At 70.6% G+C, this 115343-nt stretch carries 100 protein-coding genes, 5 tRNA genes and 1 pseudogene (2 of these 106 cut by a window edge); 32 read left to right on the plus strand and 74 right to left on the minus strand.

Annotation, left to right across the window (positions count from 1 at the left end; translation table 11 throughout):
- From H483_RS22980 to H483_RS22990, 3 genes are all read left to right on the plus strand, one after another.
- A protein-coding gene (locus H483_RS22980) for an HAD hydrolase-like protein (protein ID WP_017835606.1) crosses the window boundary here: on the plus strand, positions 1–613 show its 3' portion. 56 nt of this gene lie to the left of the window's left edge; only the last 613 of its 669 coding nucleotides appear in the window; its start codon lies off the left edge, out of view; the stop codon is at positions 611–613.
- Positions 603–1079, plus strand: a complete 477-nt coding sequence (locus H483_RS22985) for a low molecular weight protein-tyrosine-phosphatase (RefSeq protein WP_017835607.1) — start codon at positions 603–605, stop codon at positions 1077–1079. Before H483_RS22980 ends, H483_RS22985 begins: the two co-directional genes overlap by 11 nt.
- A 91-nt stretch (positions 1080–1170) precedes the next feature.
- The gene (locus tag H483_RS22990) at positions 1171–2085 is read left to right on the plus strand and encodes an SURF1 family protein (RefSeq protein ID WP_017835608.1); all 915 of its coding nucleotides are present in this window, start codon (positions 1171–1173) and stop codon (positions 2083–2085) included.
- Here H483_RS22990 and H483_RS22995 read toward each other — a convergent pair.
- Together H483_RS22995 and H483_RS23000 are read right to left on the minus strand one after the other, a co-directional pair.
- Positions 2009–3064: a CobD/CbiB family cobalamin biosynthesis protein gene (locus H483_RS22995; protein WP_042328841.1), complete on the minus strand. Its 1056-nt coding sequence runs from the start codon at positions 3062–3064 to the stop codon at positions 2009–2011. The genes H483_RS22990 and H483_RS22995 overlap by 77 nt on opposite strands.
- Before the next feature lie 3 nt (positions 3065–3067).
- Positions 3068–3140, minus strand: a tRNA-Val gene (locus H483_RS23000).
- 218 nt (positions 3141–3358) lie between these two features.
- Here H483_RS23000 and H483_RS23005 point away from each other — a divergent pair.
- The gene (locus H483_RS23005) at positions 3359–4531 is read left to right on the plus strand and encodes a hypothetical protein (RefSeq protein ID WP_017835609.1); all 1173 of its coding nucleotides are present in this window, start codon (positions 3359–3361) and stop codon (positions 4529–4531) included.
- Positions 4532–4641: 110 nt separating this feature from the next.
- On the opposite strand, the gene H483_RS23010 is transcribed toward H483_RS23005, so the two are convergent.
- Positions 4642–5076 (minus strand): DUF3052 domain-containing protein, encoded by a 435-nt coding sequence (locus tag H483_RS23010; protein WP_017835610.1) that lies wholly within the window; start codon positions 5074–5076, stop codon positions 4642–4644.
- Positions 5077–5386: 310 nt separating this feature from the next.
- On the opposite strand from H483_RS23010, the gene aceE reads away from it, so the two are divergent.
- From aceE to H483_RS23035, 5 genes are all read left to right on the plus strand, one after another.
- The gene (gene aceE / locus H483_RS23015) at positions 5387–8182 is read left to right on the plus strand and encodes a pyruvate dehydrogenase (acetyl-transferring), homodimeric type (RefSeq protein ID WP_017835611.1); all 2796 of its coding nucleotides are present in this window, start codon (positions 5387–5389) and stop codon (positions 8180–8182) included.
- Positions 8179–9510 carry a CdaR family transcriptional regulator gene (locus H483_RS23020; protein ID WP_017835612.1) on the plus strand — a complete coding sequence of 444 codons (1332 nt, stop codon included), beginning with the start codon at positions 8179–8181 and terminating at the stop codon, positions 9508–9510. Before aceE ends, H483_RS23020 begins: the two co-directional genes overlap by 4 nt.
- Before the next feature lie 155 nt (positions 9511–9665).
- Positions 9666–10592 carry an ACP S-malonyltransferase gene (locus H483_RS23025; RefSeq protein ID WP_081615076.1) on the plus strand — a complete coding sequence of 309 codons (927 nt, stop codon included), beginning with the start codon at positions 9666–9668 and terminating at the stop codon, positions 10590–10592.
- 104 nt (positions 10593–10696) lie between these two features.
- Positions 10697–10948 (plus strand): meromycolate extension acyl carrier protein AcpM, encoded by a 252-nt coding sequence (gene acpM, locus H483_RS23030; RefSeq protein WP_017835615.1) that lies wholly within the window; start codon positions 10697–10699, stop codon positions 10946–10948.
- Between the two features lie 258 nt (positions 10949–11206).
- Positions 11207–12643, plus strand: coding sequence for an acyl-CoA carboxylase subunit beta (locus H483_RS23035; RefSeq protein ID WP_017835616.1), 1437 nt, complete (start codon positions 11207–11209; stop codon positions 12641–12643).
- Between the two features lie 152 nt (positions 12644–12795).
- On the opposite strand, the gene H483_RS23040 is transcribed toward H483_RS23035, so the two are convergent.
- The 4 genes from H483_RS23040 to H483_RS23055 all read right to left on the minus strand — a co-directional run bounded on the left by H483_RS23040 (position 12796) and on the right by H483_RS23055 (position 17084).
- Complete coding sequence (locus H483_RS23040) at positions 12796–13305, minus strand: DUF3145 domain-containing protein (RefSeq protein ID WP_031264494.1); 510 nt, start codon at positions 13303–13305, stop codon at positions 12796–12798.
- A 245-nt stretch (positions 13306–13550) separates the two neighbouring features.
- Positions 13551–14426, minus strand: a complete 876-nt coding sequence (locus H483_RS23045) for a serine hydrolase (RefSeq protein ID WP_017835618.1) — start codon at positions 14424–14426, stop codon at positions 13551–13553.
- A 94-nt stretch (positions 14427–14520) separates the two neighbouring features.
- Positions 14521–16101 carry an ABC transporter permease gene (locus tag H483_RS23050; RefSeq protein WP_017835619.1) on the minus strand — a complete coding sequence of 527 codons (1581 nt, stop codon included), beginning with the start codon at positions 16099–16101 and terminating at the stop codon, positions 14521–14523.
- Positions 16098–17084 carry an ABC transporter ATP-binding protein gene (locus tag H483_RS23055; protein WP_017835620.1) on the minus strand — a complete coding sequence of 329 codons (987 nt, stop codon included), beginning with the start codon at positions 17082–17084 and terminating at the stop codon, positions 16098–16100. Before H483_RS23055 ends, H483_RS23050 begins: the two co-directional genes overlap by 4 nt.
- A 59-nt stretch (positions 17085–17143) precedes the next feature.
- Here H483_RS23055 and H483_RS23060 point away from each other — a divergent pair, with 59 nt between their 5' ends.
- The gene (locus H483_RS23060) at positions 17144–18253 is read left to right on the plus strand and encodes an alpha/beta hydrolase (protein WP_017835621.1); all 1110 of its coding nucleotides are present in this window, start codon (positions 17144–17146) and stop codon (positions 18251–18253) included.
- 7 nt (positions 18254–18260) lie between these two features.
- On the opposite strand, the gene H483_RS23065 is transcribed toward H483_RS23060, so the two are convergent.
- From H483_RS23065 to H483_RS23075, 3 genes are all read right to left on the minus strand, one after another.
- The gene (locus H483_RS23065) at positions 18261–19166 is read right to left on the minus strand and encodes a permease (RefSeq protein WP_031264499.1); all 906 of its coding nucleotides are present in this window, start codon (positions 19164–19166) and stop codon (positions 18261–18263) included.
- Positions 19167–19250: 84 nt separating this feature from the next.
- Positions 19251–19327, minus strand: a tRNA-Ile gene (locus tag H483_RS23070).
- Positions 19328–19382: 55 nt separating this feature from the next.
- A complete protein-coding gene (locus H483_RS23075; protein ID WP_017835623.1) occupies positions 19383–20768 on the minus strand; it encodes a carboxylesterase/lipase family protein in 1386 nt (461 codons plus the stop codon).
- A 59-nt stretch (positions 20769–20827) separates the two neighbouring features.
- Here H483_RS23075 and H483_RS23080 point away from each other — a divergent pair, with 59 nt between their 5' ends.
- On the plus strand, positions 20828–21250 hold the full coding sequence (locus H483_RS23080; RefSeq protein ID WP_017835624.1) for a nuclear transport factor 2 family protein: 423 nt from the start codon (positions 20828–20830) through the stop codon (positions 21248–21250).
- 53 nt (positions 21251–21303) lie between these two features.
- Here the strand turns inward: H483_RS23080 and H483_RS23085 are convergent.
- From H483_RS23085 to dnaG, 3 genes are all read right to left on the minus strand, one after another.
- A tRNA-Asn gene (locus tag H483_RS23085) sits at positions 21304–21376 on the minus strand.
- Positions 21377–21476: 100 nt separating this feature from the next.
- Positions 21477–22508, minus strand: coding sequence for an Ig-like domain-containing protein (locus tag H483_RS23090; RefSeq protein WP_193746838.1), 1032 nt, complete (start codon positions 22506–22508; stop codon positions 21477–21479).
- Positions 22509–22675: 167 nt separating this feature from the next.
- Positions 22676–24697, minus strand: coding sequence for a DNA primase (gene dnaG, locus H483_RS23095; RefSeq protein ID WP_017835626.1), 2022 nt, complete (start codon positions 24695–24697; stop codon positions 22676–22678).
- A gap of 68 nt (positions 24698–24765) precedes the next feature.
- Here dnaG and H483_RS40365 point away from each other — a divergent pair, with 68 nt between their 5' ends.
- Both H483_RS40365 and H483_RS23105 read left to right on the plus strand, forming a co-directional pair.
- Positions 24766–26835: a TPM domain-containing protein gene (locus H483_RS40365; RefSeq protein ID WP_017835627.1), complete on the plus strand. Its 2070-nt coding sequence runs from the start codon at positions 24766–24768 to the stop codon at positions 26833–26835.
- A 5-nt stretch (positions 26836–26840) separates the two neighbouring features.
- Positions 26841–28181 carry a serine hydrolase gene (locus H483_RS23105; RefSeq protein ID WP_017835628.1) on the plus strand — a complete coding sequence of 447 codons (1341 nt, stop codon included), beginning with the start codon at positions 26841–26843 and terminating at the stop codon, positions 28179–28181.
- Positions 28182–28232: 51 nt separating this feature from the next.
- Here the strand turns inward: H483_RS23105 and H483_RS23110 are convergent, their stop codons facing one another.
- Genes H483_RS23110 through H483_RS23120 form a run of 3 tightly spaced genes read right to left on the minus strand, consistent with a single transcriptional unit; the run spans position 28233 to position 31581 of the window.
- Entirely contained in the window at positions 28233–29495 is a 1263-nt protein-coding gene (locus tag H483_RS23110; RefSeq protein WP_017835629.1) for a deoxyguanosinetriphosphate triphosphohydrolase, read from the minus strand.
- A 26-nt stretch (positions 29496–29521) separates the two neighbouring features.
- The gene (locus H483_RS23115; RefSeq protein ID WP_017835630.1) at positions 29522–30139 is read right to left on the minus strand and encodes a YdcF family protein; all 618 of its coding nucleotides are present in this window, start codon (positions 30137–30139) and stop codon (positions 29522–29524) included.
- Positions 30140–30192: 53 nt separating this feature from the next.
- Positions 30193–31581 carry a glycine--tRNA ligase gene (locus tag H483_RS23120; protein WP_017835631.1) on the minus strand — a complete coding sequence of 463 codons (1389 nt, stop codon included), beginning with the start codon at positions 31579–31581 and terminating at the stop codon, positions 30193–30195.
- 178 nt (positions 31582–31759) lie between these two features.
- Here H483_RS23120 and H483_RS23125 point away from each other — a divergent pair, with 178 nt between their 5' ends.
- Entirely contained in the window at positions 31760–32131 is a 372-nt protein-coding gene (locus tag H483_RS23125) for a helix-turn-helix transcriptional regulator (RefSeq protein ID WP_017835632.1), read from the plus strand.
- Positions 32132–32135: 4 nt separating this feature from the next.
- Complete coding sequence (locus H483_RS23130) at positions 32136–32573, plus strand: Fur family transcriptional regulator (protein ID WP_017835633.1); 438 nt, start codon at positions 32136–32138, stop codon at positions 32571–32573.
- A gap of 66 nt (positions 32574–32639) precedes the next feature.
- Here H483_RS23130 and H483_RS23135 read toward each other — a convergent pair whose 3' ends face one another.
- The gene (locus tag H483_RS23135) at positions 32640–33407 is read right to left on the minus strand and encodes an isoprenyl transferase (protein WP_017835634.1); all 768 of its coding nucleotides are present in this window, start codon (positions 33405–33407) and stop codon (positions 32640–32642) included.
- A 31-nt stretch (positions 33408–33438) separates the two neighbouring features.
- Positions 33439–34332, minus strand: coding sequence for a DNA repair protein RecO (gene recO / locus H483_RS23140; protein WP_017835635.1), 894 nt, complete (start codon positions 34330–34332; stop codon positions 33439–33441).
- An 88-nt stretch (positions 34333–34420) separates the two neighbouring features.
- On the opposite strand from recO, the gene H483_RS23145 reads away from it, so the two are divergent.
- Positions 34421–35335, plus strand: coding sequence for an alpha/beta fold hydrolase (locus H483_RS23145; protein WP_017835636.1), 915 nt, complete (start codon positions 34421–34423; stop codon positions 35333–35335).
- A gap of 53 nt (positions 35336–35388) precedes the next feature.
- On the opposite strand, the gene era is transcribed toward H483_RS23145, so the two are convergent.
- From era to H483_RS23205, 12 genes and pseudogenes are all read right to left on the minus strand, one after another.
- A complete protein-coding gene (gene era / locus H483_RS23150; protein ID WP_017835637.1) occupies positions 35389–36297 on the minus strand; it encodes a GTPase Era in 909 nt (302 codons plus the stop codon).
- The gene (locus tag H483_RS23155; protein ID WP_017835638.1) at positions 36294–37664 is read right to left on the minus strand and encodes a hemolysin family protein; all 1371 of its coding nucleotides are present in this window, start codon (positions 37662–37664) and stop codon (positions 36294–36296) included. The genes era and H483_RS23155 overlap by 4 nt, the downstream gene beginning before the upstream one ends.
- A gap of 3 nt (positions 37665–37667) precedes the next feature.
- Positions 37668–38162, minus strand: a complete 495-nt coding sequence (gene ybeY / locus H483_RS23160) for an rRNA maturation RNase YbeY (RefSeq protein WP_017835639.1) — start codon at positions 38160–38162, stop codon at positions 37668–37670.
- Positions 38159–39220, minus strand: a complete 1062-nt coding sequence (locus H483_RS23165; RefSeq protein ID WP_017835640.1) for a PhoH family protein — start codon at positions 39218–39220, stop codon at positions 38159–38161. Before H483_RS23165 ends, ybeY begins: the two co-directional genes overlap by 4 nt.
- A gap of 29 nt (positions 39221–39249) precedes the next feature.
- On the minus strand, positions 39250–40047 hold the full coding sequence (locus H483_RS23170) for a 16S rRNA (uracil(1498)-N(3))-methyltransferase (protein ID WP_017835641.1): 798 nt from the start codon (positions 40045–40047) through the stop codon (positions 39250–39252).
- A 4-nt stretch (positions 40048–40051) separates the two neighbouring features.
- Positions 40052–41215: a molecular chaperone DnaJ gene (dnaJ, locus tag H483_RS23175; protein ID WP_017835642.1), complete on the minus strand. Its 1164-nt coding sequence runs from the start codon at positions 41213–41215 to the stop codon at positions 40052–40054.
- A 63-nt stretch (positions 41216–41278) separates the two neighbouring features.
- Entirely contained in the window at positions 41279–42319 is a 1041-nt protein-coding gene (gene hrcA / locus H483_RS23180) for a heat-inducible transcriptional repressor HrcA (RefSeq protein WP_017835643.1), read from the minus strand.
- A gap of 49 nt (positions 42320–42368) precedes the next feature.
- A complete protein-coding gene (gene hemW / locus H483_RS23185) occupies positions 42369–43586 on the minus strand; it encodes a radical SAM family heme chaperone HemW (protein ID WP_017835644.1) in 1218 nt (405 codons plus the stop codon).
- Between the two features lie 707 nt (positions 43587–44293).
- Positions 44294–45667, minus strand: a pseudogene (locus H483_RS23190) (wax ester/triacylglycerol synthase family O-acyltransferase); the annotation flags it as partial.
- Positions 45668–45808: 141 nt separating this feature from the next.
- The gene (locus tag H483_RS23195) at positions 45809–46018 is read right to left on the minus strand and encodes a hypothetical protein (protein WP_017835646.1); all 210 of its coding nucleotides are present in this window, start codon (positions 46016–46018) and stop codon (positions 45809–45811) included.
- 9 nt (positions 46019–46027) lie between these two features.
- Positions 46028–48136: a M3 family metallopeptidase gene (locus H483_RS23200; RefSeq protein ID WP_017835647.1), complete on the minus strand. Its 2109-nt coding sequence runs from the start codon at positions 48134–48136 to the stop codon at positions 46028–46030.
- Between the two features lie 34 nt (positions 48137–48170).
- Positions 48171–48992, minus strand: a complete 822-nt coding sequence (locus tag H483_RS23205) for a TSUP family transporter (RefSeq protein ID WP_017835648.1) — start codon at positions 48990–48992, stop codon at positions 48171–48173.
- Between the two features lie 26 nt (positions 48993–49018).
- Here H483_RS23205 and H483_RS23210 point away from each other — a divergent pair, with 26 nt between their 5' ends.
- Positions 49019–49531: a CGNR zinc finger domain-containing protein gene (locus H483_RS23210; protein ID WP_031264504.1), complete on the plus strand. Its 513-nt coding sequence runs from the start codon at positions 49019–49021 to the stop codon at positions 49529–49531.
- Positions 49532–49548: 17 nt separating this feature from the next.
- On the opposite strand, the gene lepA is transcribed toward H483_RS23210, so the two are convergent.
- Positions 49549–51408, minus strand: coding sequence for a translation elongation factor 4 (gene lepA / locus H483_RS23215; protein WP_017835650.1), 1860 nt, complete (start codon positions 51406–51408; stop codon positions 49549–49551).
- Between the two features lie 57 nt (positions 51409–51465).
- Positions 51466–52188 (minus strand): EthD domain-containing protein, encoded by a 723-nt coding sequence (locus tag H483_RS23220; RefSeq protein ID WP_017835651.1) that lies wholly within the window; start codon positions 52186–52188, stop codon positions 51466–51468.
- Positions 52189–52223: 35 nt separating this feature from the next.
- On the opposite strand from H483_RS23220, the gene H483_RS23225 reads away from it, so the two are divergent.
- Entirely contained in the window at positions 52224–52772 is a 549-nt protein-coding gene (locus H483_RS23225; protein ID WP_017835652.1) for a type II toxin-antitoxin system PemK/MazF family toxin, read from the plus strand.
- Between the two features lie 165 nt (positions 52773–52937).
- Positions 52938–53198 carry a 30S ribosomal protein S20 gene (rpsT, locus tag H483_RS23230; protein ID WP_017835653.1) on the plus strand — a complete coding sequence of 87 codons (261 nt, stop codon included), beginning with the start codon at positions 52938–52940 and terminating at the stop codon, positions 53196–53198.
- A 155-nt stretch (positions 53199–53353) separates the two neighbouring features.
- On the opposite strand, the gene holA is transcribed toward rpsT, so the two are convergent.
- From holA to H483_RS23290, 12 genes are all read right to left on the minus strand, one after another.
- Complete coding sequence (gene holA, locus H483_RS23235; RefSeq protein ID WP_017835654.1) at positions 53354–54331, minus strand: DNA polymerase III subunit delta; 978 nt, start codon at positions 54329–54331, stop codon at positions 53354–53356.
- A gap of 66 nt (positions 54332–54397) precedes the next feature.
- Positions 54398–55327 carry an SDR family oxidoreductase gene (locus H483_RS23240; RefSeq protein ID WP_031264506.1) on the minus strand — a complete coding sequence of 310 codons (930 nt, stop codon included), beginning with the start codon at positions 55325–55327 and terminating at the stop codon, positions 54398–54400.
- Between the two features lie 133 nt (positions 55328–55460).
- Positions 55461–56921 (minus strand): ComEC/Rec2 family competence protein, encoded by a 1461-nt coding sequence (locus tag H483_RS23245; protein WP_238556210.1) that lies wholly within the window; start codon positions 56919–56921, stop codon positions 55461–55463.
- Positions 56918–57874 carry a ComEA family DNA-binding protein gene (locus H483_RS23250; protein WP_017835657.1) on the minus strand — a complete coding sequence of 319 codons (957 nt, stop codon included), beginning with the start codon at positions 57872–57874 and terminating at the stop codon, positions 56918–56920. Before H483_RS23250 ends, H483_RS23245 begins: the two co-directional genes overlap by 4 nt.
- A gap of 50 nt (positions 57875–57924) precedes the next feature.
- On the minus strand, positions 57925–58755 hold the full coding sequence (locus H483_RS23255; protein ID WP_017835658.1) for a DegV family protein: 831 nt from the start codon (positions 58753–58755) through the stop codon (positions 57925–57927).
- Entirely contained in the window at positions 58752–59453 is a 702-nt protein-coding gene (locus H483_RS23260; protein ID WP_017835659.1) for a histidine phosphatase family protein, read from the minus strand. The genes H483_RS23255 and H483_RS23260 overlap by 4 nt, the downstream gene beginning before the upstream one ends.
- Positions 59454–59460: 7 nt before the next feature.
- Positions 59461–59904 (minus strand): ribosome silencing factor, encoded by a 444-nt coding sequence (gene rsfS / locus H483_RS23265; protein ID WP_017835660.1) that lies wholly within the window; start codon positions 59902–59904, stop codon positions 59461–59463.
- The gene (gene nadD / locus H483_RS23270; protein WP_017835661.1) at positions 59901–60617 is read right to left on the minus strand and encodes a nicotinate-nucleotide adenylyltransferase; all 717 of its coding nucleotides are present in this window, start codon (positions 60615–60617) and stop codon (positions 59901–59903) included. Before nadD ends, rsfS begins: the two co-directional genes overlap by 4 nt.
- 56 nt (positions 60618–60673) lie before the next feature.
- A complete protein-coding gene (locus tag H483_RS23275) occupies positions 60674–62104 on the minus strand; it encodes a VWA domain-containing protein (RefSeq protein ID WP_017835662.1) in 1431 nt (476 codons plus the stop codon).
- 27 nt (positions 62105–62131) lie between these two features.
- A complete protein-coding gene (locus H483_RS23280; protein WP_017835663.1) occupies positions 62132–63013 on the minus strand; it encodes a MoxR family ATPase in 882 nt (293 codons plus the stop codon).
- A gap of 57 nt (positions 63014–63070) precedes the next feature.
- A complete protein-coding gene (locus tag H483_RS23285; protein ID WP_081615082.1) occupies positions 63071–64399 on the minus strand; it encodes a glutamate-5-semialdehyde dehydrogenase in 1329 nt (442 codons plus the stop codon).
- A 44-nt stretch (positions 64400–64443) separates the two neighbouring features.
- Complete coding sequence (locus H483_RS23290; protein ID WP_017835665.1) at positions 64444–65349, minus strand: SDR family NAD(P)-dependent oxidoreductase; 906 nt, start codon at positions 65347–65349, stop codon at positions 64444–64446.
- A 172-nt stretch (positions 65350–65521) separates the two neighbouring features.
- Here H483_RS23290 and H483_RS23295 point away from each other — a divergent pair, with 172 nt between their 5' ends.
- The gene (locus H483_RS23295; RefSeq protein ID WP_017835666.1) at positions 65522–66979 is read left to right on the plus strand and encodes a glutamate decarboxylase; all 1458 of its coding nucleotides are present in this window, start codon (positions 65522–65524) and stop codon (positions 66977–66979) included.
- A gap of 49 nt (positions 66980–67028) precedes the next feature.
- Here H483_RS23295 and H483_RS23300 read toward each other — a convergent pair whose 3' ends face one another.
- Complete coding sequence (locus H483_RS23300) at positions 67029–67640, minus strand: class I SAM-dependent methyltransferase (protein WP_031264511.1); 612 nt, start codon at positions 67638–67640, stop codon at positions 67029–67031.
- A gap of 81 nt (positions 67641–67721) precedes the next feature.
- Here H483_RS23300 and H483_RS23305 point away from each other — a divergent pair, with 81 nt between their 5' ends.
- Together H483_RS23305 and H483_RS23310 are read left to right on the plus strand one after the other, a co-directional pair.
- A complete protein-coding gene (locus tag H483_RS23305) occupies positions 67722–69902 on the plus strand; it encodes an ATP-dependent DNA helicase RecQ (protein ID WP_017835668.1) in 2181 nt (726 codons plus the stop codon).
- A gap of 123 nt (positions 69903–70025) precedes the next feature.
- Complete coding sequence (locus tag H483_RS23310) at positions 70026–71213, plus strand: calcium/sodium antiporter (protein ID WP_017835669.1); 1188 nt, start codon at positions 70026–70028, stop codon at positions 71211–71213.
- 73 nt (positions 71214–71286) lie between these two features.
- On the opposite strand, the gene H483_RS23315 is transcribed toward H483_RS23310, so the two are convergent.
- Together H483_RS23315 and H483_RS23320 are read right to left on the minus strand one after the other, a co-directional pair.
- Positions 71287–71925 (minus strand): TrkA family potassium uptake protein, encoded by a 639-nt coding sequence (locus H483_RS23315; RefSeq protein WP_017835670.1) that lies wholly within the window; start codon positions 71923–71925, stop codon positions 71287–71289.
- Positions 71926–71944: 19 nt separating this feature from the next.
- Positions 71945–73252, minus strand: a complete 1308-nt coding sequence (locus H483_RS23320; RefSeq protein WP_238556215.1) for a TrkH family potassium uptake protein — start codon at positions 73250–73252, stop codon at positions 71945–71947.
- 500 nt (positions 73253–73752) lie between these two features.
- Between H483_RS23320 and H483_RS23325 the strand changes: the two genes are divergently transcribed.
- Positions 73753–74922: an iron-containing alcohol dehydrogenase gene (locus H483_RS23325; protein ID WP_017835672.1), complete on the plus strand. Its 1170-nt coding sequence runs from the start codon at positions 73753–73755 to the stop codon at positions 74920–74922.
- A 135-nt stretch (positions 74923–75057) separates the two neighbouring features.
- On the opposite strand, the gene H483_RS23330 is transcribed toward H483_RS23325, so the two are convergent.
- A complete protein-coding gene (locus H483_RS23330; RefSeq protein ID WP_042328846.1) occupies positions 75058–75633 on the minus strand; it encodes a TetR/AcrR family transcriptional regulator in 576 nt (191 codons plus the stop codon).
- Between the two features lie 4 nt (positions 75634–75637).
- Positions 75638–77353 carry a class I adenylate-forming enzyme family protein gene (locus H483_RS23335; RefSeq protein ID WP_017835674.1) on the minus strand — a complete coding sequence of 572 codons (1716 nt, stop codon included), beginning with the start codon at positions 77351–77353 and terminating at the stop codon, positions 75638–75640.
- A gap of 165 nt (positions 77354–77518) precedes the next feature.
- Here H483_RS23335 and H483_RS23340 point away from each other — a divergent pair, with 165 nt between their 5' ends.
- Together H483_RS23340 and H483_RS23345 are read left to right on the plus strand one after the other, a co-directional pair.
- Complete coding sequence (locus H483_RS23340) at positions 77519–79468, plus strand: NAD(P)/FAD-dependent oxidoreductase (RefSeq protein WP_017835675.1); 1950 nt, start codon at positions 77519–77521, stop codon at positions 79466–79468.
- Positions 79465–80616, plus strand: coding sequence for a CaiB/BaiF CoA-transferase family protein (locus H483_RS23345; protein ID WP_042328896.1), 1152 nt, complete (start codon positions 79465–79467; stop codon positions 80614–80616). The genes H483_RS23340 and H483_RS23345 overlap by 4 nt, the downstream gene beginning before the upstream one ends.
- A 40-nt stretch (positions 80617–80656) precedes the next feature.
- On the opposite strand, the gene H483_RS23350 is transcribed toward H483_RS23345, so the two are convergent.
- Both H483_RS23350 and H483_RS23355 read right to left on the minus strand, forming a co-directional pair.
- The gene (locus tag H483_RS23350) at positions 80657–82477 is read right to left on the minus strand and encodes an FAD-binding dehydrogenase (RefSeq protein ID WP_017835677.1); all 1821 of its coding nucleotides are present in this window, start codon (positions 82475–82477) and stop codon (positions 80657–80659) included.
- Between the two features lie 17 nt (positions 82478–82494).
- Positions 82495–83223 (minus strand): AAA family ATPase, encoded by a 729-nt coding sequence (locus tag H483_RS23355; RefSeq protein WP_238556211.1) that lies wholly within the window; start codon positions 83221–83223, stop codon positions 82495–82497.
- Between the two features lie 23 nt (positions 83224–83246).
- On the opposite strand from H483_RS23355, the gene H483_RS23360 reads away from it, so the two are divergent.
- Together H483_RS23360 and H483_RS23365 are read left to right on the plus strand one after the other, a co-directional pair.
- Positions 83247–84029 (plus strand): MBL fold metallo-hydrolase, encoded by a 783-nt coding sequence (locus H483_RS23360; protein WP_017835679.1) that lies wholly within the window; start codon positions 83247–83249, stop codon positions 84027–84029.
- Positions 84026–84904 carry a Sir2 family NAD-dependent protein deacetylase gene (locus H483_RS23365; protein WP_017835680.1) on the plus strand — a complete coding sequence of 293 codons (879 nt, stop codon included), beginning with the start codon at positions 84026–84028 and terminating at the stop codon, positions 84902–84904. The genes H483_RS23360 and H483_RS23365 overlap by 4 nt, the downstream gene beginning before the upstream one ends.
- Positions 84905–84926: 22 nt before the next feature.
- On the opposite strand, the gene proB is transcribed toward H483_RS23365, so the two are convergent.
- From proB to H483_RS23415, 10 genes are all read right to left on the minus strand, one after another.
- Entirely contained in the window at positions 84927–86042 is a 1116-nt protein-coding gene (proB, locus tag H483_RS23370; RefSeq protein ID WP_017835681.1) for a glutamate 5-kinase, read from the minus strand.
- Positions 86039–87499, minus strand: coding sequence for a GTPase ObgE (gene obgE / locus H483_RS23375; RefSeq protein WP_017835682.1), 1461 nt, complete (start codon positions 87497–87499; stop codon positions 86039–86041). Before obgE ends, proB begins: the two co-directional genes overlap by 4 nt.
- Before the next feature lie 141 nt (positions 87500–87640).
- Positions 87641–87904 carry a 50S ribosomal protein L27 gene (rpmA, locus tag H483_RS23380; RefSeq protein WP_017835683.1) on the minus strand — a complete coding sequence of 88 codons (264 nt, stop codon included), beginning with the start codon at positions 87902–87904 and terminating at the stop codon, positions 87641–87643.
- A 67-nt stretch (positions 87905–87971) separates the two neighbouring features.
- The gene (gene rplU, locus H483_RS23385) at positions 87972–88277 is read right to left on the minus strand and encodes a 50S ribosomal protein L21 (protein ID WP_017835684.1); all 306 of its coding nucleotides are present in this window, start codon (positions 88275–88277) and stop codon (positions 87972–87974) included.
- A gap of 238 nt (positions 88278–88515) precedes the next feature.
- Positions 88516–92058 (minus strand): ribonuclease E/G, encoded by a 3543-nt coding sequence (locus H483_RS23390; RefSeq protein ID WP_017835685.1) that lies wholly within the window; start codon positions 92056–92058, stop codon positions 88516–88518.
- Positions 92059–92389: 331 nt separating this feature from the next.
- Positions 92390–92800 carry a nucleoside-diphosphate kinase gene (gene ndk / locus H483_RS23395; protein ID WP_017835686.1) on the minus strand — a complete coding sequence of 137 codons (411 nt, stop codon included), beginning with the start codon at positions 92798–92800 and terminating at the stop codon, positions 92390–92392.
- A gap of 30 nt (positions 92801–92830) precedes the next feature.
- Positions 92831–93262: a DUF4233 domain-containing protein gene (locus H483_RS23400; protein WP_017835687.1), complete on the minus strand. Its 432-nt coding sequence runs from the start codon at positions 93260–93262 to the stop codon at positions 92831–92833.
- The gene (locus H483_RS23405) at positions 93259–94857 is read right to left on the minus strand and encodes a folylpolyglutamate synthase/dihydrofolate synthase family protein (RefSeq protein ID WP_017835688.1); all 1599 of its coding nucleotides are present in this window, start codon (positions 94855–94857) and stop codon (positions 93259–93261) included. The genes H483_RS23400 and H483_RS23405 overlap by 4 nt, the downstream gene beginning before the upstream one ends.
- Positions 94857–97565 carry a valine--tRNA ligase gene (locus H483_RS23410; RefSeq protein WP_017835689.1) on the minus strand — a complete coding sequence of 903 codons (2709 nt, stop codon included), beginning with the start codon at positions 97563–97565 and terminating at the stop codon, positions 94857–94859. Before H483_RS23410 ends, H483_RS23405 begins: the two co-directional genes overlap by 1 nt.
- Before the next feature lie 64 nt (positions 97566–97629).
- The gene (locus H483_RS23415) at positions 97630–98622 is read right to left on the minus strand and encodes a malate dehydrogenase (RefSeq protein WP_017835690.1); all 993 of its coding nucleotides are present in this window, start codon (positions 98620–98622) and stop codon (positions 97630–97632) included.
- 313 nt (positions 98623–98935) lie between these two features.
- On the opposite strand from H483_RS23415, the gene pcaD reads away from it, so the two are divergent.
- On the plus strand, positions 98936–99718 hold the full coding sequence (gene pcaD, locus H483_RS23420) for a 3-oxoadipate enol-lactonase (RefSeq protein ID WP_017835691.1): 783 nt from the start codon (positions 98936–98938) through the stop codon (positions 99716–99718).
- A 52-nt stretch (positions 99719–99770) separates the two neighbouring features.
- The gene (locus tag H483_RS23425) at positions 99771–100982 is read left to right on the plus strand and encodes an acetyl-CoA C-acetyltransferase (RefSeq protein ID WP_017835692.1); all 1212 of its coding nucleotides are present in this window, start codon (positions 99771–99773) and stop codon (positions 100980–100982) included.
- 24 nt (positions 100983–101006) lie between these two features.
- Here the strand turns inward: H483_RS23425 and clpX are convergent, their stop codons facing one another.
- The 5 genes from clpX to H483_RS23450 all read right to left on the minus strand — a co-directional run bounded on the left by clpX (position 101007) and on the right by H483_RS23450 (position 105554).
- Complete coding sequence (gene clpX / locus H483_RS23430; RefSeq protein ID WP_017835693.1) at positions 101007–102275, minus strand: ATP-dependent Clp protease ATP-binding subunit ClpX; 1269 nt, start codon at positions 102273–102275, stop codon at positions 101007–101009.
- Between the two features lie 146 nt (positions 102276–102421).
- On the minus strand, positions 102422–103045 hold the full coding sequence (locus tag H483_RS23435) for an ATP-dependent Clp protease proteolytic subunit (RefSeq protein WP_031264516.1): 624 nt from the start codon (positions 103043–103045) through the stop codon (positions 102422–102424).
- A gap of 71 nt (positions 103046–103116) precedes the next feature.
- Positions 103117–103686 (minus strand): ATP-dependent Clp protease proteolytic subunit, encoded by a 570-nt coding sequence (locus H483_RS23440; protein WP_042328906.1) that lies wholly within the window; start codon positions 103684–103686, stop codon positions 103117–103119.
- A 322-nt stretch (positions 103687–104008) separates the two neighbouring features.
- Positions 104009–105427, minus strand: coding sequence for a trigger factor (gene tig / locus H483_RS23445; RefSeq protein ID WP_017835696.1), 1419 nt, complete (start codon positions 105425–105427; stop codon positions 104009–104011).
- 50 nt (positions 105428–105477) lie between these two features.
- Positions 105478–105554: transfer RNA gene (locus tag H483_RS23450), tRNA-Pro, on the minus strand.
- A 197-nt stretch (positions 105555–105751) separates the two neighbouring features.
- On the opposite strand from H483_RS23450, the gene H483_RS23455 reads away from it, so the two are divergent.
- Positions 105752–105825 (plus strand) — tRNA-Gly (locus H483_RS23455).
- A gap of 204 nt (positions 105826–106029) precedes the next feature.
- On the opposite strand, the gene H483_RS23460 is transcribed toward H483_RS23455, so the two are convergent.
- Genes H483_RS23460 through H483_RS23475 form a run of 4 tightly spaced genes read right to left on the minus strand, consistent with a single transcriptional unit; the run spans position 106030 to position 108638 of the window.
- Positions 106030–106938: an Fpg/Nei family DNA glycosylase gene (locus H483_RS23460; RefSeq protein ID WP_017835697.1), complete on the minus strand. Its 909-nt coding sequence runs from the start codon at positions 106936–106938 to the stop codon at positions 106030–106032.
- Between the two features lie 6 nt (positions 106939–106944).
- Complete coding sequence (locus tag H483_RS23465) at positions 106945–107418, minus strand: ribose-5-phosphate isomerase (protein ID WP_017835698.1); 474 nt, start codon at positions 107416–107418, stop codon at positions 106945–106947.
- Positions 107419–107476: 58 nt separating this feature from the next.
- Entirely contained in the window at positions 107477–108001 is a 525-nt protein-coding gene (locus H483_RS23470) for a GNAT family N-acetyltransferase (RefSeq protein WP_031264518.1), read from the minus strand.
- Positions 108002–108011: 10 nt separating this feature from the next.
- Complete coding sequence (locus H483_RS23475; RefSeq protein WP_017835700.1) at positions 108012–108638, minus strand: DsbA family protein; 627 nt, start codon at positions 108636–108638, stop codon at positions 108012–108014.
- 94 nt (positions 108639–108732) lie between these two features.
- Between H483_RS23475 and pepN the strand changes: the two genes are divergently transcribed.
- Together pepN and H483_RS23485 are read left to right on the plus strand one after the other, a co-directional pair.
- Positions 108733–111327 (plus strand): aminopeptidase N, encoded by a 2595-nt coding sequence (gene pepN / locus H483_RS23480; RefSeq protein WP_017835701.1) that lies wholly within the window; start codon positions 108733–108735, stop codon positions 111325–111327.
- A 117-nt stretch (positions 111328–111444) separates the two neighbouring features.
- On the plus strand, positions 111445–111888 hold the full coding sequence (locus H483_RS23485; protein WP_152427841.1) for a DUF6653 family protein: 444 nt from the start codon (positions 111445–111447) through the stop codon (positions 111886–111888).
- Between the two features lie 102 nt (positions 111889–111990).
- Here the strand turns inward: H483_RS23485 and H483_RS23490 are convergent, their stop codons facing one another.
- From H483_RS23490 to H483_RS23505, 4 genes are all read right to left on the minus strand, one after another.
- Complete coding sequence (locus H483_RS23490; protein ID WP_017835703.1) at positions 111991–113274, minus strand: MFS transporter; 1284 nt, start codon at positions 113272–113274, stop codon at positions 111991–111993.
- A 42-nt stretch (positions 113275–113316) separates the two neighbouring features.
- Positions 113317–114222 carry a sulfite exporter TauE/SafE family protein gene (locus tag H483_RS23495; protein WP_017835704.1) on the minus strand — a complete coding sequence of 302 codons (906 nt, stop codon included), beginning with the start codon at positions 114220–114222 and terminating at the stop codon, positions 113317–113319.
- Between the two features lie 46 nt (positions 114223–114268).
- A complete protein-coding gene (locus H483_RS23500; protein WP_017835705.1) occupies positions 114269–114865 on the minus strand; it encodes a rhodanese-like domain-containing protein in 597 nt (198 codons plus the stop codon).
- Between the two features lie 155 nt (positions 114866–115020).
- A protein-coding gene (locus tag H483_RS23505; protein ID WP_031264520.1) for a rhodanese-like domain-containing protein crosses the window boundary here: on the minus strand, positions 115021–115343 show its 3' end. Its footprint extends 1072 nt past the window's final position; only the last 323 of its 1395 coding nucleotides appear in the window; its start codon lies off the right edge, out of view; it ends in the stop codon at positions 115021–115023.

Below are 115343 nucleotides of genomic sequence, written 5' to 3' on the forward strand. Positions count from 1 at the left end.
GGACGGCATCGCCAAGTCGCTCCGCCACGCGCTGGACACCGTCGGCGCCAGCTGGGACGACTCCCGTGACATCCGCTCCATCGCCGGCCCGCCCATGCCCGACACCCTCGCCTCGCTGGGACTCGAGGGCTCGGAGTTGCAGCGGGCGATGAGCGCGTACCGCGAGCGCTACAGCGACGTGGGGTGGCTCGAGAACGCCGTCTACGAGGGGATGGACGGGCTGCTGACGGGCCTGGCCGGTCAGGGCTTCCGGATGGCCGTGGCGACGAGTAAGGACCAGCGGGCCGCGCGGCGGATCCTGGATCACTTCGGCCTCGACGAGCCCTTCGAGTTCATCGGCGGCGCGGACCTGCGGGTCGGCCGATCAGCCAAGGCCGACGTGATCGCGCATTCGCTGGCCTCGGTGGGGGTGGATCCGGTCCCCGAGGGCGACGGGGGTACCGACGGGGTCCTCATGATCGGCGACCGCGAGCACGACGTGGCCGGGGCCGCCCGCTACGGCATCCCCACCGCGATCGTGCGCTGGGGCTACGGCAGCCCCGAGGAGTGGGCCGATGCCCGCTGGTCCCCGGCGGACACGAGCGAACTGGAGCGGATCATCCATGCCTGGTGAGCACACCGCCCACGTGGTCTTCGTCTGTACCGGAAACATCTGCCGCTCCCCCATGGCCGAGGTCATGGCCCGCGACGCGTTCGCCGGGGCCGGGTTGGGCGACAGGGTCTCCGTTTCGAGCGTGGGGACCGGCGGGTGGCACGTCGGGGACCCGATGGACCCGCGCGCGGCGGCCGAACTGCGGTCCCACGGGTACGACGACTCCCACGTGGCGGCGCAACTGTCCCCCGCCGACCACACGGCCGACCTGGTGGTGGCGCTCGACCGCGGCCACCGCGACCACCTCCTCGATGCCGGGGTCGAGGAGCACCGCATCCGACTCCTGCGGGGTTTCGACCCCGCGGCGGACGGCGGGGACGTGGCTGACCCCTACTACGGGGACGACGACGGCTTCACCCGGACCCGTCTGCAGATCGCCGATGCGCTCCCCGGGTTGGTGGCCGAGGTGCGTGCCCGCCTGAGTTAGCGGGTTTAGGCCCGTACGGGCCCGTTCGGGCTCATTCATGCCGGTCTGGGCTCATTCATGCCGGCCTGGGCCCAGCGGATACCCTGGGGCCATGCGGAGTCTGCGGCGCTTTCTGAGTCCCGGCTGGCTGATCGGCCTGCTCGCCGTGTCGCTGTTCGCCTGGGCGTGCTTCGCGTTGCTCGCCCCGTGGCAACTGGGCAAGAGCGAGGATCTCGATGCCCGCAACGACCGCCTGGCGGAGTCCATCGAGGCCGCCCCGGCACCGTTCGGGCAGGTGGTCGACGGCCCCGAGGCGTTCGCGGACCGCGAATGGCGGTTGGTGACGCTGGACGGCCGGTGGCAGCCCGACGCCGAGGCGCTGTTGCGGCTCCGCGCGGTCGACGGCGAACCGGTCTTCCAGGTGCTGACGGTGTTCGAGCCGGCTGACGGGCCGGAGATCCTGGTCAACCGTGGCTACGTTCCCGTCGGCGAGAACAACACGGTCCCCGACTACGCCGCCGCGCCGGGCGGGCCCGTCGAGATCACCGCACGGATCCGGGCCGCGGAGAGCGGTCAGGCCGAGCCGGTCCTCGTGGACGGGCTCCCGGCCGTGCGTGTCCTGGACCCCGCGGTCCTGGGTGATGCCCTCGACCACACGCTCGTGCCCGCCGGGTATCTCCAGCTCACGGGGGACCAGCCCGGTTCGCTCAGCCCGGTGCCGATCCCGGGGATAGAGAACGGCCCGTACCTGTCCTACGGTCTGCAGTGGCTCGCCTTCGGCGTCCTGGCGCCGCTCGCCCTCGCCTACTTCGCCTGGGCCGAGATCCGGGCGCGTCGTCGCGACGCCGAATCGGACGGGGCGGACAGGGCGGATGGCGTCTCCTCCGCGCCCCCCACGCACGGGGGGGACGACCCCGACGCGGCGGCGTTCAACGCCCGAGAACGCGCCCTCAGAGACCGGTACGGTCACCGGGACGACGCCGAGCAACGACGGGCCCACCGGAGGGCGGACCGTCTCCGGACCTGACCGCGAGGACGACCTGAGCCGCGACGGCTCCGACCGCGGCCGCCACCTGGGTGGCCCGCATGAGCCGGATCGCCCTGCGGATGTCCTCCGGGCGCGGCGCGGGCCCCCGCCCCAGACCCGGGCGCATCTCGACGCCGTAGGGATACGGCGTCCTGCCGCCCAGTCGGACCCCGAGGGCTCCGGCGCACGCTGATTCGATCACCCCCGCATTGGGGCTGGGGTGTGCCCGGGCGTCCCGCCGCCACGTACCCAGGACGGCCCGGGGCGCGCCCCCGACCACGGGGGCGAGCCCCGCGGCGAGAACGGCCGCCAGGCGCGCGGCGGGCCAGCCCAGGACATCGTCGAGCCGCGCGGAGGCCCGACCGAAGTCCACATACCTGGTCGAGCGGTGTCCCACCATCGCGTCGAGGGTGTTTGCGGCCCGGTGCGCGGCGGCACCGGCGGGCCCGGCCACCGCGGCCCAGAACAAGGTCGCCACGGCCGCGTCGGAGGTGTTCTCCGCGACGGACTCGATGACGGCACGGGCTAGATCATCGGAGTCGAGCACGCTCGGATCACGGCCGCACAGCCACGGCAGGAGTTCGCGACTCGCCGGGACGTCCCCCCGCAACAGCAACTCCGCGTGCCGCTCCGCCACCCGGAGCAACGAGGTGCCGCCGAGGCAGGACCAGACGGTGACGGCCGTGACAGCCACCTGCAGGACGGGCCGGCGGGCGGCGAGAGCCTCCGCCGCACCCACGATGGTCGCGGACCCGCCCACGAGCACCACCGTGTAGGCGAGACCCCGGCCGCGGGTGGCGGCGTCCGTTCCGGTCCCGGTGACGCCGGGGCCGTCTGTGGTCGGGTGGAGCACCTGCTCCAGTGCCGAGGCGCACCGCCCGAAGCCCGTCACGGGATGCCAGCGGCCGGGATCCGCGAATGCGGCGTCGGCGGCGAACCCCAGCGCGGTCCCCAGTGCCCGGAGCAGATGTCTGTTCATGAGTGCGCGCGGAGGGAATCGAACCCCCGACCGCTGGTGTGTAAGACCAGAGCTCTAACCGCTGAGCTACGCGCGCGGAAATCGCCGCCTGGATGGTCCCGGACGGTGTGCGACAGAGTATCCCACCCCCCGGGGCGGCGGCCCCGGGGGTGACCTGTCGGAAGACCTTCCCGGAGACCTTCCCGGAGGCCTCCCGGGAGAACCCGGCCCGGACCGACGGACCGGGCATCCTGGTCGTCGCGGACTCGGAGGAACCCTCTGGACAACTGTCCGCCGCCACCGCAGAATCCGATCATGGCACACCTCCGCAGGGCCGTTCGTTCGGCAGTCGCGCTCTCGCTGGCGCTCACCGGCGCGGCCGGGTGCAGCGCCGCCGATCGCGCGGTCATGTCCGCCCCGCCGTGTCCTGACTCGTCGGCGTCACCCACACCTGCCCCGCGGGTGCCGGGACAGGCGGTGTTCCTCGGCGGTCTCGCCGGGAGCACGCTCCCACCCGGCCCGATCCCGGGATGGGAACAGGTCGTCTCGGTGGCCGATGCCGGCCCCGCCCTCGCCGCGGTCCACCCGGATGGCACGGTCTCGGTGGTCGGGGAGGATCACCGGGGACTGCTGGCCGGCACAGTGGCCGGAGACTCACGGACCCAGCGGCCCCGCACGGTGCCGGGCGTACAGGACGCGACGTCCGTCGCCGCCGTGGGCGGGGCGTTCCTGGCGACCCGCTCCGACGGATCCGTCGTCGCGTGGGGCGACGCGTTCATCGCGAGCGGGGGCCGCCGCGACGCCGAGCGGAACCAGGCCACCCCGGGCCCGGTCCCCGACGTCGAGAACGTGATCGAGGTGGCCGCCGGGCAACTCAACGCGCTGGCCCTCCGCTCCGACGGCACGCTCCAGGGGTGGGGAATCAATCTCACCCAGGTCATCGGCGAGCAGGACGGGACCCGGGTGCGCACGATTCGGGACGTCCCCGGCGCCGTCAGCGTGGCCAACCCGGGCGGGGCTGCGGTCATCGCCACCGGCACCGGGGAGGTCTGCGCGTGGGGCAACAACGTCCACGGACTTCTGGGCGTCGAGCCGCGGGGCGGCCAGAGCCCGCGGGCCGTCCGGGTCGACGGTCTGACCGACATCGTGCAGGTGGCCGCCGGCAGCGACTACGCGCTCGCGCGGGATACCGACGGGCGCGTCTGGGCGTGGGGTCGCACCGTCTCCGGAGTTCTCGGGGACGGCGCCGCGGAGGACGCGTCGATCGCGGAGCCCCGCCAGGTGCTGGGTGTACCCCCGATGGACTGGATCGGCGCCGGTGGCACCTCGTCCTTCGGGATCGACCGGAACGGGGGTCTGTGGGCCTGGGGCGGCGGCCACAGGGAGGCGCCGTACGCCGCCGAGGACCGACGTCCCTACCGCGTGCCGTTGCCGGGGCCCGCACAGGCGGTGTCCGGGGCTGTCGCCCTCCTCGGCCCGGACCGGTGACGGACGGCCGATCTACGACAGAACACCGGCGCCGCCGGCACCGGTGTTCCTCACATCGCCCCCGGGGCGCTCCCCCGCTGAACGGGTAGAGAACCCCCCCGGGGGTGGGATCACTTCCGCGGGATGCTGTTCTTCCGCAGCGCCAGACGACTTCCCGCCCAGTCCCCGAGGGCCGCGGTACGCGTCTGGAGCATCCCCGCGGTCTGAGCCGATTCGGCGATGACCGAGGGCTCCACGTGCCCGTCGTTCCCCGTCTTGGGGGTGAGGACCCACACCGAGCCGTCCTCGGCCAGCGGGGTCACGACGTCCATCAGCCTGTCCACCAGGTCACCGTCCCCGGAGCGCCACCAGAGCAGCACGGCGTCGACGATCTCGTCTGTGTCCTCCTCCAGCAGCTCCGACCCGACGGCGTCCTCGACGGCCTCACTGATCGACTCGTCGCAGTCGGAATCCCATCCGACCTCCTGAACGAGCATGTCCTTCGTCAGTTCGAGCTGACCAGCTATCTGATCCGCCCCGTCCTGTTGGTTCGCCGCGGCGACCACCGTGGTGTTCCTCCCTCGTATCCGAGTGTGTTCGTCTTGGTCTTTCGCTGACCAGGAACACTACCCGGGCACCCTCTCAGGGGAAACGACAACCGCCCATTTCGTCGCCCGGACCGCAGCCTCGTGTCCCGCATCACGCTTTGGGGCACAATCAGGGGGAGACAGGGGCCGACGACGGCCCGTGCCCGGCCGACCACGCGATCCAACCCACACCCGCGGTGCGCGCGGTCGACCGGAGACTGCACCCCGACATGTGTGGTGCCCCCACCGGGTCGCCGCTGTACGTATCGCAGAAGTGAGGACGAGACGCATGACCGAGACCGTAGGCACGAGAGATGGTTCCGCACCCACCAATGTGCCGGTCCTCCGCGAGGGGGTCGCGTCCTACCTCGCGGACTCGGACCCCGAGGAAACCCAGGAGTGGATGGACTCACTCGACGGCATGCTCGCGGAGGCAGGCCCCGAGCGGGCCCGCTACCTCATGCTGCGGCTCCTCGAACGCGCGTCCAAGCAGCGCGTACCCCTGCCCGCCCTGACCTCGACGGACTACGTCAACACGATCCCCACCAGTCTCGAACCCGAGTTCCCGGGGGACGAGTCCGTGGAGCGCACCTACCGGCGCTGGATCCGCTGGAACGCCGCGATCATGGTGCACCGGGCCCAGCGTCCCGGCATCGGCGTGGGCGGCCACATCTCCACCTACGCGGGGGCGGCACCGCTCTACGAGGTGGGGTACAACCACTTCTTCCGCGGCAAGGACCACCCCGGCGGCGGGGACCACATTTTCTTCCAGGGGCACGCCTCGCCCGGCATGTACGCACGCGCCTACCTCGAGGGGCGCCTCCGGGAGCACGACCTGGACGGTTTCCGACAGGAGAAGAGCCACCCGGGCCGGTCCCTGCCCTCCTACCCCCATCCACGCTCCCTTCCCGAGTTCTGGGAGTTCCCCACCGTGTCCATGGGGCTCGGCCCCCTGAACGCCATCTATCAGGCGCGGTTCAACCGCTACCTCGCCAACAGGGGGATCAAGGACACCTCGCAACAGCACGTCTGGGCGTTTCTCGGGGACGGGGAGATGGACGAGGTCGAGTCGCGCGGAGCCCTGCAGGTGGCCGCGAACGACGCACTGGACAACGTGACCTTCGTGATCAACTGCAACCTCCAGCGCCTCGACGGCCCGGTCCGCGGGAACGGGCAGATCATCCAGGAGTTGGAGTCGTACTTCAGCGGTGCCGGGTGGAACGTCATCAAGGTGGTGTGGGGACGCGAGTGGGACGCTCTGTTCGAGAAGGACACCGAGGGTGCCCTCGTCTCCCTGATGAACTCCGTCTCCGACGGCGACTACCAGACATTCCGGGCCAACGACGGCGCCTGGATCCGCGAGCACTTCTTCGGCCGCGACCCGCGTACGGCCAAGTTGGTGGAGGACCTGTCCGACGAGGACATCTGGGCCCTACGCCGCGGTGGCCACGACTACCGGAAGATCCACGCCGCGTACAAGGCGGCGCTCGAACACACCGGTCGACCCACGGTGATCCTCGCGCACACCATCAAGGGGTTCGGACTCGGCCAGAACTTCGAGGGCCGCAACGCCACGCACCAGATGAAGAAGCTGACGCTGGACGATCTCAAACAGTTCCGCGACAAGCAGCTCATCCCGATCACCGACGAGGAGCTCGAAGCCGACCCGACGTTGCCGCCCTACTACAACCCCGGGCCCAACTCCCCGGAGATCCGCTACATGCTGGAGCGGCGCAGCGCGTTGGGCGGGCACGTGCCGGAGCGGCGGCAGAGCTTCACCCCGCTCTCTGTGCCGAGCATCGAGTCCTTCGCGTCGTTGCGCAAGGGGTCGGGCAAGCAACCGGTGGCCACCACGATGGCCCTGGTCCGCACCTGCAAGGAGCTCCTGCGCGACGAGTCCCTGCGGGACCGGATCGTCCCCATCATCCCGGACGAGGCCCGGACCTTCGGCATGGACTCGTGGTTCCCGACCCTGAAGATCTACAACCCGCACGGGCAGAACTACACCTCGGTCGACCACGACCTGATGCTGAGTTACAAGGAGTCCACCAGCGGCCAGATCATGCACGAGGGCATCAGTGAGGCGGGGTCGGTCGCCGAGTTCACGGCGGCGGGTACCGCGTACGCGACCCACGGCGAACCCATGATCCCGCTGTACATCTTCTATTCGATGTTCGGCTTCCAGCGCACCGGCGACAGCATCTGGGCCGCCTCGGACCAACTCGCGCGCGGGTTCCTTCTCGGCGCGACCGCCGGCCGTACGACCCTCACCGGGGAGGGACTGCAGCACATGGACGGCCATTCGCCGTTGCTCGCCGCGACCAACCCGGGCATCCTCTCCTACGACCCGGCCTGGGCGTTCGAACTCGTCCACATCATGCGAGCGGGCATCGAGCGGATGTACGGTCCGGCCGCGGCGCACGAGACCGATACCGATGGTGTCGACCACAACGTCTCGTACTACATCACCCTGTACAACGAGCCCGTCCCCCAGCCGCCGGAGCCCGAGGGCCTGGACGTCGACGCACTGCTCCGCGGTCTCTACTGCTTCCGCAAGGCGGAGAAGGGAACGCACGCGGCGTCGATCCTCGCCTCGGGCGTCGCGATGTACGCCGCGGCCGAGGCCCAGAAGGAGCTTGCGGAGAAGTGGGACGTCGCGGCCGACCTCTGGTCGGCCACCTCGTGGAACGAGCTGGCCCGGGACGGTTTCGAGTGTGAGCGTCACGAGCTCCGTCACCCCGACCAGCAGCCCCGCATCCCGTTCGTCACCGCCTCACTCGACTCCAGCAAGGGACCGAAGGTGGCGGTGAGCGACTTCCAGAAGGCGGTGCCGGACCAGATCCGTGGGTGGGTGCCCGGGGATTACACCGTCCTGGGCACCGACGGATTCGGGTTCTCCGACACCCGGCCGGCCGCCCGTCGGTTCTTCAACACCGATGCCGACTCGATCATCGTCGCGGTTCTCGCCGGTCTGGTCCGGGAGGGCAGCATCGACAAGCGCACCCTTCTGGAGGCCGCTCGCCTCTACCGGATCGACGATGTCATGGCGGCGCCCGAGCCCACGACGGATCCCGGCGTGGCGTGACCGAGGTGACCGGGGCCGCGACCGGGGCCTCCGGGGGTGCCACGGAGGCGGCCCCCCCGGGCGCCGAGGCGGGGGCCGGGACAGGAGCGGTGGCCGGGGGCGGGCAGAAGGCCGCGACTCCGTCCCGGCGCCGGTCCTCGCGGGCCCCGGATCAGCGACCGGTCTCGGACGCGCTCCTCAAGCGCATCACCCGGTACTCGGGGACGCTCTCCACGGAAGCGGTCCGGTCCCTGGAGGAGGACCTGCCGTTCTTCGCGGGACTCTCGGCGGACCAGCGGGCGGAGATCCAGCTCATCATCCAGAGCGCGGTGCGTGACTTCGTCACCTGGATGCGCAACCCCGAGGCCCAGCACACAGACACGATCGCCGGGTTCAAGCTGCTGCCCAAGGGCCTCGGTCAGGGACTGTCGCTGCAGGAGACCGTGCAACTCGTCCGTTCCACCTGTGAGTACTTCGAGTTGGTGATGCCGCGGATCACCCACAACGAGCGGCAACGAGGGCTGATGATCGCCGCGGTGCTGAAGTTCGGGCGCGAACTCGGCTTCACGGCGGCCTCCGTCTACGCGGCCGCCGCGGAGAACCGGGGCGCCTGGGACACCCGCATGGAGGCGATGCTGGTGGACGCCGTGGTCCGTGGGGACCGCCACGCCGATCTCGCATCCGGCGCCTCTGCCCTCAACTGGGACCCGACCACCGCGGCGACCGTGATCGTGGGTCGCCCCAGAGCAGACCTGGGGCTGGCGTCGGTGCCCGCCACGCACAAGGCCGCCGTCGCGGCGGGCCGACACGCCCTAGCCGTGGTCCAGGGGGCACGCCTCGTCGTCATCCTGTCCGGGGAACTGGAGTCCGCCTCCGCCGTCCCTGCCTCGGTCCTCGACGCCTTCTCCCCCGACGCCCCCGTGGTCGTCGGACACACCGTCGGTTCACTCGCCGAGGCCCCGGACAGCGCCGCCGAGGCGATCGCCGGCGCCGCGGCCGCGACCGGGTGGCCCGGCGCGCCCCGTCCGGTGGCGGCGATCGACCTGCTGCCGGAACGGGTCCTCGGCGGGGACCGCGGGGCCGCGGTCATGCTCGTGGAGCGGATCGTGACCCCGCTGAGGGGCGCGGATCCGTCGCTGGAGGAGACCCTCCGGGCCTATCTGGACTCGGGCGGCCACGTCGAGGCGTGTGCCCGCGAGTTGTATGTCCATCCCAACACCGTGAGGTATCGACTCAAACGAGTGAGCCAGATCACGGAGTTCGACCCCTTGGACGCGAGAGAGGCATTTGTCCTCCGTATCGCCCTCGTGCTCGGCAAGTTCACCGAACGACGCCCTCAGGAGAGCTAAACATTCACTCTCGTCACACCGTGTAACGAAACCGCTGCTGCGACAGATGTCAGCGCACTCAACACCGATTTTGTGGGAACCCCACAAAATCCCGCCGTGGTTTCTGGCTACGAGAACATCATCCGACAGAGGGCATCACGTGTTGTCTGATACTCGTGCTTTGCCTCACCGCCCCAGGACAAGGGTCCCAGAAAGCCGGAATGCTCGCGCCGTGGCTCGAGCTCCCCGGCGCGTCGGACCGTCTCGACGAGTGGTCCGCCTCGAGCGGACTCGATCTCGAGCGCCTCGGCACCACGGCGACCCTGCAGGAGATCACCGACACCGCGGTCACCCAACCATTGGTGGTCGCCTCCGCACTGCTCGGCGCCGCGGAGCTCCGTCGGCGGGGCCGGGTCCCTGCAGACACCATCATCTCCGGACACTCCATCGGCGAGGTCGCGGCGCTCGCGATCGCCGGGGTGGTCTCCGAGGCCGACGCCCTCCGCCTGGCTTCGGTCCGCGGCGCCGCGATGTCGAAGGCGTGCGCCGACCGCCCCACGGGGATGATCGCCGTGCTCGGTGGGGTGGAAGCCGACGTCCTGCTGGCCCTCGAGAACGCCGGTCTGGAACCGGCGAACCGGAACGGCGCCGGGCAGATCGTCGCCGCCGGCCCCCTCGAAGCGTGCGATGCTCTCGAACAGAACCCCCCGATCCGCGCCCGCCTGCGGCGCCTCGACGTCGCCGGGGCGTTCCACACCGGTCACATGGGGTCGGCCGTGGAGGAGTTCCGCGCACACGCGGACACGATCGAGGTCCGCGACCCGGAGTTCACTCTGCTCTCCAACTCCGACGGCAGGGTCGTCACCTCGGGCAGGGACGCCCTGGACCGCGTGATCTCCCAGATCACCCATCCCGTCCGCTGGGACCTGTGCACGCAGACCATGCTCAAGCTCGGCGTCGACGCCTTCATCGAGCTCCCGCCGTCCGGTGCGCTCGTCGGCCTGGCCAAGCGGATGATGCGCGAAGTGCCCCGCCACGGCGTGACCACGCCCGAGGACCTCGAGGACGCGCTCGACGCCGTCCCGGCTCTCAGCGGCGCCTAGACCACCCCCACGAACCCGCGGTCACCGGCCTGGTCCGGTGGCCGTGTCACGACGACCACGTCGCACCCGGCCGGGTGCGACGACACCACCAGAAAGGACACCACATGGCACGCACCGAGGCCGAGATCATCTCCGGACTTGCGGAGATCGTCGAGGAGGTCACCGGGATCGAGCCCTCCGAGGTGACGCCGGAGAAGTCCTTCGTGGACGATCTGGACATCGATTCCCTGTCCATGGTGGAGATCGCCGTGCAGACGGAGGATCGCTACGGGGTGGAGATCCCGGACGAGGATCTCGCCAAGTTGCGTACTGTGCAGGATGCGGTCGACTACATCCGGAAAATCGACCAGAGCTGACACCACGTCGCGGAGCACGGGGCGGGGGCGCATTCAGGGCCGAAGGTGCGGTCGGTGCACCAGACGAGCCCGCGTCCCCTCCCCGTATCCGGGACCCGACACACCAGAACACTCCGCGTCATGCGGGGTGACGGGCGGACGGCGCGATCAGGGACGGGGGTCCCCGATCGTTCGCCTCCCCCACACCAGCCAGTCCGGGGGTCCATCAGGAGCGCACCCTCCCAACCGGGAGATGCGCCACGGAAAGGACTGCATTCGATGACCATCACCAGCGCCGTGGACCAGACCACTCAGATTGACCCGCGCGACCCCGTCGCACGGCTCGAGACTCTCTTCGATCCTGCATCGCTCGAGTTCCTCACGGAGCCAGACGCCTCGGGCGCACTCGCCGCCCGGGGACTGATCGACGGCGAAGCCACGATCGCCTACGCCACCGATGCCACCGTCATGGGTGGGGCGATGGGCCTGGACGGCTGCCGCCACATCGTCCACGCGATCGACACCGCCATCGACGAGCACCTGCCCGTCGTGGGCGTGTGGCACTCGGGCGGAGCCCGTCTCGCCGAGGGCGTCGAGGCCCTCCACGCCGTGGGCCTCGTCTTCGAGGCCATGGTGCGCGCGTCGGGCCACGTGCCGCAGATCTCGGTCGTGCTCGGCCCCGCCGCGGGCGGTGCCGCATACGGCCCCGCGCTCACGGACGTCGTGATCATGGCGCCGGCGGGCAAGATCTTCGTCACCGGCCCCGACGTGGTCCGCTCCGTCACCGGGGAACAGGTCGACATGGAGGGACTCGGCGGCCAGGACGTCCACCACCGCAAGTCCGGTGTGTGCCACATCGCCGCCACGGACGAGAAGGACGCGCTTCACCGCGCACGTCGGCTGGTGACCCTGCTGTCCGCCCAGGGAGAGTTCGACCTGCGCGCACTCGAGGGCGACCACACGGACCTCGCGGGGCTCCTCCCGGACTCTCCCAAGCGGGCCTACGACGTCCGTCCCCTCGTCCACGGCATCCTCGACTCGTCCGAGCTGGACGGGAGCACGACCTTCGAGGAACTCCAGGCCAAGTGGGCACCCAGCATCGTGGTGGGCTTCGGCAGGATGTCGGGCCGCACGGTCGGGGTGATCGCCAACAACCCGCTCCGCCTGGGCGGCTGCCTCAACTCCGAGTCCGCCGAGAAGGCCTCGCGGTTCGTCCGCCTGTGCAACGCGTTCGGTGTCCCTCTGCTCGTCGTCGTCGATGTCCCGGGGTATCTTCCGGGGGTCTCACAGGAATGGGACGGCGTCGTCCGCCGCGGCGCCAAGCTGCTGCACGCCTTCGCAGAGGCATCCGTCGCCCGCGTCACGCTGGTCACCCGCAAGATCTACGGCGGTGCGTACATCGCCATGAACTCGCGCGCTCTCGGCGCCTCCGCCGTGTTCGCGTGGCCGGATGCGGAGGTCGCGGTCATGGGCGCCAAGGCGGCGGTGGGCATCCTCCACAAGCGCACACTCGCCGCGGCGCCCGAGGACGAGCGTGAAGCTCTGCACGAGCGACTGGCCGACGAGCACGCCGCGATCGCCGGCGGCGTGGGCAGGGCGGTCTCGATCGGCGTGGTCGACGAGGTCATCGAGCCCACGGACACCCGTCGCCGCCTCGCCGAGGCACTGGACGCCGCCTCTCACGTGCGGGGCCGGCACAAGAACATCCCGCTGTGACCTGATCCCGCAGTGACCTGGAGGCCCTCCGCCGGCACGACTGGGGGCACCGGACACGTGAACGCCCGCACCCCGAGAGGGTGCGGGCGTTCATGGTTCGGTCGGGAGTCGGCCCGGTACGGCCAGGAGCCGGCGCGGGCCGGGGGCGGAGGTCAGCCCACGCGGGAGAGCCAGGTGACCTCGGCCGCGGCGGGGTGCCCACGGAGTGGCTCGAGGGCGCGGTCCCACGCGGTCCCGAGTTCGGCGTCCACCGCGGAATGGAAGGCGGCGGGGCCGGCGGCCATGAGATGCCGGAGCCGGTTCTCGCCGATCACCACGTCACCGCTCGCGCCGGTCTGGCCGCGCCACATCCCGAGTTCGGGGGTGTGGGAGAAGCGTTCGCCGTCGACGAGGTCGCTCGGGTCCTCGGTGACCTCGAAGGCCAGCATCGACCACTTGGCCAACGAGTCGGCCAGGCGCGCACCGGTGCCGACCGGACCGATCCAGTCGACGATCGCCTTGCGGGCGCCCGGCTGGGCCGGCTGGTCCTCCCACCGCATAGCTGAGGACGCGTCGAGCGTGCTCGCGAGAGCCCACTCGACGTGAGGGCACAACGCGGTAGGCGCGGCGTGGATGAACACCACACCTGTCGTCGTATCCGCGAAATGGTTCAGATCAGACATCGCTTCACTCCCGACTCACTGAGGGACGTCTTCCCCAACGACCTCGCGTAATCGTGTGAACGATGATTCGTATGTGGTTGTAGTAAACAACTGTGCCTCAAGTGGTGGAATTACACCAGCGACACTTCTGCATTCTCAGCAAAGTTACAGCACCGTAATCCCGCCGGTGTGAGTCCCCGGCGGCGTGTCGGGAACCCCGGCGGCGTGTCGGGAACACTGAGGAACACTGAGGAACACTGAGGCGATCAGCCTCCGAGTGAATCCTCCGGACGACTGCGCCGGGTCGCGGCGTCCACCACGCGGTCCGACAGCTGCGGCCACAGCGGCTTGGCCCAGTCCCCGAAGTCGCGGTCGGTCAACACGACCAGGGCCGTCTGGATCTCCGGCTGCACCCACAGCAGCGTGCCGGACTGCCCGAAGTGTCCGAAGGTCCCGGGAGAGTTGTGCTGGCCCGTCCAATGGGGGTACTTGGCGTCGCGGAGCTCGAACCCCAGGCCCCACGGGCACGGCTTGTGCATGCCGTACCCGGGCACGACGCCGTCGAGGCCGCGGAACTGCTCGGTCACCGCCTCCTCCAGGGTCTCGGGCGCGAGGAGCGTCGGGGCGACGAGTTCGGTCGCGAAGGAGATCAGGTCGGCGAGGCTGGCCGACGCTCCGTGCCCGGCCGATCCCTCGAGCGCCGTCGACCCCATCCCGAGCGGCTGACAGACGGCCTCGGTGAGGTAGTCGGTGAACGCGATCCCGGTGGCCTCCGCGATGTGGTCGGCGAGGACCTCGAAGCCCGCCGAGGAGTAGATGCGTCGCTCCCCCGGCCGGGCGCGGACCTTCTCGCGATCACTGAAGTCCAGTCCCGAGGCGTGGGCCAGCAGGTGGCGGACGGTCGCCCCCTCGGGACCGGCGGCCTCGTCGAGTGAGATCGCCTCCTCCTCGACCGCGAGCAGTGCCGCCACCGCCACGATCGGCTTGGTCACCGAGGCGAGCCGGTAGACGCGGGTGTCGTCGCCGCGCACGGCCAGGGCCCCCTCCGGGCCGACGACCGCCGCCGAGACGTGGTCCACCGGCCAGTCCTCGACCACGGCCAACGCCGCATCCAACCGGTCTCGATCGAACTCGTCCGACATGTGATCCTCCCGGGTGATGGCAGATCGGGCCGCCGCCGGCCGGATCGTCTACAGCTGCGGGGTCAGTGTGTCAGCTCCGCCGCCCCGTCCGCGGTCACGTCCGCGGCACGTCGCGCCGACGGAACCCGACCACCCCCGCGGCCACGAGGGCCACCGCCAGGACCACCAGCACCGTGACCCCCATCGTGTCGACCGGTCCGACGGGTGCCCGACCCACCGCCCCGAACGGTGACAGGCGCATCTGGGACTCGGTGAGCCGGAGGGTGGGACCCATGAACGTGACGACGGCCGAGACGGCGAACACCGCCCAGGCCAGCGCCTGAGCGCGCGGCAGCAGTCCGAACAGGGCGACCGACAGGCCGACGAACACCATCACGGCGGGCACCTGCCAGGATCCGGCCGCGACGATCCGACCCACCGAATCCGGGTCGTCGAGGGCGACGGCAGTGGCCAGGGCGAACGCCGCGGACCCCGCCACGACGACGACTGCGGCTCCCGCGGCCACGACCGCGGTGTGCAGGGCGAGCGCCGACCACCTCGAGCGCCCGGCCGCGAGTTCGAGCTCCAACCGCCCCGAGGTCTCCTCACCCCGCAGTCCGCCGAGGGTCTGCAGGGCGAATCCCGCGCCGAGGATGCCGACGAACACCACGAGCATCTGCACGAGTGAATCGACGAGTGCCGGGGACGCGACGAGGAAGTCCGCGAGGGCGGGGTTGGACATGATCGCCTCGACGACGACGTTCATCAGGGCGCCGTACATGGTCATGAGTGCCACGACCCCGAGAGTCCACCCGATGAGCGCGCCGAGGTGCTGGTGGACCGCCACGCCGAGCTCGGACGCCCGCCACCTCGACGCCGAGGCGGGCCCCGTGCGGGCGGGCACCAACCCCTCCCCGAGATCGCGGCGTCCGGAGAGCCACAGGGCGGTGCCGGACAGGAGCGCTGCCGCCCCCACGGCCACGACCAGCGGCAGGGCAGAGGGATCATCGAACGGGCGGACCAGTCCGAGCCACCCCAGTGGCGATTTCCAGCTCACCCAGTTCTCGTTGGTGTCCCCGATTCCCCGCAGCACCAGCGTGAGGCCGGCCAGTGTGAGGCCGGCCGCCCAGACGGTGCGGTTGTGGGCCACCGCCTGCGCGAGCACCGCCGTGGCCGCGGCGTACACCCACCCGGTGGCGACGATCGAGGCGGCGTAGAACGCGGCACCGGTCCGGTCGACCGGGATGGCCAGCGTCGACGCCCAGATCCCGGCGCCGAGGAGCAGGAAGACCCCGGCGACGACGACGAGGGTTGCCGTGACCGGGGCGAGCCGACCGGTCCTGGCGGACAGCAGGAGTTCCGTCCTGCCGGTCTCCTCCTCCCGGCGGGTGGACCGGGCGGTCAGGGCGATCGCCATGATCGGGATCGCGAACGAGGCGATGAACGCGAACTCGTTCATCATGACCCCGCCCAGGGTGTCGAGTCCGGCCACCCGGCCGTTGAGCATCACCATCGCCTCGCCGAGGGAGGCCGAATAGGTGGCGAGCTTCTCCGGGGTGTCGTACAGCGCCGCGACCGAGACCCCGGTGACGAGGTACAGCGCGACCAGCCCGAGGACCCACGCGGCCGCGGACCGCCACCCCGTCCGCAGGTCGATCCGCACCAGCAGGCCGGTGCCGGCCAGCGCGGAGCTCACCGTGGCCCGCCGGCGGTCGTGCCCGCATCCGCAGGACCCTCGGCAGATCCCCCGGCAGATCCCTCCGCTGCCCCCGCGCCCGAGTAGGCGCTGAGGAAGAGGTCGTCCAGGCTCGGCGGGGTGGCGGTGAGGGTGTGGATCCCGGCCGCGTGCAGGATCCCCGTCACCTCCCCGAGCCGCTGGGCCGGCACGTGGCAACGGACATCGAACCGCCCGTCCCCGGAGCGCTCGTACCGGAGACCGTCGACCCCGCCGACAGCCTCCAGTGCGCGGGGGTCGGTGTCGGTGACGGCGTGGACCTCCGTGGTGGTGTGGCGACGCAGCTCGCCCAGGGTGCCCGAGCTGATCGTGCGGCCGTCGCGGATGATGCTCACGCGATCCGCCAGTGCTTCGACCTCGCCCATGATGTGGCTGGAGAGCAACACGGTGGAACCGCCGTCGACTGCGTCCCGGACACAATCCTGGAACGCCCTCTCCATCAGCGGGTCGAGACCGGAGGTGGGCTCGTCCAACACGAGCAGTTCGGCTCCGGACGCCAGGGCCGCGATGAGCGCGACCTTCTGCCGGTTGCCCTTCGAGTAGTCGCGGGTGCGTTTGGTCGGGTCCAGGCGGAAGCGGTCGATCAACTCCGCGCGGCGTGCCGGGTCCAGTCCCCCCAGCGCTCGACCCAGGATGTCGATGCACTGGCCCCCGGTCAGCCGCGGCCACAGCGTCACCTCCCCCGGGACGTACGCCAACCTGGAGTGCAGATCGACCGCGTCCCGCCACGGATCGCGCCCGAACAGGGTCGCCCGACCCGAGTCGGACCGCATGAGGCCCAACAGGATCCTGATGGTGGTGGACTTTCCGGAGCCATTGGGGCCCAGGAAGCCGTGGACCTCGCCGCGCCGCACCTGAAGATCCAGGCCGTCGAGCGCCCGGGTGGTGCCGAACGTCTTGACCAGGCCCTCGACGTGCACCACCGGGTCCGAATCTGAACGCATGACCAGTCCCTTCGTCGAATCCTCTCGATCATCCTCTCCATCCTCGGCACAATGTGGCAATGCGCTCACCGATGTCCGGACACAGGACCTTCCGCCCCTCGATCACCGACCGCCTCACCAAGGCCGTCATGACCGCCTCGGGCTCGGTGCCCGCTCCGGTGATCCAACTGGCCGGTGGCGCTCCCAGACGAATCGACGGCCAGGTGCTGGACCCGCACTTCCAGGCGGGGGTCCGCGTGATGTCCCTGCTGTCCGAGGGCGAGTACGAGGACATGCCGCTCGAGAAGGCGCGCGAGACCGTCGAGCGGTCGGCGTACACCGTCTCGGGTAACCGGATCGAGCTCGCCGTCGTCAAGGACCTCGTTCTGCCGCTCGCCGGCACCGACCGTCCCGACGACGAGACCGCCCGCGCCGACCTCCCCGCCCGGCTGTACTCCCCCGTCCACGGCGACGACCCTCTGCCGATGCTGGTGTTCTTCCACGGTGGCGGGTGGGTGCTCGGGAGCATCGACTCGCACGACGCGACCTGCAGGTACATCGCCCGCATGGGTGGCCTCAAGGTGCTCAGCGTGGACTACCGCCTGGCCCCCGAGTTCCTCTTTCCCACGGCAGCCGAGGACGCCGTGGCCTCGTTCCGCTACGTGCGGGACAACGCCGAGTCCCTCGGGGTGGACCCCACGCGCATCGCGGTGGGTGGGGACAGCGCGGGCGGCAACCTGGCGGCGGTGGTGTGTCAGCAGACCCGCGATGCGGGCGAGAAGACCCCCGACTTCCAACTGTTGTTCGTCCCCGCGACCAACATGTCGGCGCGCACCCGCTCGTTCGAGTTGTTCGGCGAGGGCTTCTTCCTCACCGGGAAGAACATGGACTTCTACGAGAACACCTACCTGCGCTCGGACGACGACCGTCTCGACCCGCGCGCCTCCCCCCTGCTGGCCGAGGACTTCTCCGGCCTGCCCCCGGCGCACGTCGCGACCGGCGGCTTCGATCCACTGCGCGACGAGGGCGAGGCGTACGCACGGAAGATGGCCGACGCCGGGGTCACGGTCTCGCTGCGTCGCCACTCGACGATGGTCCACCCGTTCGTCAACGCCGTCGGTGCCACCCCACTCGCCCGCGCCGCGCTGTCGGAAGCGGTGGGTGCGCTGCGGATGGGTCTTGCGTACTGATCGGCGGTCACGGTGATACGCCGCTTGACCGGCGGCGTCGGTCCGCCCGGTAGCCCTCCGCCGCGAGCAGGGCCAGGGCGAGGCCGAGCAGGACGAAGGTGACGGTGTCGACCCCCCGGATCGTCTCCCCGAGCGCGAACGCCACGGCGACCAGCAGCACCGGTTCCAGGTATCCGAGGAGCCCGAACAGGGGAAGCGGGAGCAACCTCGACGCGGCGAGGTACGCCGCCATCGCCGCCGCACCGGCGAGGCCGACCGAGAGAAGGGCGACGGTCCCCGCGATCGACGACGGATGCTGGGTGCCGGACCAGATCAACCACCCGCTGAGAGGCGTGAGCGCGGCGACCTCCCACCCGAACGCCATCGGCGTGTCCATACCGACACGGCGGCGAACGACGAAGTAGGCCGGGTACCCCGTACAGATCACCAACGTCACCCAGGACACGCTGGGCGTCACCGCGATGTTGACGACGACGGCGACGGCGGCGATCCCCACAGCCACCCACTGCCAGGTGGACACCCGCGACCTGAGAACGACCCGGCTGCCGATCACCAGGGCCAGCGGCAGGAGCAGGAACCCGATCGACGCATCCAGGGCATGGCCGTGCAGCGGTGCCCAGGAGAACAGCCAGAGCTGATTTCCGACCAGCGCGCAGAGCAGCCCGAACACCAGTGGAGACCACCACGTCCGCGTGAGGGCCGACCACGAGTCACGGGCCATCGCTCGCCCCGAGGGGAAGAGCAACACGAGGCTGTAGCAGGCGAAGGTCACCACGATCCGCCACCCGAAGACCACCTCGGCGGAGGCGTCGATCACCCCGGAGAGGTAGAAGATCAGGCCGAACAGGCTTGACGCCACGACGACGGCACCGACCCCGCGCGCGGTATCGCCGATGGCCCCCGTCCGGTTCATGGGGAAGAACATATAGTCGACCGCCCCGGTGCGGGTGGAGGACCCTGCGCGATCGAACCGCGATGGTGGCCCACTCGGCCCTTCTGGTGGGGCCAGCGGGGCTCGAACCCGCGACCAGCGGATTATGAGTCCGCGGCTCTAACCAACTGAGCTATAGCCCCCCGCACGCGCCGGGAACGTCCACCGGCACGTGCGGCGCAATCGTAGCAAGACCTCTCACCGGGCCTCCGGCCACCAGACTGCGCGCACTGCCGAAAGACCGTCGGGGACCTGCGCGGGCGGGTCGTTCCACGCCATCACCACCCGATCGGGCGAGTCGTACGCGGGGTGGCCCGGGTCGCCGGTGGTGACAAAGGAGACCCACGAGTCGTGCATCGCCTCGACCAGGCTCGCCGGCGCCGGTGCACCGAGATAGCGTTCCACGTTCTCACTGTCCGGGACCGCCCAGAAAAACGGCAGATCGGCGCAGTGCCTGGGTCCGTTGCCCCCGGTCCAACAGAAGTCATACACCCAGGTCGGGTCTCCGGCGGCGACCCTCGTCTCGGCGGCCCGGGCCACCGTGGAGTGGATGGCGGCCGCGTCGATGACCGCGCCCACGCTACGTCGCAGAGACCGGCCGTTGGACTGCCGGGCCAACGCCCTGAGCCCCTGCCTCGGGAGCTGCTGCGACAACGCCATTAACGCGGCCCCCGGCACCAGCGCCGGGCCCGGGAGCTTGTCCGAGACGGCCTCGAACTCCGTCGCGGTGGAGCCGATGAGCAACGGCACTCCCGTGGATTGCCCTGCCGCGACGGCTTCCAGCGGAGGGACGGGGACCGTCTCACCTCCGACCACCGGCCGGAACGGGAGCGTAAACTGGTTCTCCCGTCGCAGTCGCCGGTGGAACTCATCGACGGCGCCGCGCCCCCCGGCGGCCAGCCCCTCAGCGGTGACCCCCTTGGGCGGGTGTGTTGCCGGGGCCCGCAGGACCGCCGGTGACGCCGCGATCGCCCCGTGGAACAACCCTGCCGCCGGCGGCGAGCCCAGCAGGCACAGCACCGCTCCCCCGCCGGCGGACTGACCGGAGACAGTCACCCGGTCGGGGTCTCCGCCAAACGCGGCGATCTCGTCCCGGACCCACTCGAGTGCGGCGATCCAGTCGAGCAGTCCCCGGTTGTCCGGGGCGTCGGGAAACGGGGTGAAGCCCTCCACGCCGAGGCGGTAGCCGACCGAGACCACGACGATCCCGCGGCGAGCGAAGGTCGACCCGTCAAACCAGGGCTGGTGGGAGGACCCCGATTCCCAGCCGCCTCCGTGGATCCACACCAGCACCGGGTGGGAACCGTCCTCCGCCGGTGCCCACACGTCCACGTGCAGGATGTCGCTCCCCGCGACGATCGGCTCGGGGATCGCCGGGTCGGGGTCGAACCTCAGCCGCTGGGCGGTGGCGGCAGGCCGGGTCGCGTCTCGGACCCCGTCCCACGGTTCCCGGCGGGCCGGGGCAGCGAAGCGCAGGTCGCCGACCGGGTCCTCGGCGTAGGGGATCCCGTAGAAGCGGACAACGTCACCGAGGTCGGTGCCGCGGACGCGGCCGGTCGAGAGAGTGACCTCGGAGTGAGTCATGGGCGCCAGGTTAGCGACGACAGCTGAGATCACCCTGCAATGCCTGCTACGAAAGAGGGATGATGAGTGACAGGGATCGAATCATCGAACGGCTGGCCGACGTCGCCACCGCTCTGGACACCCGCGACTGGGCCGGGCTGCGAGAGATGTTTACCGAGACCGCGAACGGATACGGAGCCGCCGGTCGGGAGCAGGTCATCCAGACGGTGCGAGACCACTTGGGCGGGTGTGGCCCATCCCAGCATCTCCTGGGAAATCACCGGGTCCACCTCGCGCTCGAGGGGAACGAGGACCGGGCGAAGAGCCTCACGTACGCGCGGGTACTCCACCTAGGGACGGGCGACCAGGAGGGAAGGAGCTACGAGTGCTTCGGCGAGTACTCGGATCTGTGGTCCCGTACCCCGGAGGGGTGGAGGATTTCCTCCAGGCGGTTCCGCCTGGACTTCGACCGAGGTGACTTCCGGACGCTGCAACCAGGGTGACCCCGAAATGCGCACTGGACCGGAGGAATCATTCCTCCGGCCCAGCCTCGACGCTCCCCCATCTGGACTCGAACCAGAAACCCTTCGATTAACAGTCGAATGCTCTGCCAATTGAGCTATGGGGGATTGTTTCAGGTACCCGACGCAGTGGCCGGACACCGAGAACTCACCTTAGTGCGAGTGCGGCCGCCGAGCCAAATCGCCAGTTCAACGGCCTGCCCGTGGGTCAGCCGGCGGATCCCGACTCCCCACAGATCGAGCCGGACGAGCTTGACGAGCCGGCCGAGCTTGACGAGCCGGTTGACCCGGGGCCCGGAGAACCCTCGTCGTCACCGTCGCACAGGACCCGGACCGAACCCGGGCTCAGCGATCCGGTACCCGGGTGCTCGTCCCGGACGGAGATCGTCACCGGAGCGGCGTTGGACGCGGCGTACGGGGTGTCGAAAGTGTCGTCCTCTACGGCCTGCGGGGTGAAGGTCGCGGTGAGGACGGGGTCGCCGATCTCGGTGAAGACGTGCTGCAGGGTCGCGGAACCGCCGGTCACGTCAACCGGAGCACCGATCGGATCCCCGTCGGCGAAAAACTGGACCGTGCCGGCGGCCTCCATGGGCGTCACGTGCACGGCGAGGTCGACCGGGACCCCCGGTACCGCGCTCGGCGGGGCGGTGAGCGTGGAGACGGTTTCCGTCTGGCACCCGGACACCTCGGTCTCGAGCAGCGCGAACTGCCCGGTGGCGGGATCGAAACCCTTGTCCGCCGACTGGGGGCCGAGGACCACCTGGTAAGTGACGGTGTGCGTATCGGAGGCCCGGTTGGGCAGACGGGGCTGGTCGAGCAGATTCACCGTTCTGGTAGTGGTGATCGGGTCCCGGTTGGTGACGTAGGGTGCCGTCCCCGGAGCGAATACCGGGGCGGCGGGAGCCAAGTTCTGCACCCCCTGACGCCCGACTACCCGGGTGATGTCGTACGGCACGCTGTTGAGGGTGAACCTGGCCCTGACGGACACCCCCGTCTGGCTCCAGATGCCCGGGACGCCGACCAGCGAAGTCGGATCCTCCCCGTCCACCGCGTAGTCGACCACGTAGTAGGCGTTCGTCTCGTTGATGATCGTGAAATGGACCCGGCACTCGTCGTCCCCTGACGCGCTGAACCGGACCGGCCCTTGATCCCACCCCTCAGCGGACGCCGCCGGGGGAACTGTGAGGCAGATGCCGCAGGCGGTGAGAGCCGCGGGCAAGAGGAGTCGGCGGAAAGACATGGGCATGGGCTACCTATCCGGGGTCGTCGGGTCCCGGGCCTGGACCGGAACTACCGATCGACCGCGGTTCGGGAGCGACGATACCGGACAGATAAGCGTTCTGTCATAATCCTCATTTGAGGGAAAAGCCTGCGTACAGGCCCGATCCTGGCCGTTTACCGTACGGCTCAGGCGATGTCGGGCGTCGCGCCCACAGCCTGCTCGAGCAATCCTCGCCGGTACTCCTCCAGCGCCACGAGGTCGCCGAACAGTGCCGAGTACCCCTCCGGGTCCGCCGCCGGACTCATCCGCTGCACCTTGGACTTCAGATCGGCGATCTGACCCGACACCCACACCTCCTGCAGGCGGGCGAGCACGCCGGAGACGTATCGGGGCAGCGCCTCTTCGGCCACCCGGAGCGTCTCGACCGCCATGAGGCCCACCAACCGCCTCAGCCCGTCGTTCTCCAGCCCCTGGGACACCTCGGCCACCCAGTTCGCGCCGCTCTTCCCGGAGGCGCACCCCCCGGACGCGGACACCGCGTCCGCGATCCGGGCGTAGGCGGGATGGGTGAAGCACTCAGACGGGAGCGAGTCGAAGAGCGGGCCCGCCAGCCCCGGGTACTGCAGGGCCGCCTTGAGCGCCTCGCGTTGCGGCCACAGCTCCGGATCCGCCGGCGAAGGCAGGGGAACGCCCGCCGGTGCGGCGGGAGCCGGCTGATCCTCCCGCGCGACCGGCTCGTCGTCGTCGCGCCTCCCCCCGCCGCGTTCGGCACGGTCCCGCAGCGGGCGGGGCCCACCACCCGGGCCCCCCGGTCCGCGCCCGCGGGGTCCGGAACCACGAGGCCCCGCGGCAGCCGCCCGGGCCCGACCCCTCTTTCGCGCTTCCTCGCGCACACGGCGCAGCACGGTGGCGGGATCGTCCCACCCCACCCAGCCGGCCAGTTGCCGGGCGTACTCGTCGCGCAGGGCCGAGTCGCGGATGTCGGCGACCACCGGAACCGTCCGACGCAGGGCCTCCACGCGCCCCTCCGCGTGGTCGAGGTCGTACTCGTCCAACATCGACCGGATGGCGAACTCGAACATCGGCACCCGGGTGGAGATGAGGTCCCGTACGGCGGCGTCGCCCTTGTTCTGCCGGAGATCGCACGGGTCCTGGCCGGCGGGCGCCACCGCGACGAAGGTGCGACCGGAGAACTGCTGGTCGCCGGAGAACGCCCGCATCGCGGCCTTCTTGCCGGCCTCGTCCCCGTCGAAGGTGTAGATGATCTCGCCGCGGAAGTAGTTGTCGTCCAACATCAACCGCCGGAGTGTGGACAGGTGGTCCTCGCCGAACGCGGTGCCACACGCGGCGACGGCCGTGGTCACTCCCGCCGCGTGCAACGCCATGACATCTGTATAGCCCTCGACGACCACAGCCCGACGCTGGGACGCGACGTCCCTCTTGGCCAGGTCCAGACCGAACAACACCTGGGACTTCTTGTAGAGCATCGTCTCCGGCGTGTTCATGTACTTGCCCAGGGTGTCGTCCTCGAAGAGCTTGCGCGCGCCGAAGCCGATAACCTCCCCCGCGAGGTTGCGGATCGGCCACAACAGGCGACGGTGGAAGCGGTCGATCAACGTTCCCCGCGAACTGGTCTTGGACAGACCCGCCGATTCCAGTTCCTTGGGCTCGAACCCCTGCCGCATCAGATGCTTGCTCATCGTGTCCCAGCCCGCCGGCGCGTACCCGCACCCGAAGCGCTCGGCGTGGGCGAGATCGAAGCCGCGGTCGATCAGGAACGCACGCGCGGTCTCGGCCTCCGGGTCCTCACGGAGACGCTCGGCGTAGAACTGCTGCGCGGCGGCGTTGGCCTGGACCAGCCTCGACCGGGTCCCGCGGTCACGCTGGATCACCTGGCCGCCGCCTTCGTAGGAGATGCGGTACCCGATCCTGTCGGCGAGCTGCTCCACGGCCTCGACGAAGCTGATGTGCTCCATCTTCATGAGGAAGGCGAACACGTCGCCGCCCTCACCGGTCGAGAAGCAGTGGAAGTACCCGTGCTGGGGCCGGACGTGGAAGGACGGGGTCTTCTCGTCCTTGAACGGCGACAGCCCCTTCATGGAGTCCGCGCCGCCCGGCTTGAGCGCGACGTACTCGCCGACGACCTCCTCGATGCGAGTGCGTTCGCGGATCGCGGCGATGTCCTGCTCCGGAATCCGCCCTGCCATGCCGCCAAGAGTAGCCTCCGGGGCAGCAGCCCGGCATGCGCACTGCGCCGGGCCGATACGCTGGCCGCATGATCGCACCCCCGCCCCGCACCCACGCCGTCCGGAACCCGCGGTCCCGCACGGTGGCGGCCGTCGCCCTCCTGGCGGCCCTGCTCGTCGGTCTGGTCGGGTGGGCGGCGCCGTCGGCCTCGGCCGAACCGCCGTCCCGGCTGCAGCAGCAGGTCACGGATTCCGCGGGCGTGCTGGGCGGGCAGACCGCCGCCGTCGAGGACCGACTCGCAGAACTACGGTCGACCGACAACCTCCAACTCTGGGTGGTCTACGTCGACAGCTTCGACGGGGTGCCCGCGCAACTGTGGGCACAGGAGACCGGCCGACTGTCCGATCTGGGCGCCTCCGACGTGCTGCTCGCGGTGGCGGTCGGAGACCGCGGGTACTGGTTCGAGTCCACCGACCCGCGTGCGGATCAGCGGATCGCCGACAGGGACATCGAGCCGCGACTGGCGGAGGACGACTGGGCCGGTGCGGCGATCGGGGCCGCCGACGGGCTCGAACGACAGGGATCGGGCTCAGGGCTCTCCGGCGCGGCTCTGCTGGGACTCATCGCGGTGATCGTCATCGTGGTGGCCGCGGTCCTGCTGGTCAGCCGCCGGCGCCGGGCGGCCCGCACGGCCCGCCAGGCCGAGTCCGCCCGCGAGATACCCGGAGATGACACGGCCCGGATGTCCGCACTGCCGGTGGACGTCCTCGATTCGCGCGCCCGCGCCGGACTGGTCGAGGCAGACCAGGCCGTGGACACCTCCACGACGGCGCTCGCGACCGCCGCCGGGGAGTTCGGTGAGCTGCGGACCCGCCCGTTCCGGGCCGCACTCGACTCCGCCCGCCGCGAGGTCGAGGCAGCGCATGCACTGATCCAGCGCCTCGACGACGACATCCCCGAGACCCCCGAGCAGCGCCGGGCGATGCTCCTCGAGGTGGCCGCCCGGGCCGAGCGCGCCGAACGTGAGCTCGAGGGACAGGCCACGGCGTTCGCCCAGATGCGTGACGTGCTGATCAACGGCGCCGCCTCGGTCGACTCCCTCACCCAGCGCGCGGTGACCCTGCGCGCGCGCATCCCCGAGGCCGAGCAGTCGATGGAGGACCTGAGGTCCCGGTTCCCCGCCGCCGTGCTCGCCTCGATCGACGACAACCTGGCGATCGCGCAGGAGCTGCTCGACGCCGCCGAGGCCGAGACCTCGCGCGCCCGCACGGCCCTGGCCCGACCCGTGGGTGAACAGGCCGAGGCCGTCGATGCCATCGGCTCGGCCGAGGAAGAGCTCGCACGCGCCGAGAAGCTGGTCGACGGCGTGGATCACGCGGCCGACGACATCGCTGCCGCCCGCCGCGACCTCGGCGCTCTGATCGACGAGGTCGACGAGGAGCTGGGGCAGGCCGCCCGGCTCCTACGGTCCCCGGACCTGGGCCGGAGCGGTCAGAACCTGACGAATGCGGCCTCCGCCGCCCGCGACGCCCTCGAGCGGGCCCGCCGCGACGGGGAGACCGACCCACTGGGCGTCTTCTCCGAACTGGTCGACGTGGACCGCGCCCTCGACGAGGCGCTGGCCGCCGCCGGACACGAGGCCGAGACGGCACACCGCGCGCGGGCCGCACGGCAGGCCGCCCTCACGCGGGCGCGCGGCGCGGTGCGGGAGGCGGACGACTTCATTGGCAGTCGGTCCTACGTGGTCGGACAGGCCGCCCGGACGCGGCTGTCGGCCGCCAAGGAGTCACTGTCGACGGCCGAGGGCACCGCCGGGCCGGCGGCGTTCCCCGCAGCGGACCGCGCCCTGAAACTCGCCCGTGAGGCGCTCCGGCACGCGCAGGACGACGTCGCGCGGCAGCAGTACACCGGGGGCTACGGGGGCCGGGGCGGGTACGGCGGTCGTGGCCGCGGTGGATCCAATACCGGTGCGATGGTCGGCGGCATGGTGGCCGGCGCCCTGATCCAGGGGATGCTCCGCGGTGGCAGCTCCGGCTTCGGCGGCTCGCGCGGTTTCGGAGGCGGCGGCTTCGGCGGCGGGGGTGGCTTCGGCGGCGGCGGATTCGGTGGCGGTTTCGGCGGCGGCTTCGGTGGTGGCGGCGCCGGCGGGCGGTTCTGAGCGCCATGAGTCGTGGACGGAAGGTCGTCATCGCGCTGGTCGCGGTACTGGTCCTGCTCATCGCGGCAGTGGTCGCAGCGGGCGCCTGGTATCGGCCGATGCTGCTGACCGGCACCGGCTACGCCGCGCACAACGCCTGCTCGATCCATTTTCTCACCGGACGCGATGATCCGGAGGCGGACCTGCCGCCCAACCCGCTGGTACCACTGTTGCGCACCGAGATCGACGACTCAGAGGGGTGGGCACGTAGCTCCGTCCTGGGTGTCGCCTTCGCCCAGCAGGCCTGGATGTCGGAGTACGGTTGCGTGCTGGGCGACGGCCGCGCGCTGGGCCCCGAGCGGACCTCTCTCGTCGGGCCGGCAGAGGACCGCCCCGAGGGAGTCCCCCTGCCGCAGGCCACCGACGTCCCGACCGAGGTCGGTGTGGCGCTCGACCGGGCCGCCGGCGTCGAGGGCACGCGCGGACTCGTCGCGGTTCACCGCGGCGAGATCCTGGACGAGTGGTACGCGGACGGCTTCGGACCGGACACCCGGCAGCTCGGGTGGTCCATGGCCAAGAGCGTGGCGGCCACCCTGGTCGGGCGGGCGCAGCAGGAGTTCCCGGACGCCGACCTCGATCCGGCGGGCACCGGGCTGCGCGCCGAGTGGACCGACGAGCGGGCACAGATCTCCCTCGACGACCTGCTGCGGATGACCTCCGGGTTGGAGTGGGACGAGGACTACGACCTCGGCACCCCCATCACAGAGATGCTCTTCGCGGAGCCGGACATGGCCGCCTTCGCCGCCGCCCAACCGCTCGCCCACGACCCCGGGACGGTACGTCAGTACTCGTCGGGCACCACCAACATCGTGTGCGACCTGCTCCACGAGCGCACCGGCCTCGGGCCCGAGATGGCCGACGAGCTGCTGTTTGCGCCTCTCGGCATGACCAGTGCTGTCCTCGAGGCCGACGCCTCCGGCCGGTCGGTGTGCAGCTCGTACCTGTGGGCGACTCCGCGGGACTGGGCGCGGTTCGGCCAATTCGCGCTGGATGACGGCGAGGTGGACGGTCGCCGCCTGCTCCCCGCGGGATGGATGGACTACGCGACAACCGTCGTCCCGGCCGGCGGAGAGCCCGAACCCTACGGCGCGCAGTGGTGGGTCAACGACCCCGGCGACGGCTCCCCGTTGCGCCTGCCCGGGATCCCCGCCGACGCCTATTGGGCCGCGGGCCACGACGGGCAGTACATCGTGGTGGTCCCCTCCGCCGAGCTCGTCGTGGTGCGGACCGGCTTCACCCCCGGAGGGACGATCTACGGGCTCGGCATCGAGGAGCTGGTCGGCGACCTCGCCCGGGCGGTGGGCTGATCGGGCCGCCTCCGAGGTGATGCTTCAGTCTGAGCGAGCCGGGCGGGCTGTTCAGCCCCAGGCCGCCTGGATGCCCGCGCTCGCGCGGTCGATCCGCTCGAGCCGGCTCTCGGTGTAGAGGGCCACCTGGTCCACGATCACTCGCATCCGTGCCGCGTCATCCGGGGCCTCGTCCCACAACGGACGAAGGACCGCGTCGAGACCTGCGGGAGCCGAGTGGGCCAGGAACTCGGCCACCCGGTGGATCCTGTCTCGTTGACGATCCTGACGGGCCCGGTGCCCCGGGTCACTCATCACGTATCGCACGGCCATGGTCTTGAGCATCACGACCTCGGCCTCCACGTGCAGGGGCACCTCGAGGTCGGCGCTGTACCGTCCGTGTGGCACCTCGCCGTGGACCCGGCGGGTGGTGTGGATGGCGGGCATGACGAACCGCCCGACCAGCTCGCTGGTCAACGCCTTGAGGGCGACTGCCCCCGCGAACGTCTCCTCGAACGGCTGGACGGCACGGACCGCGTCGAGCGCACCGAGTCGTGCTGCCGCCTCGCGGAGCTGGTCGGCGTCGGGCCCCCGGAATTCGCGCGCGCCCAGCTCGGCCAACGCCGAGACCTCCGACGGATCGGTCAACGACCTCAGGTCCAGCCTGCCGGCCACGATCGCATCCTCCACGTCGTGGACCGAGTACGCCACGTCGTCGGAGAAGTCCATGATCTGCGCTTCCAGACACCGGGTGTCCCCGGGCGCGCCCACGCGGATCCAGGCGAGCGTCTCCGCGTCGTCGGGATAGGCGCCGAACTTCCTCGTGCCCTCTCGCGGCAGCCACGGGTACTTGGTGGCCGCGTCCAGTGCCGCGCGGGTGAGGTCCAGGCCGACCCCCCGCCCGTCGGCGTCGACCACCTTGGGCTCCAACCGCGTGAGGATCCGCACGGTCTGGGCGTTGCCCTCGTATCCCCCGAACGCTCTGGCGACCTCGTCGAGAGCGCGCTCGCCGTTGTGGCCGTAGGGCGGGTGCCCGATGTCGTGACTCAACCCCGCCAGGTCGGCGAGATCGGGGTCGCAGCCGAGGCCGGCGGCGATGCTGCGGGCGATCTGCGCGACCTCGAGCGAGTGGGTGAGCCGGGTCCGTGGGGTGTCCCCGTCCCCGGGCCCGACCACCTGCGTCTTGTCGGCGAGCCGCCGGAGCGCCGCCGAGTGCAGGACCCGTGCGCGGTCCCTCTCGAACGGGCTGCGCTCACTCGCCGCCTCCTGGGCCCGGGCGGGCCCTCCGCCCACCCGGCGCTCGGCGTCTGCCGCGGTGTACGCGTACCGCGTCATGCGCGTCCCCTCCTTGTGTCCGCCACTCACCCGGGGAAGTCCACGTCCGTGCCGGCGATCCGGTGGTACTGGTACCAGAGCACCGCGCCGGTCTCGCGGATGATGCTCAGGATCTGGTTCTCCCGGGTCCAGACCGCGGGCCCCTGCCGGGTCGGCGAGGTCCACGCGTCCAACCCCGCGTCCCGGGCCATCATCCGCGCGCGATACGAATGCGTGGGATCGCTGACCAATACCACGGAGTTGCCGCCCTGGTCCCCTACGGTCAGCGCGACGGCGTCCAGGCTGCCGACCGTGTTGGAGCCCGTCTCGACCGCAAGGATCGCGGTGGGCGGCACCCCCAGGGTGGCCAGGTAGGAGCGACCCGCACCGGCTTCGGTGAACCGGTCCCCCGGCTGGTTCCCGCCGACCGTGATGATCTGCGGGGCGACGCCCTGCTCGTACAGGCTGGCGGCGTGGTCGAGCCGGGACTGGAACACCGGGGTGGGTACGCCGTCGTACTGGGCCGCGCCCAGGACGACGATCGCGTCGGCCGACGTGCGGTCATCCTCACGCGCGACCTGCCACACCCGGAACGCGACGAATCCGGGCACGGCGAGACACAGCAACAACGCGATGACCACGAGCCATCCGATGGCCCTGGACACCGCTCTCAGCGGGGACCGGGATCTGTTCACCCGACCAGTGTGCCAGCGCCGGGTCAGCAGCCGATGAGCCGCTGCGCGAGGTACCCCTCTACCTGATCGATGGCCACGCGCTCCTGCTCCATGGTGTCCCGCTCACGGATGGTCACCGCCTGGTCCTCGAGGGTGTCGAAGTCCACGGTGATGCAGAACGGGGTGCCGATCTCGTCGTGGCGGCGGTAGCGTCGGCCGATCGCCTGCGCGTCGTCGAAGTCCACGTTCCAGCTCTTGCGCAGCTGTGCGGCCAGATCCCGGGCCTTCGGCGAGAGGTCCGCGTTTCGGGACAGCGGCAGGACAGCCGCCTTGAACGGTGCGAGACGACGATCCAGCTTCAACACCGTCCGGGTGTCGACACCGCCCTTGGAGTTGGGCGCCTCGTCCTCGGTGTAGGCGTCGATGAGGAACGCCATGAGTGACCGGGTCAGGCCGAAGCTCGGCTCGATGACATACGGCACGTACTTCTCACCGGAGGCCTGGTCGCGGTACTGCAGGTCCTCACCCGAGTGGGTCTGGTGCTGGGTGAGGTCGTAATCCGTGCGGTTCGCCACGCCCATCAGCTCGCCCCACGGGTTTCCGGAGAACCCGAACTTGTACTCGAAGTCGATGGTGCCCGCCGAGTAGTGGGCGCGCTCGTCGTCCGGGACGTCGAAACGCCGCATGTTCTCCGGGTCGATCCCCAGGTCCACGAACCAGTCCCAGCAGTCCTCGACCCACCGCTTGAACCACTCGTCGGCCTCGTCGGGCTTGGTGAAGAACTCGATCTCCATCTGCTCGAACTCGCGGGTCCGGAAGATGAAGTTGCCCGGGGTGATCTCGTTGCGGAACGCCTTGCCGATCTGTCCGATACCGAACGGCGGCTTACGCCGGGCGGTGGTCATCACGTTCTTGTAGTTGACGAAGATGCCCTGGGCGGTCTCGGGCCGCAGGTAGTGCAGGCCCTCCTTGTCGTCGACCGGGCCGAGGTAGGTCTTCATCAACCCGGAGAACAGCTGCGGCTCGGTCCAGGCCCCGGGCTGGCCCGTAACGGGATCGTTGATGTCGGCCAGCCCGTTGGCCGGCTCGCGCCCGTGCTTGGCGACGTAGGCCTCGATGAGGTGGTCGGCGCGGTAGCGCTTGTGGGTGTGGAGAGACTCCACCAGCGGGTCGGTGAACGTCTCGACGTGGCCGGAGGCCTCCCACACCGCGCGGGGCAGGATGATCGACGAATCCAGGCCCACGACGTCCTCGCGGCCGGTGACGAAGGTCCGCCACCACTGCTTCTTGATGTTGTCCTTGAGCTCCACGCCCAGTGGACCGTAGTCCCATGCCGAACGGGTCCCGCCGTAGATCTCGCCACACTGGTACACCAGTCCCCGGCGCTTGCAGAGGTTGACGACTGAGTCGATGACGGACGCTGAGGATGCCACGTCGGGGGTTCTCCCTTTGGTGAGTCGGTGGGCGGAGGTGTCGGGTGGACGACCTCGGCGCGGGCCGGCGCCCGCGGCACTTCTCACCAGGGTATCCGGTCCACCCCGGCGGTCTGGGATACTGGGGTCCCCCACCCGACACGGCGCCGGTCCCCACCGCGCCCGGAAGGTTGCGCCAATGGCATCCGGACCCGAGTCCCCGGCAGACGCCGGGCCCGCCGCGGAGATCCACGACCACGGTTCCCGCGCGGCCCCCGTTCCGCTCCCGCCTCAGCACGTGGTCTCCGCCGCGGGCGATCTGCTCCGTGCGCTGTCTGCTCCGCTGCGTATCGCGATCGTGCTGCAGCTCCGCGAGGGGCCGAGGTGTGTCCACGAGTTGGTGGACGCCCTCGACGTCGCCCAGCCGCTGGTGAGCCAGCACCTGCGGGTGCTCAAGTCGTCCCACGTCGTCTCCGCGCACCGCCGGGGGCGGGAGATCCGCTACGAGTTGCTCGACGACCACCTGCTGCACATCGTCGAGGCGGCCGTCGGGCACGCCGGGGAGGAGTAGAGCAGTGGACGGGGCCCAGAAACCGATCGGCGTCCGCTCGACCCGCCAACGCAGTGCCATCTCCGCGCTGCTCGACGAGTCCAAGGGGTTCCGGTCCGCGCAGGACCTCCACTCGGAACTCCGCGAACGCGGTGACGCGATCGGTCTGACCACCGTCTACCGGACGCTGCAGTCGATGTCCGATGCCGGTGCGGTGGACGTGCTGCGCACCGATTCCGGGGAGCTGATCTTCCGCAAGTGCTCCGATTCTCACCATCACCACCTGGTGTGTCGGGAATGCGGCTTCACGGTCGAGGTCGAGGAACCCGGGGTCGAGACGTGGGCGCACCGTGCCGGTGGCGCTCACGGATTCACCGAGGTGACCCACACCGTCGAGCTGTTCGGCCTCTGCGCGGCCTGCGCCGGCGCCAGGCGCGACGAGCCGCCCGGGCCGGTGGACTGACCCGGGGCCACCCCGGTGGGTCGGCCTCGCGGTCCCCGTGGCGGACCGCGCCTCCCGTGACCGGGGTCAGGCTCCGGGCACCCCGCCGAACCGCCGGTCTCGCTCGGCGTACTCCAGGCACGCCGCCCACAGATCACGTCGGTCGAAGTCGGGGAACAGCGTGTGCTGGAAGACGAACTCGGCGTAGGCGCTCTGCCACAGCAGGAAGTTGGACGTCCGCAGTTCACCGGACGGTCGCAGGAAGAGGTCCACGTCCGGCATGTCCGGCTCGTCGAGGAAGCGGGCGAAGTTCTCCTCCGTCAGGTCATCAGCCGAGAGCTCCCCGGCGGCGACCCGACGCGCGAAGTCCCGGGCGGCGTCGACGATCTCCGCCCGCCCGCCGTAGTTGACGCACATCGCCAAGGTCATCACCGTGTTGTCCCGCGTGAGTTCCTCGGCCTCCTCGAGCTCGGAGATGACCGACTTCCACAGCTTGGGGCGGCGGCCGGCCCAGCGCACCCGCACTCCCAGCTCGTGCATCTCGTCCCGGCGGCGACGCAGGACGTCCCTGTTGAATCCCATGAGGAAGCGCACCTCCTCCGGACTGCGCTTCCAGTTCTCCGTGGAGAACGCGTACGCGGACAGGTACGGGACGCCGATCTCGATGCACCCCTGGACCACGTCCATGAGTACCGCCTCTCCCCGCTTGTGCCCCTCGGTGCGGGGCAGGCCCCGCTCCTGGGCCCAGCGTCCGTTGCCGTCCATCACCAGCGCGACGTGGCGCGGCACGAACTCCGACGGGATCTCGGGGGGCCGCTCGCCCGACGGGTGCGGGGTGGGCGGCCGGACGGCCACCGGCGTTGCGCCGTCCCTCGACGCGGTGCGCTTACGGAATCTGGGTAGGCCGGGCACGGGGCTCCTCAACAGGTTCGGGGGACAGGGTTCCGGCGGGCGGGGGTCCGGCGGGCGGGGGTTCGGTGAACAGGGGTACGGCAGCGCCCGGGCCGCTCACAGAGCGGTCGGTCCCACCACGGTCGACCCCATCGCGATCGACCAACGGCAGGCTGCGCAGGTCCCGCTCGAGATGCCACTGCAGATGATCGGCGGCGATCCCGGAGGCCTGCCGGACGACCGCCGAGGACGAGACCGCCACACCATCCCACCGGCCGGCCAACAGTGCCGACAGGTGCTCGGCGACACCCGGGGAGAGCATGGCACACCCCTGCGGCCTACAGCGCACGCAGACGGTTCCGCCGGAGGCCACGTGGAACGCGCGGTGCGGCCCCACCACGCCGCAGAGCACGCAGCGGTCCAGAACAGGCTCCCAGCCGGACGCCGCCATGGCGCGGAGGAGGAACGCGTCGGCGACCAGGCCCGGCGGCCTCCGGTGTTCGGCCAGGGAGCGAAGAGCCCCGACGGCGAGGCCGAGCAGTCTCGGTGTCGGTGCGCCCTCTTCTCCCGCCAACCGCTCCGCCGTCTCCAGGACGACGCAGCCGGAGGTGTACGCCGGGTAGTCCGCCACGAGGGGGCGGGCCAGCGACTCACGGCTCGACGCCTGCCTGACTGTCCCCAGGCCGCTGCGGCCCCGACCCGGGGCGATCTGCACCTCCACCACGGCGAACGGTTCCAGACTGGCACCCATCCGCGACCGGGTGCGGCGCACCGCGCGGGCGACGGCCCTGACCAACCCGTGGTGCTGGGTGAGCAGGGTGACGATCCGGTCCGCCTCACCCAGGTCGTAGGTACGCACGACGAGGCCGGTGTCGGTGAACGGGTGCATCCGGGCCTCCTCCCCTGCGGGACGTAGACGACCATTGTCCCATTCCCGGAGGGGCACCGGCTCCCCCGGCGAGGGCTAGAGTCTCGCTGTGCCCAGTTTCGCCTCCCGCCTCATCCCCCTCCTCATCCGCGCCACCCGGCGTCAGCGCCTGTTCGCCGAGCCACAGCGCGCGCGTGACTTCCTCGACGAGGCCGCGGTGCGTCCGGCGTCGTACGCCCCTCCGCGGTTGCGCGAGGATGTCCGGATCGCGCGTGCCGACCGGAACGGGTGGCCGGTCTACGTTCTGGAGCCCGCCGGGGCACCCGCGAGCGGCACCGTGGTCTACCTCCACGGTGGAGCCTGGGCCAGAGAGATCGTCGCGCCCCACTGGCGACTGTGCGCACAGATGGCCGCCGAGGCCCACACCCGCGTCCTGGTGCCGGTCTACCCTCTGGCGGGCCCGGCGACGGCAGCGAACCGCGGCACGGCAGCGGGCGTGGTGGCCGGGGTGACCGATCTGGTGCGGGACGAGGTGGCCGAGCACGGCCCGGTGTGTCTCGCCGGTGACAGCGCGGGCGGCCAGATCGCACTGTCCGCGGCCATGGAGCTGCGGGATCGGGGTGTCCCCCCGCTTCCCGCGACGATCCTGATCTCCCCCGCACTCGACCTGGCGATGGAGAACCCGGACATCGACCGGGTCCAACCCCGTGACCCGTGGCTCGCCCGCGAGGGCCTGCGGGTGTTCATCGACGCCTGGCGGGACGACCTGCCCCTGGACGACCCGCGGGTGAGCCCGCTGTGCGGGGACTTCACCGGCCTGGGACCCCTGACGGTCTTCGCCGCCACCCGCGACATCGTCCTGCCCGACGTGCGACTCGCGGTGGCGCGGGCCCGCGCTGCCGGCGTGGACGTCACCTATGTCGAGGAGAAGGACCTACTGCACGTGCACCCGCTTCAGCCCACCCCCGAAGGACGGGCCGCGCGGGAGACGATCGCGGGGGTCGTCCGGTCGGCCGTGCGTTAGGAGTGCCGTGCGCCAGGACCACCGGCGCACGGGTGGAGAGAAGCCGAGGGTGGCTAGAAGCCCAGCCTGCCGAGCATCTTGGGGTCGCGCTGCCACTCCTTGAGGACCTTGACGTGCAGGTCCAGGTACACCTTGGTCCCGAGCAGCTGCTCGATGCCCGCCCTGGCTCGGGTGCCCACCTCACGCATCCGCGAGCCACCCTTACCCAGGACGATCGCCTTCTGGCTCTGCCGCTCCACGTAGACGGTCGCGTGGACGTCCACCATGTCGTCACGCCCCTCGTGGGGCAGTACCTCCTCGATCGACACCGCGATCGAGTGGGGCAGCTCGTCGCGCACGCCTTCGAGGGCGGCCTCGCGGATGAGCTCGGACATTCTGGTCTCGTCGGACTCCTCGGTGATCACGTCATCGGGGTAGAACCGCGGTCCCTCCGGCAGGAGTGAGGCGATCACGTCCGCCACCACGTCCACCTGCTCACCGGACGCGGCGGAGACCGGGACGACCTCGGCGTCCGGCCCGAGGAGCGTGGACACCGCGACCAGCTGCTCCATGACCTTCTGCTTGGAGACGGTGTCGATCTTCGTGACCAGACCCAGGATCGGGGTCGTGGGACAGAGCTTGCGTACCTGCTCGAGGATCCAGCGGTCCCCGGGGCCGATCCGCTCCCCCGCCGGGATGCACAGGCCGATGAGGTCGACATCGGAGTAGGTGTCCTCCACCAGGGCGTTCAGCCGCTCACCCAACAGTGTGCGCGGCCTGTGCAACCCCGGTGTGTCCACCAGGATGATCTGGGCGTCGGGGCGGTGGACCAACCCGCGGATCGCGTGGCGCGTGGTCTGGGGTCGGGAGGAGGTGATCGCGATCTTCTCACCCACCAGCGCGTTGGTGAGGGTGGACTTGCCGGTGTTGGGCCGACCGACGAAGCTGACGAATCCGCTCCTGAAGCCCTCTGGCGTGGTCATCGGTTCTCCTCGTCGTCGTTCTCGTCTGCCTTGTCCCCGGCGCCGTCACCGGCGCCGTCACCGGCAGCGGTGTCGGCGGGGTCGGCGGCGGGGTCGAGTTTCTCGGCCACCACGGTGATCACCCTGACCCGGCCGCGGCGGTCGTGACCACCCTCGGCGCGCAGGTCCAGGCCGACGGAGACCACATGCGCTCCCGGTAGCGGGACGCGGCCCAGCTCGAGCGCCATCAGGCCCCCGATGGTCTCGACCTCCTCCGTCACCTCGTCCGCGAACTCCACGTCGAACAGCTCCGCGACCTCGTCCAGACCGAGCCGGGCCGACAGCCGGTACCGACCGTCCTCCAGCTCCTCGACGGGGGGAACCTCGGTGGTGTCGTACTCGTCCACTATCTCCCCGACGATCTCCTCGAGGATGTCCTCGATCGAGACCAGCCCGGCGGTCCCGCCGTACTCGTCGACCAGGATCGCCAGGTGGTTGTGGTCCCGCTGCATCTCCGACAGGAGGTCGTCGATCCTCTTGGCGTCCGGAACGAACACCGCGGGACGCATCACCTCCGAGACCGGAGCCGCGCGGCCGTCGGGGTCGTCCAGTCGCGCCACGATGTCGCGGAGGTAGATCACCCCCACCACGTCGTCGGAGTTGTCGCCGTCCACCACGGGGATCCGGGAGTACCCGGACTTGACGGCGAGCCGGGCGGCCTGACCGACCGTCTTGGACGACTCGATCCACACCATCTCCGTCCGCGGGGTCATGACCTCGCGCGCGGTGGTGTCCCCGAGCTCGAACACCGACTGGATCATGCGCGATTCGTCGTCGGCCACGACGCCGCGCTCGCGGGCCATGTCCACGATCTCGAGAAGCTCGATCTCCGTGGCGAACGGCCCGTTGCGGAATCCCCGGCCCGGGGTGACGGCGTTGCCGACACCCACCAGAATGCTGGCGACGGGGCCCAGGACCATCCCGAGCACCCACATCGGGGTCGAGGCCCCGAGGGCTAGCGAGTAGGCGTGTTGGCGCCCCAGCGTGCGGGGACCGACGCCGGCCACGACGTACGCCGCGATGGTCATCACCGCGATCACCCCGACCAGCGCCCAGGCCGTGGACTCGATGAGTTCGGCGAACACGACGGTGAGGAGCACGACACCGGAGATCAGGCTCAACAGATGCAGTAGGACCGTGACATTGATGTAGCGCGGACGGGTGAGCAGCATCCGCGAGAGCCTCGCCGCCCCGTAGCGGGAGTCCTTGGCCATCTCCTCGACCCGGGCCACAGAGACGGTGCTCAGCGCCGCGTCGAGGGCGGCGAAGACGCCGGCGAGCAGGATGAGCAGTGCGACCGCGACAGCGGTGAGGATGATCTGGTCCACGGGTCAGGTGTCCGCGCGCGGGCCGTCGTCCTGCGAGGCATCCCGGTGGTCGTACCACTCACCCAACAGCTCGTTCTGCAGGCCGAACATCTCCCGTTCCTCGGCCGGCTCGGCATGGTCGTACCCGAGCAGGTGAAGGCAGCCGTGCACGGTCAGCAGTGCGAGTTCGTGCGCGAGCGGATGACCCGAGCTGGCGGCCTGGTCGGCGGCGAACGCCGGACACAACACGATGTCACCGAGCATCGCCGGCCCGGGGTCGGGCAGGTCGGGGCGCCCGCCCGGGGAGAGCTCGTCCATGGGGAAGCTCATGACGTCGGTGGGACCCGGGAGGTTCATCCACGTCACGTGGAGATCGGCCATGGTGTCCTTGTCCACGAGCGTGACCGACAGTTCGGCGGCGGGGTGCACGTCCATCCGGGCGATCACGAACGCGGCGACGTCGATGAGTTCGGCCTCGTCGACCTCCACCCCCGATTCGTTGGCGACCTCGATGCTCATCTGCGGTGGTGCTCCCTGTTCCTGTGTCCGGTCGTGGGGTCCTCGCCCCGTTCGAGGCGTTCCTCGTGCTTGGCGTAGGCGTCGACGATCCGGGCCACCAGCGCGTGCCGCACGACGTCCGCGGAGGTGAGCTCGGAGAAGTGGATGTCGGGGACTCCCTTGAGGATGTCGCGCACCACTTTGAGCCCGGATCGCTGCCCGCCCGGGAGGTCGATCTGGGTGATGTCTCCGGTCACGACGATCTTCGAGCCGAACCCGAGGCGGGTGAGGAACATCTTCATCTGTTCGGGCGTGGTGTTCTGCGCCTCATCGAGGATGATGAACGCGTCGTTGAGGGTGCGCCCACGCATGTAGGCCAGCGGGGCGACCTCGATCACCCCGGCCGCCATGAGCTTGGGGATGGCCTCCGGGTCCATCATGTCGTGCAGCGAGTCGTACAGCGGCCGTAGGTACGGGTCGATCTTCTCGTGCAGGGTGCCCGGCAGGTAGCCGAGCCGCTCCCCGGCCTCGACCGCAGGGCGGGTGAGGATGATCCGGCTGACGTCCTTGGCCCGCAGCGCGGCGACCGCCTTGGCCATCGCGAGGTAGGTCTTACCCGTTCCGGCGGGTCCGAGCCCGAACACCACCGTGTGGTCGTCGATCGCGTCGACGTACCGCTTCTGCCCCACCGTCTTGGGCCGGATCATCCCGCCGCGCCGGGACAGCACGTCCGTGCCCAGCACCTCCTCGGGGGTCAACGGCCCGGAGTCGGCGAGGATCTCGACCGAGCGTCGCACCGACGCCGGGGTGATCTCCACCCCACGTCCGGCCTGCCGCAGCAGGTCCGAGACCACGCGTGAGGCCTGGTCGACGGCGCCGGGGTCACCGGAGATGGTCATGGTGCCGCCCCGCACGTGCAGGTCGGCGTCGAGCAGCTCCTCGAGCGCCCGGAGGTTGGCGTCCGCGGCGCCGAGCACCGCCATGGCCAGGTCCGGGTCGAGCTGGACCGCCGTGCGGGAGTTCGGACCGCCGGGATCCCGGCGGTCGTCGCCCCGCGTCCGGGCGACCGTGTCACTCACTGCGTCGTTCTCTGGGGTACCTACGTGGATCACTTCCTGGGTGGTGGTGCGGTCGGGTCGAGTGTAGTACCAGCGCGGGCCCATCTCCGCGTGAGAACTCCGAGTGCGCCCAACGCCACCGCGGCGGCGCTGGAGGTGCGCAGCACCTCGGGCCCCAGGACGACGGCGCGGGCGCCGAGACCGGTGAGTGCGTCGATCTCGGCGTCGGAGACGCCGCCCTCGGGTCCGATGACGAGGATGATCCGCTCGACCGGCCCCGCCGCGGTCACGGCGTCCGCGAATCGGGCGGCACCGTCCTCGTGCAACACCAGCGCGAGCGCACCGGCCGCGATCTCCTCGGAGACGAACGCGGTGAGGCCGGCGGAGTCGAGGACGTCACCGATCGCCGGCTCCCATTCCCGCCTGGACTGTTTGGCGGCGGCGCGGGCCGCGTTGGCCCACTTGGCCCGGCCCTTGTCGAGCTTGGGCCCCGCCCAGCGGCTCACACACCGGTCCGCCTGCCACGGCACGATCCGGTCGGCCCCGGCCTCGGTGGCCAGCTCCACGGCGAGCTCGCCCCGCTCGGACTTGGGCAGTGCCTGCACCACCGTCACCAGGGGGGTCGGTCGGTCGACCGTGGTGACGGCCAGGACCTCCGCCTCGACCCGGCCGGGCCCCGACGTCAGGACCGAGCAGTCCGCCACCCGGCCGCGGCCGTCGCCGATGCGGAGCAGCTCCCCGGGCCGCACCCGCAGGGCCGAGCCGGCGTGTCTCCCCTCGGCCCCGTCCAGGACGGCGGTCTCGCCGACCGCGGGCACCGCGTCGAGTCGGAACAGAGGCGGGGTCACCGGGTCAGTGACCCGCGACCGCGTCGCGCAGCCGTGAGAACAACCCGCCCCGGCGGGCGGTGTCCTCGTTGACGATCTCGGCCGAGTCGCCACCGAGCCGGCGCAGCTGTTCCACGAGGTCCCTTCGCTTGCGGTCCAGCTTGTCGGGGATCACGACCTCCATGTGGACCGTGAGGTCACCGGCCCCGCCGCCCCGGACACGCGGCATCCCGCGGCCGGACAGGGTGACCGTGTGCCCGGGCTGGGTGCCGGACGGGATGTCGATCTGAAGGTCGTCACCGACGACGGTCTCCAGGTCCACCCGGCCGCCGAGGATGGCGTCCACGACCGGGACGCGGACCGTGCAGTGCAGGTCCTCGCCGTCGCGGACGAACACCGGGTGGGTGCGCTCGTTGACCTCGATGTAGAGATCCCCGGCAGGGCCACCGCCGGGACCGACCTCACCCTGCCCGGACAGCCGGATCCGCATTCCGCCACCGACGCCTGCCGGGATCTTGGCCGACACGGTGCGGCGCTTGCGGACGCGGCCCTGGCCGGTGCAGTCACCGCACGGATCGGTGATGATCTCACCGGTCCCGGCGCAGGTGGGACACGGTCGGCTGGTCATGATGTTGCCCAACAGAGAGCGCTGGACGGACTGGATCTCACCCTGCCCCTGGCACATCCCACACTTGGCGGGCGGCGCGTCGGTCGCGGACCCCTTCCCGTGGCAGGTCTCGCAGAGGACGGCCGTGTCGACCTGGATCTCCTTGGTCACGCCGGTCGCGCACTCCGCCAGCGTCAGGTTCACGCGGATCAGCGCGTCCGACCCCGGCTGCACACGGCTCCGGGGGCCACGTCCGCCGCCACCGCCGCCGCCACCGAAGAACGCCTCGAACACGTCGCCGAGTCCCCCGCCGGCGCCGAAACCCCCGCCACCGAAACCGCCGCCGTATCCGCCACCGGGAGAGGAGTCCAGAGGATCGCCGCCCATGTCCACGACGCGGCGCTTCTCGGGGTCGGTGAGCACCTCGTAGATCGCCGTGATTTCGCTGAACTTCTCACGCGCCTCGTCCGACGGGTTGACATCGGGGTGCAGCTCGCGGGCGAGCTTGCGGTAGGCGCGCTTGATCTCGGACTCCGAGGCGCCTCGATCGACCCCGAGGGTCCCGTAGTAGTCGCGTGGCACGTGTCGCCTTTCGTCATGTGGATCAGGTCGGTGGGACACCGGTCCCGGGTGAGGCTACGGGCGTCAGTGCCCGGACAGGATCTCGCCCACGTAGTGGGCAACAGCGGCGACCGAGGCGATTGTTCCCGGGTAATCCATTCTGGTGGGCCCGAGCACCCCCATCCCGCCGAGCATCTGGCGCTCGGAACCGTACACGGAGGACACCACGGACGCCCCGCGGATCTCCGCCGACCGGGTCTCCTCGCCGATCTGGACGGTGACCCCGCCGGGGCCCCCCATCCCCACGGACTGCGCCGCCGAGAGCAACCGGAGGATCACGACCTGCTCCTCCAACGCCTCGAGGACGGATCTCAGGGAACCGTCGAAATCGGCCGCGCTGCGCGTGAGGTTGGCGGTGCCGCCCAGGACGATGCGGTCGTCGGGTTGCTCCACGAGGGTCTCCACCAGCACCGTCACGCACCTCTCCGCGGCGTCGCGGTAGTCCGGCCGCGCGCGCTCGGGTGTGGCCGCCAGCGCCTCGGAGGCGTCGCCGAGTCTCTTGTCCGCCACCGCCTCCGACAGGAGCGTCCGGAGTTCGGCCAGGTGGTCGTCCGTCAGCGCCGCGGCGAGGTCGACGGTCCGCTGGTCCACCCGACCGGTGTCGGTGATCAGCACCAACAGCAGGCGGGTGGGTGCCAGGCTCACCACCTCGAGATGACGCACGGTGGAGCGTCCCAGCACCGGGTACTGGACGACGGCGACCTGGCGGGTGAGCTGCGACAGCAGCCGCACGGCCCGCCGGAGGACGTCGTCGAGGTCGACGGCACCCTCGAGGAAGGCCTGGATGGCCTTCCGCTGCGCCCGCGAGAGCGGCGTGATCTCCTCGATCGAGTCGACGAAGTGGCGGTAGCCCTTCTCCGTGGGGATCCGTCCGGAACTCGTGTGGGGCTGGACGATGAAGCCCTCCGCCTCGAGCACGGCCATGTCGTTGCGGATCGTCGCACTCGAGACCCCCAGCGAATGGCGATCGACCAGGGACTTGGAGCCGACGGGTTCGTGCGAGGCGATGTAGTCGGAGACGATCGCGCGCAGGACCTCGGTCCTACGATCGGCCGTGCTCGACATCGATTCCCCTCCTCGCTCCCTGCGTACGGACGATTCTAATCCAGCGCCTCTACAGGAGGACGTCGCGCACGACTCCGTCCGCCAGCAGCCTGCCCGACTCGGTCAGGGCGTACCCGCCGCCGTCGGCCCCGCCCGGGGGACGGCGCCGCAGCAGACCCGCCGACACCTGGAGGTCCGCCCGCGCCCGCTCCTGCGCCGTGAAGGCGGCGTCCGGGAGCCCCTCGGCCAGCCGGAGGCCGGTCATGATCCGCTCGAGGTGCCGATCGGCGTCGGTGAGCCGCTCCCCGCCCTCCACCGGGAGGTCACCGGCGTCGCAGGCGGCCGCGTACCGGGCAGGGTGACGCAGGTTCCACCAGCGGGCACCGGCGACGTGGCTGTGCGCCCCGGGTCCGATCCCCCACCAGTCGCCGCCGCGCCAGTACCCCATGTTGTGGCGGCAGTATCCCGACTCGTCGGCCGCGAAGTTGGACACCTCGTACCAGTGGAACCCCGCCCGCGCGAGCCGCTGCGCCACCTGCTCGTAGCGGTCCGCGAGCACATCGTCGACGGTTCCGGGCAGTTCTCCCCGCCGGATCCTCCGGGCCAACGCGGTGCCGTCCTCGACGATGAGCGAATATGCGGACACGTGGTCCACGCCGGTCTCCACGACGGCGTCGAGGGTGCGGGCGAGGTCGTCGTCGGTCTCCCCCGGGGTCCCGTAGATCACGTCCAGGTTGATGTGGTCGAACCCGGCGCTACCGGCCTCGGCGACCGCCTCCTGCGGGCGCCCCGGGGTGTGCGCCCTGTCCAGGACCCGCAGGACGTGCGCTGCCGTGGACTGCATGCCGAGCGAGATCCGGGTGAACCCGCCCTCGCGCAGGCGTCCGAAGAACTCGGGGGAGGTGGACTCCGGATTGCTCTCGGTCGTCACCTCGGCGCCGGGTGCCAGTCCGAACGTCGACCGGATGCGCCCCAGCATCCCCACCAGGACGTCCGCACCCACGAGCGACGGCGTCCCGCCGCCGACGAAGACGGTGTCGACCAGCGGCGGGGAACCGGACCCGGCCAGGACGGACGCCGCCCGCTCGATCTCCAGCGCGGCGGCGCGCTCCCAGTCGGCGGGCGACGTGGCCGACCCGAGTTCCCCGGCGGTGTAGGTGTTGAAGTCGCAGTAACCGCAGCGGGATGCGCAGAACGGGACGTGGAGGTAGATCCCGAACGGAGCCCGCGGGTCGCGCGGCGGCGGGGAGAGCGCGAGACCTGCGGGATCGGTGACCCCGGTCGTCACGCCTGACCGGTCGCACTGACGTCCCCGGTCTCACCGCCCCCCGAGGAGGACGCAGCCGGTCCGCCGGCCTTGACGGCGCCGGTCGGATCGGTTGAGGGAGAGGCCGTGGGGGTTGAGGAGCGCGGGGCCTGGTCGGCTGCGGGGGTGTCGTCTGGTCTGGTCACGGAGCCCACAGTGCCGGATGCCGGTCCCGCGGGGCCGCGCGCGGGGGTGGCGGGCTTGGATCCCGTGGGCTTGCCGGCCGAGTTCCGGGTCGGGGACTTCTTCGCGGTGCGCTTGGTGGCCGATTTTGTGGTGGCCGTGCGCTTGGTGGCCGTCGATTTGGTGGCCGTGGGTGTGGTGGCGGAGCCCTCGGCGGTAGCGGCCTGCTTCTGCGAGGAGGTCTTCTTGGCGGTCGGCTTCGCTGCGGCCGATTTCGTCGCCTGAGCCTTAGTCGCCTGAGCCTTCCTGGCCGGAGCCTTCTTCGCCGCAGCCTTCTTCGCCTGTGCTTTCTTGGCCGGAGCCTTCTTGGCCGGTGCCTTCTTCGGCTCGGCCGATGTACTGGCCGCCGACGACGCCGCGGCCGGCTTCTTCGACGGGGGCTTCCGGGACGTCGCCGTGGATGACTGACGCCCGGCCTTCTTCGACTGCTTGCGCAGCTGCGCCAACTCGGCGGCCGACTTCCGCTCCGCGGTGGGGGTGCCGCTCGCCTCCCGCTCCTCGGCGGCGGCGACCAGTTCGGCCAACGCCGCATCCACCGCCCGAGCCATGGGCCACGGGTCGGGAACGAGGTCCTTGCACGCGATGAACCCGAAGTGCAGTTCACCATCGAGCGACATCACCGTGCAGTTGAGTCCGGCTCCGTGGAACACCGGTCCCATCGGCAGCATCTTGGTGACCCTGGCCCCGAGGAAGTAGAGCGGGATGTTCGGGCCGGGCACGTTGGAGATGATGAGGTTGTGCACCACGGGGTGCCGCTCCGAGAGCCTCAGTCGCGAGTACATCCGGACCGCGGACCCGAACACCGACGGAGCCGCGAACTGCGCCCAGTCGGTGAGGAGATTGGCGTCGAGCGCGTCGGTGTGGTCCTTGGCGACGGTGTTGGCGTCCCGGATGGACTCCAGCCGCTCGACGGGGTCGTCGATGTCCGTGGCCAGCGACATGAACATGCCCGACACGCGGTTGGTGCCGGGGCGCGACTCCGCGGCGTGCACCGACATCGGGACCATCGCGATGAGGGGCTTGGAGGGCAGCTCGTCGAGGTCGTCCAGATAGGTCCGTAGCGCAGTCGAGCAGATCGCCAGCACGACGTCGTTGACGGTGGTGCCGAAGGCGTTCTTGATGCGCTTGATCTGGTCCAGGTCCACACTGGCGTACGAGATGGACCGGTGCCCGGTGATCGTGCGGTTGAACGGGGTGCGGGGCGCGGTGAACGGCGCCGGCATGGCCAGTCCCTTGCGCGCCCTGTTGATCCACGACGGTACGACGCCGAGTGTCCCCGGGAGCAACGAGGCCAGGCGCCACGGGGTGGCCAGGCGGGACAACGCCCCACCGACGGCCAGTTCGAGAGCCCCGGACCCGCCGGCGGTCTCCTCCACCAGTTCCTGGTCGAGAGTCGGATCGTCCGGGGTGAGTGAACACAACTGGGACATCATGTTGGCACCCGTGACGCCGTCGACTGTCGAGTGATGCATCTTGGCGAAGACCGCGAACCGGTCATCGGGAAGCCCCTCGATGACATACATCTGCCACAACGGCATGGAGCGGTCGATCGGCTGGCTGGCCAGGTGCCCACACAGTTCCGCGAGCACCTCGTCTCCGCCCGGCTCCGGCAGGCCCACCCGGTGGAGGTGATGGTCGATGTTGAAGTCCTCGGCCTCGACCCAGACCGGGTGATCGATGTTCAGCAACGAGTCGTGCAGCTTGCGGCGGAAGCCCGGCATGGCCGTGACCCGGCGGGCGAGCTCGGACCGCAGCGCGTCGAACGAGTAGCCACCGTTCATCTCGGATCCGTCGAGGACGATCAACCCGCACACGTGCAGGAGTTGGGCCCTGGTCTCGAAGTAGAGAAAGCTGGCGTCAAGTCCACTCAGGCGCTGCATGCACGAAGTGTACGTCCGCAGTCAGTCTCACAGCGCGTGTTCGACCGACGGCCTGTGCTCAGTAAACGTCGAGGATGAGCCACGCCATCACGACGAGCGCGATCAGCAGGATCAGGGCCAGAGTCACACGCGATCGGGGCATCAGATGACCTCCTTCCCGGTCTCTGCGTCGCCGGAGGCGACAAGGCCCCGGAACCGGTCCACGAGCACATCTGCCACCCGCTCGACGCCCACCGCGACCAGATAGAACAGCGGGACGCCCACCGCGAGCATGATGAAGACCTGAAGCGGGAACGGCAGCGTGGCGAGCCAGAGTTCGACCGTGTCCCAGAACTCGAGGAATGCCGTCACGACGCGATCCTACGACCGACCGACGGCCGCGGCCTCGCGGCCACCCACGACCGAGGAGTCCAGGCCCCGGCGACGCAGCAGCGCCGAGGGGCTCGGGTCCGCGCCGCGCATCGCCCGATAGGCGTCGAGGAAGTCGATCGCCCCGCCCCGGGACAAGACCTCGCGGCGCATCGCCTCGCCCGTCGCCCTCTGCAGTCCCCCGCGTTCGGAGAACCACTCGGCGGCGTCCGCGTCGAGGACCTCGGCCCAGAAGTACGAGTAGTAGGCGGCCGAGTACCCGCCGGCGAAGATGTGTTGGAAGTACCGCGACCGGTACCGGGGTTCCACGCCGGGGACGTCGAGGCCCGCGTCGGCCAGCACCCGCGCCTCGAACTCGTCCACGTCCGTGACCGCCTCGGCCTCGGCCGGGTTCAGCGAATGCCAGGCCAGGTCGAGCAGGGCGGCGGCGAGGTACTCGACGGTGGCCTGTCCCTCACCGAAGCGCTCGGCCTGACGCATCCGTTCGACCAGATCCGGGTCGATCGGCTCCCCCGTCTCCACATGCCGGGCGTACCGCGCGAGCAGCTCGGGCCGGCGGGCCCACATCTCGTTGACCTGGGACGGGAACTCGACGAAGTCGCGCGGCACCGAGGTACCGGAGAACACCGGGTACTCCACGTCCGACAGCAGACCGTGCAGGGCGTGCCCGAACTCGTGGAACATCGTGGTGACCTCGTCCATCGTGAGCAGCGTCGGCTCACCCGCCGCGGGGCGGGACAGGTTCATGACGTTGACGACGACGGGCCGCGAGTCCAGGAGACGGGACTGATCGCGGAAGGAACTCATCCAGGCACCGCCCCGCTTGGTCGGACGCGCGTAGTAATCGAGCAGCAACAACCCCACACCGGCGTCGGGCTCGGTGCGCCTCTCGTCGAACACCTCGATCACGCGGACGTCGGGGAGGTATCCGCGCAGGTCCGTCCGCTCGGCGAAGCGCAGGCCGTAGAGCTCGGAGGCCGAGTGCATGACGGCGTCGTGGAGCACCCTCTCGAGCTCGAAGTACGGCCGGACACGGGCGTCGTCCACCTGGAAGCGGTCTGCGCGCAACCGCTCGGACTCGAAGGCCCAGTCGGCCGGGTCCAGCTCCCGGTCCTCTCCGCCGAGCAGGTCCTTGGCCTCGTTGCGGGCGTTGGTCACAGCGGCGTCGACCACGTCGAGCAGCAGTCCCCGTGCCGCGTCGGGCGAGCCGGCGGTCTCCACGGCCAGGACGTGCTCGGCGTGGCAGTCCAGACCCAGCAGCTGCGCGCGCTCGGCGCGGAGCCGGACGATCTCCAGGACGATCGGGGAGTTGTCGTGACCGGGCGTGGACCCCCGCCGCAGCGAGGCCTCCATCACCCGCCGCCGGAGGCCCTGGTGGTCCAGCCACGCGGAGATCGGCTGCACGGTGGGCAGTCCCAGTGGGATGAGCCAGCCCTCCCGATCCGCCTCCCGGGCCGCGGCGGCGAGCGACGACCGCATGGACGCGGACAGGCCCTCCAGCTCGGCCTCGTCGGTCACGGGAACGGCGAGCTCGGCGGTCGAGGCGAGCAGGTTCTCCCCGAAGGCCGTGGTCAGTTCGGCCAGTCGGGTGTCGATCGCGGTCAGTCGGGCGCGGCCCGCCTCGTCGAGTCCCGCGCCGGCCCGGAGGAGGTCACGGTGGTGCCGGCTGATCAGGCGGGCGGTCTCGTCGTCGACCTCGAGTTCCCCCGCCTCCGACGCCGAGTGGACGGCGTCGACCCGCGCGAGGAGGCCCGGGTCGGTCATGACGGCCGACGAGTGCGCGGCCAACAGCGGTGAGACGACCCGGTCGACGTCGAGGCGGGCGGGTGTCGCATCGGGACCGAGGAGTCCGTAGAACACGGACAGGACCCGCTGGAGCGCCTGGCCCGACCGCTCGAGGGCGACGACCGTGTTCTCGACGGTCGGGGCGTCCGGGTTGGCCACGATCGCCGCGATCTCGGCGGCGTGGTCGTCGATCGCCGTCCGGATGGCCGGCTCCAGTTCCGCCTCGTCGATCGCCGCGAAGTCCGGGAGGCCGTACGGCAGCGGCGACTCGTCGAGGAGCGGGTGGCGGCCGGGCTCGGGGTTCGGGAGGCTCATGGGGGCGAGTCTACGTCGGCCCTCCCGGGGCGCCTCATGTCCACAGGACCACGGTGTCCCACGCCAGCTTGACCGCCAGGATGCCGATGACCACCAGGAACACCACCCGGATGAACTCGTTGCCGTGACGCATCGCCATCTTGGCGCCGATGAACCCGCCGGTGAGGTTGGCCACCGCCATGCAGCCACCGATGATCCACAACACCTCACCGTGGATGCCGAAGACCAGGATCGAGGCGATGTTGGTGGTGAGGTTGGCGAGTTTGGCCGCCACCGTCCCCTGCAGGAACCCGAAGCCCAGGAACGCGACGATCGCGATCACGAAGAACGACCCGGTCCCCGGCCCCAGGACCCCGTCGTAGAACCCGATCACCAGCCCGATCAGCGCCGAACGCCAGATGCGCGCCCATCCGGTGTACCGGTTCTCGTGGGTGCGACCCATGGTGGGCCGGAACCACGTGTAGGCGCCCACCACGATCACGGCCGCCAGCACCACCGGCGTGAGCAGGTCCCGCGGGATGAACCGGGCGACCGAGGAGCCCGCGGCCGAGCCGGCGAACGCGGCGACCACCAGCGGGAGGACCATCCCGACCGGCACACGGATCCGGCGCAGATAGGTGGCAGAGGCGACCAGGGTCCCGGCGACCGAGGAGAGCTTGTTGGTGCCGAGGATCTCCGGGGTCGAGGCGTCCGCGGGGAGGCCGACGACCAACGCCGGGAGCTGGATGAGCCCTCCCCCGCCGACGACCGAGTCGACCCAGCCGGCGACGAACGCGGCCAGCACGAGCGCGGCCAGGACCCACACTGAGATCCCGACGGCCGGGGACGCGGTCAGACCCGCGAGTGACTGAGGCATACCGGGTACTGTGCTGTAATTGGTTTGTGTATATCAACCCTTACGGGGCGGATCCGGTGACCCTCGCCGCCGACCTGGCGAACCGCCGCCCCCGCACCACCCGCGAACTGGTGGACCGCTGCCGCGAATCGGGGGTGACCATCGACCGCGGAACCTCCGACGCGGACCTCGCGGAGACGCTGACGTTCCTCGACGACTGGCTCGTCGTCGTCGACACCACCGAGCCCCGCGGGCGGGCCGACGCCCTCAACGCTCTGCTCGCGGAGCACTCCGCACCGCCGCGACTCACCGACCACGACGGCCACTGGCACGTGCACTACCGCGCGGACGACGTCCCGTTCGCCCGACTGCTCACCGCCATGTTCTCGGTGGGCACCGCACTGCACCTGACCTCACGCGGCATCGACCGGCTGGCCAGGTGCGCGGCCGACGACTGCGAGGACGTCTTCGCCGACACCACCCGCAACGGGCGGAAACGGTACTGCTCGACCCGCTGCACCAACCGGTCCGCCGTGCGACGCCACCGAGCGAAGCCGTAACCCCGCGGGCCCGGGTCCTACTTCTTGTCGGCGCTCGACTCCGCGGACAGCGCCGCCACGAAGGCCTCCTGGGGCACGTCCACGCGGCCGATCGACTTCATGCGCTTCTTGCCCTCCTTCTGCTTCTCGAGCAGCTTGCGCTTGCGGCTGATGTCGCCGCCGTAGCACTTGGACAGCACGTCCTTGCGGATGGCGCGGATGTTCTCGCGGGAGATGATCTTCGCGCCGATCGCCGCCTGGATGGGCACCTCGTACTGCTGACGCGGGATGAGCTCCTTGAGCTTGCCCGTCATCTTGTTGCCGTAGGCCTGCGCGTAGTCCCGGTGCACGATCGCGGAGAACGCGTCCACGGCCTCGCCTTGCAGCAGGATGTCGACCTTGACCAGATCGGACGCCTGCTCACCGGCCTCCTCGTAGTCCATCGACGCGTACCCCTTGGTGCGGGACTTGAGCGAGTCGAAGAAGTCGAAGATGATCTCGCCCATCGGCATGACGTAGCGCAATTCCACGCGGGTCTCGGACAGGTAGTCCATGCCCTTCATCTCGCCGCGCTTGGACTGGCACAGTTCCATGACGGTGCCCACGAACTCGCTGGGAACGATGATCGTGCACTTGACGATTGGCTCGAAGATCTCGCGGTGCTTGCCCTCGGGCCAGTACGACGGGTTGGTGACCTGGTGCTCGCTCCCGTCCTCGGCGACCACGCGGTACACCACGTTCGGTGCGGTGGAGATCAGGGCGAGGTTGAACTCCCGCTCCAGCCGGTCCCGGGTGATCTCCATGTGCAGCAGACCCAGGAAACCGCAGCGGAAGCCGAAGCCGAGTGCGACGGAGGTCTCCGGCTCGTAGTCCAGCGAGGCGTCGTTGAGTCGCAGCTTGTCCAACGCGTCGCGCAGGACCGGGTAGTCGGACCCGTCGATCGGGTAGAGACCCGAGAAGACCATCGGGTTGGGTTCGGCGTATCCCGCCAGCGGCTCCTCCGCGCCGCCCCGGGCGCTGGTCACCGTGTCACCGACCTTGGACTGCCGCACGTCCTTGACGCCGGTGATGAGGTAGCCGACCTCTCCCGGTCCGAGGCCCGTGGAGGCCTTGGGTTCGGGCGAGATGATCCCCACCTCGAGGGCCTCGTACGTGGTGCCGGTCGACATCATCCGAACCTTCTCGCGGGGCCGGAGCGATCCGTCGACGACGCGCACGTAGGTGACGACACCCCGGTAGGTGTCGTAGACCGAGTCGAAGATCATGGCGCGGGCGGGGGCGTCGGGGTCGCCCTCGGGCGCGGGGACCACGTCGCACACCCTGTCCAATAGTTCCTCGACCCCCGCGCCCGTCTTGCCGGAGACCCGGAGGACCTCGTCCGGCTCGCACCCGACGATGTGGGAGATCTCCTCGGCGAACCGCTCGGGGTCCGCCGCCGGGAGGTCGATCTTGTTGAGGACCGGGATGATCTCGAGGTCGTTCTCCATGGCCAGGTAGAGGTTGGCCAGCGTCTGCGCCTCGATCCCCTGCGCGGCGTCCACCAGGAGGATCGCCCCCTCGCACGCCTCGAGAGCGCGGGAGACCTCGTAGGTGAAGTCCACGTGGCCCGGGGTGTCGATCATGTGCAGTACGATCTCCTCGCCCGCGTGGTCACCGGAGCGCGGCACCCACGGCAGGCGGACGTTCTGCGCCTTGATGGTGATGCCGCGTTCGCGCTCGATGTCCATGCGGTCGAGGTACTGGGCCCGCATGAGCCGCTCCTCGACGACACCGGTGATCTGCAGCATGCGGTCGGCCAACGTCGACTTGCCGTGGTCGATGTGCGCGATGATGCAGAAGTTCCTGATCCTGGCGGGATCGGTGAACGTCGTCTCTGCGAAGTTGGGAATCTCGATCACTCCTCGGGCGGGCCCGGGCGTGGCGGGGTGCGGTCCGACCGGGCGATCACCCCATTGTCACACGCGCGGACTCCGGACACCCATCACGTACCGCCCCGTGGGGATCGCGTCGACCGCTCCGTCCTCGAGGAACCGGGCCGTCGAGGCGGTCATGGCCTCGATGTTGGCGCCCATCCGCTCGTCACTGCCCCGCGAATCGAAGAACACCCCCAGGTCGCGGGCCGCCTCGATCGGGAAGACCTCCTCGACGATCCCCGCGATCTCCGGCGCCCCCTCGGTCAGTGCGCGGACCACCACGTGCTGGGTGTACCCGGTGGTCGACTGCGTCTCGATCGCCACCGTGGTGTGCTCCTCGAGCCAGATGCGCAGCCACTCCTCGCGATCCAGACGCCCGGGCCGCCGCAGGAAGGCCAGATTCGCCATTCCGGGACACCTTCCGTCCTCTCCCGGCCCGGGCACGGGGAGCGGCTCCGACGCGGTGACCGACCACACGGAGACCGGACCCAGCCCACGCAATCCGTCGAGGAAGTCGGCACACGCGGAGGCCGAGGCCACCGGCACCCGCGCGCGGACCGCCGCCAGCACCGGTCGCGGGGTCACCTGCACGTCGATCATCGCGCCGGCGACCGCCTCGTCCCGGACGTTCACCACGTACTCGCCCACGCCGAGCTCGGCGAGCGGACCGTCCACCGCCCGGGCGATCTCCGTCCGCAGGCCCGAGCCGTCGGGAACGGGCCCGACCGTGTCGTCCGACCACACCACCGCGAAGATCACGTCCATGAGTCGGGATCCTAGATGCGGTTACCCTGGCGGACATGGCGATCGACTGGGCCCGGATGGGTCGCACCGCGGCTCGGATGGGCCGCAAGTACGGACCGACGGTGGCCCTCGAGGTGCGACGGCGCCTCGAGGATCGCGGGATCACCGCTCCCCAGACGGCCGGGGCCGTCGGGGCAGGACGGCCCGCCACGACCGGGTCCGTGCCCACCGCGAGTCGCGCGCGCACCCTGTCCTATGCGCCGGACCTCGACGGTCGGGCGGACCCCGGGGAGATCGTGTGGACCTGGGTGGAGTTCGAGGAGGCCGACGGACGCGGGAAGGACCGCCCTGTGTTGGTGGTGGGCCGCGACGGCGACCGCCTGCTCGGACTGATGCTGTCCTCGCAGGCCAGGCGGGACGACGACGAGGGCTGGCAGTCCCTGGGCGCCGGGCCGTGGGATGCGGAGGGCCGACCGAGCTGGGTCCGGCTGGACCGGGTGCTCGATGTCCCCGAGCAGGGCATCCGCCGCGAGGGCGCGATCTGCCCCCGCGGCACGTTCGAGCGGGTTGCCGGCCGGCTGCGCTCGGACTACGGGTGGCGCTGAGGCGGACAGGGGCGGCCGCCGGGTTTTGGCCGGTGACGCCGCCGCTGGTAAAGTCGGTCGTCGGTGTCCACCGGATCGCGTAGCGCGCGTTCGAGCGGACGAGAGACATGACATCCGATCGACCGGACCCCCGCGGGGCCGTCGAGACACGACCAAAGGTGACCAGTGGCCAACATCAAGTCCCAGAAGAAGCGGAACCTCACCAACGAGCGCAACCGCCTGCGCAACCAGTCGATCAAGTCCTCGCTGCGTTCGGCCATCCGCAACCTGCGTGAGGCCACCGAGGCCGGCGACAAGGCCAAGGCCGGTGCGCTCCTCGTCGCGACCTCGCGTCAGCTCGACAAGGCCGCCACCAAGGGAGTCATCCACAAGAACCAGGCCGCCAACAAGAAGTCGTCGCTCGCCAAGGCCGTCAACTCGCTCTGAGGCGACCCGCTCCCCCACCGGGGAGCACAGCCCCGCGGCGGACGCCGCGACGAGGCTCCGAGGGCCCACCCCGCACCGATCGAGGTCGCGTGGTGGGCCCTCGTCGCGTCCTGCCCGGCCGTGTGCTGCCCGGTCGCGTTCTGCCCGGTCGCGTCCTACGCGGCGCCCGCCAGCGACCCCACCGCACGGACCGCCCGTTCCAGCGCGTAGGAGGTGTCCTCCGCCTGTCCCTTGACCTCCCCGTTGAGGCGGGCGACCACCTGGAGGGCCCGACCCAGGGTGTCGATGGACCAGTACCGGGTCTGCGCGGTGACCTTCTTGACCTTCCAGGGGGGCAGCCCCTGCCGCGCCAACTCGGCGGGCGGGGTGCCCCGTTGCGTCCCCACCATGGCGATCGAGTTCACGGCGTCCGCGAGAGCGTCCGCCAACACGACGTGCGGGACCCCGGTGTGCATGGCCCATTCCAGCGCCTCGATCGCCCCGGCCACGTCCCCCGTGACCGCCCGCTCGGCCACGGTGAAACCGCTCACGCCCACGACACCGGAGTGATAACGGCGCACTGCTTCGACGTCGACCTTCCCCCCGGTGTCGGCCACCAGCTGGCCGCACGCCGACGCCAGCTGCCGCAGGTCGGTACCCACCGCCTCGACGAGGGCTTCACACGCCTCCGGGGCCACCCGGACGTCGAGGCCACGGAACTCCGAGCGCACGAATCCCACCACGTCCGTGTGACGTGAGAGCTTTCCGGCCGCGTGTTCCTGAGCGCCGGCCTTCCGCAGGTCCGGCACGAGCGACTTCGCCCGGCCACCGCCGGTGTGCTGGACCACCATGACGGTCCGGTCCGGAAGGTCGACGGCCGCGTCCATCACCGCCGCCTGGGCGTCCTTGCCCAGCTCTGCGGCCCCGGTGATCACCACGATGCGGGCTTCGCCGAACAGCGACGGGGAGAGCAGTTCGAACAACTGCGACGCACCGACCTCCGGCCCGCCCAGTCGAGAGACGACGGGGGGGTCCTCCCCCGCAGGAGCCGCCGCCCGAGCGGTCGCCACGACACCGGCCGTGGCGCGCTCGGTGAGGAACTCGTCCTCGCCCAGGACAAGATGCAGAGCGGCGGGTGCAGAGCCTGGTGACATGTGCGCTCCTCGTCGTCGTCAGATGACATGGTGCCACGCACGTCCGTCAGGCCCGCACCACCGCCCTCACGAACCGGGGTCGGCATCCTCCTCGACCATCCGCGCCCGGGTGTCCCCGTGCACAGCAGTGCCGACGGCCACCGGTTCGTGGATGGCGCCGGCGGTGTCCGGTACGCGCGCACCGTTACCGAGCTCGGCCCGGGAGAGCGTTCCCGAGAACCGCTCGGTCAGCTCGCGGAACAGGCGGTGCGAGGTGTGGGCGGCACGCCCCTTCGGCCCGACGGGGCGTTCCTGCTCCGGGTTCGTGCAGGCGTCGACGATCGCGTCCACGATGAGGTCGGGGTCGTCCATCGCCGTCAGCCGCGGCGCGTGGCCGGTGTAGTTTCCGACGTGATCCCACCACGGGGTGTCGGCCGCCCAGGGCAGGATCGTGCCGACCTTCACCGTTTCCTCCAACCCGGCCAGTCGCAGTTCCTCGGTGAGGGAGCGACCGAGGCTCGTGATGCCCGCTTTCACCGCGGAGTACGTGGATTGATAGGCCAGCGGAACCTCTCCGGCGACCGATCCCACGTTGACCAGCACGCCCTCGCCACGGGCCGCAAAACGCCGCAGTGCCACGTGGGCACCGAAGATCATGCCCTTGAGATCCACGTCGACGAGTCGGGCGTGATCCGCGAGCGGCACCTCCCAGAACAGGCCCATCACACCGACCGCGGCGTTGTTGATCCACACGTCGATGGGGCCGAAGTGTTCCTCCGCCGCCGCTGCCAGGTTCTCGACGGCCTCGGGATCGCTGACGTCCGTGGGCACCGCCACGGCAGAACCACCGGACGCGGCGATCCGGGTGGCCACCTCCTCGAGCACCTCGCCGCGGCGAGCGGCCAGGACGACGTGCGCCCCGCGCGCGCCGAGGGCGATCGCGGCGCCACGGCCGAAGCCGCTGGATGCTCCCGTGACGACGATGATCTTTCCGTTCAGGTCGTCATTCCTTCTCATCAGTCTCACTCGTCCCGTCTCCGCGTCGTGGTCTCGGAGCTGTGCCGTGCGGGCCATGATGCGCGGCGGGGACCCCGGACGCATCCGGTACACAAAGGTCACTCCGCGAGCGGCTCCGGATCCGTGCCCGGGGTCACCCGGGCGCGACGTCGGGCGACCCCGGCAGGGCCACGGCGATCCGGGCGACCGTCTCGAGCCACCACAGCGCGGGAGCGCACGCCGCCGCGAGCAGGACCGCCCCGTCCTGCCATACGGGTCCCAGCGCCGCGGCGGCGGTCCCGAGCACCGTCACCAGCGGCACCACCGGCGCCACCGCGATGTTGGCCGGCAGCGCCCACGGACCCGCCTGAAGGCCGGTGGCCACCAGCACCGGCAGGGTCGCCAGATGCGCCACCACGCAGACCGCCAGCAGATCCGCGACGGTGGCCGGCATCCACGGACGGCGCAGACGCACGGCCACGGGTCGGGCGGCCACCACGAGCGCGGCGGTCGCCGTGACTGACAGGACGAACCCGGCCCCGGTGGCCGTTGTGGGATCGAGCATCGACACCAGCAGCACCACGCCGGCCAGCGCCGCCAACGGTCGGCCAGTCCGGTGGGAACTGAGCGCGGCCAGGCCGATCGCCCCGGTCCCGGCCGCCCGCAACACCGCGGGTTCCGGACCCACCACCGCGACGAAACCCGCGAGCGCCAGCCCCGCGGCGAAGATGCGGACGCGCCGCCCCGCTCCCAGCGCGGCGGCGGCCAGGAGCACAGACCCCACCACATAGGTGGTGTTGGCTCCGGAGACCGCCGCGAGATGAGCCAGCCCCGCGGCCCGGAACCCGTCGCGGGTCTCCGTGGACACCCCGCCCTCGTCACCGAGAACGAAGGACGGGAGCAACGCCGCCGCTTCACCCTCGAGTGCGCGACCGGAGACCACTCGCAACCGTTCGCGCACCGCGGCCGGGGCCCGGCCGGTCACGCCCGGTTCCCCGGTCACCCGCGGAGGCGCCAGGGCGCGTAGGGCCGGCGGATCCCCGGGAGAGCGTGGCTCCAGCACCATGACCGAGGTCTGCACCCGCGTCCCCGGTGGCAGGCCCCGCCACCCCTCCCGGGCCAGGACCACCACGTCGAGGCGGGCCACTCGCGCCGACTGTCCTGATCCGGTGACCTCCACCCGCAACGGAACCATCACCCCGCCGCCGCGGACCGGACGGTCGAACCCCGTCACCACGCCCTCGACTCCCGTGCGGGTGTCGACGAGCGAGACCAACGGATGCGCGGCGAGCGCGTGCGACCGCGCCGCCTGGACGCCGGCGCCGATCGCCCCCAGTGCACATGCGACCGCGAGTACCCCCAGTGCCGTGTGGTCCGGCCGCTCCCGGGCCCCCACGGACACCGACCAGGCCACAGCGATCACCGCCGCGGCGAGCAGTACCACCGCGAGTGCGCAGGCCGCCGCCGGCCGCATCCCCAGGGTGACCGCGGTGGTGACGAACAGCGCGAGCGTCGGGACGACCAATCGGAGGTCACGCGCGGCGGGTGCCCGCGGGGGCGGCGGCACGACCGGCGGCCCGGGGGGCGGCTCGGGGGGCGGTGCTCCGGTGCTCACACCGAGACCAGCGGCCGGAGCCGGGCGAGCGTCACCGGGCCGATACCGTCGACCTCGGCCAGCTGATCGATGCTCGCGAACGACCCGTTTGCGGCCCGCCAGGCCAGGATCGACGACGCGGTCACCGGCCCCACCCCGGGCAGGGTCTCGAGGGTCGTGGCGTCCGCCGTGTTGAGGTCGACCAGTCCCCCGCCCGGCGGCGACGCGCCGGGCGGGGGCCCCGCCACCGGCGCCGGCGCCGGCCCGCCGTCCACGGGCGGGTCACCGGCGCCGACGATCCCACTCCGCGGCCCGCGGGGGCCGTCGGGCCCCGGTGCCAGTCCTACCAGGATCTGCTCGCCGTCGGCCACCTTCCGGGCCAGGTTGAGGCCGTCACGGTCGCCGCCGTCCAGAACCCCGCCGGCGCTGTCGAGGGCGTCCGCCACCCGAGCGCCCGGGGCCAGTGTGACCAACCCGCTGCGCCCGACCAGACCCACGACGGAGACGACGACGGGCCCCGCGGACCCGTCGTCCACCGGCCCGGCCGCCCCGGTCGAGTCCGCCCCGGCCTCGGCCGGCGCCAGGGGCGGACCCGGTGCCGACGCGCCGTCCGCCGGGACGGTCACGCCCGGTGTGGCCAACGGGAGTTCCGGCACCGGAGCGCCCTCGGGCACCGCGGACAGGAGACGATGAACGGAGAACCCGCCGAGTCCCAACACCAACACGACCAGGGCGACACCCGCGATCCTGTCCGGGGCCCACCGGACCCGGCGCCACCACGGGGGGTCGGCCCAGGCCGCCGCGTCCGGGCGCTCGGGTGGCACCCGTTCAGGTCTCCTCCCGTCCGCTTCCGCGTCCGCCCAGGGGACGGACGCCCGCTCCGCCTGGGCGGTCACACTCGCGAGCCTGCGCAGCGCGGCCTCGCGCGCGGGGTCGCCGGTGTCCGCGGGACGAGTCCGGGTGTCGGGGAACATGGGCCGAAACTAGACCGGCGCGCCCCCCGGCCAGACCCCGGAGAGGTCCCTCAGGCGCCGTCCTGTGGAGCGACGGCGGGGATGGGGAATGCGGTGTCGACGAGGTCCGTCACCGAGACGCCCACGGTCCCGGGCCCCAGGTGCCAGGCCAGCACCTCGTCGAACTCGACGACCAGGACCCGCTCGGGGAACGGGGTCTCCTTGCGGATCTCGGTGGCCATCTCCCGGGCCCGCTCCGGTGCCTCGTGATGGTGGACCACCACCAGGACGTCGCCCCGACCGATCTCGTCACGAAGCAGCGCGCGCAACTTCTCGTGGGCCTTGGTCGTGGTCCTGGCCTTGGCGGCCAGGTCGACCGACCCACCACGCAGCACGATGATCGGGCGCATGGCCAGCGCACTGCCGAAGATCGCCGCGAGGACACTGATGCGTCCGCCCCGGCGCAGACTCTCCAGGGATTCCAGAGCGGCGAAGGTGGACGCTCCCCGGCAGAGGCGCTCGGCGAGCTCATAGGTTCCGGACAGTCCCAGACCGTTGTTCGCCGACCAGGCACACTGGGCGACCGCGGCACCGAACGCCATCCCCGCGCACCGGGAGTCCGAGACCAGGACCCGGCCACCGAACCTCGTGGCGGCATCGGCGGCGGACTCCCACGTGCGCGAGAGTTCACGCGACAGATGGACGGAGACGATGCCCGTGCAGTCCGGCTCGTCCAAGAGTTCCTGGTAGATCGCGGTCAGCTCGTCCGGGGTGACCGCGGCCGTCGAGACCGCCCTGTCGCCCTCCTCCACCACGTGCAGATCCACGACGGTGATGCCGAACTCGCGGACCCACTCCTCGGGGATGTCCGCGCTCGAGTCGGTGACCAGCCTGATGGTCATGTCGTCGCCACCGGGGGCGTGAGACCGGCGTTCCACTGGTCGAGGCGCCAGAGCACCTCGCGCGCGCCGTCGGTCGTGGGCCCGATCTCCGGCTCCGCGGCCTGTCCACTCCAGGACGCCCCGGGGCGCGGATGCGCCGAGAGCTGCACCCAGCAGGTGTTCCCAAGCCCGTTGAAGATCGGGTACTGCTCGACCGGCAACTCGATGAGGGCTGCGGTGAGGGCGGCGATCGCGCCCCCGTGGGCCACGAGCACCGCCGGGTGCTCGTTCCACCCGGGCGAGGCGTCCACGAGTTCGTCGACCACCTGCCGGGTGCGGCGGGCCACGTCGAGGCGACTCTCCCCCTCGGGCGGGGACCACCGGGGTGTGCTGCGCCACCGCATCCGGGCCTCGGGCCACTGCTCGTCGACCTCCGAATGGCTCATCCCCTGCCACGTGCCCAGATGGGTCTCCCGCAGGCGCGGGTCGGTCCGCACCTCCAGCCCGACCTCCGATGCCAGTGCCAGGGCCGTCTCACGCGCCCGCTGCAGATCCGAGGACAGGATCGTCCACGGCCGACGATGCGCCAACGCGCGGCCGACCGCGTGAGCCTGCTGGACTCCGAGTTCACTGAGCTCGGTGTCCAACTGGCCCTGCATGCGCAACGAGGCGTTGTAATGCGTCTGACCGTGACGCAGCAGGATGAGACGACGGGTCACGGGGGTGTCAGAGCCCCTGATCCCGCTGCGGCTCCTCCGGCGCGAGCGAGTCGTCCGCGCCACTGGTCGCGGACTCGGGCCGGCCGGAGGTCTCCACGCCCTCGATCTCCACGACCGGGCAGTCCTTCCAGAGCCGGTCGAGCGAGTAGTAGTCGCGCTCGTCGACATGCTGGACGTGCACCACCACCTCGTTGTAGTCGAGCAGCGCCCAGCGCCCCTCCCGCGTGCCCTCCCGACGCAGCGGCTTGTGCCCCGCCTCTCGGAGCTTGTCCTCGATCTCGTCGACCACGGCGTTGACCTGGCGTTCGGTGTCGGCCGAGGCCAGGACGAAGCAGTCGGTGATGATGAGCTGACCGGAGACATCGAGCACGACGACGTCCGTGGCCAGCTTGTCGTCTGCGGCGCGGGCGGCGATGCCCGCCATCTCCAGGGCCTCGGGGCTAGCGGTCACTGGTTGATCTCCTCGGTGTGGTTGTCGGTGCGGACGAGCTCGCGGTGCGCGGGAGCCGTCGCGGCGGGGGTCCCGTCGAGCCTGGTGGAGCCCTCGGGACGGTACAGGTTGCGTTTGGCGATGTACTGGACGACGCCGTCCGGCACGAGGTACCAGACCGGGGCGTCCTCGGCCGCGCGCCTGCGGCACTCGGTCGAGGAGATGGCCAGCGCGGGGATCTCGAGCAGGTGCACGCGCCCGTCACCGATCTCCGTGAGGTGGGTGTCGGACAACTCGAAGCCGGGGCGTGAGACCCCGACGAAGGTGGCGAGCTCGAACATCTCCTCCCAGCCGCGCCAGGTCAGGATCTTCTCCAGTGCGTCCGCACCGGTGATGAAGAAGATCTCGACCCCGGGGTTCTGCCGCAGCAGGTCCCTGAGGGTGTCGACGGTGAACGTGGGCCCCCGGCGGTCGATGTCCACGCGGCTGACGGAGAACCGGGGGTTGGAGGCCGTGGCGATGACGGTCATGAGATACCGGTCCTCGGCGGGTGAGACGGAACGCCCCCGCTTCTGCCACGGCTCTCCGGTGGGGACGAAGACCACGTCGTCGAGGCCGAAGCGGTGAGCGACCTCGCTGGCCGCCACCAGGTGACCGTGATGGATCGGATCGAAGGTCCCGCCCATCACTCCGATGCGGCGTCCGGCGCCCGCGGCGGCCCCCGTCGTGGTCATGGTCGCCGAGTCTATCGGTCCGGGACCACGTTCCGCTCCCTCGCGTGCCCGCGCCGTCACACGGGCAACAGGCCCGCGACGACGGCCGTGAGTTGCTCGACGTTGCGACACTCGTGCATGGGCACGTACTGGGAGTACAGGCGTGCGGCCGAGTCGCCCGTGCCCCACTGCTTCCTGGGCTCGGGGTTGAGCCAGTGGGTGTGGCCGACCCGCTCGCTGACGAACTCGAGAGCGTCCACGGAGGGGTCGCGGTAGTTGTTGCGGCCGTCGCCCAGGATGAGCAGCGAACCCGTGCGCGTGAGGGTGTGGGCGTAGCGGTCGGCGAACCCCTCGAGCGCGTGACCGTAGTCGGAGTGCCCGTCGTAGGTGATGATCCGGGCCTCACGCACCATGCGGCTCATCGCCGATCCGAGGTCCGAGCCGGTCTCGAAGAACGAGGTGACCTCATCGGTGGTGTCGACAAAGGCGAACACCCGCACGCGGGAGAACTGCTCACGCAGGGAGTGCACCAGTTGGAGCGTGAAGTGACTGAACCCGGCCACCGAACCGGACACGTCGCACAACACCACCAACTCTGGCCTCGCCGGCCGGGGCTTGCGCAGGACCAGTTCCACCGGCACCCCGCCGGTGGACATGGACCGGCGCATCGTCTTGCGCATGTCGATCGCACCCTGGCGGTGACGACGACGACGGGCCGCCAGGCGACTGCCGAGCTGCCGGGCGAGAGGCCCCACACGTCGCCGCAGAACCTGCAGGTCCTGGTCGTTGGCCCGCAGGAAGTCCACCTGTTCCGCCGCGGGCCCCACCGCGTAGTCGGCCACCCGGTCGCGCCCTACCGTCTCCGCGGTGCGGCGCCGGGTCTCGTCGGCGACCTCGCGGAGGAAACCCCGCACCATGTCGGCCGCCGAATTCGCGGCCGCGGACTTCTCGGCGTGCCGCTTGGAACCGTCCGGATCGAACGGGTCCGCCCCCATCAGACCGTCGAGGATCCTCTGCATGATCGCGCCGGTGTCGAGGGGACTGAGAGCCTGGTAGGCGGAGTAGCGCGGACCGTTGACCGAATCATAGGAGCCGAGCTGCTCCACCAGGAGTTCGGCGAGCGCCCGGGCCTTGGCCCGCGACTCCTCGGTGTCCTCGAGCAGCAGTGAGGCGATGAGCTCGTTCAGAGCGTCGGGGTCCACCTTGCCGTCGTCGTCCGTCGGGATCTCGACCTCGACCGCCACCCCGTCCGCCGGGGAGTGCGCTCCGATCGCGGCGGGGAACCACAGGTCGAAGATCTGGTCGAACACACCGCGGTGGGTGGGTTTGTGCAGGATCGTCGCGGCGAGCGCCTCCCTGAGCGCCGCACGGTCGAGCAGGTCGATGTGGACCATCGCCGCGGCCGCGTCGACGGCCTCACTCGGTCCCACCGGGATGCCCTTGCGGCGCAGGGCGTCGACGAAGTCGACGAGATGCCCGGACAGTCCGCCGGGCGAACGCGTGGTCACAGTGCCTCGCCTCCTGATCGCCGCACGCTAGTTGAGCCGCAGCTCGGCGGCCGCGCGGAGCTGGTCGGACTGGTGCTTGAGCACCACCCCGAGGGTCTGCAGGACGGTCTCGTCGTCGATCGTGTCCAGGCCCAGGGCGACGAGGGTGCGGCCCCAGTCGATGGTCTCGGACACGCTCGGCACCTTCTTGAGCGCCATGGCGCGCAGCAGCCCGACCACCCGGACCAGTTGCTCGGCCAGTCGGTCGTCGAGCTCCGGCACCCGTGAGGCGAGGATCTTGCGCTCGAGTTCGGGGGTCGGGAAGTCCAGGTGCAGGTAGAGGCAGCGACGCTTGAGCGCCTCGGAGAGCTCGCGTGCGGCGTTGGAGGTGAGCACCGCGAACGGCGTGCGGACCGCCTCGATCGTCCCGAGTTCCGGGATCGTCACAGCGAAGTCGCTGAGCACCTCGAGAAGCAGCCCCTCGATCTCGATGTCGGCCTTGTCCACCTCATCGACCAGCAACACGGTGGGATCGCTACGACGGATCGCGGTGAGCAGCGGCCGGGACAGGAGGAACTCCTCCGAGAACACGTCGTCCCGCGTGGAGTCCCATCCCTCGCCCTGGCCTGCCTGGATGCGCAGGATCTGCTTGGCGTGGTTCCACTCGTACAGTGCCCGGGCCTCGTCGACACCCTCGTAACACTGGAGCCGGATGAGCTCGGCGTCGGTGGCAGCGGCGACCGCCTTGGCCAGCTCGGTCTTGCCCACTCCGGCGGGGCCCTCGATGAGCAACGGCTTGCCCAGTCGGTCCGCCAGATAGACCACCGTGGCGGTCGAGCGGTCGGCCAGGTAACCCTGGGCGCCGAGGCACTCGATCACGTGATCGATGCTCTGGAAGGCCGGTCGTTGCGCGGTCCGGGCTCGGTCCATGGGGGATCCTTTCAGTGGGAATCGCGTGGGATGGGGCGTCGACCCGGGTTGCGTGCGTCAGGGACGCACGTGCCCCTTGCCGTGCGCGATCCACTTGGTACTTGTGAGCTCCTCGAGACCCATGGGTCCGCGGGCGTGCAGTTTCTGGGTGGAGATGCCGATCTCGGCACCGAAGCCGAACATCTCGCCGTCCGTCCACGCGGTGGAGGCGTTGACCATCACCGCCGCGGCGTCGACCCGGGCACAGAACGTGTCCGCCACCTCGATGCTCCGGGTGGCCACCGCCTCGGTATGTCCCGAGGACCAGCGCGCGATGTGCTCGATTGCGGCATCCACTCCCTCGACCACCTTGAGGGCGATGTCCATGCTCAGGTACTCCTCGCCCCAGTCCACGTCATCGGCGGGGACGAGGCCCTCACGGTCCCCGTGCACGGTCACCCCGGCGGACTGCAGCGCCCCCACCACGCGGTCCACGGCGGCGTCGCCGAGGGCCTCGTCGAGGAGTACCGTCTCGGTGGCGTTGCACACGCTGCACCGGCGGGTCTTGCCGTTGAGGAGGAGCCGGATGGCCTCGTCGAGGTCGGCGTCTCCGTGGATGTAGAGGTGGCAGTTCCCGGTACCGGTCTCGATGGCCGGCACCTTGGCGTTCTCCACCACAGCCTGGATGAGTCCGGCACCGCCGCGGGGGATCACCACGTCGACCAGTCCGCGCGCCTGGATGAGGTGGGTGACCGACGACCGGTCGGCCGACGGCAGCAACTGGACCGCCTCCACCGGCAGTTCGTGGCGCGCCAACACGCCACGCAGGACCGTCACGAGCGCCTCGTTGGAGTGCCGGGCCGAGCGCGACCCGCGGAGCAACGCCGCGTTGCCCGACTTGAACGCCAGGCCGAAGGCGTCGACGGTGACGTTGGGGCGGCCTTCGTAGATCATGCCGATCACGCCCAACGGCACCCGGACCTGACGCAGCTGCAGACCGTTGGGGCGGGTGGATCCGCGGGTGACGGTGCCGATCGGGTCGGCCAGGCCCGCCACCTGCCGGAGCCCGCCGGCGATGCCCTCGATCCGCTCGGCGGTCAGACGGAGGCGATCCAGCATGGCCTCGCCGGTGCCCTCCGCCGTCTGCTCCTCGATGTCGCGGGCGTTGGCCTCGAGGATCTGCGCCTGTGCGGACACCAGGGCGTCGGCCGCGGCCAGCAGCAGCGCGTTCTTGCGTTCCGCGGTGAGCAGGGCCAGTTCCCGCGACGCACCCCGGGCGCGGCGGGCCGCGTCATGGACGGCCTCGCGTATCGAATCATCGACGACCTCGCTCGTCGGGTCGTGAACGGGCCGATCGGCGCCGGACTGGCCGGTGAGGTCGGGGGCGTCGAGGTGGCTGGTGGTCATGACCGCCAGCTTACCGATGCGACCGGGGAGGACCACGCGACCTGTCAGACGACTGGATCGGCTCCGGTCTCGCTCACTGCGAACTCCCGGAAGCGGCGGGCGAGCTCCGGATCCCCGGCGGCAGCGGAGCGCTCGCACGGGCCCGGCGACCCGGCGATCTGACGGAATCCCGACGGTCCGATGTACGACGCCGGTGGCAGCGGCTCCGTGGCGGCGTACAGCAGCGGTCGCGCCCCGTCGGACGCCGTGGGGATGATCCCTCGACCGATGCGGTTGAGAACTCTGTTGACCGGCGGAAACGGCGTCGGATCGAGGATCGAGGTGGCGGCGAACCCGGGGTGCGCGAGCTGGACGTCCACCACCGACCCGGCGGCGCGGAGCCGGTTCTGCAGGTCGAGGCCCCAGAGCATGCACCCGAGTTTGGACTGGGCGTACGCCGCCGCCATGGAGTACCGGCGCCGACGGAAGTGGGGGTCGGTGAAGTCGATGCGACCGGCGGTGTGGGCCATCGAGGCCGTGATCACGACACGCTCCCTGATCTGAGGCAACAGCAGTTCGGTGAGCAGGAACGGCCCGAGGACATTGACCCCCAGGTGCAGTTCGAAGCCGTCGGCGGTCACTTCGCGTGTCCGGCTCATGAGTCCGGCGTTGTCCAGCAGGACGTCGATCGGGCCGGTGTAGTCCGCCGCGAATGCGCGTACGGCGTCGAGGCGGGTCAGGTCGAACTCGTGGACCTCCGTCGACCCGCCGATCTCCGCCGCTGCCGATTCCCCCTCGGCGCGGGTGATGGAGGGGAGCACCACGTGAGCGCCGCGACGCGCGACCTCGCGCGCTGCCTCTTTCCCGATCCCGCTCGTGCCGCCGGTCACCACGATGGTCTTGCCGGTCAGGTCGGGAAGGCGGCCCACGGTCCATCCCCGGGTGCTCGCGGACCTCTTCTGGATGGTCATGAACTCAGTGTGCTGGGACGGTGGGCCCGGCGGTGCCGCTACGGGTCCACGGATGGTGCCGAGGGTGGTCAGGGGCGAGCCTCGAGAAGTCGACGACGGTCGCCCTCGATCGGTGGCACACTCTGACACCCGAGGAGTCGCCACGGGACAGGTCCCGATCCGAGGAGAGACAGTGGCCGAGAATCCGCACGTCACAACACGCCACACGACCGCACGTCACGCCGCGGCACGTCACACACCGGCGCGGCACACCACCGACGAGGGTGGCGGGTCGCTGACCCTCGATTCGGTCTTCGTGCGTCCCGGGGAGGCCACGCAGCTGCCCCGCTTCGAGCTTCCGGAGGACCCCTCTCTTCCCGAGACGGCTTATCAGATCGTCCACGACGAGGCGATGCTCGACGGCAACGCGAGACTCAACCTCGCGACGTTCGTCTCCACGTGGATGGACGACGAGGCCCGGCGCCTGTACGCCGAGACCATCGACAAGAACATGATCGACAAGGACGAGTATCCCCAGACCGCCGCGATCGAGGAGCGCTGCTGGAGGATGATCGCCGATCTCTGGAACGTGCCCGACGTCCGGGAGTCCATCGGCACCTCGACGATCGGCTCGTCCGAGGCCTGCATGCTGGGTGGGCTCGCGCTGAAACGACGTTGGCAGTCCGCGCGCCGGGCGGCCGGGAGGTCCACCGAGAGCCCCAACATCGTCCTGTCGACCGCCGTGCAGGTCTGCTGGGAGAAGTTCTGCAACTACTTCGAGGTCGAGCCCCGCTGGGTGCCCATCTCGGCGGAGCACCCGATGCTCGACGGGCACGAACTGGAGGAGTACGTCGACGAGAACACCATCGGGGTGGTGGCCATCATGGGCGTCACCTACACCGGTGCCTACGAGCCCGTCTCGGAGATCGCCCGGAAGCTCGACCAGATCCAGGAGACCACCGGTCTCGACGTCCGCATCCACGTCGACGGCGCGTCAGGCGGCATGGTCGCGCCGTTCTGCCAACCCGATCTGGAGTGGGATTTCCGTGTCCCGCGCGTGGCGTCCATCAACACCTCCGGCCACAAATACGGGCTCGTCTACCCGGGCGTGGGCTGGATCGTGTGGCGCGACAGGGAGTCACTCCCGGAGAGCATGATCTTCCACTGCAGTTACCTCGGCGGGGACATGCCCACCCTGGCGCTGAACTTCTCGCGACCCGGGGCGCAGGTCCTCCTGCAGTACTACATGTTCCTCAGGCTCGGGCGGGAGGGTTACCGCCGTGTCCAGCAGGCGTCCCTCGACGTCGCCCAGTTCCTGGCCTCGGAGATCGGAGCGCTCGCCCCCTTCGAGTTGGTGAGCCGCGGGGACACGATTCCGGTGATCACCTGGCGGCTCAAGGAGGGGTACACGGAGACGTGGACCCTGTATGACCTGTCGGATCGTCTCAGGATGAAGGGCTGGCTGGTGCCCGCCTATCCGCTGGCCGACGATCTGGCGCACCTGACCGTACTGCGCATCGTGGTCCGGGTCGGCCTGGGGCGCGACCTGGCCGCCGCCCTGATCAAGGACCTCGCCGGCGAGGTGAGGTTCCTCGACCAGCTCGACTCACCGATGCCGCGTAAGGGGCCCGGGTCGCACTTCCACCACTGACGGGCCGGTGGGACCGGCCGGGCGACGGCCCGGAAGCGCCCCCCGGGGGCTATCGGCGCACGAGCACGGCGACCATGAACCCGCTGACGTCGGTGAACGGCCGGAGGTCCCAGGTGGACCAGCGCTGCTCCAGCTCGAGTCCCGCCCTGCGCGCGTCGTCGTCGAACTCCTCGCGCGTCCACCCGCGGTCGAGTCCGAACCCCACCACCAGCCGCCCGGGTCGACCCTCGACGTCGTCTGACGGTGTCACCAGTCGCGCCGCGAGGTTGGCCAGGACCGTTCCACGGTCGGCGGGGTCGACGAACGCCAGGACGTTGCCTGCGGAGACCGCCAGGTCGAACGGGCCGGTCGCCCAGTCATCCCCTGCCAGGTCCGCGACCTCCCAAGTGGCGCCGGGGCACAGCTCCCGCGCCCGCCCGACCAGGTGCGGATCGAGGTCCACCCCGGTGACCCGATGACCGCGCTCGTGAAGGTAGGCGCCGGTCCGCCCCTGTCCGCACCCCGCGTCGAGGATCCGCGCACCGCGCGGGGCCATGGCGTCGATCAGCCGTGCCTCGCCGTCGATGTCCACGCCCCCGGCCACCATGTCGTCCCACCGCTTGGCATAGCGATGCGAGTGCCCGGGATCGGCGTCCACGATCTTCTTCCACGTCTGCGTCATGGCACCCAGTATGGCCGCGCCCGGCTCCTGCCCGCTCCCGACGTCGGCCACGCCGTCCGGGTGTCGGACCGGTGGTGCACGATGGGCGACATGACCTCAGCTCCCGGCGCCGTCTCCACCACAGGACCCGACCGTCAGGCGCTCCGCTCGCGCGCCGACGAACTGCTGCGCGCCCTCGCCGGTCCGCACGCGAGCCTCCGGGAGGACCAGTGGACCGCGATCGACTCGCTCGTGGCCGACCGGCGGCGCGCACTCGTGGTGCAGCGCACCGGCTGGGGCAAGTCGGCGGTGTACTTCATCGCCGCCCGACTGCTCCGGGAGCTGGGCTCGGGGCCCACGGTGATCGTCTCGCCGCTGTTGGCCCTCATGCGCAACCAGGTCGAGGCCGCCGCGCGGGCGGGCGTACGCGCGGCCACGATCAACTCGGCCAACATGCCGGAATGGGACGACGTGCGCGCCTCGGTCCGCGCTGGCGAAGTGGACGTGCTCCTGGTCAGCCCGGAACGGCTCAACAACCCCGACTTCCGCGACACCGTGCTGCCCGCCCTGGCCGCGGACGCCGGCCTGGTGGTGGTCGATGAGGCCCACTGTGTCTCGGACTGGGGGCACGACTTCCGGCCCGACTACCGCCGCATACGCACGCTTCTGGCAGACCTGCCCGAGGGCGTGCCGGTCCTGGCCACCACCGCCACGGCCAACGACCGGGTGGTGCGCGACGTGGCACAGCAGCTCGGTGTGGGCGAACGACCGGGTGGGTCCGGGGGCCCTGAAGGGGACGCGGGCGACGCGGCGTCCGACACCCTCGTTCTGCGCGGAGGGTTGGACCGGGAATCGCTGCGCTTGTCGGTCGTGGCGATCGACGACTCGGAGCGCCGCGCGGCGTGGCTGGCGGAGAACCTGGAGTCCCTGCCGGGCAGCGGGATCATCTACAGCCTCACCGTGGCGGCGGCCGAGTACATGGCCGGATTGCTCACCTCCGCCGGGCACCGTGTGAGCGCCTACACCGGCCGCACCGACGCCGGCGAGCGCGAGGAACTGGAGCGCTCGTTGCTGGACAACGAGGTCAAGGCGCTGGTCGCCACGTCCGCGCTGGGCATGGGATTCGACAAACCCGACCTGGGCTTCGTGGTCCACCTGGGGGCCCCTCCGTCGCCCATCTCCTACTACCAGCAGATCGGTCGCGCGGGTCGCGCGGCCGAGCGCGCCGAGGTGGTGCTCCTGCCCGGGCCCGAGGACCGGGCCATCTGGAACCACTTCGCCTCCCTGGCCTTCCCCCCCGAGGACGTGGTCCGCCGGGTCCTCGACGCCCTCGAGCCGGACCGGCCGCAGTCGACCCAGGCCCTCGAGCCCGCGGTCGATCTGGGCAGGACCCGGCTGGAGATGGTGCTCAAGGTCCTCGACGTGGACGGTGCGGTCCAGCGGGTGCGAGGAGGGTGGATCGCCACCGGGCGACAGTGGCACTACGACGCCGAGCGTTACGCCGGGCTGGCCCGGGCCAGGCGGTCGGAGCAGGAGGCGATGATCGCCTACGAGCAGACCGGCTCGTGTCGGATGGAGTTCCTGCGTCGGCAGCTCGACGACCCCACGCTCGACCCGGCCTCCGGCGGGTGCGGTCGATGCGACAACTGCACGGGTGACCGGAGGGCGACGTCGGTCGACGAGGGCGCCCTGACCCGGGCACGCGAGGCGCTGGAGCGCTCGGGGGTGGTCCTGCCCCCGCGCCGACAGTGGCCCACCGGTCTCGCGCGGCTCGACGTCCCGTTGAAGGGAAAGATCGCCGACGGGCCCGCCGAGGGACGCGCTCTTGCCCGCCTCACCGACCTGGGGCTGGGCCAGAAGCTCCGCGGACTACTCTCCGGGGCCGACCAGGAGGCTCCCGACTGGGTGGTCCGTGCGTGCGTCCCGGTTCTGCGCGACTGGGGGTGGGAGGAACGGCCCACCGGGGTGGTGGCCCTGCTCACCGGCGAGCGGCCGGTACTCGTGGGGAGCCTGGCCCACGCGCTCGCGCAGATGGGCCGGATGGACCACCTCGGGGAGCTCACCAGAGATCCCGACCTGCCCCCGGTCGCCGCCCAGAACTCGGCCTACCGGGTCGCCCAGCTCTGGGGAACGCTGTCCGGGCCGGAATCCACCCCCACCGGTCCGGTCCTGCTGGTCACCGATCTGTACGGAACGGGATGGACGGCGACGGAGGCCGCTCGGCACCTGCGAGCCGCCGGAGCCGGGGCCGTCCTCCCCCTGGCGGTGGCCGCCGCCGGGTGATCCGCGGAGAGCATCGCGGCGGTGGGAGCGTGGGCACGGAATAATAACGGCCATGGATTTCTCAGCGTCTCGCCCACCGCGTCCCGGGCCCGGGTCCGCCACCCCCGTGCAGCGTGATCTGTCGTGAGCGCCCTGACTCTCGGCGCACTCGCGGTCGGCTTCGTCCTTCTGGTCGCGGGCGGGGAGTCCCTCGTGCGGGGGGCGAGCAGGTTGGCCGTGACCATCGGCATGTCACCGCTGGTGGTGGGGTTGACCGTCGTCGCGTTCGCCACCTCGACCCCGGAACTCGCGGTGAGCGTCGACGCCGCCCTGAGCGGTCACCCGGGGCTGGCGGTCGGCAACGTGGTGGGCAGCAATATCGCGAACATCCTGCTCATCCTGGGGCTCACCGCGCTGGTCGCGCCACTGCTCGCGAAGTCCCGGATAGTCCGTGTCGACATCCCCATCATGGTGGGGTTCTCCATCGTGTTGCTGGTGGTGGCTCTGGACGGGGTGATCAGCGCGCTCAACGGCATGCTGTTGCTCGCCGGGCTGGTGGCGTACGTGGCGGCGACGGTGGTCATCTCCCGCAGGCGCACCGCCGACCCGGCGGAGGCGACCGACGACGGGTCGACTGTCGAGAGCGCGGCCGGGAGCACGGCCGGCGCGGAGTCGGAGGTGGACGCCGACCCGGCCACGGACGCCGACCCGCAGTCGCACAAGGGGGCGCACTCGGTCCTCATGAGCGGCGCGATGGTCGCCCTGGGCGTGCTCCTGCTGGTCGTGGGCGCTCGCCTGTTGGTCACCGCGGCGAGCGATCTCGCGGCGGCCTGGGGCATGAGCGATCTGGTCATCGGCCTCACCGTCGTGGCGATCGGCACGTCACTCCCCGAACTCGCGACCAGCCTGGTGGCCGCGGTCCGGGGTGAGCGCGACATGGCGGTGGGGAACATCGTCGGCAGCAACATGTTCAACATCGGCGCGGTTCTGGGTGTCACATCGCTGATCACCCCGATCGAGGTCGCACCGGGGGCGATCCGGTTCGACCTCCCGATCATGGTGGCCGTCGCGCTGGCCCTGTTGCCCATCGCGTTCACCGGGATGGCGATCAAGCGGTGGGAGGGGCTCCTCTTCGCCGGCTTCTACGCGGCCTACATCGCGTACGTGGTGCTCCAGGCGTCGGGCCATGACGCCCTGGAGCCGTTCAGCACCGCCATGCTGTGGTTCGTCATCCCCTTCACCGCGGTGTGGCTGGTCGTGCTGGCCACCTATGAACTCGGCGTGATCCGGGGGCGGACACTGGCACGACGACAGGTCGTCGCGCAGGAGTAGCGCTGTCCCGGCGCGGACTCTGCGGTCTCGCGAGCCGCGCGGCACGCCGGAGCGGCGAGAGGTCAGGACTGGTTCATGACAGCTCGGCAAAGCGCTCGGTGTCGCGGACCCGACCCGAGACGATGATGGTGTCGCCCTCGGTGAGAACCGTGTCGGCCGTGGCATAGGTGAACCCCTCCCCCGGTCGCTTGATGGCGACCACGGTGACTCCGAAGTCGGTGCGGATGCTGCTCTGCCCGAGTGGCTGGCCCAGAGCGAAGGTCGGCGCGGACGTCTTGACCATGGCGAAACCGTCGTCGAACTCGATGTAGTCGATCATCCTGCCCCGCACCAGGTGGGCGACACGTTTGCCCATGTCGTGTTCCGGTCGCACGACGTGGTGGACGCCGATCTGGGTGAGGATCTTGGCGTGGGAGTTGCTGGTGGCCTTGGCCCAGATGTTGGGCACCTCGAGGTTGATGAGCACCGACGCGGTGAGCAGGCTCGCCTCGAGGTCGGACCCCATCCCCACGACAGCGCGGTCGAACTGGTGCACCGACAGCTGGCGCAGTGACTCTTCGTCGGTGGTGTCGGCCACCACCGCGTGGGTCAGACGGTGGGCGACCTTCTGCACCACGGCGTCGCTGGAGTCCACGCCCAGGACCTCGGCGCCCTGCGCCATCAACTCCAGGGCCAGGGACTTGCCGAACCGGCCCAGTCCCAGAACCACCACAGCGTCGGGAGCTCGTCGTCTAGCCAATGAGGGGCCTCTCTGCGGGGAGGTCGTACCGCCGGCCACGCTGTCGCGCGGCCAGTGCACTGACCATGGTGATCGGGCCGATGCGGCCCAGGTACATGAGGAGTATCAGTATCCACTGCCCCCAGTGGGGCAGTTCGGCGGTGATCCCCGTGGACAACCCCACCGTGGCGAACGCGGAGGTCACCTCGAAGAGCAACTCGTTGAGGCCGAACGGCGTGCCCGCGAGCAGCACGATCGTCGACGTCATGACGAGCCCGATTCCGATCAGCGCCACCGCGAGCGCCTGTCGCTGCACCCGGGTGTCGACGCGACGGTCGAGAATGGTCACCGACCGCTCGCCACGGACCTCGGCGATGATGATGAACAGCAGCAGCGCGAAGGTGGTCACCTTGATCCCGCCGGCGGTGCCGCCGCTGCCTCCGCCGATGAACATCAGCACATCGGTGACGAGCAGCGTCGCGTCGTCCAGGTCAGCGTAGTCGACACTGTTGAATCCGGCGGTCCGGGGCATCACGCCCTGGAACGCCGCCACCAGGATCTTCTCCGCCGCGTTGTACCCCTGGAGGGTGCGGGCCCACTCCAACGCCAGGACCGCTCCGAACCCGAGGGCCAACAGCACCGCCGTCACCGAGACGGTCAATCGCGTGTGCAGCGTCCACCCCGCCCGCGACCGGCCGCGGGGGGCCCTGCGCCGGAGCCGCCGGCCGATCTCGAACAGGACCGGGAACCCCAGGCCACCCAGTATCACCGCGACCATCAAGGGGACACAGATCCACGGATCGGTGGCGAACCCGATCATGTTGTCGCTGTAGAGGGCGAACCCGGCGTTGTTGAACGACGAGATGGAGTGGAACACCCCGAGCCAGAGTGCCCGCAGCACGGGCTCGTCGTAGCCCAGGGCGAAGCGGAGTGCCAGCGCGGCGGCGGTGACGAGTTCGATCCCGATGCTCAGCCGGATCACGCCGATGACGACATCGCGGACATCGCCGAGCTCGGAGGCGCGGGCCTCGGCCGCCGTGTTCATCCGGGCCTTGAGCCCGATCTGATCCGCCAGCACCAGCCCGACCATCGAGGCCATCGTCATGATCCCCAGGCCGCCGGCCTGGATCAAGGCGAGGATGACCACCTGACCGAACCCCGACCAGTGCACCGGGGTGTCCACGACGATCAGCCCCGTCAGACACATCGCCGACGTCGAGGTGAACAGCGCCTCCGTGAACCCGGTGCTGCTCCCGGGCTCGACGGCTCCGGGCAGGAGCAACAGCACCGTGCCCACCACGATCGCTGCGGCGAAGCTCATCGCCACGACCCGAACCGGGCTCAGCACCACCCAGCCGGACCACCGCCGAACCCCGGACGGCCAGACCCGTCTGTCACCATCACTCACGAAGTGAGACTGTAGACCCACGTGCCCGGACCGCGGTCCCATGTTACGGCATCAACCCCTACTGCGGCGATCCACCGTTAGTCGGCGTGAATGTGAGCACCGTCACCGAGCGAGGTAGCCGATCGGCGCGAGTCAAGTCCCGCCCCCGCCCGGCAGGACACCGCTGCAGCCCTGAACATCCTGCATATGTCTCCCTAAGGGAGTGTCCGGGACCTCTCGATACCCTCCGTACGGCATCGGCAGTGAGACTGTGGCCTGGACCACAATTCTCCTGTAGGGTAACGGCTGTTAGCCCGGGCGGGACGGAAATTGCGCGACGCCCGACCCCAGCTCGACCCCCGTGTCATCCTCGGAGCGACACGGTCACCTCTCGGACACGGGGGTCGAGGACAATAACGAAGGACGGTGCCGCCGTGCAGTCATCACTCATCTCTCTGACCCCCATGGAGAGAGTCCATATCGGGACCCCGGTCGCGGAGGCCGCGGCGCAGGAAGCGGAGCTCCTCGGCGCGAGCCGGGTCTTCGTGGTCTGCAGTGGGACCCTGAACTCCCAGACCGACGAGATCCGACGGGTGATCGAGGCCCTGGGCGATCGGTTCGTCGGCCTGTTCGACGCGGTCCGGCCCCACGTGCCCCGCCAGGACGTCATCGCGGCGACCCTGGTCGCGGCCGAGGCGGATCCGGACATGCTGCTGTGTGTCGGCGGCGGCTCGGCGACGGACCTGACGAAGATCCTCGCGGTGACCCTGGAGCACGGGATCCGCACGACCTCCGAGATGGACGCCTACCACCTGCAGGTCAACCCCGACACCTCGGTGACCGCCCCGAGTTTCTCGGCTCCGAGCATCCCCGTGGTGGTGGCCCCCACGACGCTGGCCGGAGGCGAGTTCAACGCGCTGGCGGGATCAACGGACGAGGAGAGCAATGTCAAGGAGGGGTACGTCCATCCGGCGATGACCCCGCGGGCCGTCATCCTCGATCCCGCGCTCACCCGGCACACCCCGGAATGGCTGTGGCTCTCGACCGGGGTGCGCGCTCTCGACCACGCCTTCGAGACCCTGGGGTCACTCGAGTCGAACGGGTACTACGACGGGATGGCGATGAACGCCATCCGCCTGCTCTCCGAGGGCCTCGTCCGGGTGAAGGAGAACGGCGATGACCTGGAGGCCAGGCGGATGTGCCAGGTCGGAGCCTGGTCGTCGATGGTCGCGATCGTCGCCGGCCTGGACATGGGTATCAGCCACGCGGTCGGGCATGCGCTCGGAGGGTCGTTCAAGGTCCCGCACGGACACACGTCCTGCGTGATGGCGCCGTTCGCCCTGGAGTACAACCGGGAGGTCAACGAACATCGCCAGGCGCTGATCAGCGTGGCGTTCGGCGAGCCGCAGACGCCCGCGCACGACCTCGCCGACGCGCTCATCAGGCGGCTGGGCATGCCGCGGTCGCTCACCGAGGTCGGACTGTCCGAGGACGACCTGTCGAGCCTGGCCGCGTACACCTTCAAGGACATCTGGTGCGGGACCAACCCGAACCCGATCGCGGACGCCGACGCGCTGGTCCCCCTCCTGCGTCGCGCGCTCTGAGCGAGGACACGGGCCAGCGACCCCGCGTGATCCGGCCCCCGTGTCGTCAGTGGCGACACTGGGGCCGTTTCTCGTCGGGGTGCGCGGGGGCGACGGCGCCACCGGGGCCACCTCGTCCGCGCCACCGCGGACCCCTCACCTGCGCCTGAGAATCCCGTCGACGATGTAGTCCACGTAGGTGGAGACCAGGGAGTCGATGTCGTAGTCGTCCCGCAGCCACCAGCTCACGCCGTTCATGAGGTCCAGGATCGCGACGGCCGCACGCATCGGGTCGTCGACGCCGAACTCCCCGGCGCGGATGCCCGCGGCGATCACGTCGCGCACCCGTCGCTGGTAGTACTTGCGGTACTCGACCACGCGGTCACGGTGTTCCCGCGTGAGCGCGGAGAGCTCCCGCAGGCTCACCAGATGCTCCACCCGGTTCACCGCGAGGTGGCGCAGATGGACGTCGATCAGGGCGGTGAGCCGCTCGGTCGGCGTTCCGGCCTCGTCGAGGACGAGCAGATTCTCCTCCACGGGCACACGGGTCATCTTCAGCGCGATCGCGTAGAGGATCTCCTCTTTGGAACCGAAGTGGTTGTACAGGCTGGCACCCTTGATCCCCACCGAATCGGCGATACCGCGCATCCCCGCCGAGTGGTAGCCCTGCTCGGCGAAGTACTCGGCCGCCGCGGCCAGTATCGCGTCGCGTCTGCTGGGCTCGGTGTTCAGCGTCTCAGTCCTTTGCGTGCAGGCGGCGCAGCTCTCTCTTGAGTAGCTTGCCCTGGGGGTCCGTCGGGAGCTCGTCCACGATCGTGATCACCTTGGGGACCTTATATCCTGCGAGCGCCGTCTTGCAGTGCTCTCGCAACTCCGGGCCCGACACGTCGCTGCCGTCGACGGCGATGACGAACCCGGTGACGGCCTCGGACCAGTACTCGTCCGGGAGTCCGACGACGGCGGCACGCGCCACCCCGGGGTGCGCCTGGAGGACGCGCTCGACCTCCTGGGAGGACACGTTGTATCCCCCTGTCTTGATCATGTCCTTGTTGCGGTCGAGGAAGAACATGTTGCCCTCGGCATCACGTCGGACGATGTCGCCGGTGTGGAGCCACCCGCCGTCGAGGACCGCGGCGGTCTTCTCGGGATCCTTGTAGTACCCCGCCATCACCGACGGGGTGCGGCACAGGAGCTCCCCGCTCTCGGACTCGTTCCCGTCGGCGTCGACCACCTTGACCTCCAGATGGCCGACGGGCTTTCCGATCCAGGTGGGGTCCTGCCCGGGAACGTCCTCGAGTTGCTTGAACCAGCCGACCGACCCCAGCTGGGTCAGCTCCGACTGGCCCCAGTAGGTTCCCCAGATCGACCGCGGCGCGGCGCGGTGCCAGGCGTCCACCGTTCGCGGGGAGACCTGCCCCCCGTAGGTCAGGCACCGCTCGATGGTCCCCACCGCGTCGGGCCCGAAGTCCGGATGGTCCGCCAGCGAGATGAAGAACGTGGGCGTCTGGGCCAGGACCGAGATCTGCTCCGTCTTGATCATCGCCAGCACGTCGGCGGGCGCGAGGCTGGCCGGCAGGACGAGTGTCGCGCCCAGAAGGATGAGCGAGGTCAACGAGCCGATCCCGGCGATCGTGTGGAACGGCATGACGAAGAGCCAGACGTCGTCGTCCAGGCATCGCAACCCCCACGTGTACGCGGGCGAGGTGGAGATGAGGTAGTTGCGATGCGGCAGCATGACCCCTTTGGGGGCCGCCTCGGTCCCGCTCGTGTAGACGATCATCGCGAGGTCGAGCTCGTCGACGTCGCATCCGGGCTCCGTGTCCGGGGACGAGTCGAGGAGACGGTCGAAGTCGTGACACCCCGCGTCGTCGGTGGAGCCGGCGTCCGTACCGTCGGATCCCATGCCGTCGGTCCCTGTTCCGTCCGGCGCCGTGGCGTCGAGGACGATGATCGCGGTCCGGTGTCCGGAGTCGCCGAGCGCCGCCCGGACGACCGGGAGGAACTCCGCGGCGACGACGACGGCCGCGGGTTCCAGGTGGTCGAGCTGATGAGCCACCTCTCCCACCCCCAGCAGCACGTTGATCCCGGAGTAGGCGGCCCCGATCTTGAGGGCTCCGAAGTAGGCGATCACCGACTCGACACGGTTTCGTGCCATCACCGCGACCCGGTCGCCGCGCGTCACGCCGAGTCCGAGGAGCATGTGAGCAGCCCGGTTGGCGCCACGGTCGAGCTCACCGTAGGTGGTGACGGTCCGCCCGCCACCGGGGGCGTAGGAGACGATCGCGGCTTTGCCGGCCCGACTCTGCGCGTGACGCCGGAGCTGATCACCGAGGGTCGCCCGTCCCAGGAGGGCGGACTGCGTGGAGGTCAGGCACCGGTCCGTGGTGCGACCGTCCCCCGGGTTCTGGCGGGACTCGGGGGCACTCGAGGGGACTCGAACCGGCTGTTCCATGATTTCTCACTCTCCCGCGGCACTGACCGCCGTTAGTATGATCTGGCTCATACTTGCATCGCTAACGGATGTGGTCAACCCGCTCTCGCGGGCAGACTTCGCATCTCCTCGCCGACTGATGTCAATCCCTTGGCCTTGGGGCTAACTACTGTTAGCCTGCGACGTATGACCACAGTCACTGAATCGGACCGTCGCCGCCTCCGTTCGGCGGTCCGCGCGGGCAACGTCCCCACCCTCCTCGCCGTCCTACTGGAGCTGACGGCCGACGAGCGGTGGATGGCACCCCGCTATCAACCCACCCGCAGCCGGGGCATGGACGACAACGCGACCGGGGGTCTTCCGGACGAGATCCAGGCCGAGATCCAGGACGCGGTGGTCGTCGCGGTCGAGCGCTGGTGGGAGTCGGGGAGGCCTCCCCGGCCGGAGGTCGGGCACTCGGACGTCGAGCGGCTGCTCAACTTCACCTGCGGCGAGACCGTGCCGCCGGACTTCGCCCCGATGATGGCGGAGATCGTCAACGGGCCGCGGATCGCGCCGGCTGCCGCCGCACCCGACGAGCGCCTCCACGCGATCGTGATCGGCGCCGGCATCGCGGGGATGTTGGCCTCGGTGGAGCTCACCCGTGCCGGCATCCCCCACGTGATCCTTGAGAAGAACGACGACGTGGGCGGTTCCTGGTGGGAGAACCGCTATCCCGGAGCCGGGGTGGACACCCCCAGCCACCTTTATTCGATCTCCTCCTTCCCCCACAACTGGTCCACGCACTTCGGCAAACGCGACGAGGTCCAGGGTTACCTCGAGGCCTTCGCGGAGGCGAACGACATCCGTCAGCACGTCCGGTTCCGCCACGAGGTCACGCGCGCGCAGTTCGACGAGCCGGGGCAGTCCTGGCGCGTGACGGTGCGTCGGCCCGACGGTGTATCGGAGGTCCTGGAGGCACCGATCCTCATCAGTGCGGTCGGCCTTCTCAACCGCCCCAAGGTCCCGAACCTCCCGGGAATGGAGGGTTTCCGGGGTCGTCTCTTCCATTCCGCCGAGTGGCCGAGCGAGCTCGACGAGCCGGACGCCCTGCGGGGCAAGAGGGTGGGCATCGTGGGGGCGGGCGCCAGCGCGATGCAGATCGGCCCGGCCATCGCCGACCGGGTCGGTTCCCTGACGGTCTTCCAACGTTCACCGCAGTGGATCGCCCCCAACGACGACTACTTCGCGACCATCGATGAGGACGTGCACTGGCTGATGGACCACGTCCCCGGGTACCGGGAGTGGTACCGCGCCAGGCTGTCGTGGATCTTCAACGACAAGGTCTACCCCACCCTCCAGGTGGACCCCGAGTGGCCGGAACCGAGCGCCTCGATCAACGCGACCAACCACGGGCACCGCAAATTCTACGAACGCTACCTCCGCGATCAACTGGGCGACCGCGACGACCTCATCGAGGCGTCACTGCCGGACTATCCCCCCTTCGGCAAGCGGATGTTGCTGGACAACGGCTGGTTCGCGATGCTGCGCAAGCCCCAGGTCACGCTGGTCCCCCGCGGGGTCGAGGAGGTGACGCCCTCCGGACTGGTCGACTCCGACGGCGTCGAGCACGAGCTGGACATCATCGTCATGGCGACCGGCTTCCACAGCGTGCGGATCCTCTACCCGATGGACATCGTGGGCAGATCGGGGCGCTCCACCAGGGAGATCTGGGGGGACCACGACGCGCGCGCGTATCTCGGGATCACGGTCCCCGATTTCCCCAACTTCTTTATCATGACCGGGCCCAACACGGGCCTGGGCCACGGGGGCAGCTTCATCACCATCCTGGAATGCCAGGTCAGGTACATCATGGATGCGCTACGGCTGATGCGCACGCAGGGCCTCGGCACGCTGGAGTGCCGCAGTGAGGTCAACGAACGCTACAACGACGCCGTCGACCGGCAGCACGCGCGAATGGTGTGGACCCATCCGGCGATGGAGAACTGGTACCGCAACCCGGACGGTCGCGTCGTGTCGGTGCTGCCCTGGCGCATCAACGACTACTGGGCTATGACCAACCATGTCGACCCCTCGGACTTCCATACCGAGCCGGTCCGCGACGGGTCGGCGCAGGCCGCGACCACCGGGTGGTGAGCGTGCCGGATGGGGCTGCCGGGAGCCCCCACGGCGGGCCCCTGGCGGGACTCCGGGTGGTGGAGATGGAGGCGATCGGCCCACTACTGCACGCCGGGCTCATGCTGGCCGACCTCGGCGCCGAGGTGATCCGGGTGGTGCGACCCGTCCCCGTGGGGGCCGACGACGGCAACGACGACGCGAACGCGGGGATGCTCCGGGGCAGGACCGAGCTCGCGGTCGACCTCGCCGAGGCGGACGGACTGAGGCGACTGCGGGACCTCGTGGGGAGAGCCGACGTCCTGATGGAGGGGTCCCGCCCGGGAACGATGGAGAAACTCGGTCTCGGCCCCGACGTGTGGCAGCGGGAGAACCCGGGATTGATCTACGGCCGCATGAGCGGCTGGGGTCAGGAGGGACCGCTGGCCGGCGTGGCCGGACACGACATCAACTACCTCGCGCTGTCAGGCGCCCTGGGGCAACTCGGCCCGGCCTCCGGGCCGCCCACACCACCGCTGAACCTCGTCGGCAACTTCGGCGGAGGGTCGATGTTCCTGCTGGTGGGAATCCTCGCGGCCCTCCACGAGCGGCAGCGGACGGGCCGGGGCCAGGTCGTGGACGCGGCGATGGTCGACGGCGCCGGTTCCCTGACGGGTCTGGTCCGATCGTGGCAACACTCCGGGCGATGGTCGTCCCGCCGGGGCACCAATCTCCTCGACGGCTCGGCACCGTTCTACCGGGCCTACGAGTGCGCCGACGGCGGGTTCGTCGCGGTGGGAGCGCTCGAGGACGTGTTCTATGACCGCGTCGTGCGGGGTCTCGGGCTGGATCACGCCGACCTGCCGAATCGCTGGGACACCACCAACTGGGACGCGCTGACCGCGCTCTTCGGTCGATTGTTCGCCTCGCGTGACCGCGACGCCTGGGCCGAGGTCTTCGACGAGCTCGACGCGTGCGTCACACCGGTGCTCACACTCCAGGAGGCCACGCTCCATGACCACGCGGTCCGGCGGGAGTCCTTCGTCGACGCGGGGGGCTACCCGATGCCGGCCGCGGCCCCTCGGATGAGCACCTCCCGCGGAGCGGCACCACCTCGAGCGCGGTCGGACTTGGACGCGGTTCTGTCTCGGTGGAGGAATCCGCACCGGGGAGGTCCGTGTTCCCGGTGAACGGCGGTGGCGCCCCGGGCCGACGCCTCCGGCCCGGCGGTCAGACCTCCCGCGCCATCGCCCGCCCGGCCTTCATCCCGGAGAAGATGCATCCGCCTAGGAAGGTGCCCTCGAGCGAGTTGTAGCCGTGGACCCCTCCGCCGCCGAAGCCGGCGACCTCCCCCGCCGCGTACAGACCGGGGAAGGGCTCCCCGTCCGGTCGCAGACACTGGGAGTCCAGCGTGGTCTCGATCCCGCCCAGGGTCTTGCGGGTCATGAGGTGCACCTTGATCGCGATCAGCGGGCCACCCGAGCCCGCAGCGGATCCCTTGCCGGCGCCCGAGTCCGCGAGCAGCTTGTGCGGCTTGGCGATGCGGGTGAGCTTGTCGGTGAGCACCCGGCGAGAGTTGTGGATGGCCTGCACCTGCGCGTCCTTGGCGAAGGGGTTGTCCATCTGGCCGTCCATCGACAGGACGAACTCACGCACACTCTCCACGTCGAGCTCGGGCTCGTCCTCACCGACCAGCTCGTTCATCCCGGCGACCAGCTCCTCCAGGGAGTCGGCCACCACCCAGTCCACGCCCTTCTCGGCGAATGCGCCGACCGACGCCGGGAGCCCCTTCTTGGCGCGGGACAGGAACTTCTTGACCATTTTGTCGGTCATCTCCGGATTCTGCTCGGAACCGGAGAGCACGAACTCCTTCTCCGCGATGGCCGAGTCCAGGACGAACCACGAGTAGTCGTACCCGGTCCGGCGGATGGCCTCGACGGACGCGGTGGTGTGGAACCCCGGGAACAGCGGCACCGGCATGCGCGCGCCGGTGGCGTCCAACCACAGCGTCGACGGGCCCGGGATGATGCGGATGGCGTGCGAGGGCCAGATGGGCGCGAAGTTGGCGACCCCTTCCGTGTAGTGCCACATCCGGTCGCGGTTGATGAGATTCGCCCCGGCCGTGCCCGAGATCTCGAGCATGCGGCCGTCGACGTGCTCCGGGACCCCCAGGATGAGGTCCCGGGGCGCCTCTCCCATCCGGTCCGCCGGCCAGTACCGGCGCACCAGATCCGGGTTGCCGCCGATCCCGCCCGAGGACACGAGCACCGCGCCGCCGCGGAACTCGAAGGTGCCCGTCTCCTCGCGGGGGGAGGACACGCCCCGGTCCAGATCGCACGGGACCAGGGTGGCCCCGCGGACGCCGACGGCCCGCCCGTCCTCGACCACGATCTCGTCGACCCGGTGTCGCACCGCGAAACGCACCAGGCCCTCGGCGGCAGCCGCACGAACCGGCTCCTCGAAGACCCGAACCACCTCCGGCCCGGTGCCCCAGGTGACGTGGAAGCGCGGGACGGAGTTGCCGTGGCCCCCCACGTCGCCGCCACCACGTTCCGCCCAGCCGACGGTGGGGATGATCCTGAGCCCCAGCGCGTTGAGGTACGTCCGCTTCTCCCCCGCCGCGAACTCCACGTACGCCCGCGCCCACCGACGGGGCCAGTGGTCCTCCGGCCGGTCGAAGGCGGCCGACCCGAGCCAGTCGCGCCACGCCAGGTCCAGTGAGTCGTGGATGCCGATGCGCCGCTGCTCGGGGGTGTCCACCATGAACAGCCCGCCGAGCGACCAGTAGGCCTGTCCGCCCAGGTTCTTCTCGTTCTCCTGATCCACCACGAGGACTTTCTTGCCCGCACGGCTCGCCTCGTAGGTGGCCACCAACCCCGCCAGTCCGTGACCCACGACGATGATCTCGGGCTCGAACCCGGGTTCGGGGGCCGGGAGCGGCCCGGCGTTGGCCGCGGTCGAGGCGGACGGCGGCGCGTACGAGGGGTAGACGGGGTGGACGGGGCGGGCCTCCCCGGCGGTGCGGTCGGGGCGCGACGAGAAGTTGGTCATGAGTCCAGTGTGCCGGGTCACTCCAGGAGATGACGGAGATACCGCTCGGGCGCCGCGAGATATCGGCGGTAGTGGTCCACCATCGCCAGGTCCTCCCAGCGGCGACGGTGCATCCCGTCCTCCGACAGCTCGTACACTGCGGCTCCCGGCACGGAGGCCAGGATCGGCGAGTGGGTGGCCATGAGCACCTGGGTGCTCCGACGGTCGGCGAGGTCGAGCAGCAGCGCGACCAGGCGGAGTTGCGCGTCGAAGGACAACCCCGCCTCCGGCTCGTCCAACACGAACAGCCCGCCGCCGGTGAACCGTGAGTCCAGCAGGTCCCAAAACGCCTCGCCGTGGCTGCGCGCGTGGAAGTCCTGCCCCGGTCCCGTCGACTGCAGGTAGGTGAACAGGCCGTGCATGGTCTCGGCCCGCACGAAGTACCCCCACCGGGGCGCCCCGCCACCGCGCACCAGACGCAGCGCGTCGTGTAACGGGGACTCCGACGCCCACGTCGAGTTCCGGGCGCCGGTGGACCCGCCCTCGGCGTTGAGACCGAACGCCATGGCCACCGCCTCGATGATCGTGGACTTGCCGGACCCGTTCTGCCCCACCAGCACGGTGAGGGTCTCCAGCTCCAACCCGTCGCGCGCCAGAGCGGACACCGCGGGTACCGAGTACGGCCACTCCCCCACGGGCGGAACGAGACCGGGGTCCACCGTGACGCGGACCAGCGGCCGCGGGTCCAGCACGCCGTCTCGACTCACGCGGCCACGGTACCGTTACCGACATGCGGATCCACCAGATGAACTGCGGGACGTTCGCCGGACGGATGCCCACCCGCGTGCTGCTGGTGGAGACCCCGGGGGGACTGGTGCTGGTGGACACCGGCATCGGACTCCGCGACATCGCGGACCCCGCCGCCCGGCTGGGCCCGATGAGACATGCGATGCGGCCCCGACTGGACGCGGATGAGACGGCGTACCGACGCATCGAGGCGATGGGGCTGGACCCCCGCGAGGTACGCCACATCGTGCTCACCCACATGGACTTCGATCACATCGGCGGTCTCGCCGACTTCCCAGAGGCGCAGGTCCACGTGTCCTCCGAGGCTCTGACGTGGGCGGCGCGCACCCCGCGCTGGATCGAGCGGCGGCGGTACCGGCGTGCCCAGTGGGCGCACGGGCCGGACTTCGTCGAGTACACCTACGGGACCGACCGGTGGGAGGGCTTCCGGGTGCACCCCCTCGACCGGGTCCTCGAGGGGATGATCCTGGTGGACCTGCCGGGTCACACCGTCGGACATGCCGGGGTCCTGGTGCCGGGAGATCCCCGGGACCCGGGCGAACTCGACGTCCTGCACGCCGGGGATGCGTTCTACCTGAGGGGCCAGATCGACCCCTCCGTCGGATACCCCAGAGCGGTCGCGGTCGCAGAACGCACCCTGTCGCTGGTCCCGTCGGCAGTGGACCTGACCCACGCGCGCCTCGCGGCGCTGGCCGGGCGTCGGGGCGCGGACCTGCGTGTGGTGTGTGCCCACGACCCGGCGGGCCCGGGAGGCGTGCCGGGGTGAGGATCCGGGACACGGCCTGGACCCCCGCCGCGCGCACCGATCCTGACCGGGACCTGCCGGCGCGGGCGGCCGCGGTCGCCGACCTCATGCGGGGCCGGAACACCACGATCCTCACCGGCGCGGGGATCTCCACCCCCTCCGGGATCCCCGACTACCGCGGCCCCGACTCCCCCGCCCGGACGCCCATGACGTTCCAGCAGTTCGTCGGCGACCCCGGGTTCCGCCGCCACTACTGGGCCCGCAACCACCTGGGCTGGCGACACATGGAGGCCGCCCGCCCCAACGCGGCCCACGCGCTGCTGGCCGACTGGGAGCGCCGTGGGCTGGTCAACGGTGTCATCACCCAGAACGTGGACCTGCTCCATCTCAAGGCCGGCAGCCGCCGGCTCGTGGACCTCCACGGCACCTACGCCGTGGTGACGTGCCTCGACTGCGGGCTACGCCAGAGCAGGTGGGCACTGCACGAGGAGCTCGACCGCCTCAACCCCGGGTTCGCGGAGCGAGTGGCCACACGCGGCGCCATCGAGGTCGCCCCGGACGCCGACGCCGTCCTCGCCGACACCTCGGACTTCCGCATGGTGGACTGCCGCCGGTGTTCGGGAGTGCTCAAACCCGACATCGTCTACTTCGGGGAGAACGTCCCGGCGCACCGCGTGGCCGAGGCCAACGACCTGGTCGACGGGTCCGACCTCGTCGTCGTCGTGGGGTCTTCTCTCACCGTCCGGTCCGGGTACCGGTTCGTGCGGCGTGCGGTGACCACCGGCACGCCCGTGGTCGTGATCAACCGTGGCCATACCCGGGCACACGCGGAGGCCACCCTGACGATCGACGGCGACTGCGTGGAGGTGCTCGCGCTCGTCGACAATGCGTTGTAGAGACCAGGCACTCCGGCGCCGTCTACAGCGCCACCAGGTCGTCGGCGTGGACGAGCGGACGACCCTGGCCCGTCGTGCCGCTGCCCGAGGCGCGTTCGGCCAGTCGCGTCCGCACCTCGACCGAGTCGTACTGGGCGATCCCCCTCGCGACGGTCTGACCGGCGGGATCGCGCATCTCGATCACGTCGCCGAAGTGGAACAGCCCGTCGACGCCGGTCACACCCGCCAGCAGCAGCGAGCGCCGCGACCCGGTGACGGCACGCACCGCGCCGTCGTCCAGGATCACCGAGCCCCGCGCGTCGGCCGCGTGGCGGACCCAGAACCGGCGCGCGGTCATCCGCTCGGGCCGGGGTGCGAACACCGTGCCCACCCGCGGCTCGTCGGCCAGTGCCTCCGAGGCCAGCTCGGCCGCGGTGAGCAGCACCGGGATGCCGGCGTCGGCGGCGAGCCGCGCCGCCGCGAGCTTGGAGGCCATCCCGCCGGTCCCCAGGGCCCCGCCGGCCCCGGCCACCACCCCGTCGAGGTCGGCCGCACCCGACACCATCGTCACCGCGGTGGCGTCGCCCTTCCGCGGGTCCGAGTCGTACAGGGCGTCGACGTCCGAGAGCAGGACCAGCGCATCGGCGCTGATGAGGTGCGCCACCAGAGCGGCCAGGCGGTCGTTGTCGCCGAAGCGGATCTCGTTGGTGGCCACCGTGTCGTTCTCGTTGACCACCGGTACCGCGCCGAGTGTGCGGAGGCGGTCCAGGGTGCGCTGCGCGTTTGCCGCGCTCTCCCGCCGCCCGATGTCACCCGCCGTCAGCAGGACCTGGCCCACCACCCGGTCGTATCGGGAGAAGGAGTCGCCCCACGCCCGGGCCAGCTCGAGCTGCCCCACGCTGGCGGCGGCCTGCTTGGCGGACAGTGTCGCGGGGCGGGTGGTCATCCCCAGCGGGGACATCCCCGCACCGATCGCGCCGGAGGAGACCACGAACACGTCCGACCCCGCGGCCATGCGCGCCTGACAGACGTCGGCCAGGGCATCGAGCTGCGGTCTGCGGATCCCGCCCCCGAAGCTCGTGATGGCCGAGGACCCGATCTTGACGACCACTCGGCGGGCCGTGCCTATCCGGCGCCGCAGCTCCGGTTCACCGGTCACTCCAGGATCTCCTCGTCGGGATCGATCAGGCCGCGGCGCACCCGCTTGCGGTACTTGCGCTCCTGGGCGCCCACGCGCTCGTCGGACTCCAACCGGATGTCCGTGCCACGCCCGGTGCGCATGAGGTCCACGCCGGCCGGAGTCTGGGGCTCCCAGTCGAACGAGACGTCGCCGATGGTGACCGCGCAACCCGCCTGCGCCCCGGCCTTGATGAGCGCGTCCTCGACACCCAGCCGGGCCAGGCGGTCGGCGAGGAAGCCCACGGCCTCGTCGTTGGCGAAGTCGGTCTGGCGGATCCAGCGTTCGGGTTTGGATCCCGACACCACGAAGGCACCGGCTTCGTCCGGATCCTTCCGGACCGTGAACTCGACCCCGTCCACGGCCCTGGGCCGAAGGACGATCCGCTCGGGCGCCGCAGGCGGGTTCGCCTTGCGATGGGCCTTGATGAGCTCGTACAGCCCGTACCGCAACTCGTCCAGGCCCCGGTGCGCGACCGCGGAGATCGCGTACACCGGCCAGCCCTTGGCCTCGAAGTGGGCGGTGACCATCTCGGCCATGTCGGCGGCGTCCGGAACGTCGATCTTGTTGAGCACCACGACCCGGGGTCGGTCGGCCAGGTCGCCCAGCCCGGCGCTGGCGAGTTCCGGTTGGTAGGCGGCGAGCTCGGCCTCGAGTGCGTCGACATCCGAGACGGGGTCGCGGTCGGACTCGAGGTTCGCGCAGTCCACCACGTGCGCGAGGACGGCCGTGCGTTCGATGTGGCGCAGGAAGTCCAGGCCCAGACCGCGTCCCTCGCTGGCTCCGGGGATGAGCCCGGGCACGTCCGCGATGGTGAACGTGTCGTCGCCCACCGAGACCACGCCGAGGTTGGGCGCCAGGGTGGTGAACGGGTAGTCGGCGATCTTGGGTTTGGCCGCGGACAGCACCGACACGAGCGACGACTTGCCCGCCGAGGGGAACCCGACCAGTCCGACGTCCGCCATGGACTTGAGTTCGAGGGTCAGGTCGCGGACCTCGCCGGGTTCACCGAGCAGGGCGAACCCGGGGGCCTTGCGGGCCCTCGAGGCGAGCGCGGCGTTGCCGAGCCCGCCCTTGCCGCCCTCGGCCGCCACGAAGCGGGTCCCGGCGCCGACCAGATCGGCCAGCACCTGCCCGTCCTCGTCGAGGACGACGGTCCCGGGCGGTACCGCGAGGACGAGGTCCTCACCGCGGGCGCCGTTGCGGTTGGCCCCCATGCCGGGCTGCCCCTTGCCCGCCCGGGCGTGGGGGCGGAAGTGGAAGTCGAGCAGGGTGTGGACCTGCGGGTCCACCACCAGCACGACGTCGCCGCCGCTACCGCCGTTGCCCCCGTCAGGCCCACCGAGCGGTTTGAACTTCTCCCGGTGCACGGACGTGCAGCCGCGGCCGCCGTCCCCCGCCGCGAGGTGGAGCACTACGCGGTCGACGAATCTCGACATGGGCGGACTCCTCCTGCTGCTGGTGGGTGATGGGTGGTGCTGGGACTCGACGACCGGGGTGGAAATGCGCTCGGGGGCCGGGCGTGGGGTCGTCCGACCCCGCCCGGCCCCCGAGGGCGACTTCTCGTCAGCGTTGCCGGGTCAGCCCTCGACGCCGACCGGGACGATGTTGACGGTCTTGCGACCACGCTTGGTCCCGAACTCCACCGCGCCGGCGGCCAGAGCGAACAGCGTGTCGTCGCCGCCACGGCCGACGCCCACGCCCGGGTGGAACTTGGTGCCGCGCTGGCGGATCAGGATCTCGCCGGCGTTGACCTCCTGGCCACCGAAGCGCTTGACGCCGAGGCGCTGCGCGTTGGAGTCACGACCGTTACGGGTGCTGGATGCGCCCTTCTTACTTGCCATGTCCGAACCCTCCTTCAGGGAAGACGCCCGAGGGCGCTGAGCTGGTGGCCTTGGCGGCCGTGATGGATTACTTGATACCGGTGATCTTGAGCACCGTCAGCTTCTGACGGTGACCCTGACGCTTGTGGTATCCGGTCTTGTTCTTGAACTTGTGGATCCGGATCTTCGGACCCTTGGTCTGCTCCACGATCTCACCGGAGACGGAGACCTTGGCCAGGGCGTCGGCAGCGGAGGTGACGGTCGATCCGTCGACCACGAGGATCGGGGACAGGGACACGGAGGTGCCGGCCTCACCCTCGATCTTCTCGACCTTGACATGGTCCCCTTCGGCGACCTTGTACTGCTTGCCGCCGGTCTTGACGATCGCGTACATCGAGGGCTTCCCCTTGCTTCTCGGGTGTGTGACCGCCGCTGGGGACGACCACGACTACTGTGCGGTGTTCTCTCTGACCGACCGACTCTCGTCGGCCGGGATCGCCGGCCCCGGGGCCTCGGAAGGCCCGGCCCGCGACTTCTCGCGCGACGACATAGCGCCGCCACGAGCGACTTGTCAAGGTTACGGCCCGGCGGCGCAGCAGGTCAAACCGGCAGCGCCTCCGGGCCCGAGACCTCTATCGATCGCCCCCGTCGGGAGCGGTCGTTGTCCGCGTCGCGCGTCGTCGCGCCGGACGCCGGCGCGGCTCCGCGACCGCGACCGGGGGCGCCTCCGCGAGCGGGGCGGCCGCGACGGGCACCGCCGCCACCGGTGCCGACTCCCCCGAGGGGGCCGTGGACGCGGCGGCACCGGCCTCGCGACGGGTCGACCGCCTGCGCGGTCGGCGGCCGGGCGTGCGGGGCCCGGCGGGGTCGGGATCCGATTCGACGGCCGTGACCGTCTGCACGACCTCCGTGGCCTCCGCCATGACCGCCGCCTCGTCCTCGGGCGTCTCGACGGCCTCGGCGACAGCACCGTCCTCCGCCGCGACGGCCGGGGCGATGGTCCCGTCGGCGGGGCGACGAGTGGCGCGACGACGACGGCGTCCCGGCCGCGACCCGGCGGCGTCCGCGGACTCGGGCACACCGGCGTCGGTGTCCCCGGGTTCCGCGGCGTCGGAGGACCCGGCGTCACCGGTCGTGGCCGGCGACGCCGGCTCCGCGGTGACGACCTCCGCCTGGCCCGAGGTCCCCGTGGCCGCCTGGTCCGTGTCCGACGACCCTGCGACGGCCTGATCCGGGTCGGGCTTCGGCGCGACCGCCTGCTCGGCCTCGTGACGTGCGATCGCGAGCGCGGCCGGGTGGGCGGCCGGCGCGGGCCCGTCCTTCTTGGGCGCCTGCCTGGGAGTGGTCGACGACGTGGACGGGGACTCCGACTGATCCGCGTCCGATCCCTTGCCACCGCGCTTGCGGCCCCGTCGCGAGCCGGGCTCGTCGGCGTTGTGGGACTCGGTGTGCACCGGGTCGGCGTGCACGATCAGTCCACGGCCCTGGCAGTGCTCACACGGCGTGGAGAAGGCCTCGATGAGACCGGTGCCGAGCTTCTTGCGGGTGAGCTGGACGAGCCCCAACGAGGTGACCTCGGAGACCTGGTGCCGGGTGCGGTCGCGGCCCAGCGCCTCGGTGAGCCGCCGCAGGACGAGGTCGCGGTTGGCCTCGAGCACCATGTCGATGAAGTCGATGATCACCATTCCGCCCACGTCGCGCAGGCGCAGTTGGCGGACGATCTCCTCGGCCGCCTCGAGGTTGTTCTTCGTGACGGTCTCCTCGAGGTTGCCGCCCGAGCCCGTGTACTTGCCGGTGTTGACGTCGATGACCGTCATGGCCTCGGTGCGGTCGATCACGAGTGATCCGCCGGAGGGCAGCCACACCTTGCGATCGAGGGCCTTGGCCAGTTGCTCGTCCACGCGGTGGGTGGCGAACACGTCGACGTCGGGGTTGTCGTAGCGCTCGAGTCGCCCGGTCATCTCCGGTGCGACCCTCGAGACGTAGTCGTGGACGGTGTCCCATGAGGTCTCGCCCTGGATCACCAGCGAGGAGAAGTCCTCGTTGAACAGGTCACGCACCACCTTGACCAGTAGGTCCGGCTCCTCGTACAGGGCGATCGGAGTGCCCGAGCCGGAGGAGGTCCGCTTGGCAGCCGCCTCGGAGATCTCGGTCCACTGGGCCGCGAGGCGTTCGACGTCCCGGCCGATCTCCTCCTCACTGACCCCTTCGGCAGCGGTCCGGATGATCACACCCGAACCCTCGGGGACCACGTCCTTGAGGATCGACTTGAGCCGGCGCCGCTCGGTGTCGGGGAGTTTGCGGGAGATTCCGGTGGAGTTGCCGTCGGGCACGTACACGAGGAACCGGCCGGCCAGCGAGATCTGCGTGGTCAGCCGGGCACCCTTCTGGCCGATCGGGTCCTTGGTGACCTGCACCAGGACCATGTCGCCGGGCTTGAGCGCCTGCTCGATCCGCCGGGCCTTGCCGCCGAGTCCGGCGGCCTCCCAGTTGACCTCGCCGGCGTACAGCACGCCGTTGCGGCCACGCCCGATGTCGACGAACGCGGCCTCCATGCTCGGGAGCACGTTCTGGACGCGGCCGAGGTAGACGTTGCCCACCATGGACCGGGCGGATTCGGTGGTGACGAAATGCTCCACCAGGACCTTGTCCTCGAGCACGCCGACCTGGGTCATGACCCCCTTGCCGTCGCCGCGCTTCTTCTCCCGCACCACCATCACGCGGTCGACGGACTCGCGGCGGGCGAGGAACTCGGACTCGGAGAGGATCGGCTGACGGCGGCGCCCGGCATCGCGCCCGTCACGGCGACGCTGCCGCTTGGCCTCGAGCCGCGTCGACCCGCTGATGCCCTGCACCTCGTCGGTGGCCGGGCCGGAGCCCTGGCCGCCGCGCGCCGAGCGGCGGCGAGGTTCGCGCTGCTCCCGGGCGTCAGAGTCGGCGGAATCGTCACCGGCGGCCTGGGTGTCGTCGTTGCCCGACCCCCCTCCGCGACGACGACGACGGCGGCGCCGACGCGAACCGGACGGCGACCCGTCGGAGTCGTCCGAGACGTCCTCCGCGGCGTCGTCCCCCGACCCGGACCGCCCGTCGGACGTGTCGGACTCGGGACTGGCATCGCCCCCACCCGACGCGCCTCCACCCGACGCGCCGGCGTCGGACTTGTCCTGCTCGTCGGAGCCTGCGGCCTCCGGCGACCCCTCGGCGCCGTTCGTGTCGACGTTCTGCTCGTCCTGGTTCTCGCCCCGGCCACGCCCGCGGCCACGACGGCCCCGGCGACGGCGACGACCACCCTCCCCGGCGTCGTTCTGGTCATCGGACGCGTCGGACGCGAGGGACGGATCGGACGTGCCGGTGGTCTCCGCGGCCTCGGCGTCGGACCCGGTCCGGGCCTTCTCGGTGGTGGGCTTCTCCGCCCGGGCGGTGTCGGACGCGGTGGACGTCGAGCGGGACGGACGCTCCTTCGCGGCCTTGGCGGCGGCCTCGTCGGGCGAGAGGAACAGAGGAGAGAACGAGGGGGTGGCGGTGGACCGGCGACGGTTGCGCGATTCCGCCGCGCCGACCTCGCCGGTCACGATCGACATCTCCGGCAGGGGCCGACGGCCGGTCGCCCTCGACCCGGACTTCGCGTCGGTGGCGTCTGCGGTTCCGGGCTCGGTGGTAGCGGGCTCGGTGGTAGTGGGCTCGGTGGTAGCCGACTCTGCGGCAGGGCGGTCGGCTGTCGGTTCCGTCGCCGCGCCGCCCGCGGCGGACTTGCGGGTCTTCTTCGCCGGCGCCTTCTTATCGGCCGGCGCCTTCTTATCGGTTGCCGCCTTCTTTTCAGTGGCTGCCTTCTTCTCGGCGGGCGCCTTCTTCGCCGCAGACTTTCTGGCGGGGGCCTTACCGGCTGCCGCCTTCTCCGCGGGGGCCGTGTCGGCCGGGACATCCTCGGCGGGGGCGTCCTGGTCGGCGGGGGACGCCGCGGGTGCCGCCCCGCCTCCGTCCTCACGGCCGGCGAACCAGGTGAGCAGCACCTCCCGGGTCACGCCGGACTGGGCGCTCCTGATCTCCACGCCGATCCCGGCCATCGCGGCCAGGAACTCCTTGCTGGTCATGCCCACGGCCTTCGCCGCGGCGTGCGCGCGCATCTTCTCCGGGAGCGCGTTGAGATCGTCGATGGTCAGGGTCGAATCCGACACGTGTCTCCTCTGGCCGGACTCCGGGCGCGATCACGTCACCGGAACAACTCCGGTGACCCACGCCGCCGCACGGGGTCGGCATTTCTCTCTGGGCCCCACACAGGTGGGGCTGTGTCATGTGGTCCGCGATTCCGGTGTGATCCGGCCCGCGGATGGCGGGCGCCCGATCCGGGGCGAACTGGTGGTCCGCTCGCCGAGAATGTGGGCTCCGGCCATTGTCCCACACCCGCCGTCGATGCGTTGCCGCGCGGGAGCGGTGGGTAGACAGATGCGCCCGCCGGGCACAGGGCCGACGGGCGCATCCAGCGCGGGCGCTGGCGAGGAATCCGGATCAGAGGTCGGGGAACCACAGTCCGATCTCGCGGGCCGCGGACTCCTCGGAATCGGATCCGTGGACGAGGTTGAACTGGGTCTCCAACCCGAAGTCGCCGCGGATGGACCCGGGAGCGGCCTTGTCCACCGGGTCGGTCCCGCCGGCCAGCTGGCGCCAGGCGGCGATCGCGCGGGGGCCCTCGACGACACCGGCCACGACCGGCCCGGAGGTGATGAACTCGAGCAGATCGCCGTAGAACGGACGCTCGGCGTGCTCGGCGTAGTGCTCGGCCGCGGTCTCCTGGGGCACGTGGCGCATGTCCATGGCCACGAGCCGGAGGCCCTTGGCCTCGATTCGCGCGAGGATGGTCCCGGTCAGGCCTCGCTGGACGCCGTCGGGCTTGATGAGGAAGAAGGTTCTCTCGGTCACGGCCGCAATGCTACAAGTACCCGGACCCCGTCAGTCGTGTTGGCTGGGCAGGTAACCGGCGGCCATCCTCCGGGACAGGTCCCGCCGGAGATAGAGGATGTACGCCCACACCGCCGCGAACATCAGCCCGCACACCCCCATCGACCAGTGCACGGCCCACCCGGCCACCGCCAGTCCGGCGAGAGTGAGGTTCATCGGGATCGCCCAGGGCCGCCGCTGCAGACCACTGGCCACGACCATCGCCACCGCGAGGAGGCTGACGAACCACACCTTCCAGGGTTGGAAGTGCTCTCCGTCGTCGACCCGGGCGATCACCGTGAGCACCAGTCCGATCACGATGGCCTCGAGGATCAGTGTCCCGGCCATGATCCCCCGCAGGCCCTTCCACGGGTCGACGGAGGGTTCGTGTGCGGTGGCACCGGGATCGACGGAACCGGAGTCGACGGAACCGGAGTCGGTCACTGTGCGTCCTTTCCGAACAGGCCGCGGGCGGCACCCGCGGTCACGACCGACCCCGTGACCAGTACGCCGACTCCCGAGACATCGTCGTCGGCGGTGGGGTCGGGAACCCCCACCAGGTCCAGCGCGGCGCTGATCGCCTCGGGCAGGGCGTCGACCACGTGGACCCGCTGGGCGGTGAATCGGTCCTCGGCGATGCGGGCGAGGTCGCCCGGCGCCATCGCCCGCGGCGATCCGGTCCTGGTGACGACGACCTCGTCGACGACGGGCTCGATGGCCGCGAGGAACGCGTCGGCGTCCTTGCCGTCGAGCATCGCCACCACGGCGACGAGACGGCGGAAGTCGAACTCGGAGGTGACCGCCTCGGCCAGCGCGCGACCGCCGTGACCGTTGTGCGCGGCGTCCACCAGCACCGTGGGGCTCGAGCTGAGCCGCTCGAGCCGGCCGGGGTTGTCCACGGCCGCGAATCCGGCACGGATGAGTTCGGGGTCCAGCGAGCGGTCGGGCCCCGCCCCGAAGAACGCCTCGACGGCGGCCAGCGCGGTGGCGGCGTTCTCGGCCTGGTGCTCGCCGAACAATGGCAGGAACACCTCCGGGTACTCGCCGCCGAGACCGCGCAGGGTGAGCTGCTGGCCACCCACCGCCAGTCGTCGCTCGACCACGTCGAACTCGGAACCCAGACGCGCCACCACCGCGCCCACCTCGACCGCCCGACGCAGCAGCACCTCCATCGCCTCGGGCTCCTGGCGGCCGATCACGGCGATCGGGTCCCCCGGCAGCAGGTCGTCCTCGGCTCCCGGCTGGATGATCCCCGCCTTCTCCCCCGCGATGGTCGCCAGGTCCTCGCCGAGGTAGTCGGTGTGGTCCAGGCCGATCGGGGTGACCACGGCGACGGCCGGCCGCACCACGTTGGTGGCGTCCCAGGTCCCGCCCATGCCGGTCTCCACCACGGCCACGTCCACCGGGGCGTCGGCGAAGGCCGCGAAGGCCATCGCGGTGAGCACCTCGAAGTAGCTCATCCGGGGACCGCCGTCGGACACGGACCGCTGGTCCACCAGTTCCAGGTACGGCTGCAATTCGCGGTAAGTGTCCACGAACAGACGGGCCGGGACCGGCTGGCCGTCGAGGGCGATGCGTTCGGTGACCGTCTGGAGGTGCGGGCTGGTGTTACGTCCGGTCCGCTGGTGCAGAGCCCGCAGGAGGGCATCGATCATCCGGGTCACGGAGGTCTTGCCGTTGGTCCCCGCCACGTGGACGACCGGGTAGGCGTGCTGCGGGTCGCCGAGGACGCCGGTGAGCTCCGCGATCCGGTCGAGGCTCGGTTCGAGGCGGGTCTCCGGCCAGCGGGTGGCCAGCTCCTCCTCGACCGCGGCGAGTTCGGCGGTGTCGGCCTGCCACTCGGGGCTGCCGACCTCCGGGATCGGGCGCGGCTCCTGGTGGTCCTCACCGTCCCCGTCCTCGTCACCGGGCAGCGGTCCGCCGAGGGAGACGCCGGAGACCAGGCCCTCCTCCCCGAGCAGCTCGGCGACGTCCTCCTCAGTGGGGGTGTCCCAGCCCTCCTCCGGGTCGTGGGGCTCGAGCCACCGGTGGCCCGCCATCAGGCGCCGCCCCCGACGGGGAGGCCCTCGAGTCGGGCGGTGATCCTGGCGACCTCGGCCCCGGCGAGATCCCGGCGCGCGCGGATCTTGTCCACCACGTGGTCGGGGGCTTTGCCCAGGAACGCCTCGTTGCCCAGCTTCGCGCCGGTGGTCTCCAGCTCCTTGCGCGCGGCCGCGAGGTCCTTTTCCAGACGACGCCGCTCGGCCGCCAGGTCGATGGTCCCCGAGGTGTCGATCTCGACCCCCACGGTGGACAGCCCAAGCCGGACCTCCAGCGAGGCGGTGGCGGTGAAGTCGTCCCCGGCCGGGGTGAACCGCGCGAGCGAGGCCACCTGGTCGAGCAGGTCGGCGGGCAGATCCGCCCGGTCGACCCCGGTGACGCGTGCGGGCACCCGCTGGCCGGGCTTGAGTCCCTGGTCGGAGCGGAAGCGACGGATCTCGGTGACCAGGGTCTGGGCGTCGGCCACCCGGCGCACGGACTCCGTGGCGCCCTCGGTCGGGACGACGTCGGAGGGCCAGTCCGCGATCACCACGGAGTCGCGCCCGGTCAGGGCCGTCCACAGCACCTCGGTGACGAACGGGATGACGGGATGCAGCATCCGCAGCACCACGTCGAGCACGTGCCCCAGGACGAGACGGGTGTTGTCTGCCCGATCGGAGCGGCGCGACTCGTCGTCGCTGCCGAACTGGACCTTGGCCAGCTCCAGGTACCAGTCGCACAGCTCGTCCCACGCGAAGTGGTACAGGGCCTCGCAGGCCTTGGAGAACTCGTAGCGATCCAGGGCGTCGTCGACGGAGACCCGAACCTCACCGAGGCGCCGGAGGATCCAGCGATCCGCGTCGGTGAGCGCGGCATCCTCCGGCAGGTCGCCCACCCTCGCGCCGTTCATCAGCGCGAAACGGGTGGCGTTGAAGAGCTTGGTGGCGAAGTTGCGTGAGGCCTGGGCGGCGTCGTCGCCCACGGACAGGTCACCGCCGGGATTGGCGCCCCGGGCCAGGGTGAAGCGCAGCGCGTCGGCGCCGAAACGGTCCACCCAGTCGAGTGGGTCGATGCCGTTGCCCTTGGACTTGGACATCTTCTGGCCGTGCTCGTCGCGGACGAGCCCGTGGAGGAACACGTCGGTGAACGGGACCTTCCCCGGGGCGGACCTCTCGCCGGTGAGGGAACGACCGACGAAGGTGCCGAACATCATCATCCGGGCCACCCAGAAGAACAGGATGTCGTATCCGGTCACCAACACGGAGGTGGGATAAAAGCGCTCGAGGTCGGCGGTCCGGTCGGGCCAGCCCATGGTCGAGAACGGCCACAGACCGGAGGAGAACCACGTATCGAGCACGTCCGTGTCCTGCGTGTACCCGGCGGGCGGCTGCTCGTCGGCTCCCACACAGACCACCTCGCCACCCGGCCCGTACCAGATGGGGATGCGGTGGCCCCACCACAGCTGGCGCGAGATGCACCAGTCGTGCATGTCGTCGACCCAGTCGAACCAGCGCGGTTCCTGGCTCCTCGGGTGGATGACCGTGTCACCGTCGCGCACGGCGTCTCCCGCCATCCGGGCCAGTTCCTCGACCCTGACCCACCATTGAAGGGACAGCCGGGGCTCGATCGGCTCACCCGATCGCTCCGAGTGACCGACGGAGTGCAGGTACGGACGCACCTCCTTGACGATCCGGCCCTGGGCGGCGAGGTCCTCGCGGATCACCCTTCGCGCCTCGAACCGGTCCATCCCGTCGTAGCGTGTCCCCGTGTCGGCGATACGGCCGGTCGCGTCCATGATCGTGGGCATCTCCAGCCCGTGGCGCTGGCCGATCGCGAAGTCGTTGGGATCGTGCGCGGGCGTGATCTTGACCGCGCCCGTGCCGAACTCGGGATCGACGTGGTCGTCCGCCACGACGCGCAGGGTCCACCCGTCGCGGAACGGGTGCTCGATCTCGGTGCCCACGAGGTGGGCGTAGCGCTCGTCCTGCGGGTGCACGGCGATCGCCGTGTCGCCCAGCATCGTCTCGAGCCGGGTCGTGGCCACCACCAGGTGCGGCTGCGAGTCGTCCATCGAGCCGTAGCGGAAGCTCACCAGCTCGCCCTCGACGTCCGCGTACTTGACCTCGATGTCCGAGATGGCGGTCTGGAGTGTGGGCGACCAGTTGACCAGCCGCTCGGCGCGGTAGATCAGCCCCTGGTCGTAGAGCTCCTTGAAGATGGTCTGCACCGCGCGGGACAGTCCCTCGTCGAGGGTGAACCGTTCACGCGACCAGTCGACGCCGTCGCCGAGGCGGCGCATCTGCTCGCCGATGGTCCCGCCGGACTCACGCTTCCACTCCCAGACTCGTCCGATGAACGCCTCGCGCCCGATCTCGTGGCGGTCGATCCCCTCGGCGCGGAGCTTGCGGTCCACGAGGGTCTGGGTGGCGATCCCGGCGTGATCCATTCCGGGAAGCCAGAGGACCTCGGATCCCTGCATGCGCTTGCGCCGCGTCAGCACGTCCATGAGCGTGTGGTCGAGCGCGTGGCCCATGTGCAGGCTGCCCGTGACATTCGGCGGAGGCAGCACCACCGAGTACGCGGGCTTGTCGCTGGAGGGGTCCGCCTCGAAGTAGCCGGCGTCGACCCAGCGTCGGTACAGCTCGGACTCGACCTCGCCGGGGTTCCAGGAGGCGGGGAGCAAATCCGCGCGGTCGGTCTCGGGGCCGGGGGTCGCTGCAGTCGTCACCCGACCATCGTAGGCCGTCCGCGCCGGGACCCCACACACGCCGCCGGAGGCCCCGCCCCCGGGGTCAGTCGGTCAGGCCGAGGGCGTGCACGGCGTCGCGCTCGGAGATCAACTCGGCCACCGAGGCGTCGATGCGGGCGCGCTGGAAATCGTCGATCTCCAGACCCTCGACGACCTCCCATTCCCCGCCGTTACTGCGGCAGGGCAGGCCGGTGACCACCCCCGGGACCGTGCCGTACTGCCCGTCGGAGGGCAGCGCGACCGTGGTCCAGCTCTCCCCCGGTGTGCCGTGGACCCAGTCACGCATCTGGTCGACGGCGGCCCCCGCCGCGGAGGCGGCCGACGACGAGCCCCGCACGGCGATGATCTCGGATCCCCGGTTCGCGACCCGCGGGATGAAGGTGTCGGCCAGCCAGTCCCGCCCGAGCCCGGCGGTCACGGGCTCACCGGCTCGGGTGAGATAGGAGACGTCCGGGAACTGGGTGGCCGAGTGGTTCCCCCACACCACGACCCCGTCGAGTTCGGCGACGGGGGCGCCCAGGCGGGTGGCGAGCTGGCTCAACGCCCGGTTGTGGTCGAGCCGCATGAGGGCGGTGAACCGACCGGCCGGGACGTCCGGGGCGTGCCTGTGAGCAATGTAGGCGTTGGTGTTGGCGGGGTTGCCCACCACCACCACGCGGATGTCGTCCGCGGCGCCGGCGTTGATCGAGCGCGCCTGGTCGCGGAAGATGGCACCGTTCGCGCTCAACAGGTCGGAGCGCTCCATGCCCTTGCCCCGCGGCATGGCCCCGACGAGGAACGCGGCGTTGGCGCCGTCGAACGCCGCGGTCGCGTCGTCGGTGATCTCGATCGAGTCGACCAGCGGCAGAGCGCAGTCCTCGATCTCCATCGCCACGCCCTCGGCGGCCGTGACGGCCGACGGGATGTCCAGCAGTCGGAGGCGGACCGGGGTGTCGGGGCCGTAGACCAGACCGGACGCCAGCCGGAAGAGCAAGGAGTAGGCGATCTTTCCGGCGGCACCGGTGACGGTGACGGTGACCGGGGCGGTGGAGCTCATGCGCGGGGACCTTCCTCTGGCGACGACGGGGTCGGTCCCCACAGTAGTGAGGAACCGGCACCCTGTTGACCGCGCGAGCCGCCGTACACCCGCTGTTCGCCCCGGGGCCGGCCCGCAGTGCGCGATCGGTGGGGTGCGGTCGGGTGGGGTGCGATCGGTGGGGCGCGGTCGGGTGGTGAACCCGACCGGGGCGGCGGCCTCGCCTGCCCTTGCGCGACGCGGCAGCACCCATCAGTCGTACGTTGGACCGGTGCGTCCCGCACGCCACGTGGGCCCGACCGGTTCCGCCGACCCCCAGGAAAGGACACACCCCATGCTCGCCACCCTGTCGTATCAGGTCAGCGGCCCGCCGCCGGAGGACGCCCCGGCCGTCGTCCTCCTCGGGTCCCTCGGTTCGGACCGGTCGATGTGGGACGCACAGGTCCACGACCTGGCCCGGGACCACACCGTGATCGCTGTGGACCACCGTGGCCACGGCGGCTCAGAGGTGATCCCGGGGCCGTGCACGATCGCCGATCTCGCCGGCGACGTACTGGTGCTACTCGACGCCCTCGGAATGGACCGCTTCCACGTCGTCGGACTCTCCCTAGGGGGAGCCCTGGCCCAGTGGCTCGCGGTCCACGAGCCCGCCAGGGTCCGGTCCGCGGCCCTGCTGTGCACCGCCGCGAGGTTCGGTGAGCCCTCAGCATGGGTCGAGAGGGCTGCCGCCGTTCGCGACGGCGGTACCGGCGCCGTCGCCGACGCGGTGGTGGCGAGGTGGATCACCCCCCGTCGCGCCCAGCAGGACCCCGCACTGGTGGCTGCGATCCGCGAGATGCTGCTAGCGACCAGTACTGAGGGATACGCCGCGGCCTGTGATGCGCTGTCGGACTGGGACGGGCGCGCCGACCTCGGCCGGATCACCTGCCCCACCCTTGTGATGGCCGGAGACGAGGACCCCTCGACGTCGCCCGCCGTGGTCCGCGAACTCGCCGCCGGGATCCCGGGCGCCGAGTTCGTGACCCTGTCCCCCGCCGCCCACGTTCCCACCGTAGAGATCCCCGACCGCGTGAACGCGGTACTCCGCTCGCACCTGACCGCGAACGCCGACGGGTGACCGCGGAAGGACGCAGAGGTCACGCCAACGCCGGCCACCATAAGGAGAACCCATGCGCGACATCGTCATCTGCCACCCGCTCCGCACCCCGGTCGGACGTTTCGGCGGGGTGTTCCGGGAGTTGGACGCGAACACCCTGGCAACTGCTCTGCTCACGACGCTCGTCGAGCGCACCGGCCTGACCGGGGCCGAGGTCGATGACGTGGTGCTGGGGCAGGGTTCCCCGAACGGCGAGGGACCCGCCGTCGGTCGGATCGCTGCGCTGGACTCACCCCTGGGGATCGACGTGCCGGGCATGCAACTCGACCGACGCTGCGGTTCCGGCCTCCAGGCGATCATCACCGGCGCGCTGCAGGTGGCCTCCGGCGGGATGGACCTCGTCGTGGCCGGCGGCGTCGAGTCTATGAGCCAGGTGGAGTTCTACGCCACGCCCTCGCCCCGCTGGGGCATCACCGGCGAGGGCGTCTCCCTGGTCGATCGCCTCGGCCGCGCCCGCACCACGGTCGGTGGCCGCTCCCACGTCATCGATGGGGGGATGATCGAGACGGCCGAGAACCTCCGCCGCGAGTACGACATCAGCCGGGAGGAACAGGACTGGCTGGCAGTGCAGTCCCATCGTCGGGCGGTCGCCGCGCAGGCGTCCGGGGTGTTCGCCGAGGAGATCGTTCCCGTCACCGTCCCGCAGCGCAGGGGCGACGCCGTCGTCATCGCCACCGACGAGCACCCCCGGGCCGACAGTTCGATCGAGGCGCTCGCGCGCCTGCGCCCCGTCATGAGGCGCACCGACCCCGAAGCCACCGTCACCGCCGGCAACGCCTCCGGACAGAACGACGGCGCCGCGATGTGCGTGGTCACCACGGCGGATAGAGCCGCCTCGCTCGGATTGGACCCGCTGGTGCGCCTGGCGTCCTGGTCCGTGGCCGGTGTCGCCCCGGAGACGATGGGGATCGGCCCGGTCCCCGCCACCGCGAAGGCTCTGGACCGGCTCGGGATGACCCTGGCGGACATGGATGTGATCGAGCTCAACGAGGCCTTCGCCGCCCAGGCGCTGGCCGTCATGCGGGAGTGGGACATCGATCCCGCCTCGGAGCACCTCAACCCCCACGGCTCCGGGATCTCGCTCGGTCACCCCGTCGGAGCGACCGGCGCCCGGATGCTCGCCACGCTCTCCCGCGAGATGGTGCGACGCGATGCCCAGTGGGGGCTGGAGACGATGTGCATCGGCGGCGGCCAGGGGCTGGCCGCCGTCTTCGAACGCGTCTGAGCCTGGCCCGGCCCCGCGTGCGGCCTAGGCCGACTTCTCGCGGGGCTCGGACTCGGAGAACGGGACGATCGTCGGCAGCACGTTGTGGCGCACCGTCTCACCGGTCACCACCACGCGGGCGACGTCATCGCGCCCGGGGATGTCGTACATCACCGGGAGGAGGACCTCCTCCATGATGGCGCGCAGTCCGCGGGCTCCGGTGCCCCGCAGGATCGCCTGGTCGGCCACCGCCTCGAGGGCGTCCTGCGAGAACTCGAGCTCGACGCCGTCCATCTCGAACAGCCGCGCGTACTGCTTGACGAGTGCGTTCTTGGGCTCGCTGAGGATGTTGACCAGCGCCTCGCGGTCGAGGCTCGTCACCGTGGCCACCACCGGGAGTCGACCGATGAACTCCGGGATCAGCCCGTACTTCACGAGGTCCTCCGGCATGACCTCGCTGAAGTTCTCCGTCGTGTCGAGGCTCGCCTTGCTGGCGACCTCGGCGCCGAAGCCCAACCCCTTGCGCCCGACCCGGTCACCGACGATCTTCTCCAGACCCTGGAACGCCCCGGCGACGATGAACAACACGTTAGACGTGTCGATCTGGATGAACTCCTGGTGCGGGTGCTTGCGACCACCCTGCGGCGGCACCGACGCCTGCGTGCCCTCGAGGATCTTGAGCAGCGCCTGCTGCACGCCTTCGCCGGACACGTCGCGGGTGATCGACGGGTTCTCGGCCTTCCGGGCGATCTTGTCGACCTCGTCGATGTAGATGATGCCCATCTCGGCGCGCTTGGTGTCGTAGTCGGCGGCCTGGATGAGCTTGAGGAGGATGTTCTCCACGTCCTCGCCGACGTATCCCGCCTCGGTCAGCGCGGTGGCGTCGGCGATGGCGAACGGGACGTTGAGCATCTTGGCCAGCGTCTGGGCGAGGTACGTCTTGCCACACCCGGTCGGCCCCAGCATAAGGATGTTGGACTTGGCCAGTTCCACCGCGTCACCGCGGCCGAGCGAGGCCCCCACGCGAATGCGCTTGTAGTGGTTGTAGACGGCCACCGCGAGGTTTCGCTTGGCCGCGTCCTGCCCTACCACGTACTCGTCGAGGAACGCGTGGATCTCCGACGGCTTGGGCAGCTCGTCGAGTGCCGAGTCCTGCGAGTCCTCGACCTCGGACTCGATGATCTCGTTGCACAGCTCGATGCACTCGTCACAGATGTAGACCCCGGGACCGGCGATCAGCTTCTTGACCTGCTTCTGGCTCTTCCCACAGAAGGAACACTTCAACAGGTCGCCGCTCTCACCCACACGTGCCATGAGTTCTACGTCCTCGCATTCCAGGGGCCCGGATTCACACCCCGTAGTCGACGGTACGCGGGAGGGCCGGCAAATCCGACCCCCGCGCGATCAGTTCATTGGACCTGACGGCGCACCGCTACCCACTACGGCGCGCCGCCCGGACGTCAGTTGGTCGCCGACAGCTTGCGGTAGTCGAACACGGTGTCGATGATCCCGTAGTCCTTGGCCTCGGCGGCCGTGAGGATCTTGTCGCGATCGGTGTCCTTGCGGATCTTGTCCGCGTCGTGACCGGTGTGCCGCGCCAGCGTGGTCTCCATCAGACGTCGCATGCGCTCGATCTCCGCGGCCTGGATCTCGAGATCCGATGCCTGCCCCTGCATGCCGCCGGTCGACGGCTGGTGGATGAGGATGCGGGCGTTGGGCAACGCGGCCCGCTTGCCCTTGGTGCCCGCCGCGAGCAGGACGGCGGCGGCCGAGGCCGCCTGCCCCAGGCACACCGTCACGATGTCGGGGCGCACGTACTGCATCGTGTCGTAGATCGCCATGAGCGAGGTGAACGACCCACCGGGCGAGTTGATGTACATGGTGATGTCGCGGTCCGGATCCTGGCCCTCGAGGACGAGGAGCTGGGCCATGATGTCGTTCGCCGAGGCGTCGTCGACCTGGGTGCCCAGGAAGATGATGCGCTCCTCGAAGAGCTTGTTGTACGGGTTGGACTCCTTGACGCCGTAGCTCGAGTGCTCGACGAAGGAGGGAAGAATGTATCGGGAGGTCGGCAGTGAGGTCATCGGTGACTCCGTGGTGGTGTGCGGGGCGGGCTGGGCTGCGGGAGCGCTCCCGTGGGCGACGGGTTCGACGTTCACGACGGCGACGTTCCGCCGGTCTGGGACGCGCGCGTGATCACGTGGTCGACGAACCCGTACTCCTTGGCCTGCTGCGCGGTGAACCACCGGTCACGGTCCGAGTCCTCGGTGACCTGCTCGAACGACTGGCCCGTGTGGTCGGCGATGAGCTCGGCCATCTGCTTCTTAGTCAAGGCGAGCTGCTCGGCTTGGATGGCGATGTCGATGGCCGACCCGCCGACTCCGCCGGAGGGCTGATGCATCATGATCTTGGCGTGCGGCAGCGCGAAACGCTTGCCCTTGGTACCGGCGGCCAGGAGGAACTGGCCCATCGAGGCCGCAAGTCCCATCGCATACGTGGAGACGTCGCACTCAACAAACTGCATGGTGTCGAAAATCGCCATGCCCGCGGACACCGAGCCGCCGGGCGAGTTGATGTACATGGCGATGTCGCGGGTGGGGTCCTCCGCCGCGAGCAGCAGGATCTGCGCGCAGAGGCGGTTGGCGATGTCGTCGTCCACCTGGGAACCCAGGAAGATGATCCGTTCCTGCAGGAGACGCTCGTACACCGAGTCGCCGAGGCTCAGCCCGTGGGATCCGGGAGAGCTGAGGGCGGGTTGCGTCGAACCGGGCTGTGCCGCTGAACCGTTCTGGGCCACGGGGTACCTACCTTCGCTGATCGTCTCACCGCTCCCGCGGTGCCCGGCCGTCCGGCGGCCGGGTATCCGTTACGTCAAACAGTAACCAACGCCCACGACGGAACCGTCCCGACAGGGCGGGTGTTCGCTCTCAGCGTCGGCGCCCGCGGCCGTCGTCGGCGGGCACCGGGTGCACCGCCACCGCGAACGACGGAGCCGGGGACCACCATGGGGTGGCCCCCGGCTCCGAGGGTGATGCAGGCGAGAACCGTCAGGCGTCGTCGCCCTTGCCGTCGGTGTCCGCGGCGTCGGTGGACTCGACGGCCTCGGCGGTGTCCGCGGCATCGGTGGAGTCGGCGGACTCCTCCTCACGGGACCCGAAGAACTCGGTGGTGTCGACGGAGTTGCCCTCGGTGTCGGTGACGTTCGCCTGGACGATGACGTCGGCCAGCGCCTTGGAACGGCGCACGTCGGAGAACAGCGAGCCCAGCTGGCCGGCCTGCTGGATCTGCTGCACGAACTGGTTCGGGTCCATGCCGTAGCGCTGGGCCTGGAACATGATGTGCTGCGTGAGCTCCTCCTGCGAGACCTCCGTCGAGGCCTGCTCGGCCACGGCGTCCAGCAGGAGCTGGCTACGGATGGCGCGCGCGGCGCCCTCGCGGGTCTCCGCCTCGAAGGTCTCGCGGTCCGTGCCCTCGGCGGCCAGCGCCTGGTCGAGGATCGCCGGGTCCCCACCGAACTGGTCGATGAGCTGGTGCATCTGCGCGTGCGCTTCGGACTCAACGAGGGACTCGGGGGTCGGGATGTCGGTGGCCTCGATCAACGCGTCCAGGACCTTGTCGCGGATCTCGCCCGCGAGGCCGGCCTTGGCCTGCTGCGCCACCTTCTCCGTGAGGTCGGCCTTGAGCTCGTCGAGGGTGTCGAACTCGCTGGCCATCTGGGCGAACTCGTCGTCGGCGTCGGGGAGCTCGCGCTCCTTGACGGACTGGACGGTCACGGTGATGACCGCCTCCTTGCCCGCGTGGTCGCCCGCGACGAGGGACGATGTGAACTCCTTGGACTCGCCGGCCTTGAGGCCCTCGGCCGCGTCGTCGAGGCCCTCGATGAGCGTGCCGGAACCGAGCTCGTAGGACAGGCCCTCGGTCGAGGCGTCGTCGACGGGTTCACCGTCGACGGTGGCGGCCAGGTCCACCGAGAGGAAGTCGCCCTTCTCGGCACCACGCTCGACGCCCTTGAGGGTGCCGAAGCGGGCGCGGAGGTTGTCGAGCTCCGTCTCCACCGCCGCGTCGTCGGCGGCCGGGGCCTCGACGGTGACCGCCAGCTCCGAGTAGGTGGGCAGGGTGATCTCCGGGCGCACGTCCACCTCGGCGGTGAACTCCACGACGTCGCCGTCCTCGAGCTTCGTCACCTCGATCTCCGGCTGGGCCAGGACCTTGAGATCGTGCTCGTCGACGGCCTGGCCGTAGCGGGTCGGGATCATGTCGTTGATGACCTGCTCCAGGACCGCCGGGCGACCGATGCGTGCCTCGAGGAGCTTGGCGGGGGCCTTACCCGGACGGAAACCGGCGATGTTGACCTGGCCGGCGAGCGACTTGTAGGCCTTGGCGAAGTCCGGCTCGAGCTCCGCGAACGGCACCTCCACCGTGACCTTGACCCGGGTCGGGTTCAGCTGCTCGACAGTGCTCTTCACGGTGATGATCTCCTAGGAAAGTCGTGTGGGGTTCATGTCTCGGGCTCCGCTGGTCGGGATGACAGGATTCGAACCTGCGACCCTCCGCTCCCAAAGCGGATGCGCTACCAAGCTGCGCCACATCCCGGTGAGTCGCGCGACCGACCGCCCGCGACATACGCGGAGAACCTGCCGGGCCGCCAAACCAACTCGGCCAGTGTACGACAGTGCCGCATCACGGCAGATTCCGCGTTGGCGGGCCGGGAGTTGGGGGTGCCGCACCGGTCCGGTAGTGTGATCACCGCGCGAGCGAACCTCGGGGGGAACTCCAGGTCAGCCGCCGTCGCGGGCGTAGCTTAATGGTAAAGCCCCTGCCTTCCAAGCAGGCTACGCGGGTTCGATTCCCGTCGCCCGCTCCACACGACGACCCGCGCCGCCCTCCCGGAGCTCCCGAGGATGGCGTCTCGCGGTAGCGCCTGCTCGATCAGATCCCAGCCGCCCCTCGGCATGGCGTCTCGCAGGCACTTCGGTGCGCGCGAGACGCCGTCGCGACGTGCGGCTGCGAGATGATCGCCCGCTACCCGGCTAACCCGCCCGCCCGCGGCTGCGACGCGGCGACGGGTTCAGCGCGGCCGTCCCGGCTGGCAGGTCGGGCACCAGAAGAGGGTCCGCGCCTCCAACGTCTGCAGGACGATCTCGTCGCGGCACACCCGGCAGGGCCACCCGTCGCGTTGGTAGACGTAGTTGCGCGGTCGGTCGGCGCCGCGTCTGGGCACGTCGCCATGGTCGTGCTCCGGGCGGATCGTGTGGATGGCGCCGGTCGCCACCCCCACCCCCATCAACTGCGCCAGGTCGTCCCAGATCGCGCGGAACTCGCCCTCCGTCACCCGCGAACCGGCGCGGAACGGATCGACACCGTGCCGGAACAGCACCTCGGCCCGGTAGACGTTGCCCACCCCGGCCAGCACCTTCTGGTCCATCAGCAGAGCGCCGATCGGTCGCGCGCTGCGGGAGATCCGCGTCCAGGCCCGCTCGGGGTCGGCGTCGGCGTCCAGCGGATCGGGCCCCAGACGGCCTCTGACCTCGACCACCCCCGCCTCGTCGATCACCTCGCACCTGGTGGGCCCGCGGAGGTCCACATAGTGCACCGGCCCGCCTTCCGCTTCCCACTCCACGCCGGCCGCCTCTTGGCTGACTGCCTCGTCGCGAACCGCCTCGTCGCGAACTGCTTCGTCGCGGACCGAGCCGACACGCATCCGCACCTGCCCGACCGGTGCCGGGGGCTTCTCCCCCTGCGGCACCAGGTGCGTGTCGAAGAACCCGTAGAGCCCCAGGTGGACGTGGACCGCCAGGCCGCCCTCGTAGTGGTGGAAGAGGTGCTTGCCGACCGCCGTGGCGCGGTCAAAGTACCGACCGTCGACGACGACGTGGTCGGCGAACCGCCCCTGTGGGCTCGAGACGCGGACGGGCCCGCCTGCGAAGTACTCGGTGTGCAGGCGGGCCAGTCGGTGGAGGGTGTGCCCCTCTGGCACGGGAACTCAGGCGCCGGGGACCGGCGGGGCCTCGTGGGTGCGCTCGTACTCGGCGAGGATGTCGATGCGCCGCTGGTGACGCTCGGCCTCCGACCAGCTCTGGTCGAGGAACGCGTCGACGATCGCCAGCGCCTCCTCCTGCGAGTGCATGCGCCCGCCGATGCCGATCAGTTGCGCGTTGTTGTGCTCGCGGGCCAGACGGGCGGTCTCGACGCTCCACGCCAGCGCGCAGCGGGCGCCGGGGACCTTGTTGGCCGCGATCTGCTCGCCGTTGCCGGACCCGCCCAGCACGATGCCGAGGCTGCCGGGGTCCGCGACGACCTTGCGAGCGGCGTCGATGCAGAACGCCGGGTAGTCGTCCTCGGCGTCGTAGGTGTGGGCACCGCAGTCGACCACCTCGTGGCCGGCGGCCGTCAGGTGCTCGGCGATGACGTTCTTGGTTTCGAAGCCGGCGTGGTCCGCTCCCAGGTAGATGCGCATGGCGGCGATTCTGCCACGCGGAGCCGGGCGCCTCCCCGTCCGCCGTCGGTCGGGGCTCTCACCGGGTCAGCGAGACCACCATCGTCCCCGGGCACGCGGCGTCCACGTCGACGAAACCCACGTCGGCATACAGCCTCCGGGCGGGATTCTCCGCCTCGACGCTGAGAGACACCCGATCCAAACCGCGGTCCCGCGCGGCCGCCAGCGCTGCCTCGAGCATCAGAGTTCCGAGGCCTCTCCCGCGATACCCCGGCCAGACGCACACGCTGAGTTCGGGAATCCCGTCCGCCACGTAGCCGTAACCGGGATCCGTGGCGTCGAGGAACAGCAGCCACACCACACCGACCGGGCGACCGGACATCTCGGCCACCACCCCGAAGTCGCCCCGGTCGGGCCTGAGCACGGTGTAGTGGGCCAGCGCGGGATCGGCCGCCACGTCGGAGGCGGTGACCCGCTCTCGACCCGTCCAGTTGACGTTGAGCAGGGTGGCGGGGGCCAGGAGTTCGACATCGTCCATCCCCAATGGCCGGAGGTCCGCCACTCCTTCCGGGTCCACGAGGTCTGCCGTCGATCCGCGCGCCATCGCTACCGCGTCAGTCGAACTGCGGGGCCTCGGTGCGGCTGCGCTTGAGCTCGAAGAAGTAGGGATATCCGGCGAGCAGGGCGGCGCCGTCGAAGACCTTCCCGGCGTCCTCGCCGCGCGGGATCCGCGTGAGGACGGGTCCGAAGAAGGCCACGCCGTCGACGTGAACGACCGGAGTGCCGACCTCGTCGCCCACCGGGTCCATGCCGCGGTGGTGCGAGGCGCGCAACTCGTCGTCGTACTCATCGGTCGCCGCCGCGGCGGCGAGGCCCGCGTCCAGACCCGCGGCCTCCAGCGCCTCGGTGATCACGGTGGGGTCCTCGATCCCCCGGCCCTGGTCGTGGATGCGGGTGCCGAGCTCGGTGTACAGCCTGCCCAGGACCTCCTGGCCGTGACGCTGTGCGGCGGCGATCGCCACGCGGACCGGGCCCCAGCCCCGGGTCATCAGCGCGGAGTACTCCTCGGGCAGGTCCCGGCCGTCGTTGAGGACGGACAGGCTCATCACGTTCCAGGTCAGATCGATGTCGCGGACCTTCTCCACCTCGAGGATCCAGCGGCTGGTGACCCACGCGAAGGGGCACAGGGGGTCGAACCAGAAGTCGACGGAACGGCGAGCGGTGGAATCGGAAGATGTCATGGCCCCATCCTCCTCGTCAGGGTCCCCGACTGCCACCCCGCCCCGGGTGGTAGGACTGGGGCCACCACCCCCGCCAGGAACCGAGGACCTCCCGATGCGCTCGCTCAATCTCACCCGTTCCGACGCCGCCGCCAGGGCGGAGCTGCTCGACGTGGACACCTACGAGGTGGACCTGGACCTCACCGACGGCTCCGGTGGGCCGGGATCCGGGACGTTCCGGTCCCGCACGGTCGTCCGGTTCACCTGCTCCCGCCCCGGGGCCCAGACGTTCATCGACCTGAGGTCGGCGCGGATCCGATCGGCGACGTTGAACGGACAGACCCTGGAGACCGGGCGCTATGACGATGAGGTGGGGCTGACGCTGCCCGACCTGCAGGAGACCAACGAGCTCGTCGTGGACGCCGATCTGGCCTACACCTCGACCGGAGAGGGCCTGCACCGCATGGTCGATCCCGTGGACGGGGAGGTCTATCTCTACACGCAGTTCCAGACCGCCGACGCCAAGCGGGTGTTCGCCTGCTTCGACCAGCCCGACCTCAAGGCGCGCTACACGCTGACCGTCACGGCTCCCGCCGCCTGGGTCGTGGTGGCCAACACCCCGGCCGCCGAGTCCCCGGGCGAGTCGGGGGCGGTCGTTCATCGGTTCGAGCAGACGGAGGTCCTCTCGACCTACCTGGTGGCCCTGATCGCCGGCCCGTACCACGTGGCGGAGGACTCCTACACGGACGAGCACGGGACCATCCCTCTACGACTGTTGTGTCGCCGGTCGCTCGCCGAGCACCTCGACGCCGACCGGCTGTTCGCCGAGACCAAGGAGGGCTTCGGGTTCTACCACCGCGAGTTCGGCATGCCGTACGCCTTCGGCAAGTACGACCAGATCTTCGTTCCCGAGTTCAACGCGGGCGCCATGGAGAACGCCGGGGCGGTGACCTTCCTCGAGGACTACGTCTTCCGCTCCCGCGTCACCGGTTACCGCTACGAACGCCGCAACGAGACGATCCTGCACGAGATGGCCCACATGTGGTTCGGCGACCTGGTGACCATGCGGTGGTGGGACGACCTGTGGCTCAACGAGTCGTTCGCGACCTTCGCCTCGGTCCTCGCCCAGGTCGACGCCACGCAGTACACCGACGCGTGGACCACCTTCGCCAACGTGGAGAAGGCGTGGGCGTACCGGCAGGACCAACTGCCCTCGACCCACCCCGTCGCAGCCGACATGACGGACCTGGAGACGGTCGAGGCGAACTTCGACGGGATCACCTACGCCAAGGGCGCGTCCGTGCTCAAGCAGCTGGTGGCGTACGTGGGGCGCGAGCCGTTCCTGGCGGGTCTGCGCGCCTACTTCTCCGAGCACGCCTTCGGCAACGCCGAGTTCGACGATCTCCTCCGCGCCCTCGAGGCGTCATCCGGTCGCGACCTGTCCGACTGGGCCGCCCAGTGGTTGCGGACCACCGGCATCAACCCGATCTCCGTGGAGGTGAGCACCCCCGCCGACGCCCCGGGGACGATCTCGGAACTGACCGTCGTCCAGGGACCGGCCGCCCCCGGCGCCGGAGAACTGCGCACGCACCGCCTCGGGGTGGGGCTCTACAGCCGTGACGACTCGGGGGCACTGGTCCGGACCACGTTCGCCGAGTTGGACGTCGACTCCGAGCGCACGACCGTCCCGGACACGGCCGGGCTCCCCCTGCCGGACCTGATCCTGCCCAACGACGCGGACCTGACGTACTGCTCGGTGCGGCTCGACGAGCGCTCGCTCGACACGGTGCTGCGCTCGATCGAAGACGTGACTGATTCGCTCGCCCGCACCCTGTGCTGGTCCGCGCTGTGGGAGATGACCCGCGAGGCCCGGATGCCGGCTCGAGGGTTTGTCGAGGTGGTCACCCGCGCGGCCCCGCGAGAGCCCCACATCGGAGTGGTCCAGCGCGTGCTCGCCCAGGCGCAGACCGCGCTGGCGAGGTACGCCGACCCGGACTGGGCGGCCGCCACCGGCTGGCCCGAGTTCTCCGCCGCGATGCTCACGGCGGCCCGGGACTCGGAGGCGGGATCCGACCACCAGCTGGCGTTCCTCGCCGCGCTGTGCAGTTGCCCGGTGGGTGCCGACGAGGCGCGCGTTCTCGCGTGCCTCCTCGACGCGGGCCCGGACGAGGCGGGCCTGCCCGGCGTGACCCTGGACACCGACCTCCGGTGGACCGTCCTCACCGCGCTCGTGGCCGCCGGCGCGGAGACCACCGACCGGATCGACGAGGAGCTGGCGGCCGATGACACCGCCGGAGGCGCCCGGCGGGCGGCCACCGCCCGCGCCGCCAGGCCCACCGTCGGCGCCAAGGAAGAGGCCGAGACGCTGCTCACCGCCACCGGGGACGACGCACCGAGCAACGCGCTGGTGCGTGCCACCCTGCTGGGCGTCGACCTGCCGGGCCAGGAGCACCTGCTCACCGGCCTGTGCGAGCGCTACCTGGACGACGTGACCGCACTGTGGAAGGCACGCTCCGGCGACCTGGCCAAGACCGTCGCCGCCGGGTTGTTCCCCGCGTGGTCGGTGGACGCCGAGACCGTGGCCCGCTTCGACGCCGTGATCGCGGACGCCTCATTCCCGGCCGGCCTGCGCCGGATCCTCGCCGAGCAGAACGCGGACCTCACCCGCGCTCTCGAGGCCCGCGCCGTGGATGCCGCAGCCGCGGGCTGAGCCCGGGTGCCGCGCTCGTCCGGGGGCCACGTCGAGACGCCTGCCCGGACGGGCGGCAGTGGCGGGATTACACGACACTGTGGCCGTCCCGGTGGCCGAACCTGTCAGGCTGGACTCGTGGTGTCCGAGAATGGCTTCTACGCACGCATATTCCGACGGCACGCTCATCCGGTCAGTGCCTGGTCGCGACTCCTGAGCGCACCGCTGCTGCTGGTGCCGTTGTGGACTCGCCGCTGGTGGTTGTACGTGCCCATCGGCGCGTGGTTCGCGGCCAACCCGGTGATGACCCCGCCGGCTCACGACACGTCGTCGTTCGCGACCCGCGCGATCCTGGGCGAGGAGTCCTGGACTCGGGATCCCCGGTCCGAGCCGATGATCCTGGCGCTGACAGTCATGGCGAGTACGTCGCTCATGGGCGCAATGGTGGCCGGCTATCGGCACAGGATGACTGGCGCGGTCGCCTGCACCGGGATGTTCGAGGCGGTGACGTTGATGCAGTGGAGGCTGTGGGCGGACCGATTCTCGCGCACGACCAGTCAGACGACCGGACCGCCCCTCTAGCTGCTCGGATACATCGCCTGTCGGTGCCGCTACAGCGGTGCGGGTACTTCTCCGCCACCACACACGCCGAGTAGTGCGATCTGCAAAGCCACCGAGAGCGGATCAGTCGTCACTCGCGTCTCTGACGACGAGCGGCGTGAGTGTCTCGTACATGCGGATCGCTACGGCCGCCGCCGACGCCGCACTGACGGCGGCGGCGGCCCACACGGCGGCGTGCATGCCCATGGCGTCGGCGACGATCCCCCCGAACACCGCGCCGACCGCGTAACCCAGATCGCGCCACACGCGGTAGACACCGACGGCTCGTCCCCGCCACACGGGGTGGGCCACGTCGCCGATCGCGGCCAACAGCGTCGGATAGACCATCGCGGTCCCTGCTCCCAGGATCATGGTGCCCACCGCCCACATACCGAATCCGTTGCCGAGCGCGATGACGACCAGGGCGGCCGCCTGGGTGGCCATCCCCACCGAGATCAGGTGCTTGCGACCGACCCGGTCCGAGAGCGCGCCGGTGAACAGCTGCCCCACTCCCCAGACGGCCGGGTAGAGCGCGAACAGCAGTCCGATCTGCCCCACGGTCAGACCAGCAGTGGCGAACAACAGGGGGAACAGCCCCCAGGACAGGCCGAAGTTGAGGTTGTTGACGAGCCCCGCCTGGCTCGCCGAGGACAGGGCCGGCTCTCGGAAGCTGGTCTGGATCGCGATCTCCCGGTCTGTCATGTCGGCATGGAGATGGTCGTGCAGTCCGTCCGGGCGGGCGGTGTGCCGCCCCGCGTCCAGGAGTGCGTGGTCGCGCGTCTCGCGGACGAAGATCCCGGACAGCACCAGAGCCAGGGCCGTGTAGGCCACACCGACCAGGAACGGCGCCGGTCGCAGGCCGTACTGCCCCGCGAGGTAGCCGGCGAGCAGTGAGGTCACCGCGACCGCGCCGTAGCCTGCCGCCTCGTTGAGTCCCATCGCCAGACCGCGCTGCCGGGGCCCGACGAGGTCGATCTTCATCACCACGGTGGTGGACCAGGTCAGTCCCTGGTTGATGCCCAGCAGGATGTTGGCGGCCACCACCCAGGTCCAGTCGGGTGCCCAGATGAGCATGAGTGGCACCGGGATGGCGAAGAGCCACCCGACCAGCAGGACGGGTTTGCGGCCGTATCGGTCGGAGAACGTCCCGGCGAAGTAGTTCGCGATCGCCTTGGTGACACCGAAGGCCGCGACGTAGGTGAAGATGAAGGTGTAACCGGTCAGGCCGAAGAGTTCCGTGGCCAACAGGGGTGGCACGGTCTGTTGCTGACCCACCATGCCGCCGACCAGCGCATTGATGGCGACGAGCAGAGTGAACTGGGCGGCGTTGGCTTTGAGACCGAGCTCGGGGGTTCGTTCGCTGCGCATGCTCTCCTCCTCGCGATCGACCGCGTTCGGGCCGTGTCGCCTCTATCGCGTTCCGCTCCCCTGGTGAGCGAGAACCGACGGCTCGGCTCGACTCTCCGACGACCGCAGCGGGCAGCGGTCGACGGCTACGAAGCAGACGGCGGCGACAAACGCCAGCAGAGCGACAGTGCCTAGGATGATCGGTGCGGCGGGGAAGGGTAGTTCCTGGGACAGGACGAAGGCGCCCATGAGCAAGACGAAGTAGCCGAAGCCCTTTCTCAGGGCCTTCTCCGGGACGACGGAGGTGAGGCGGACCCCGACGAAGGAGCCGGCGATGGCGGCGGCGGTGACAGCGGCGACCAGTGGCCAGTCCAGGCTGACCGAGGTGAGGTAGCCGCCGAGTCCGGCGAAGGACTTCATGGCGATGACCAGCAGGGAGGTGCCCACCGCGGCGGTCATCGGCAGGCCCGCGAGCAGCACGAGGGCCGGGACGACGAGGAAGCCACCGCCGGCGCCGACCAGTCCGGTCGCGGCGCCCACGACGAGACCGTCGAGCAGGATCCGCCACAGCGGGTGGTGGTGGTCGTTGCTCTGCCCGTCGCGGTCCTTGCGGCCCTTGATCATCGCGCCGGCGGTGGCGATCATCATGATCGCGAAGGCCACCATCAGGACTGTGCCGGGGATGTACCCGCCCGCGAGTCCGCCGCCGAATGCGCCGACCATGCCGGCGGCGCCGAAGATCAGTCCGGTGCGCCACTGGACGTTGCCCTTGCGGGCGTGGCCGAACAGGCTCACCAGCGACGTCGCACCGACGACGAACAGGGAGGTGGCGATGGCCTCCTTGGGGTCGAGTCCGCCGATGTAGGTCAGCAGCGGCACGACCAGGATGGACCCGCCCCCGCCGAGCAGGCCCAGTGACAGACCGACCAGGACGGCCAGCGCCACCACGACGATCACGGTGATCTCCATGTCGGGTGCCTTTCTCCGGCGGGGGCGCCGGTCTGGGTGGGGTGGGTCAGGAGCGGGTGGGCAGCGAGTCCAGGACGGTGCCCAGGCCGGGCTCGTCGGCCGAGCGGTTCCACGGCATCTTGGCCAGGCCCGCGGCCATGGCGCAGGAGTTGCTCGCCGCGGAGTAGGTCAGCCCGGCCCCGATGGCCCCGGCGAGGTAGGCGAACTTCGGGGAGACGACCTTGGAGGCGGTGACGCCGGCCAGGACGAGCGAACCGGCGACCATCCGGACCTGCCGGTCCATCGCCCAGGCGCCCTTGCCGCGGACGACCTCACCGCCGGCGGCCTCGTAGCCGGCGATCCCGCCGTCCAGGACGGTGACCGAATCGGGGTCCACGCCCACGGACTCCAGCCGCTGGTTGGCCTGGCGGGCGCGGTTGCCCGACTGGCAGATCAGCACGACCTGCCCGGGCAGGCGGGAGGCGAACTCGTCCCCGTGCTCGGCCAGCAGGGGCAGCGGCACGTTGTAGGAGCCGCGGATGTGGACCGAGGAGTACTCGGCGCCCGACCGCACGTCGATGACGGTGGGCGGGGTGCCCGAGGCCAGGGCGTCGCGCAGGTCGGCCGGGGCGATGGTCGGGGCATGGGTGAGGGTGGAGAGCATGGGTGAAGCGAAATCCTTTGTGTCTGCGAGATGTGGGGAAAGGTGGCGGCGGGCGCCACCGGACCCGGGGGCCGGACGGGGTGTCCGGCCCCCCGGGGTGCTGAGGTGGGGGCCGGACGGGGTGTCCGGCCCCCGGGGGGTGCGGGTGCGTCGGGTCAGACGGTCGCGAGGTTGCGCTCGGACCAGGCGGCGTAGCTGCCCTCGAGCTCGACCACGTGGTAGCCGGCGCGGCGCAGGGCGCTGGCCGCCACGGAGTTGCGGACGCCGCTCTGGCAGTAGGTCACGATCGGACCGTCGGTCGGCAACTGCTCGAGGTTCCACAGCACCCGGCCGCCGCTGAGCTGCTCCGAGCCCGGGATGTGGCCATCTGCGTGCTCGGTCTTGTTCCGCACGTCCAGCACCATCGCGGCGTCGAACGAGGCAAGCTCCTCGGGCCCGATCATCTCGGGGGTCACCGTCGGCAGCCCCTCGAGGCTGG

It is taken from the genome of Dietzia sp. UCD-THP, from assembly GCF_000349585.1.
GTDB lineage: Bacteria > Actinomycetota > Actinomycetes > Mycobacteriales > Mycobacteriaceae > Dietzia > Dietzia natronolimnaea_A.

What these genes read in the sequence shown, in the direction of transcription:
- H483_RS22985 (WP_017835607.1), top strand. Translation starts at nt 603, where the DNA reads ATGCCTGGTGAGCACACCGCCCACGTGGTCTTCGTCTGTACCGGAAAC.
- H483_RS22990 (WP_017835608.1), top strand. Translation starts at nt 1,171, where the DNA reads ATGCGGAGTCTGCGGCGCTTTCTGAGTCCCGGCTGGCTGATCGGCCTG.
- H483_RS22995 (WP_042328841.1), bottom strand. Translation starts at nt 3,064, where the DNA reads ATGAACAGACATCTGCTCCGGGCACTGGGGACCGCGCTGGGGTTCGCC.
- H483_RS23005 (WP_017835609.1), top strand. Translation starts at nt 3,359, where the DNA reads ATGGCACACCTCCGCAGGGCCGTTCGTTCGGCAGTCGCGCTCTCGCTG.
- aceE (WP_017835611.1), top strand. Translation starts at nt 5,387, where the DNA reads ATGACCGAGACCGTAGGCACGAGAGATGGTTCCGCACCCACCAATGTG.
- acpM (WP_017835615.1), top strand. Translation starts at nt 10,697, where the DNA reads ATGGCACGCACCGAGGCCGAGATCATCTCCGGACTTGCGGAGATCGTC.
- H483_RS23035 (WP_017835616.1), top strand. Translation starts at nt 11,207, where the DNA reads ATGACCATCACCAGCGCCGTGGACCAGACCACTCAGATTGACCCGCGC.
- H483_RS23040 (WP_031264494.1), bottom strand. Translation starts at nt 13,305, where the DNA reads ATGTCTGATCTGAACCATTTCGCGGATACGACGACAGGTGTGGTGTTC.
- H483_RS23045 (WP_017835618.1), bottom strand. Translation starts at nt 14,426, where the DNA reads ATGTCGGACGAGTTCGATCGAGACCGGTTGGATGCGGCGTTGGCCGTG.
- H483_RS23055 (WP_017835620.1), bottom strand. Translation starts at nt 17,084, where the DNA reads ATGCGTTCAGATTCGGACCCGGTGGTGCACGTCGAGGGCCTGGTCAAG.
- H483_RS23060 (WP_017835621.1), top strand. Translation starts at nt 17,144, where the DNA reads ATGCGCTCACCGATGTCCGGACACAGGACCTTCCGCCCCTCGATCACC.
- H483_RS23065 (WP_031264499.1), bottom strand. Translation starts at nt 19,166, where the DNA reads ATGAACCGGACGGGGGCCATCGGCGATACCGCGCGCGGGGTCGGTGCC.
- H483_RS23075 (WP_017835623.1), bottom strand. Translation starts at nt 20,768, where the DNA reads ATGACTCACTCCGAGGTCACTCTCTCGACCGGCCGCGTCCGCGGCACC.
- H483_RS23080 (WP_017835624.1), top strand. Translation starts at nt 20,828, where the DNA reads ATGATGAGTGACAGGGATCGAATCATCGAACGGCTGGCCGACGTCGCC.
- H483_RS23090 (WP_193746838.1), bottom strand. Translation starts at nt 22,508, where the DNA reads ATGTCTTTCCGCCGACTCCTCTTGCCCGCGGCTCTCACCGCCTGCGGC.
- dnaG (WP_017835626.1), bottom strand. Translation starts at nt 24,697, where the DNA reads ATGGCAGGGCGGATTCCGGAGCAGGACATCGCCGCGATCCGCGAACGC.
- H483_RS40365 (WP_017835627.1), top strand. Translation starts at nt 24,766, where the DNA reads ATGATCGCACCCCCGCCCCGCACCCACGCCGTCCGGAACCCGCGGTCC.
- H483_RS23105 (WP_017835628.1), top strand. Translation starts at nt 26,841, where the DNA reads ATGAGTCGTGGACGGAAGGTCGTCATCGCGCTGGTCGCGGTACTGGTC.
- H483_RS23110 (WP_017835629.1), bottom strand. Translation starts at nt 29,495, where the DNA reads ATGACGCGGTACGCGTACACCGCGGCAGACGCCGAGCGCCGGGTGGGC.
- H483_RS23125 (WP_017835632.1), top strand. Translation starts at nt 31,760, where the DNA reads ATGGCATCCGGACCCGAGTCCCCGGCAGACGCCGGGCCCGCCGCGGAG.
- recO (WP_017835635.1), bottom strand. Translation starts at nt 34,332, where the DNA reads ATGCACCCGTTCACCGACACCGGCCTCGTCGTGCGTACCTACGACCTG.
- era (WP_017835637.1), bottom strand. Translation starts at nt 36,297, where the DNA reads ATGACCACGCCAGAGGGCTTCAGGAGCGGATTCGTCAGCTTCGTCGGT.
- ybeY (WP_017835639.1), bottom strand. Translation starts at nt 38,162, where the DNA reads ATGAGCATCGAGGTCGCCAACGAATCGGGGGTGGAGGTCGACGAGGCC.
- hrcA (WP_017835643.1), bottom strand. Translation starts at nt 42,319, where the DNA reads ATGTCGAGCACGGCCGATCGTAGGACCGAGGTCCTGCGCGCGATCGTC.
- H483_RS23200 (WP_017835647.1), bottom strand. Translation starts at nt 48,136, where the DNA reads ATGAGCCTCCCGAACCCCGAGCCCGGCCGCCACCCGCTCCTCGACGAG.
- H483_RS23205 (WP_017835648.1), bottom strand. Translation starts at nt 48,992, where the DNA reads ATGCCTCAGTCACTCGCGGGTCTGACCGCGTCCCCGGCCGTCGGGATC.
- H483_RS23220 (WP_017835651.1), bottom strand. Translation starts at nt 52,188, where the DNA reads ATGGACGTGATCTTCGCGGTGGTGTGGTCGGACGACACGGTCGGGCCC.
- H483_RS23225 (WP_017835652.1), top strand. Translation starts at nt 52,224, where the DNA reads ATGGCGATCGACTGGGCCCGGATGGGTCGCACCGCGGCTCGGATGGGC.
- holA (WP_017835654.1), bottom strand. Translation starts at nt 54,331, where the DNA reads ATGTCACCAGGCTCTGCACCCGCCGCTCTGCATCTTGTCCTGGGCGAG.
- H483_RS23240 (WP_031264506.1), bottom strand. Translation starts at nt 55,327, where the DNA reads ATGAGAAGGAATGACGACCTGAACGGAAAGATCATCGTCGTCACGGGA.
- H483_RS23250 (WP_017835657.1), bottom strand. Translation starts at nt 57,874, where the DNA reads ATGTTCCCCGACACCCGGACTCGTCCCGCGGACACCGGCGACCCCGCG.
- H483_RS23255 (WP_017835658.1), bottom strand. Translation starts at nt 58,755, where the DNA reads ATGACCATCAGGCTGGTCACCGACTCGAGCGCGGACATCCCCGAGGAG.
- nadD (WP_017835661.1), bottom strand. Translation starts at nt 60,617, where the DNA reads ATGACCACGACGGGGGCCGCCGCGGGCGCCGGACGCCGCATCGGAGTG.
- H483_RS23280 (WP_017835663.1), bottom strand. Translation starts at nt 63,013, where the DNA reads ATGGACCGAGCCCGGACCGCGCAACGACCGGCCTTCCAGAGCATCGAT.
- H483_RS23285 (WP_081615082.1), bottom strand. Translation starts at nt 64,399, where the DNA reads ATGACCACCAGCCACCTCGACGCCCCCGACCTCACCGGCCAGTCCGGC.
- H483_RS23290 (WP_017835665.1), bottom strand. Translation starts at nt 65,349, where the DNA reads ATGACCATCCAGAAGAGGTCCGCGAGCACCCGGGGATGGACCGTGGGC.
- H483_RS23300 (WP_031264511.1), bottom strand. Translation starts at nt 67,640, where the DNA reads ATGACGCAGACGTGGAAGAAGATCGTGGACGCCGATCCCGGGCACTCG.
- H483_RS23305 (WP_017835668.1), top strand. Translation starts at nt 67,722, where the DNA reads ATGGGCGACATGACCTCAGCTCCCGGCGCCGTCTCCACCACAGGACCC.
- H483_RS23320 (WP_238556215.1), bottom strand. Translation starts at nt 73,252, where the DNA reads ATGAGCTTCGCCGCAGCGATCGTGGTGGGCACGGTGCTGTTGCTCCTG.
- H483_RS23335 (WP_017835674.1), bottom strand. Translation starts at nt 77,353, where the DNA reads ATGGAACAGCCGGTTCGAGTCCCCTCGAGTGCCCCCGAGTCCCGCCAG.
- H483_RS23340 (WP_017835675.1), top strand. Translation starts at nt 77,519, where the DNA reads ATGACCACAGTCACTGAATCGGACCGTCGCCGCCTCCGTTCGGCGGTC.
- H483_RS23350 (WP_017835677.1), bottom strand. Translation starts at nt 82,477, where the DNA reads ATGACCAACTTCTCGTCGCGCCCCGACCGCACCGCCGGGGAGGCCCGC.
- H483_RS23360 (WP_017835679.1), top strand. Translation starts at nt 83,247, where the DNA reads ATGCGGATCCACCAGATGAACTGCGGGACGTTCGCCGGACGGATGCCC.
- obgE (WP_017835682.1), bottom strand. Translation starts at nt 87,499, where the DNA reads ATGTCGAGATTCGTCGACCGCGTAGTGCTCCACCTCGCGGCGGGGGAC.
- rpmA (WP_017835683.1), bottom strand. Translation starts at nt 87,904, where the DNA reads ATGGCAAGTAAGAAGGGCGCATCCAGCACCCGTAACGGTCGTGACTCC.
- rplU (WP_017835684.1), bottom strand. Translation starts at nt 88,277, where the DNA reads ATGTACGCGATCGTCAAGACCGGCGGCAAGCAGTACAAGGTCGCCGAA.
- H483_RS23405 (WP_017835688.1), bottom strand. Translation starts at nt 94,857, where the DNA reads ATGGCGGGCCACCGGTGGCTCGAGCCCCACGACCCGGAGGAGGGCTGG.
- H483_RS23415 (WP_017835690.1), bottom strand. Translation starts at nt 98,622, where the DNA reads ATGAGCTCCACCGCCCCGGTCACCGTCACCGTCACCGGTGCCGCCGGA.
- pcaD (WP_017835691.1), top strand. Translation starts at nt 98,936, where the DNA reads ATGCTCGCCACCCTGTCGTATCAGGTCAGCGGCCCGCCGCCGGAGGAC.
- H483_RS23425 (WP_017835692.1), top strand. Translation starts at nt 99,771, where the DNA reads ATGCGCGACATCGTCATCTGCCACCCGCTCCGCACCCCGGTCGGACGT.
- clpX (WP_017835693.1), bottom strand. Translation starts at nt 102,275, where the DNA reads ATGGCACGTGTGGGTGAGAGCGGCGACCTGTTGAAGTGTTCCTTCTGT.
- H483_RS23435 (WP_031264516.1), bottom strand. Translation starts at nt 103,045, where the DNA reads ATGACCTCACTGCCGACCTCCCGATACATTCTTCCCTCCTTCGTCGAG.
- H483_RS23465 (WP_017835698.1), bottom strand. Translation starts at nt 107,418, where the DNA reads ATGCGCATCTACCTGGGAGCGGACCACGCCGGCTTCGAAACCAAGAAC.
- H483_RS23470 (WP_031264518.1), bottom strand. Translation starts at nt 108,001, where the DNA reads ATGGCGCGCGGATCGACGGCAGACCTCGTGGACCCGGAAGGAGTGGCG.
- H483_RS23475 (WP_017835700.1), bottom strand. Translation starts at nt 108,638, where the DNA reads ATGACATCTTCCGATTCCACCGCTCGCCGTTCCGTCGACTTCTGGTTC.
- pepN (WP_017835701.1), top strand. Translation starts at nt 108,733, where the DNA reads ATGCGCTCGCTCAATCTCACCCGTTCCGACGCCGCCGCCAGGGCGGAG.
- H483_RS23490 (WP_017835703.1), bottom strand. Translation starts at nt 113,274, where the DNA reads ATGCGCAGCGAACGAACCCCCGAGCTCGGTCTCAAAGCCAACGCCGCC.
- H483_RS23495 (WP_017835704.1), bottom strand. Translation starts at nt 114,222, where the DNA reads ATGGAGATCACCGTGATCGTCGTGGTGGCGCTGGCCGTCCTGGTCGGT.
- H483_RS23500 (WP_017835705.1), bottom strand. Translation starts at nt 114,865, where the DNA reads ATGCTCTCCACCCTCACCCATGCCCCGACCATCGCCCCGGCCGACCTG.